Source organism: Pantoea sp. PSNIH1 (genome assembly GCF_007680655.1).
Taxonomy (GTDB): Bacteria; Pseudomonadota; Gammaproteobacteria; order Enterobacterales; family Enterobacteriaceae; genus Pantoea; species Pantoea eucrina.
This window is the reverse complement of the sequence record NZ_VEIP01000004.1, coordinates 1-115,343: the sequence shown is the minus strand read 5'-3', so window position 1 is coordinate 115,343 and position 115,343 is coordinate 1. Positions and strand designations below refer to the sequence as shown.

Below are 115,343 nucleotides of genomic sequence, written 5' to 3'. Positions count from 1 at the left end.
TAGCGGCAGCGCGCCGCTATCTGGGGCTTTATGAAACTGCATCGCTGGAGACTTTTACCAGCGCCGCCTACCACGCCGCCTTTACGCGCCAGACGGAATGGTCAGTCACTAATCTCAACCGGATGATTAATCCGAAGCGAAGGGTTTGCGCAGTGACACACCGGCATGGCCGGGGTCAGGGCGCGCATCTCGCTATTCTGACCCTGCCCGCAGACGCTGAAGGCACGGCGCTGCAGGCGTGGCAGCTGCAGCTGCCGCAGGTGCCGGGCTATATCTCCTCCTGCCTGCTGACGCCGGATGTGTCACTCAGCACGCCGTTGCCGCGCGAAACCGATGCCGATCGTCCGATGCACGCCATGCTGCTGCTGCACTGCGCTGATGAAACCGCCTCTGTCACGCTGGCTGCTATGGCCGCGCACACTTTCAATGCTGATGCAGAGCGCTACGCGCTGAGCTGGCAGCTTACCCGACAGGAGATCTCCTATGAGCAATAATGACTCTGCACTGTCACAGGTCTCGCAGCCTGACGTCGCACACGCTGCCGCTACGGGCGCCAGCAAAACCCGGCGGCTGGCAGCCGCCAGCTCTATCGGTACGGCGCTGGAGTGGTACGATTTCACCGTCTATAACATCATGGCGGCGCTGGTGTTTAACCATGTGTTCTTCCCCAGCTTCGATCCGCTGGTCGGCACCATTCTGGCGTTCTCAACGTATGCCGTTGGCTATGTCTCCCGTCCGGTAGGTGGCTTTATCTTTGGGCATCTTGGCGACGTGGCCGGACGCAAAGCGGTGCTGGTCACTACGCTGGTTATCATGGGCGTCACGACCGCGCTGATGGGTATGCTGCCCGGCTACGCCAGCTGGGGGATCTGGAGTCCGGTGCTGTTGGTCGCGCTGCGGTTTATTCAGGGCATAGCGCTGGGCGGGGAATGGGCCGGTGCGGTACTGCTCTCGATGGAGCATGGTGACGCCAGCAAGCGCGGGCGTAACGCCTCGTTTGCGCAGGTAGGGCCGTCGTGCGGTACGCTTATCGGCACCGGCTTTATTACGCTTGTGACCCTGTCACTGAGCGGCGAGGCGTTTCAGGCATGGGGCTGGCGTATACCCTTCCTGCTCAGCCTGCTGCTGGTGATGTTTGGGCTGTGGCTGCGCCGCGGCGTGGATGAGACCCCCACCTTTAAAGCGATGAAACAGGCAGATAAAACCACGCAGGCTCCGCTTAAAGAGGTGTTTACTCATCATCCGCGCGCGCTGCTGATTGCCGGTGGTTCACGCATCGGATCTGACGTGCTGTATGCGCTGGTGGTGGTCTTTACGCTGACCTACGTCACCACGGTGCTGGAGCTGCCGCGTCCGGTAGCGCTGCTGGCGACTATGCTCGGCGCCATCGGCAATGCGATTACGGTGCCGATGTTTGGTGCTTTATCCGATCGGCTGGGGCGTCGCCCGGTCTATATTGCTGGCGCACTGCTGGGCGTGATCTGGAGCTTTGTCTTTTTTGTTCTGCTCGACAGCTCACAGCCGGTACTGATTGTGCTGGCGGTAATCGTCGGGTTACTGATCCATGCGATTATGTATGGTCCGCAGGCGGCTTTCGTGACCGAACAGTTTCCCGGCCACGTCCGCTACGCCGGCTCTTCGCTCGCCTATACGCTGGCCGGTATCATCGGCGGCGGCTTCGCGCCGCTGATCATCACCTCGCTTTATCGTGAGTCAGGCAGCACGCTCTGGGTATCACTTTACGTGTCGCTGGCGCTGCTGATCACGCTGCTTGCTCTGTGGAAAGCGAAAGAGACGGCGCATAAACCGCTATAAATGTCGCTGGCGAGGGACCGCCGCATTTTTCCATACCGGACTATCTTCCGGCAGCACCATCGCAATCTGCGCCAGCGGACCCGGACGTCCGATATAGTAACCCTGTACCGCGTCGCAGGAGAGCGCCTGCAGCTGCGCCATATGTCCGGGGGTTTCCACCCCTTCAGCCGTAACTGACAGCGAATAGGCTTTACCCAGTCCAATCATATTTTCCACTACCTGACGCGCCTGCGGGGATTCACCCAGCGGGAAAATAAACGATTTATCGATCTTGAGGCCATCAAACGGAAACGCGCGCAGATAGCAGAGCGAGGCGTAACCGGTGCCGAAATCGTCAATCAGGAATTTTACGCCGAGCGCTTTAACCGCCTGCATCGTCGCCAGCGTTTTCTCCGGATCGCTCAGCAGCGCGTTTTCCGTCACTTCTATCTCCAGCCGGTGATTGGGCAGGCCGCTGAGCTGCAGCACCTGGGCAATACGTGACGGCAGCGCATCATTCTGGAGTTCCGTCGCTGAAATATTAACTGACACAGACAGCGTCGGCTCAAACTTAACAATATCGCTGCAGGCGCGCAGCAGCACCCAGTCGCTCAGCGCGCCAATCAGGCCGGTCTCTTCCGCCAGTGGGATGAACTGATCGGGCATCAGCAGACCCAGCCGCGGATGCTGCCAGCGTACCAGCGCCTCAACTGCCGTAACCTGTCCGGCTGCCAGCTCATAGCGCGCCTGGTAAACCAGCGCCAGCTGCTCGCTGTTAATCGCATCGCGCAGCTCATGCTCCAGCTCGCGGCGCTGCACAATCTTCTCTTCCATATCGCGATCGAAAAAGACCCACTGATTGCGTCCGCTATTTTTCGCCTTATACAGCGCGATATCGGCATAACGCAGCAGATCGCTGGCGTTATCGGCGTCCTGCGGCGCCAGCGCAATGCCGAGACTGGCGCCAATGTGCAGCGTGTTGTCACACACCTCAAACGCATCGTTGATACGCGCTATCAGCTGCTGACACAGCGCGATAATACGATCGCGGCTGTTCATTTCAGGCAGGATCGCCACAAACTCATCGCCCCCCAGGCGTGCCGCCAGTCCGTGACTGCCGAGACAGGCGCGGATACGGTCCGATACCTCATGCAGAACTTTGTCGCCTGCGGTGTGACCGTAGATATCGTTGACCGGCTTAAATTTATCCAGATCGATCATGATAATCGCCAGGCGATGTTGCGGATCGGACGGCAGGCTGAGTTTGCCCGTCAGAAACTCCTGCATCTGCACCCGGTTAGCCAGCCCGGTCAGCTCATCAAAATGGGAGAGGTAGTGCGCCCGCGCCTGCGCCTCATACTCGAGCGTGATATCCGTAGCGCTGCCGCGGAAACCGCTGACGCCCTGGGTCAGCATCACCTCTTTCAGCGTCAGGTTACAGTAGCGCACGTGCCCCTGCGCGGAGCGGTAGCGGCAACCGGTCAGCGTCAACTGACCACCGGATTGCTGAAACAGCGTCAGACGGCTGCGATATTTCGCGTAATCCAGCAGAAAATCCGCCAGCGTACGCTGTATCCACTCCTGACTGCTAAAACCGGTGACGACCGGAAACCGCCCTGAAATCCAGACAAAGCGCAGCTGGCTGTCCATTTCCCAGATCCAGTCCGTAGTGGTTTCGGCGATGTCACGGAAGCGTCGTTCGCTGGCGCTCAGGGCGAGCTGGCTCTGTCCCAGTAGCCAGGCGCTCTCATCATTAAGCTGCGCTTTACGCAGCGCGCTGCGCATCAGCATCAGCGCGGTAAACAGTGAGAGCAGCATAATCAGCACCAGCAGAGGCAGCAATCCGGTCAGCAGCGCGCCGCCAGGATTTGCGCTGCGCCAGACCAGCGCAACGCGCTTGTCACCCACGGAGAGCAGCAGAGCGGGAGAGGCTGGCTGGCCGGCAGGCGAGGTATCCAGATGGAGGTTCTGAATACCATACTCATGACCCAGCGTAAGCAGCTTCTGTGGCGTCAGGCGATCGGTGAAAATCATCAGCGAAGGCGGACCAGGCAGCGCCGTTACGCTGCGGTCGCCTCCTGGGGTGATCCACGCCGCGCTGTAGAGTGTGAGCTGCCCCTTTGCCAGCACGTAGTCGCTGATCGCTTTACCCGCGCTCGCCTGCAGCTGCGTTTTAATCCGGGGCAGGGGATCGGCGCCCAGCCAGAGAGAGAGCGTTCTCTCTTCCGGCTGCCCACGGATTACGCTGTAGCGCGTTTCATCCTGCGGTGAGATAACAAATACCCCCTCATAGGCAAAGGTATCAAACAGCGAGGCGCCAAGATTCTGATTATCCCATGCCCAGCTGCGATTCAGCGTACGATGCAGATTCTGGTACGCCTCGCCCCACTCGGCGTTATCAGAGAGGTGAAACTGCATGACCGCCTGCCGCGTCTGAAGCGCTTTATCCAGCAGCAAAGATTGCTGGCGATCGGATTGGCGGTTTAAATCGCTGGCGATAAATATCAGGCTGATAAACGCCCCGGCAAATGCCAGCAGGATCAGCAGTACCATCATCATCATAGGCTGACGGATCAGACCACGCATTTGCCCGCGTGTGGGAGAATCGACAAGAGAGGTCTTCGCTATCATAGGCTTAATACGCCAGTTAAAATGACATTACAAAAGTATGTTCAGGTTATCGGCACAGGCTGGCAAAACCTGATGCGTGAACGTGATGTTGCGCTGTGACAACCCTGCCGGAGAGCTGGTGCATAAAAAGATGCAGGCAGTAAAACTGAATCTGTCGGGTGATATGTAATAAACGGACCTGAATAAATGGGCGTTTCAGTGCTCAGGTTCAAGTATAGCCAGCTCTGCGGGCATAGCAGAGGTATCAAATACCCTGAATGAGTAGCCAGAAATTTCTATAACATTTTGCTGTTTACTTAATATAAATTTAATATTAATAGGAATAAGCCTTATTGAATGTAAATCTGCGTCAATGTTAATTTGACTTATGTCTATTTATTATTGTCACTGAGAACATCATGCAGGCTCGTATCACTCACCTCGACGGTATGCGCGGTTTGGCCATTCTGATGGTTATCGCCTATCACGCCTGGGCGCGCTGGCCAGAACTGCTGCCTTATGTCGCCACCACTCAGCATCTGCCGCTCTTTTCTTTTGGCTGGGCTGGAGTGCAGCTCTTTTTTATGATCTCGGGCTTTGTTATTTTTATGACGCTTGACCGATCGGAGAGCTATTCGGGCTTTCTGCAGAAGCGCTGGCTGCGGCTCTTCCCGGCGATGCTTATTGCCAGCCTGCTGCTTTTTCTGGCCGGCGGATTTTTTCCGGAGTGGTCTCTTATGACCCCCTATGTGAAAAATCTGCTGCCGGGTCTGCTGTTTATTAATCCGGAAACGCTGACGCAGCTGACCGGCATTTCGTTTCACTCTATGGCGGGTTCTTTCTGGTCGCTTTATGTTGAAGCCCTGTTTTATCTGATTATCGGCGCTGTCTATTTCACTGCGGGACGTAAATATTGCCTGCCGGCGCTGATTTTACCGATGCTGTTACTTTCCGGTGCGTCAGTCATTAAGTCACTCGGCTATCCGCTGCTGGTGGATATCATCTCCAAACTGGGATTTATTCATTACGCCTGGTTTATGGTGGGCTGTCTGGTCTACGAGCGTCTGCACGGGCGTGACAGGCGCTACCACTATCTGCTGGTAGCCGTTGCGCTGCTGATCAACTTTAGCTATTACGTGAAAAACAGCGGGGCACTCGCGCTGGTGCCGCTGGTAGCGATGCTGCTGTTTTTCATCGCCAGCTTCAGGCTGCAGCGGATCCAGCACTTTCTTTCGCTGCGACTCTTTACCGCTATGGGCTTTGTCAGTTATGCGCTCTATCTGATTCATGAAAACCTGATGATTGCGATGCTGATTAAGCTTAACCGCTATGTCAAAAGTGACACTGTCATGATGATCATGCCGCCGGTAATGGTTATCGTGCTGGCCGGTGTTGCGTATGTCATTACCCGCTACGCGGAGCCGGCGCTGCGCCGGGCGCTGCAGAAAAAACGGCAGCCGGTCGCACCGGCCGCAGGCAGCGGCATAGAGTAGCGGGCGGGAGGCGAAAGCCTCCCGCTGGTTTCAGACATCCAGGCGGTGGATAACGTTAACAAATTCGTGAACGCCGCTGTTAATTTCCCGCAGGCTGCGCGACAGCATGCCGATTTTTTCCTGCTCAGCTACGACAAACTCACGCACCTCATCCAGCTGCTGATACATCTCTTTTATCAGCAGGCTGTTTTGCTGGACCACTTCGGTAATTTGCCGGGTCGCGGCAGCGGTGGAAGCAGCCAGACGACGTACTTCAGCGGCAACCACGCTGAAGCCGCGGCCTGCGTCACCGGCACGCGCAGACTCAATGGCGGCGTTCAGCGCCAGAATATTTGTTTGTGACGCGATGAGATTAATCGTGTTAACCACCTCGCCAATATTTCTGGCAGACGCATTAAGCTGAACGCCAATTTCCGTCGCAGCATTAACCCGCTGGGCCACCAGACCTGAATTGCGTACGGTTTCGTCCAGAACGTCGTTGGCGTTGTCGGTGATTTGCGACGTTTCACCTGACGTGGTGAGGGCTATATCTGCCACACGCTTTGCGGCCTCCACGCGCGCGGTGATATCAGAGGCAATTTTAATAACTTTATAGACCCGCCCATCCGCATCCACTACCGGGTTATAGCTCGCCTCCAGCCAGATGCGCTCACCGCTGGCGGTTTTACGCTCAAAACGACCGACAAAATGTTGCCCGCGCGCCATTTTTTGCCAGAAATCGGGCTGAGCGTGATAAAAATCGTCATAGCAGAACAGTCGGTGATGCTGACCAACAATCTCTTCACTGCTATACCCCATATGCTGCAGAAAATTGGCGTTGGCGCTGAGGATCTCGCCCTCAGGTGTAAATTCAATCACCGCCATGGAGCGATCCAGCGCGGTGATAACCGCCTCTTTATGCTCCAGCTCCTGATGGCGCGCGGTGATATCGCTGGCGACTTTGATCACCTTATACACCCGGCCTTTATCATCGCTGACCGGAAAGTAGGTCGCGCTCAGGTAGAAACGCTGCTGCTGACGATCGAAGCGCTCAAAAATGCCGGTGATTGACTCACCCCGCGCCAGCGTTTGCCAGAAACGGCGATAGCCCGCTGTCTGACTGTAAAGCGGTGAACAGAAGAGGCGATGGTGCTGGCCCTGGATCTCCTGCAGCTGATACCCCGTCAGCGTCAGAAACAGCGCGTTAGCATCAACAATTTCACCATCCGGCGTAAATTCAATCCAGGCAACATGCTGTCTGATAGCATTGATATCACGATGAACGCTGGCGCTGTGGCTGAACGGCAGCGCCAGGCGTGAAGTTTTCACCCCAAACATAAATGACCTCTGTCAGATAGTGTGCAGTTAAGTAGCGCGATCGCCTTACAAAGGGTCGCGTAATTTCATTCAGCGCAGAGCCTGTGCCGCGCTGGATGTTTCCCCCCGATTTCCATGTTGTCCTGAGCGCCGGCAGCCGTTAAGCGTAAACGGGCATCAGTCAGGGGGATTTTTTTGAAGTTCAGATTCCCGGTGCTGGCAATAAATGTGGTGCTGAATATATGTTATCGACGGCGGAAAACAAAAACTGAGTAAATTTTCTAATTAAAACGCAGCGGGGGGATTTTACCGTCAGCGGTCTGAAATCAGCCGGGTGCTGCGCTGTCAGGAAATATGTCGCTGAAGCAGAGTGGATCAGGCTGCTTGTTAAAGATGTAAATAAAATATAGGTTATCTCTGCTACAGAGAGCGGATAAGCAGAATGGCAGCTACTGACGGAGAGCTTTGTGATGACGACATCCCTGTGTAAAGAATTAAATCTGCGCTATCCGATTATCCAGGCCCCGATGGCAGGCGTTTCAACTCCGGAACTGGCTGCTGCAGTCAGCAATGCCGGTGCGCTTGGCTCGCTGGGACTGGGCGCCTCCTCTGCGGAAGAGGCTGCACGCCTTATACGGCAGACTCAGGCGCTTACCCGGCAGCCTTTTAACGTCAATCTGTTTTGCCATCCGCCCGGCCTGCGCAACGACGCAGTCGAAAAGGCGTGGATAGCACGTTTCGCCGATCGTTTTGCTGCTCTTGGCGCTCAGGTTCCCGTGAATCTGGAGGAGATATATCCCACTTTTTGCGGTCATGAAGCGGTGCTGCAGGTCATTGAGAAAACGCGTCCGGCGGTCGTGAGTTTTCATTTTGGTTTGCCACCGGCGGATACTCTGCGACGGCTGAAAGCCTGCCGGATAGTGACCCTGGCAACAGCCACCAGCGTGGCGGAAGCGGAAGCGATCGCGCAGCAGGGAGTGGATATGATTGTGGCGCAGGGCTATGAAGCAGGTGGCCATCGCGGCAGTTTTGCCGTCGATGAGGAGGATCATCAGCTCTCCACGCTGACGCTGGTACAGGCCATCTGTGCACGGGTTACGCTGCCGGTGATTGCCGCAGGCGGGATCATGAACGGTGCAGCAATCGCAGCAATGCAGGCTCTGGGTGCCAGCGGCGTACAGGCCGGTACCGCTTTTCTTCTCTGCCCTGAATCCGCTACTGCACCCGCCTGGCGTCAGGCGCTCCGGCATGCCGCTGTAACGGGTACTACCATGACTGCGGCAATTTCCGGTCGTGAAGCGCGCGCGCTGCGCAACGCATTCTGCACTATTACGCGCGATATCCCCCGCACCGAGATCCCTGCTTATCCGCTGGCTTATTCACTGGGTAAGGCGCTGGCTAAGGCTGCGCTGGCGCAGGGCGAGGCGGGGTTTGGGGCATACTGGGCGGGAGAGGGAGCAGCACTGGTACGCGAACTGCCGGCGGCGGAACTCATCCGGCAGCTGGTCACAGAGTGGCATGCTGCCTCTGGTCAGGGTAGCCCGACTAATGCGATACAACGGTCGTCTTTATAACGTGGCAGGAATGCATTATAAACGCGATTGCGTTTCGGACATCTGCTGATTAAATAAAAAAAACGGGTGGGACAGCAAATAAGCGCAGCGATAATTTTACCGCTGCGCTTATTTAGCGCAGGTAAGATATCCGTAGATAAACTATTAACTCATCTGGACTGATATAAATTGAATGGCTTCACCATAAATTTTCTTAACGCCATCAATAGCCTGCGCTTCAGACTCTTGTAACTCCGCCAGAATGGCATATTTTTCAACGGGCACGCCCGCTGCAATAAGGGTAGTCACGGCGCGTCCTATCGCCTGATTAATGTCGTTAATAGGTTGTACATCAACCGGTTTCACCAGGTTTTCTCCACAGATAAAATATGCCAGTCAGCACAGAGCCGCAGGCAGTAATACGTTACAGCAATGATTGCTGATATATATAATGCCATAGAGAAAATAAATTTTAAATATAGATCTGAGTCATGTTTTATTGCCCGCTAAGGCGTCTTTTTACCTTGGCGGTTCGTTAAAAAAACGTGCTGCTTGCTATCAACGTACAATCGGGCTAGCCTGCTGATCGTTGAAATAATCACGCTAAGTACAGGCATACATTAATGGCAGTTATTCCGAAAAACTACTCGCGGCTGGAGAGCGGCTACCGTGAGAAAGCACTTAAAATTTATCCGTGGGTGTGCGGGCGCTGTGCGCGGGAGTTCGTTTACTCAAACCTGCGCGAGCTGACGGTACACCATATCGATCACGATCATACCAACAATCCGGAAGATGGCAGCAACTGGGAGCTGCTTTGTCTCTACTGCCACGATCATGAACATTCAAAATATACCGAAGCCGATCAGTACGGTACGCGAGTGGTGGCGGGAGAGGATGCGCAGGATGAAGTGGGTGCCGCGACATATAACCCGTTTGCCGATCTGAAATCGCTTATCAGCAAGAAGAAGTAGCAGCGCTGCCACACACATTTACAGGTCAGTAAAATGAGACGGCGGGAAACCTGTGTTATAGTGCGTTTGCGTACTTTTCTAAGTCGCGAATTTCACTGGCGCTTGTGCCAACCCGATACGCCCAGCCGGGTGTCGGGCTCTTTTTAGCCCGGTTACGCGCGCACAAAAAAACCCGCACAAGGCGGGTTTTTTTATCAGCAGCATTTAACTGCTCAGACTACTGTCTTCATCGCTATCGTAAGCGCTGCCGATCGTCAGCGCAGCTTACAGTGCGGTAACGTTAGCAGCAGCTGGACCTTTAGCACCATTCTCGATGGTGAAAGAGACCTTCTGGCCTTCGTCCAGGGTTTTGAAGCTGTCACTCTGGATTGCAGAGAAGTGTACGAACACGTCTTTGCTGCCATCTTCAGGAGTGATAAAGCCGAAACCTTTATCTGCGTTGAACCATTTTACTAAACCAGTCATTTTGTTAGACATAGATACTTCCTTAATTGATGAGCCATAAACTATGGCGATGGTGGCCTGTATCAGAGCGTTACTTATTGGGCACTTAGGAGGAGGCTCATGAAGAAGGGGTATCTGTGGATAACACTTGAACTGAGGACTGCTTTACTAAAACTGCTTCATAAGGTCTGTATTCCAAACCGATGACGCTATTAAGCCACACCTGTTCCGGTTTAGCAACACTTATATTACATCCTCTTTAATGCCTCCGCCAGATAAGCCCTGCACCACGTTTTACCTCCCGGTCATCATCCGGGAGGCGGAAAACCACATAGTGAAAGAGGTATTTTTATACGCCTCAAACGGAATTGTGACAAAGATCACAAATTCATCCTTCAGAAATGCTGATGGAAAATTTACTGAAATCACCCTATTGAATGATAATAATTATCATTTATAATCGCATTCAAATTTTAAGGCAGATTAATACAGGTGTGTGCACATATGCCGTTTGATGGCATATGTTTATGATATTAATGATTTATTGGTTTTTTATATTTTTGCAGAAGCAACAGAGCCTATGACACCTGTTGTCTTATTTGTCAGCAGGATTTAAAGATTTTTAGTAACAGGAAAGGATTATGTTTACACGTTCATCTGCGCAATCATTACCAATCGTAACCTCTGAGCCGCAGTCAGGCGCGCCGGAGAGCTGGCTTTTTAACGATCGTCAGCTTGATGCCTGGGCCGGACAGACGCAGGAGGTGCTTAAGCTACTGACCCAGACGGTGCAGGGCGTAGAAAAGCCGTTTAGCGGTATTCTGCCGCACGAGCTGGCAAACGAGTTCCGCAGTGTGGATCTTAATTCTCCACTGGGCAATAACGAAGCTGCACTGGCCGAGCTGTCTCAGCTCTATCTGCGCGATGCGGTCTGGTTTCACCATCCTAAATATGTTGCGCATCTGAATTGCCCGGTCGTCCTGCCGTCGCTGATGGCAGAGCAGGTGATGGCCGCCGTCAACAGTTCTGTCGATACCTGGGATCAGAGTGCCGGCGGTACGCTAATTGAGCAAAAAGTTATCGACTGGACGCTGGAGCGTATCGGCCTGCCCGCCGCTGCGGACGGTATTTTCACCAGTGGTGGTACGCAGTCAAACCTGATGGCAATGCTGCTGGCTCGCGACAGCTGGTGCGAGGCGCATCATCCGGGGCATCTGATCAAATATCGCGGCCTGCCTGAAACCGCCGGTAAGTGGCGCGTATTCACGTCTAAATTGAGTCATTTCAGTATCCAGAAATCGATGGCGATCCTCGGCCTGGGCTACGATGCCGTTGTGCCGGTTGACCATGATGCCGATTACCGTATGGATGCGGGTATGCTGGAGCACGAAATCCAGCGCTGCCGCGAAGAGGGGCTGATCCCGATTGCGGTGGTAGCAACCAGCGGCACCACCGATTTTGGCAGCATCGATCCGCTGGAAAAGATCGCCGCGCTGTGTCAGCGCAATGGATTATGGATGCACGTTGATGCCGCCTATGGCTGTGGTCTGCTGGTTTCAGAACAGCACCGCCAGCGTCTGCGCGGTATTGAACAGGCAGACTCAGTCACCGTTGATTACCACAAATCGTTCTTCCAGACGGTAAGCTGCGGGGCGTTCTTTGTACGTAACAAAGACCATCTGAAACATGTTACGCACCATGCTGACTACCTCAATCCACTGAGCGCGCAGCAGGAAGGGACGCCAAACCTGGTCAACAAAAGTATTCAGACCACGCGTCGCTTTGATGCACTGAAGATGTGGCTGACGCTGCGCGTCATGGGCCCGGCCGCGCTGGGTGAAGCGTTTGACTCGCTGATTGACCTTGCACAGCGTGCGCATCAGCTGCTGCGCGCGCATCCGGCAATCGAGGTGCTGCACGCACCAGAACTCACCACGCAAATCTTCCGCTTTGTGCCGCGCCAGTCGCTCAGCGGCCCGCAGCTCGACGATATCAACGCTGCGATCCGTAAAGCGCTGTTCCGTTCCGGCAATGCAATTGTGGCAGGCACGAAAGTCGACGGCCGGCAGTATCTGAAATTCACCCTGTTAAATCCTGCCACCACCGCGGCAGATCTGGAAGAGGTGATTAACCTGGTTGCGCATTACGGGCGCGAACAGCTGCGCACGACCGCGCTCCACGCGGCAAATCAGTGAGAACTCTGTTATGAATAACACCGTTTACGATTTTATAGGCATCGGTATCGGCCCGTTCAACCTTGGACTGGCCTGTCTCAGCGAACCGGTAGAGGGACTCAACGGCGTATTTCTCGATCAGAATGCGGGTTTTGACTGGCACACCGGCATGATGCTGGAAAGCGCACACCTGCAGACGCCATTTATGGCCGACCTGGTGACGCTGGCTGACCCCACCAGCCCTTACAGCCTGCTGAATTACATGAAAGAGAAAGGAAAACTCTACTCATTCTACATCCGGGAAGATTTTTTCCTGATGCGTAAAGAGTATAACCAGTATTGCCAGTGGGCCTGCGAGCGCCTCAGTAACCTGCGCTGGAACCGTCACGTTGAGTACGTAAGTTATGATGCGGAGCGGGCGGTTTATCGCGTTCAGGCGGTGAATAGTCAGAGCGGCGCGACCGAAGAGTGGCTGACGCGCCACCTGATCCTCGGCACCGGTCCGGTGGCCTGGCTCCCGGAGTGCAGTCAGCCGCATCGTCAGCGTATTACGCACTCCAGCGACTATCTGAAAAACAAAGCAGAGCTGCAGCAGAAGCGGTCTGTCACCGTGCTGGGCAGCGGTCAGAGCGCGGCTGAAATTTACTATGACCTGCTCAGCGATATCGACCGGTTTGACTATCAGCTGAACTGGATCACCCGTGCGCCGCGCTTCTATCCGCTGGAGTACACCAAGCTGACGCTGGAGATGACCTCACCGGAGTGGGTGGACTATTTTCATGCGCTGCCGCCGGCGAAGCGCGACCGGCTGAATGCAGACCACAAGAATCTCTATAAAGGTATCAACAGCAGCCTGATCAACGATATTTATGATCTGATGTACGTCAAACAGCTCGACGGCCCGCTCGACGTCAATCTCTTCACACACTCAGCGCTGACCGATCTGCGCTGGCTGCCGGCAGGGGAGTTTGAACTCTCGCTCTGGCAGCAGGAGCAGGAGTGCGCCTTTACCCGTCGTACCGAAGGGCTGGTGATGGCAACCGGCTATCACTACCGTCCGCCGATGTTTATCGAAGGCATCAGTCAGCGGCTGCGCTGGGACGAGCAGGGGCGCTACGATGTGCAGCGTAATTACAGCATCGATCATCACAACCAAATCTTTGTGCAAAACGCAGAGCTGCATACGCACGGTTTTGTGACGCCGGATCTCGGCATGGCCTGCTATCGCAACTCCGTTATTTTACGCGAAGTTACCGGACGCGAAGTTTATCCGGTAGAGCGGCAGATCGCGTTTCAGACTTTCCCGGCACAGACGGAGCGCTGACATGAGCACAGAGATGATTTACCGCGTTCAGCGACCGGCAGGCACCTTTAGCCTGCGCCCGATGCAGGCCGCCGATGCCGCACTGATCCACAGCTGGGTAACGCGCGACTACGCCCGCTTCTGGGGCATGCAGAACGACACCCTGGAGCAGGTCGCCGCTTTTTATCACGGGCTGACCGCAAATAATCCCCACGCCGCCCTGATTGGCTGCTGTGAAGGGCAGCCGGTGTTTCTGATGGAGTGCTACCGCGCCAGCGAGGATGAAATCGGACGGTTCTATCCGGCCGCGCCCGATGATTACGGGATGCATATTCTGATTGCGCCCGCCAGCACACCCATTCCGCAGTTCAGCTGGCAGGTCTTTACCGTTGCCATGGGATACCTGTTCAGTCTGCCGCAGGTCGGACGCGTGGTGGTGGAGCCTGACGTACGCAATGAGAAAATTCACCGGCTGAATAAACGGGCCGGCTTTCGCTATCAGCACACGCTCGATCTCGGGCATAAAACCGCCTGGCTGGCGTTTTGCCAGCGGGAAGATTATCAACAGGCTCTGGAGCAGGATATTTTGACCATGAACACACCCTCTGCGCTGCTGACAGGATCCCACCTTACGGGCGATAACTGGGCACAGGCAAACCGGATGCTGATCCGCAAAGCGATAAGCGAGTTTGCCCACGAAAAGCTGGTTACGCCCGTTGAAAACGGCGCAGGCTGCTATACGCTGGCCGTACCGGGCGGCGAAGCACATTATCAGTTCCGCGCAGAACGTCTGGCGCTGGACCACTGGAATATTGACGCCGCGTCACTGCTGAAGCAGGAAAATGGCCGGCCGCTGACGCTGGATGCGCTGCAGTTTATCGTGGAGTTTAATCAGCAAATCGGCATTCCGCAGGCGCTGCTGGCAACCTATATGGAAGAGATCAGCAGCACGCTCAGCAGCAGCGTCTATAAGCTGCAGAAGCAGAATCCGGATGCGCAGGCTCTGGTGCACGCTGATTTCCAGACCATTGAGGCGGCAATGACCGAGGGGCACCCCTGTTTTGTCGCCAATAATGGCCGCATTGGTTTTGACGCCCGCGATTATCTCGCTTTTGCGCCAGAGGCCGCCGCACCGGTCCAGCTTATCTGGGTTGCGGTACATCAGCGCAACGCCCATTTTTCCAGTCTGAGTACGCTGAGTTATGAGCAGCTGATGCGTGATGAGCTGGGCGCGGAGACTCTGGCGCGGTTTACAGAGCAGCTGAGCGCGCGCGGGCTGAATGCGGATGAGTATATCCTGATGCCGGTGCATCCGTGGCAGTGGCAAAACAAACTGCTGACGGTATTCGCGGCCGATATTGCTCAGCAGGATATCGTCTGGCTCGGCGAGGGCGACGATCGCTATCAGGCGCAGCAATCGATCCGCACCTTCTTTAACCGCAGTCAGCCCGCGAAGCGCTACGTCAAAACCGCGCTTTCGGTGCTTAACATGGGCTTTATGCGCGGTCTCTCACCCTATTATATGGCGACCACGCCCGCGATTAACGAGTGGCTGGAACAGCTGGTCAGCAGGGATGCGTGGCTGCAGCGCTGTGATTTCCGTATTTTGCGGGAGGTTGCGGCGGTGGGCTATCACAACCGTTACTACGAACAGGCCATCAGCGGCGATTCCGCCTATAAAAAGATGTTTGCTGCGCTGTGGCGGGATAATCCGGCAGCCCGCCTGCAGCCGGGTCAGCGTCTGATGACGATGGCCGCACTCCTGCATGTTGATCGCCACCAGCAGGCGCTGTTACCAGCGCTGATCGCTGACTCAGGCCTGCCGGCAAAAGAGTGGGTGGCGCGCTATCTGAACTGCTATCTCAGCCCGCTGCTGCACTGCTTCTACCAGCACGATTTAGTGTTTATGCCCCACGGCGAAAACCTGATCGTGCTGCTGGAGAACAATGTGCCGGTCAGCGCCTACATGAAAGATATTGGTGAAGAGATTGCCGTCATGGATCCGGACGCGCAGCTGCCGGAAAAAGTGAGCCGACTGGCAGTGGATGTGCCGGACGATCTCAAGTTACTGTCGATTTTTACCGACGTATTCGACTGCATTTTCCGCTTTATCAGCGCCATTCTGCACGACGCCGGTACGCTGTCGCAGGATCAGTTCTGGCAGGCGGTAGCGCAGTGCGTGAAAGAGTATCAGCAGGCGCATCCGCAGCTGGCAGCTAAATTTGCACGCTTTGATATGTTTACCCCGGCGTTTACCCGCTCCTGCCTTAACCGGCTGCAGCTGGCGAATAATCAGCAGATGATTAACCTCACCGACCCGGCGGAAAATCTCAAGTTTGCCGGTACGCTGGATAACCCGATTGCCCGCTGGCGCTGATAAGGCGTTCGCTGGCTGACATCTGTGACGCGGTTGCTCCGGCAACCGCGTTTTTTATCATTCTGCAACGGGTAAGGATCGATAATGGCCCTGTATGAACCGGTGTCGCAGCTCACGCGCCGCCGCATAATTTTTCCGCTCTCGCTGGTACTGTTTGAATTCGCCACCTATATCGCGCATGACATGATCCAGCCCGGCATGCTGCTGGTCACTGAGGAGTTTGGTGCCGGACCTGAGTGGGTTTCCGCTTCGCTAACCGCCTATCTGATCGGCGGTATGATGCTGCAGTGGCTGCTGGGGCCGCTTTCCGATCGCATCGGGCGGCGTCCGGTGCTGCTTAGCGGCGTCGCTTTTTTTATGCTGACCTGCATTGCCACTCACTGGGTGCAGAGCATTGAGCAGTTCGTACTGCTGCGCTTTCTGCAGGGAGTCAGCCTGTGCTTTATCGGCTCCGTAGGCTACGCCGCTATTCAGGAGGCGTTCAGTGAAGCGCTGAGCGTGAAGATCATGGCGCTGATGGCAAACGTCGCGCTGCTGGCTCCGCTGGCCGGGCCGCTGGCCGGGGCCGCTTTTCTGACTATCAGCGACTGGCGCACCCTGTTCTGGCTCTTCGGCGGCGTGACGGCGCTGGCCCTGCTGGGCCTGTGGTGCACTATGCCGGAAACCGCAGGGGATCGTACGCGCTCGATCTCACCCGGCGCGCTGGGCAGGGGTTACTGGCAGCTGCTGCGCGATCGCCAGGTTATGCGCGGCTCGCTGGCAATCGGCCTGGTGACCATTCCCTGCCTCGCCTGGGTAGCGCTGTCGCCGGTTATTCTGATGCACGATGCCGGCCTGAGCCGTATGGAGTATGCGTTGCTGCAGCTGCCGGTGTTTCTGGCGATGATCGCCGGTAACCTGACGCTGGGGCGCCTCAGCAGCCGGCTGTCGATCCAGCGACCGCTGCAGCTGGGAGCCTGGCCGGTGGTAGCCGGTCTTGCGCTGGCGGCAGTCGCGACCATAGCCGATCGGCACAGCTATCTGTGGCTGACCGCCGGCCTCAGCCTTTACGGTTTTGGCACCGGACTGGTTAATGCCGGACTCTATCGTATGACGCTTTTTTCCAGCCAGGCGGGCAAGGGCAGCGTGGCAGCGATGGTGGGTATGGTAACAATTCTGATTTTTGCACTCGGCATTGAAGCGGCAAAATACGCCTATTTCAGCTTTTACAGTACCGGCTTTAGCCTGATTAATCTGGCCTGCGGATTGCTCTGGCTGGGGCTGATCCGCGCATTTCTGCGTGAAAACCGGCGGCGGCAGCCCGCGCTGCAGCAGGCCTGACGCATTTATCTAAAGCGAGCTGCGGCTCGCTTTTCAGCCATTCCCCCACTTTTTAACCGGTTTCCGGCAGAAAATTTAACTGCAGACACATCTTGAAATGCCACTATCAAAAAGATAATAATTCTCATTAATATTAGCATTACCATTGCCTCTGGCATCCATCGGCTCTCCGGCTGCACCGGAGAGAACTGCGTGTTTTTAAGGGAATTAACCATGCGAGTGCCTTTTACTCTGAAGCGTTCTGTTCTGTTCTGCTCCGTCGCATTATCTGCATCACCGCTGCTGTATGCAGCTGAGACTCTGGTTGTCACCGCGCAGCCGGCTGAAACGGCTACGACTCCCACCACCGGCTATACGGCGAAAACCAGCCAGGGCGCGACTAAAACCGATCGCCCGCTGATCACTACCGGTCAGGCCGTTTCAGTGGTGACGCGTCAGCAGATGGAAGATCAGGGCGCGATGAGCGTAAATCAGGCGCTGAATTATACCGCAGGCGCCTTTACAAACTTCGCCGGTGCGGCGTCGCGTTACGATACGGTATCACTGCGCGGTTTCCACGGTGGCGATGTCGACAATGTCTTCCTGGATGGCCTGCGACTGATGAGCGATCCCGGCAGCTATAACGTGCTGCAGGTTGATCCCTGGTTCCTGGAGCGTATCGATGTGATTAAAGGTCCTTCATCTGCGCTTTATGGTCAGACGGTGCCGGGCGGGCTGGTGATGGAGACGTCAAAACGTCCGCAGTTCCGGCAGGAAGGGCATTTCCGTCTCTCGGCGGGTAACAACAACACCACTTCAGCCGCCTTTGACTACACCGATGCGCTGAACGATCAGCTGGCGTTCCGCCTGACCGGTATTACCCGCAACAGCGACACCCAGTACGAACACACGCGGGAGGAGAAATATGCGATTTCACCCTCGCTGCTCTGGCAGCCGTCGGAAGATACCTCGCTGCTGCTGCGCGCCTATCTGCAGAAAGATCCCTCAGGCGGCTACCACAGCGCGGTACCGGGTGAGGGCAGCATCACCGAACACAACGGCTATAAGCTGAGCAATGGCTTCTACGACGGCCAGAGCTCACTCGACCAGTTCAAACGCCGCGAGCAGATCTACAGCGCCGAATTTGCGCACCGCTTTAATGACACCTGGGCGTTCCGCTCTAATGCCAGCTACTCTCACTCAAACGTCGATCTTGATCAGGTGTATCAAATCGGCTGGACAGGGAACAGTTCAGATCTGCTGAACCGCTACTACTCCGGCTCGCGCTCATCGCTGAAAGCGTACGCGATCGATAATCAGCTGGAAGCAGATTTCGCCACTGGCGCAGTAGACCATAAAGTGGTGCTGGGCGCGGAATACCATCAGTATAAAAACGACCTGCATGACGCAAGCGGCAACGCCAGTCAGCTGAATGCGCGGACCGGGGCCTCCGTGGGTGCCAACGACGTGTATACCTTCGAGCGCTCGCAGCGCTACTACTATCAGACCGGCGTCTACCTGCAGGATGAGATGGTCTGGGATAAGTGGCATCTTGACCTGTCGGGCCGCTATGACCGCATTGTGTCGCAGACTGAGAACTACGATCAGGCGACCAAAAACCGGCGTCAGGATGACCACGTGGGCGGTCGTGCCGCGCTGCTTTATGCGTTTGACAACGGTGTCTCACCTTATGTGAGTTACAGCCAGGCTATTACGCCGCAGTCGCTCTCGGGCCAGAACGGCAACCTGCTGAAACCCACTACCGCAGAGCAGTATGAAGCGGGCGTGAAATATCAGCCGCCGGGGACCTCCGATCTCTACACCGCAGCGGTGTACGATCTTACGCAGAAAGATGTCGGCAACCGTATTGTGCAGGGTTCTTATTTTGTGCCTGCCGGTAAAGTGCATTCACAGGGGCTGGAGCTGGAGGCGCATACCCAGCTGACGCCGCGTCTCAGCACCATCGCTAACTACACGCTCAGCCACGTGCGTTATAAAGATTCAGTGGATGGCAACGATGGCCACACGCCTTATGTCACCCCCAACTCTATGGCTTCGCTCTGGAGCAAATATCAGTTTGACTACGGTCTGAGCGTGGGCGCCGGCGTGCGTTACATCGGCAAACAGTGGGCTGATAATGAAAATACCCGCCGCCTGCCTTCAGCTACTCTGTTTGACGCGTCGGTCCGCGCCGATCTCGGCGCCTGGAACAGCCAGCTGAAAGGGGCTTATGTACAGGTTAATGCCAATAACCTCACCGACCGGGAATATGTCGCCGCCTGCTACGGCACGGGCTACTGCTACTGGGGCGCTGAGCGCTCAATTGTTGCGACCGTGGGTTACGATTTCTGATCGGATAATAGGTGGCCGGCGTACAGCCTGACGCCGGCAAACATACAGCCCGTAAGCTGGTTTATCCGCTTACGGGCTTTTTTCTGGTCGGCGCAGGTTAAAAGCTTTCCCAGCTGGCGTCCGCTGTGGACACAGGCCGGGGTTTAGCCGGCGACGGCGTCAGCACGGGCTTCGGAGCAACCCGGGCGGCATTTTCCTGTTCCGCGGAAAGACGGAAGATGGCCACGGTTTTCTCCAGTTCAATCGCCTGCGACTCCAGCGAGCTTGCTGCGGCAGAAGACTCCTCAACGAGAGCCGCATTCTGCTGGGTGGTGGTATCCATCTCCGACATCGCCTGCGCAATCTGCGAGATGCCCCGGTTCTGTTCATCAGAGGCGGCGGCAATCTCACCCATAATGTCGCGCACCTGCGTCACCGACTGCACAATATCATTCATTGTCGTACCGGCACGATCCACCAGCGCTGAGCCGTCGCTGACGCGATCCAGTGATTCGCGGATCAGCGTCTCAATCTCTTTTGCCGCCACAGAGCTGCGCTGCGCCAGGTTTCTGACTTCGCCCGCTACCACGGCAAAACCGCGTCCCTGTTCTCCGGCCCGCGCCGCTTCAACCGCTGCGTTCAGCGCCAGGATATTGGTCTGGAACGAGATACTGTTGATGACATTGATGATTTCACCAATTTTACCGGAGCTCTGACTGATACCGCTCATGGTAGCGATCACGTCGCGAACAATCTCGCCGCCGCGGCCAGCATTGCCGGAGGCGTCGGCCGCCAGCTGGCTGGCGTGATGCGCATTCTCAGCGTTCTGCTTCACCGTAGAGGTCAGCTGTTCCATACTCGCGGCGGTCTGCACCACGGCAGCACTCTGCTGCTCGGTGCGGGAAGAGAGATCGGTATTGCCGGCGGCAATCTCTGCGGAGGCGCGCGCCACGCTGCTGACGCCGCTGCGCACGTTAGCGATAATCGTCTGCAGGCTATGGTTCATGCTGTCAACCGCCTGCATCAGCTCTCCCAGCTCATCGCCACGGGTGGTTTTCAGCGACGTGGTCAGATCGCCTGCGGCAATGCGCTGCGCCGCGCTGAGCGTTTCACGCAGCGGGTGCGTAATGCTGCGCGTAATGCGCCAGGCAATCAGCAGGCTCAGCACCACGCAGATCGCGGCGGCGATAGCGATGCGCCACTCAGCGCCTTTGATAAACGAGGCAGAAAGCTGCGACTGATAGCTGAACATATCTGCCACGCCCGCATTCAGCCGCTCCGCCGCGCCCGTCAGGATGATGGATTCACTTTTCTCGCTGTTAAAAGCGTTCAGGTAGGGCGCCAGGGCGGGGCGCTGCTGATTGACCGCGGCCAGCACGGCCTGCGTTGCGGTAGTGATATCCCCCTGATTAAAACTGTCGAGCAGTTCGGTCAGGGTGGTGATGGTGATAAATTTATCCGCTATGGCGTCTCTGCTGGTTTCGCCGGGATTTTTCAGGAAGTTCTCTTCAATATTAGCGGTATCGTAGAGGGTCGCCGTAAGCTGCATAACCGGCGGCGCGGTCTCTGGCGTCAGGCCGCGATTCAGCGACTCCAGCTGATGTGCCAGCTTAATCAGCGCGGCAGGCGTAATTGCACTGAAGGCCGCGGTGGTTTCTTTAGCGGCGGCAATAAATTTTTCGCGCTGATCCTGATAGCTGTGCATCAGTTCACCCAGCTGGTTCACTTTCTGCAGCCCCTCTGCGTTCCAGCTAAAGCTTTCCAGACGCTGATAAAGCGCGGTAAATTCTTTCAGCGCCTCAACGTTCCGCACGGCAAACTGCTCATCTTTCGTGTACTGATACAGAGTGCGATTCAGCCGTGCTTTACTGAGCGTATTCACCATCTCAACCGTCACGGTGCGCCGGGCTGAGTTATCTTTAATGCTGCGAAAACAATCAAATGCGATAACAGTGATTGCCAGTGAGGCGGCTATCACAATAATAAAACCGGCTCCCAGTTTCTTTCCGATTTTAATATTTGAGAGGGAGTGAGCAAGGCCCATAAAATTCACCTTTAGTGAGATAATGAAATGCAGGTCAGAGGGAGGCGGAACGCGTGCTCTGCCGTCAATTTACTATCGTCACGGCTCACAGAAGCTTGATATCTATTTTTAACGTTCGTCTTTTTATAAATAAATAAATGATGATCCAGAACAATATGGCGTCGGGGAAAACAGGATCGCGCTAAATAAGCGGATCCCCGCCACCGGATACGGCAGCGCCTGGTATCAGGCGGCGCTGCCTGAAAAGCGTCGGGTCAGAATGGCCCCCAGTTGATAGCGACCCCTGTCAGCAGCATCACCACACAGATCACAAACCAGATTGCGATGACCGGGGCAACAAAGCGCAGCCACTGACCGAATGAAACGCCTGCCGTGGCGAGCACCGCCATCAGCACGCCGGACGTCGGGCTCATACAGTTGACGATCCCTTCACCCAGCAGTACCGACTGCACCATCACCTGACGCGTCAGGCCAAGGTTATCGCCCAGCGGTGAGAAAATAGGGATCAGAAGCGCCGATTCTCCCGAGCCGGATGAGATACCAAAGTGGATCAGTGCGGCGCTGATAAACATGCCAATCGTTGCCAGCCAGGCGGGCACCGGCTCCAGCAGATCGGAAAGAAATCCGACGATCGGGTCGAGGACATTGCCCTGCTGCAGCACGAGTGAAATGGCAGCGGCCATCCCCACGATAAACGCCCCTTTGACCAGCGTGGCGCAGCCTGCCAGGAAGGTGTTGGCAATGTCCGATCCTGAGAGACGGCCCATCAGTCCGACGATAATAGTCAGCAGAATAAACATCGCTGACATCTCACGGGTGCCCCAGTGATAGCGCACCGTACCGGCAATAAAGAGCAGCAGCGCCAGCGCCGTGGTCGCCAGAATCAGCTTATGTCGTCCGGTTACCGGAGCAATACTCTCCGCAGCGGCAGACATAGCGGGCCGGCACTCACCGTTTTTACGCGCACGGCGCACGGCGTGGATCAGATAAAGCGCGGCGCTGACCACAAACAGCAGGCAGGTCAGGGCGCGCAGCAGCATGCCGGAGAACAGCGGCAGCTGCGCCAGATGCTGCGTCAGCCCGGTGGTGGCCGGATTCAGGATCGCGACGTTATATCCGGCGGCGCAGGTCAGATAGACCAGCGAGGCCCCAAGCATAGGGGAGAGTCCGAGTGAGCGCCCCACCAGCAGTCCGATCGGCACAAAGGCGACCACCGCATTGACGACCACGCCGGTGGTGCCGAGCAGCGAGAAAATCACGGCGAAAATAATGATGATGCGCGTATCACTTAGCGTGCTGCTGCGCGACAGCGCCTGCAGAGCCGTCGCTATCGCCCCGGTTTTCTCGATTACCGCCAGTACGCCTCCGGTAAACAGGATCAGAAAGATAATGGGGGCCTGTTTAACCATGCCCGCAGCGATCGCCATAAAGATCTCCAGCGGCAGCACACCGCTCTGCGGCACCGCATGCAGACTCTCTTTGACGGCAAACTTAATGCCGTCGCGCGTCTCATAATCGTAGACGCCCGCCGGTATAATCCAGGTCGCCACGGCGGCCAGCGCCAGAATAATAAACAGCAGCAGGTAGGGGCTGAGGCCCTCCCGCTGGCGCACAGCCCTGTCCGGTTTTTCCAGCGATATCTGTGTCATGGCGTCTCTCCGCTCAGCAGGCCAGCCAGCAGCGCCGTACGCTGCACCACCTCCGCAACAATAATATGCTCATGCCGCGCGTGAATACCGGCACCGGTGGCGCCCAGCCCATCCAGCGTGGGCAGCCCGAGTGCGGCGGTAAAGTTGCCGTCGCTGCCGCCGCCCACGGAGGCGCCTTCCAGCGTCAGGCCCAGCTGACGACCGATGTGCGCCGCGCGGGCAAACAGTGCGCGTGATGCCGCGCTCTGGCGCATGGGCGGGCGCCCCTGTTCACCGCTGATATGCAGGGTCACGCGCGGGTCATGCGGCTGGAGCTGCATAATTGCCGCGTGCAGGCGGGCCGCCTCCTCTTCAGAGGTGACGCGCGTATCCACTTCCAGACGCGCGCGATCCGCCACCACGTTCGCCCGGCTGCCGCCGCTGGCAACGCCGACGTTGACCGTAGTGCCACGTTCGGGCGCGTTGAGCGCGTGCAGCGCCAGAATCTGCTGCGCCATCTCCTGCACCGCGCTGGCACCTTCTTCCGGATTGTTGCCGGCGTGCGCCGCCAGGCCGGTCAGCGTAAGGTCATAGCGGCCGGTGCCTTTGCGGGCGACCTTCAGCGCGCCGCTGCCCGCTACCGCTGGCTCGACAACAAATACCTGGGCGGAGCCTCGGGCGTGGGTTTCAATCCACTGCTGCGAACCGGGGCTGCCCAGCTCCTCATCACTGTTGCAGAGAAACACCACATTTTGCCAGCCTGGCAGATCAAGCTGCTGCAGTGCGCGTACTGCCCAGATCGCCTGCACCAGGCCCGCTTTCATATCGAGAATGCCGGGGCCGTACAGGCGTCCCTCTTCTTCACGCAGCGTAAGCTCGCCTTTATTCCAGACGGTATCGAAATGGCCAATAATGGTGCTCTGCGGCGTTTGTCCGCCCAGCGAAAATTTCAGGTTATTACCATAGTGCTGCTGCGGTGTTATTTCCGCACGCACGTTAAGACGCTGCTGAAATAGCTGCTGCAGCACTTCACCGCAGGCGTCAACGGCAGATTTGTCATCAGAGGGAGATTCAGCCGCCACCAGCGTTTTTATGTCCGCCAGAATATCTGCGGCATGCTGTTCCAGATAAAGAGTAATCGCTTTCATTTTATAGTTTTCCTGTCTGTCGGGTTTGCACAGGCAGTATGCGCAGAAAAAACACGGTAGAAAAATAAGCTGCGCTGGCTATTATTGTTGCTCTCAGATCAACAGATAAGCGGAAAGTATGACATTATCCAGCTATCCCGAAAAATCGATAAGCTACCTGTATGAGGTCGGAATGCACGGCGGGATCCGCCGCGCTGCAGATGCGCTGGGCGTCAATGCTTCCGCCATCAGCCGCCAGCTGGCGCAGCTGGAGCGCGCGCTGCAGCTGCCGCTGCTGGAACGACGCGGCAGAAATGTGGTCCTGACCGATGCGGGTAAACTGCTGGCAGAGGATTATGCGCTGACCAGTCAGCGCCGCCGTCAGCTGGAGCGGCAGCTGCAGGATATGCGCCATATGCGCGGCGGCAGCGTTACGCTGCGCGTGGGCCAGGGGATGGCAGACGAAGTGATCCGTCACGTTATTGCCGAGTTCTCTCAGGCTTACCCGGCGGTTTTTGTGAATATTCAGTCGGGAGATATGCAGACCACGCTGAGGCTGCTGGCAAAAGGTGAGGTGGATATGGCGGTGAGTTTTGGCCCCTCCGGCCCGCCCGGACTCCGCTGTAACAGCTTCAGGCGCGGTCCGATCTGTGCGGTCGTGCCCCCCTCACATCCGCTGGCCGCGCTGGATAAAGTTACGCTGTCACAGCTGGCTGAGCACCGGCTCATCGGCATGGATGAGCAGTTTGGTCTCCAGCGCTATCTGAATGCCATGTTCAGGAGTGAAGGACTCATCTTTACGCCCGCCTGTAGCTGTAACCTGTTTACCAGCGCCGTTTCTCTGGCGCTGGCCGGGCAGGGCGTGGCGTTTATGACGCCGCAGACGCTGAGAAGCATTCACGATTGCGATCGGCTGGTCGCGATACCGCTCGATCACCGCATTGCGCGCGAGAGTCAGTGTCAGCTGCTGCACAGCGCCGATCACCGCATGACGCCCGCTGCGCACTATCTCTGGCGACTGCTCAACAGCTATTTTGCGCGCTCCGCTAACGGATTACCGGCATAAAAAAAGCCGGACAGTGTCCGGCTCGGGATTCAGGGCTGGTCGCGATTAGAGCGCCATATCCTGTTTAGCAGATTCTTCGCGCGGCTTAGCCTGCATCGGCGCGGCCTGCTGCTCGCTCATATTGATGACAGGTGGTTTGGTCAGCTGCAGTACAGACGCGGTGTTATCCCACACCTGCTGCGTCAGCGCGGTATTGCCATTCAGTTTCTGGCCAAAGCTCGGCACGATAGTACGGATTTTTTCCTGCCACTCCGGTGAAGCAAACTGCTGCGGGAACAGCGATTTCATTACGTTCAGAGTGATAGGCGCAGCGGTTGAAGCACCCGGTGACGCGCCCAGCAGGGCCGCCACGGTTTTCTGCTGATCGGTGACAATTTCTGTACCGAGTTTCAGCACGCCGCCTTTGTCCGCATCTTTCTTGATGATCTGTACGCGCTGACCCGCCTGGATCAGTTTCCAGTCCTCTTTACGCGCGTTCGGATAGTACTCTTTCAGCGCGGCAAAGCGGTCGTCATCGTTCAGCATTACCTGACCAATCAGATATTTCACCAGGTCAAAGTTATCGATACCCACGTGGGTCATCGGCATAACGTTGCTGGTGGTGGTCGCGCTCAGCAGATCGAACAGCGAACCATTTTTCAGGTATTTGGTTGAGAAGGTGGCGAACGGCCCGAACAGCACCACTTTTTTACCGTCGAGGTTACGCGCATCGATATGCGGAACCGACATCGGCGGTGCACCTACGGAAGCCTGACCATACACTTTCTGCAGGTGACGGCTGGTGATCTCCGGGTTTTCGGTCATCAGGAATGAGCCGCCTACCGGGAAACCGCCGTAATTATCCGCTTCCGGAATGCCGGTTTTCTGCAGCAGCTTGATGGCCGCGCCGCCGGCACCGATAAAGACATACTTCGCATCAACGCTGCGATCTTTACCGCTCTTCACATCTTTAATCGTGACGTGCCAGGAGTTATCACCGTTACGTTTGAAATCGGTCACTTCAGACGACGTTTCCAGCGTGAAGTTCTGATCTTTTTTCAGGCTGCCGATCAGCTGACGGGTAATTTCACCGTAGTTGACGTCAGTACCGACCGGTGTCCAGGTCGCAGCAACTTTCTGTGCCGGATCGCGGCCTTCCATCACCAGCGGTGCCCACTGCTCAATCTGCTTGTGATCGGTTGAGAACTTCATGCCCTGGAACAGGGTGGTTTTCTGCAGCGCGGCGTAACGTTTAGTCAGATACTCAACGTTCTTATCACCCCAGACAAAGCTCATGTGCGGCGTAGAGTTGATGAACGAACGCGGATCGTGCAGCACACCGCGCTCAACCTGGCTGGTCAGGAACTGGCGGGTGATCATGAATGATTCGTTGATCTCCAGCGCTTTGCTAACGTCGATTGAACCGTCTGCACGCTCTGGCGTGTAGTTCAGCTCCATGTTAGCAGAGTGACCGGTACCGGCATTGTTCCAGCCATTGGACGACTCCATCGCCACGCCGTCGAGACGCTCAACCATCAGCTGTTTCCAGCCCGGTTGCAGCTCCTGCAGCCAGGTGCCCAGAGAGGCACTCATGATCCCGCCGCCAATCAGCAGCACGTCGGTTTTTTCTGGTGCGTTCTCAGCGTGAACCGCTGAAGAAACAAGCAGTGCGGTCAGCGAAAGCGCGGACACAATTTTTTTGGTCTGATTCATGCCAGTCCTGTTCTTTATTCAATGCAGATGAACGTTAAAAATTCGGATGGCAAATTAAAATATTGTTACGGAAAGATTAACCTGTTTTTAGTTATTTAACTATTTACGCGGATTAATTAAGTTACATAATTATATTCAGGTTAAATAAGCAGCAAATAAGGCGGGAGAGGCGATGTCAATATCAGCAGGATAACCGCTTCTGTTGCGCGGTTATTCTTTATAACCACAGGCTGAACTTAAAGCAAATAAAAGTGCGGATAATTGCGCCCGCCGGTTATTCAGCAGGCGCAGAGCGTTAGCCGTTTAGCGCAATCTCATCACCGGTGTGATAGAGCGTCGCTTTCGCCGCCAGCACCGGGTGCCCGTCATGCGCCGGCTCATGCGACTCCACATCACTGATATGATATCCCGCCGCCCCGGCGGCCAGCGTCTTTTTAACCACCGCATCGGTCAGATCTTCCATTGAGGTTGCCCAGCTCACGCTGGTCACGCTGGTGGGGCGCAGCGAAGCGATCTGCTGTGGCGTCAGATCGGCACGCACCAGCACCGGCTGAATATCCTGCGGGGTAAAAATAGAGATAACATCATTGATTAACGCTTTCATAGGCCTGCTCCTGAGAGAATTGCACGGTATGGGTTCGTTATGCATTTTTCTGCCCGGCTTAAAAAGCGCGGGCGACAGAGTGACTAAACACTCTGCCGCGCCGTCTGGTTTAGCTTTAATTGCTAATAAGTTGTTAAGAAAAATTCTGCCACAACTTTGTCACTCTTACAGCAACCTGGTTGCATCTGCTTACAGGTTTATGCTGTGTTTTGGTGCACTTACCCGATCAAAACTCGCGCTGACCACCCAGTTCAATGACGCGGTTGGGCGGGATATGAAACTGTTCATGAGCGCGCAGCGCATTGCGCTGGCAAAAGTGAAAAATGCCGCCGCGCAGGCGCGCCAGACCACGACGCTGTTTCATCACCAGCGTGTCGTGGGAAGTAAAGAAAGACGCTTCATTGACCGAGCAGCCAAAGCCCTCCAGCCCGCACAGGTGCAGGATCTCAGCCATCGACGGCGTTTCACGCCAGCCATAGGCGGCAGTGACCTGCCAGAAGGAGGCGGAAAGCGGCGTCAGCGTTATACGCTGCTGGTTATGCACGCGCGGCGTGTCGACGGTGCGGATATGCAGCAGCACGACGCGACGGTGCAGCACGCGGTTATGTTTAAGGTTGTGCAGCAGCGCCTGCGGGATCTCAAACTCTTTACGCGCCAGAAACACGGCGGTGCCCTCCACGCGGCTGGGCGGGCTTTTTTCCAGCGAGCTGACCAGCGCCAGCAGGCTGGCCTGACTGCTGTCGAGACGCCGGATCAGCCGGTTGCGCTCGCTGCTCCAGATAAGCATCAGCGCCATCATGGTCAGCGCCAGCAGCACCGGGATCCAGCCGCCTGACAGCAGCTTCATCAGGTTTGCGATAAACAGCGGCACGTCGATGCACAGCATCATCAGCAGGAACAGCCCCGCCAGCGGCAGCGGCCAGCGCCAGTTGCGTTGCGCCACCACGCCTGCCAGCCCGGCGGTGATCACCATCGTTCCGGTTACGACAATGCCGTAAGCAGAGGAGAGCGCCGACGACTCACGGAAGGTTATTACTACCAGCATCACTGCGGTAAACAGCAGCCAGTTCACTACCGGAATATAGATCTGACCTGACTCGGTATGCGACGTGAAGATAACGCGCATCGGCGGCAGAAAACCCTGCCGTATCGCCTGATGCGTCAGCGTATAGACGCCCGAAATCACCGCCTGCGCGGCGATAACCGTTGCCAGCGTAGAGAGCACGATCAGCGGGATCTGCCCCCACGCCGGTGCCAGCAGATAAAAGGGATTACTGATCGCGGCGCTGTTCGCCATCACCAGTGCGCCCTGACCAAAATAGTTAAGCACCAGCGCCGGCATAGCGATAACCAGCCAGGCAAGGCGGATAGGGGTTTTACCCAGATGCCCCATGTCAGCATAGAGCGCCTCGGCACCGGTAACGGCCAGCACCACCATGCCGAGCGCCGCCAGCGACAGCGCAGAGTGGCTCAGCAAAAAGTCGAGCGCATAGTGCGGACTCAGCGCCTGAAGCACCTGCGGGTTAAGCAAAATGCCGCGTACGCCGAGCAGCGCAATGGCGGCAAACCAGACAAACATTACCGGCCCGAATATGCGGCTGACCTTTTCAGTGCCCTGGCGCTGAATGACAAACAGCAGCGTCAGAATAACCAGCGCCAGCGGGACCACAATCCGCTCCAGCGCCGGTGAAACCACTTCAATACCTTCAATGGCGGAGAGCACCGAAATCGCCGGGGTGATCACCCCGTCACCATAAAAGAACGCGCCGCCGATGAGACCGGCCAGCATCACAGCGTGCCCCGCTTTGCTGCTGACGCCGCGTCGCGCCAGCGCCATCAGCGTCAGGATGCCTCCCTCTCCGTCATCATCCGCGCGCATGACGAAACAGACATACTTCAGGGTAACAATCAGCGTCAGCGCCCAGAAGATGAGCGATAAAAAGCCCATGACGGCAGCCGGTGTCACGCTGCCGTCGGGCAGAATCGACAGGCACTCTTTCAGGGTATAAAGCGGGCTGGTCCCGATATCACCAAAGACGATACCGGCAGCAGCCAGCATGCCGGCAGGCAGCGAGGCTTTGTGCGGGTGTTTCATGAATTTCCTGCTCAGGTTAACAGAGAGGCGCGGTCTCTTCAGCGCCGGAGTTATAGCGGCGAAGATAGCGGTTTTCGGCGCAGGCAGGGAGAGGGTGGCGAATATTTACACACCATTTTTACGCCGGGAGCGCAAATTTTTACGCGTTTTTTATATCGCTGCGCGTTTAACAGCCAGATAAACAGCGTGCTGACTCAGTCAGCCTGGAGAGCAGGTACAGGGAGAGACGGGACGACCTGTCGGGAGCGTCCTGTGTCTCCGGCCGGTTCAGAACTGCCAGCGTACGCCAGCATTGTAGCGCCATCCTTTGGCACCGTTCCCGTCGAGCGCTTTACGGTAATCCGCTTCGGCATAGAGCGAAACGTCATTGCGCAGCGTCACCGTGCCGCCCGCGCCCGCTTCCCACATCTGACCAAAACGCCCGCTGGTAAACGTCGCGCCCAGCGCCGGATTATCTGCAGCAGCGACCGATGTCCGCGCCGCGCCGCCCCAGCCTTTGTAATAATTTGCCCGCAGCCAGGGCGTATACTGGCGCTGATGCTCATCACTCCAGGTGCGATCGAGGCGTGCGCCCAGCCGGCCAATCGTCTGGTCATAATCGCCGTAGCGCACTTTGCTGCCATCCTTGTCGGCAAAATCATTCATGTTTAGCTGCATATAGAGCAGCTGCGCCTGCGGTTCCAGCTGATAGCCGTCACCCAGAGCAAACGGATAGCCGCTCTCCAGTGAAGCGGTCCAGCCGTCTCCTTTCAGCTTAGCCACCTGTTTTTGCCGCGCGATGTTGGTGTCACCACGATGCCGGTCAAATGACAACACCCCATCCAGATAAAAGCCGTTATCACGTTGCCAGGTGCTGTAGAGCGCCAGGCTGTCGCTGTTAAAGGTGGTGCTGCTGTAGCCATCCGCTGCCTTCGGGCGCAGGCGCGTATTGCCGCGCGTATACGCTATACCGCCGCGCAGGGAGTCGCTATCGCCATCAAGCCGCAGCAGATTGCCACCGAGCTGGACTGCGCTGTAATCGAGATCAAAATCGTATCCGTAATTGCGGAAGCTGCGATCGCTCTGGTATTTCAGGTCAGAACCAATGTAGCGGAGAAACATCTCGCCGCCGTTGTCGTCAGCGCGCCGCTCTCCGTGGCGCAGCTCACCCAGACGTTTATGCAGGTCATCAACAATGGCAGCGGTATAATAAGCCAGCCCCACGGGCGCTGAAACATAAGAGGGCACCTGTGGTACCACGGCCGGACGCGCGTCATAAGTTTGTTCGCTACCAAAGGCATCGGTAATCAGCGCAGGCTGGCAGCTGCTGCTGTTCTCGCAAATGAGATAGTTTGCCAGGCGATAATCCCAGTAGCGGTTCCCGCTGCCGCTGACCAGGCGCTGCGCCGGATCGCTGCTGCCCGGTGCGAAAGTGTATAAACGATACTGCCACGGTCCGGCCCCAAGATAGCCGTCCGCCAGCGCAAAGCTGCCGGCAGCCGCGTTACCACCTACCTGCGCCAGCGAAATACCTTCATTGCCTTCCACGCCACCGTTGCGATTGAGATCGGTCAGCGCACCGCTGCTGGCTGCGTCCGGCTGCACATTCAGCAGCGTGGTACCGCTGGCGTTGCCGGTCACGTTAATGCGATCGGTAAATTGATTGCCAGGCGCTCCCCCTTCGTTCAGTCGGGTGATCAGGTTGGCCTGACCGCCCGCCGACACCAGCGAGCCGTTGATGTCCAGCGTATTGCCCGGTGAACCGGCACCGTTGGTGAGGTCCAGCGTACCGCTGTTATTAACCACCAGCGAGCTGGCCGTACCGCCAGCCAGCAGCGGATGTACATTATTACCCGCGTACAAGGTGGATGCCCTGTCAATGTTGATGGTGCTGCGTGCCAGCTGCAGATTATCGGTCAGAGTCCAGCGCGCATCCGCAAAGTTAATGGTGCTCCAGCCGGTGCCGAGATTGACGCCCTTGCTGCGATCGTCGGCGCTAAAGCTGCCGCCACGCCCGTCAATCTGGCTGAATGTGAGACTGTTGCCGGCTCCGCTGCCGCTGGTGAGATGGTAAGTGGTGCTGAGGCTGACGCCGCTGACGCTGGCCTGATTGTTGTTACCATCGCCCATTGTCAGGCTGCCGTTGAGCGAGCCGCCGCTCCAGCGAAAGGTGTCAGATCCGCCGCCGGGATTGATATCGCCGCGCACTTCGCCTTCGGTCAGCAAAATAACGTCATCGGCATTGCTGCCAGCCACCGCCTGAGTTTGCGGCGTGGCGGTAATAATCGTGCCGAAGTTTTCGAACACCGTCTTACCACCGCGTAAATCCACAACCGGTGCACTCAGGCTGGCGGAGCGGAGCGTTCCGGTGTTCACAATGGTGCCAGCCGTACTGGAGATCAGCGCCGATCCGCCTGCGGCATTATTAATGTTCACGCTGGCAGCGGTGAAAATATCACCGGTGGTATTGGCCCGAATCCCGCTACCGCCTGCGCCGGTGACGTTGAACACGTAGCCCGAACCCAGCGTCAGATCGCCACGCGTCGTGCTGCCGTCGGCATTCGCAATGTTCAGACCGTTGCCGTTGCCGCTGACGTTTGCCGTGACGGTGGAAGCGGGATCAAACGCCACGCCGGTACGAATGCCGTTGCCGTTGCTGACGTTAAGCGTCAGGTTGCTGAGCGTGACATTACTGAGTTCTGCCCGGTTCTCTATGCCGTTGCCGCTGCCGGAGACATTGATGCTGGCATCGCGGGCGCTGAGCGCGGCGGCCCCCTCGTCCAGTAAAATGCCGTGGGCAGTACCGCGCGCGGTAATTGCGGTATTACGACCGGTCAGCGCCAGGCTGGCCCCCTCGCTGATACGCACACCGGCTACGCCGTTTTCAACAGTGATGATGCCACCCTGCGCGAGCGTACTGCCGCGACCGGCAACATCCAGCCCGGTGCCGCGGGTGATTGTGACCACACCGTTATTGGTTAAGGTACTGCCGGCACGGGAGCGGATGCCGATACTGTTATTTCCGCTCAGACTAAGCGTACCATTGTTGATCAGGGTAGCGCCATTGGTGATATCGAAACCCGTGGCACCAACGCCGGCACCGCGGATACTGGCGTTGCTGGTAACCCGCGTTGCGGCAGCGCTGCCATCCAGCGCATTACTGAGGTCGCTGCGCAGCGTATTCGCCAGTACGCCAACGGCATTCTCGCCGCTCAGGTTAAGCGTGCTGCTGCGGTCCAGCGTGGCTGTCGCGCCTCCCTCGATGCGAACCGCCGTACTGCCTGCGCCGCTGGCGGTAAAGCTGGCGTTCGTGCTGTTTAGCGTGCTGCCATTGCCGGAAACAATGACGCCGGTGGCGTTTGCTGCACTGGCGTTGAGCGTACTCGCGGCGGTGAAACCGAGCGCTGCCCCCTCGTCAATGCGGTAGCCGGTGGAGCCCGCAGTCGTGATGTCCAGCGCACGCGTTGCCGAAGTGATACGAGAGCCGCTACCCGCTGCGTGGTAAGCGATCTGATTGCTGTTGTTAAAGATCGGCGTTGATCCCGCGGCGATATTAACCTGTGCACCGCTGAGCGCTTCAGCACCCATTGCACCGACACCATTCAGGGTAAGCGTGCCGGCATCAAGCGTGGCTACGGCCAGTGCGCCGCTGGCCGTCACGCCGCGCGTGCGATTACGTACGCTGCCGCCATTGACATCAATGTTACCGCTATTGCTGGCGGTGGTAGCAAACGTGCTGCCCGCACTATTAACCACGATGCCGCTGCCGCCTCCGCTGATACTGATATTGCCGCTGTTGCTGCCGCTGGCACCGCTCTCCACGCGCATCCCGGTGGTGCTGGCGCCACTGAAGATGATATTGCCGCTGTTGGTAAGCCGGGCGCGATTACGCGCCAGATAGCCGGTAATAGCGTCCTGCGCCGAATCAAGCTCTGCCGCTGAAATAAGTCGCGTATCGGCAACCGGAGCGCGGCTGCTGGCACCGGTCAGCGTATGTTTTTGTCCGTCGGCGATCGCCCCGATGGCATTGCTGCCGGTGAGATTAATAGTGGTTGCAGCATCAATATTGCCCAGCGCACCGCCTTCAATATTTACGCCCGTCGCACCGATCCCGCTGACGTTCAGCGTGGCGTTACGGGTGTTAACCGTGGTGCCGTCAGCACCGGTGCCGTTGATCGCCACGCCTCCCGCGCCGGAGGCAGTCAGCGTGGTATCTGAACCATCAAATTCGGCACCCTGTTCGATACGAAACAGCGTGGAGTTACGGGTGGTGACGTCAAAAGCATTGTTATCCGCTACGTTAATCAGCGCATTCGGACCATAGGCAAAGAAGCCGATTTGCTGACTGCCGGTACTGAAAGCCGGGATCGCATCCTCGGTAACATTCACGGTGGCATTACCGCGTGCGTGTACGCCAATTGCACCGTTGCCTGTCAGATTGATGCGCCCATCCACATTAGCCTGTGCTGTGCCGCTACCCTGTCCCTCTACCCAGACGCCAAAGTTGCGTGTGCCGCTGGCGGGATCGGCACCGCCTGCCACGTTGATCGTACCGGTGGAACTCGCTGCCGCCGTACTGCCATTGCCAGCCAGTACTTTGAGGCCGGTGCCGTTAACACCGTTGAGATTGATAGTGCCGCGATTCTCCAGTGTACCGCTGCTGTTACTGACCAGCATGCCGGTGTTTTCGCGCGGCACGCGCGCCGCACTGCCGTTAACATCAATAGTGCCGCTGTTGATGAGCGTGGCGTTGTTCGCACTGCTGACGGACATGCCGGCCGCATTCTGCACGCGGGAACCCAGTACGATGCTGCCTTCACTGATCGCGCTGCCATTCGCCAGCAGGGCAATACCGCTGGTCAGACCGCTCTGATTCATCGCGGTTTCCGCCACGCTATCGCTCAGGCTGTTTTGCGGACCGCGTCCGATGTAAATGGTGCCCGCGCTGTTATTAGTAAAGCGGCTGCTATCGGCCGTGAGCAGAACGCCAGAGGTGGTGCCGCGTGCGGCCGAGCCATTAACGCCAACGTTAATATTCCCGCTGTTACTCGCCTGCGCGCTGGAATCCAGCCGGATACCAGCGACGCCATTGGCAAGATTGCTGCCGGTGGTGCCGAGGTTCAGCACGCCATTATTGGTAAAGCTGCCGTTGTTTTGTACCGTAACCGCCGTCGCGTTGCTGCTGGCCGCGCCCACACCGGTGCCGTCAATCCGGTTGAGAAAGCCGCCGTTGATCACCCCGCTGCTGCTATTAGTTGCGCTGGCATCATCCAGCGAGAGTGCCGTACCCCGGCTGGCCAGCTTGCCATCGATGGTGGCGCTGGCACCGGATGCAACCCGCACGGCACCGCCGTTCGCGCCGACCGCCTCAAGCGTTTTATCTGCGGCAACAGTAATCTGTGAACCGGCACCCTCAGCATTGATCACGATACGGTTACCCAGGGGCTGTGTGATCTCATCCGGCGGCGTGGCGCTGACGCTGTAAACAATTTGTTCATCAGTGAGGGTGACGGCTTTATTAAATTCGCTGAGGTAACTGGCCGTGGCGAGATTGCCGTTTTGCAGCTGACTCACCAGCCAGTTGTTATAGCGCTGCAGCTGACTGGCATTGGTCACGTTAAAAGAGGTGCGCCTGCCATCCAGCGTTTGTACGCTGAAGCTGCCGTGGTAAGTGGCGAGGTTTTGCACGCTCAGACTGTCAGTTGCGCCACTTCCGGCTACATCTGCTGCTGAACCGGTGAAGGTGATACGGTTATTGCTGTTCCAGTTAATCACCCCGCCATTACTGGCCTGAAACAGCGTGGTGTTTTTTGCCGCCATGCTCCAGGCATTGGTACTGGCACTGCTGCTGGCATTGCTCTGCCCGATAGCGACATCCAGCGAGCTTCCGCTGCCGGTTACATCCGCTACGCGCGCGTTAATATACTGATTGTTATTCACGTTTTGCAGGTCTGGCACCACGGTGGTGCTGCTAACCGGTGCCAGTGCTACCAGACTGGCTGAATCGAAAACCTGAAAGGTCGTATTGCCGCCTGTGGTGAGATCCGGCACGGTAATAGCAAAATTTTGCGGGCCGGTATCAAGTCTCGCCCCATCGATAAATCCGGCGCCAGAGACGATGCTGACCTGCCCGAGCGTCGTATTTGTTGCGCCATCAATGCCTGTTTCAAATGCCTGATTGCCGGTCAGGGTTTGGCTGCCGCTGGTGACAATCAGCGCGCCGTTTTGTTGATCGTTATCGCGGGGATTGTAGGGGCCAAGAGCGGCAGCCTGGCTGGCAAATGGGACGCAGAGCGCGGTCTGTACTGCCACTATTCCTAACGCAATGGGATTCAGGGTGAATCTCATACATCCTCCGGTAAACGATTTTTCAGCAACATGATGAATTCACCGCGCTAAAAGAGCGGACAGCACGAAGCGCATAATGTTTTTCAGCATGAACTAAGTGCCTGGCTTTATGTTCAGGCAGGGCAGGCGTGACGATATTTAAGGCAAATTCTGTTGGTTTTATAGACGTTGCGGGCGCAGAAGGCAAAAAAGCGAGGTGGCGATTTTTAACAGGATAAAATAACAGCGTGATCAAAAACAGGAAGGCATAACCCTGTTCTTTATCAGGTTTAAAGGTTAGCCGACTGTTATGACACTTATTTAATTTCCGGGCTTTACTATTGACTGGATCAGAATTCAAAAAACAGTTACAGGATTTAACCGGAGGATTATTTACCGTAACTGTGAAGCAATGCACAAAGCCGGATGCTGCATTTATCATGCCTGCTAATTAAAAAAGAGCGTGGCGGCCCGGACGGGACGCCACGGCAGATAGTTCAGAAGAGCAGTAAAACATAATAATGACGCGCTCTTCTCTTTCTCCGGAGAAGAGGCGTGGAGCAGGCAGCGTTTACCAGCCTTTGATAATATCGCCTTTATAAATCTCGTTGGCTTTATCCAGTACCGGCTGCGAGCGGAAGGCCTCTTTCAGTTTCTGCACGTTCGCACTCTCTTTATTATCTTCACGCGCCACAATGGCATTGACGTATGGCGATGCTTTACCTTCCATAAACATACCGTCGCGTGAGGCGGAGAGATTTACCAGCGCCGCAAAGTTGTTATTGATGATGGAAAGATAGACCTGCGGATCGTCCAGCGTGCGTGCCAGCTGCGGCGTATCAACTTCAACAAACTTCAGCTTTTTAGGATTAGCAGTGATATCCAGCGTGGTAGGCAGCAGACCCGCTTCAGGTTTCACTTTAATCAGGCCCTGCGCCTGCAGCAGCAGCAGGCTGCGACCCAGCGTGGTGGCTTCGTTTGACAGCGTGATCGTCGCGCCATCCGGCAGTTCGTTCAGGCTTTTAATTTTGCGGGAGTAGCCGGCAATCGGGAATACAAAGGTATTGGTGATTACCGCAAATTTATAACCGCGCTCTTTTGACTGCATCTCAAGATAGGGCAGACTCTGGAAGGCGTTTGCATCCACGTCTTTATTGTAGAGCGCCTCGTTGGGCTGCACATAATCGTTAAACGCAATCACCTCAACATCCAGCTTATATTTGTCATGGGCGACCTGCTTCACTGTCTGCCAGAGCTGTTCATCCGGGCCGCTGTTGATCGCAACTTTGATTTTTTCGTCGTTATTATTGTCGCAGGCGCTAAGCAGCGTAACAGAAGCGGCCAGCAGCGCGGTCAGTAAATGTTTTTTCATGTTTGCAGCATCCTTATTCTTGTCAGCCCCGGACTATAATATGCGTCCAGACGTCTGTACATCCATAATTTACAGGTGGCTTATGCTTTTACTGCATAAGTTATGCGCTACTTCAGGCAGTTGAGATAGCGCTGCGCGGAACGTGCGACGGCGCTATCGGCATCCTGCAGGATCTCACGGCCGTCAAATGCGCCGTAAAGCTGGGCAAAATGCCGGTTCTGCAACCGCTGCATCATGTCGCGCACCACCCGGGCAGAGAGCGGCAGCATATTGGGATAGCTCCACATAAACGAGACGGCATCCGTGCCTGGCGTTACCTGCAAAATATCGCCACTCAGCATTACCCCCGAATCACGCTGCCAGTGCAGCACCGTGCCACCGGCAAAATGGCCGCCAAGACGCAGCAGCGTGATGCCTGGCAGCAGGGCATGCTCCTCCTCCTGCCATAAACGGATCCACGGGCTGTCGCGCATAATCCACGCTTTGTCGCTGGCGTGCAGCCAGACGGGGGCGCTGAAAGCGGCGGCCCAGTCCTGCATCGTGGTGTAGTAGTGGGGATGGGAGATGGCTATCGCCTGCACGCCTCCCAGCGCATGGATCAGCGTTTCGGTGGCGTCATCCAGATGAGCGATGCAGTCCCAGAGAATATTGCCGTGCGGGGTACAGAGCAGAAAAGCGCGCTGATTAATACCAAATGCCGGCAGGCTCTGCAGCGAAAGCAGTCCGGGCAGGTGCTGCTGCCATCGGTTGGTATGTGCGGCGCGTAAATCCGCCTGCGCTATCCAGCGCTGTCCGCCTGGCGGAATAAACTGGCGCTCATCTTCACAGACGGGACAGCGCCGGGGAGCCGGTTCGGCGTAAGAGGTGCCGCAGGCAGTACAGAGCGTAATCATAATCTCTCCTTATCAGCTGATCCGATAAGGATAGTTACTCTGTCGCGGGCTGCAGCTCGTAAACCCAGGCGCTAATCTGCTCACCCCGGTCGGTGGTCACGGCGACCGGCACGCGATCGTATCCCTCTTCAAACGCGTCGAGCATCGGCCAGTGCGCGTCGAGATGCGGCGAGAAAAACAGATAGCCCGGTACGCGCGCGCCCTCCGGTGAGAGCACCACGCCGGGAAAGTCCGCGGCAGCGCCCCAGCCCCGCGCATAATAGGTGCCGCTGACGCTGCCGGCCAGCCACTCGCCGCCTATCTGCTCCAGAAGCCAGGCGTTATCGTGCCCGGGCTGCAGCGTACCGTAGACAAACAGAGGTTTCATACCACTCCTGTAAAGGGTTGCGTTATACGAACCGGCTATTGTGACGCAGCGGGCGGGGCCGGTAAACGTCACGGGCGGGAAAAATTTCGCGCCGATTAGACGAAACGCCAAATGTGACATTTACTCATAGGAAGATTCAGGTCCCTGCAGGTAAAAAAGGGGGACATTACGACGGAGCAATTCATGTATCACCTTGATGTGCAGGTTCTTGAAACCGCGCAGCACTGGGCAGAAGCACATCCGGTATGGCTTTGTACCGTACTGAGCACCTTTGGCTCCTCGCCGCGTCCGCCGGGCGCCATGATGGCGATCCGCGCCGATGGACACTTCTGCGGCTCGCTCTCCGGCGGCTGTGTGGAGGAGGATTTTCGCCAGCGCATAGCAGCAGATGCTTTCAGCGAGGCGAGCGCTGTTGTGCGCTATGGCGATGGCGGGCTGACGCCTGACCGGGCACTGCCATGCGGCGGCGTGCTGGATATTCTGGTGGAAAAGCTGCCGCAAGGAGCGGCATCCATTCACTATCTGCGTCAGATGCACGATGCGCTGGTTCGGGCCGAAGCCATCAGTAAAACGCTGCTGCTGCCGCACCCCTGCGCCGGCATAGAGACGCACCCCTATACGCAGCAGACCGCAGCGCACATTACTGGCAACCAGGTTACGCTGACGCTCTCTGCGCCGCCGCGCCTGATTATCGCCGGTCTCTCCAGCGTAGGCATTTACTGCGCCAACTTTGCGCAGGCGCTGGGGTTTGAGACGCTGGTCTGCGAGCATCGCGATGAGGTGCTGGAGAATATGGGTGCGGAGTTACAGGCTGGCGTGCGGATTATACGCTGTTTTCCGGCCCGTTATCTGGAGCGTGAGGGGTGTCACAGCGCAACGGCGATTCTGTCACTGACCCACGATCCGCGAATCGATGACCTGACGATGATGGAAGCGGTGATGCTGCCGGCATTTTACCTCGGCGCGATGGGCTCGAAGCGCAACAGCAGCCGGCGGCTGTCGCGTCTGGCGGAGATCGCCGGACTGACCCCTGAGCAGCTGACGCGCATTCACGCGCCGGTGGGGCTGGATATTGGCAGCAAAACGCCGGCAGAAATCGCACTATCGATTATGGCGGACATTGTGCGCCATAAAAATGGCCTTGCAGCACGCCAGTAAGCCCGTTCCGGCAGCCATAGCCCTTTGCGCTATGGCATTTTTGCGCTAATCCCTCACAAAGTTTGTCCTTTTTTCTGACAACGCCTTCCGAAATGCGCTCAGCGTCTAGACTTAGCGGGTGCGCACGCTATTAAGAGATCCTAAACGCGCATCCCGATCGATTCTTTCACTATTGGAAATGAGCCATGTCAGAAAACATACAACTGCACCTCGAAGTCAATGGGCAGCCCATTGAACTTAGCGTCGACCCGCGCGTGACGCTGCTGGACGCGCTGCGTGAACACCTGACGCTGACCGGTACAAAAAAGGGCTGCGATCAGGGCCAGTGCGGCGCCTGTACCGTGCATATCAATGGCAAGCGGGTGCTGAGCTGCCTGACGCTGGCTGTACAGGCCAACGGGCAGCAGGTCACCACTATTGAAGGTCTGGCGCGACCTGATGGCACGCTGCATCCGGTTCAGGCGCGTTTTCTGGAGCATGACGCGTTTCAGTGCGGCTACTGCACGCCGGGGCAGATCATGTCTGCCGCCGCCTGCATTGCCGAAGGACATGCCGGATCTGCCGATGAGATCCGGGAATATATGAGCGGTAATCTTTGCCGCTGCGGTGCTTATCCTAATATCGTCGACGCTATTCAGCAGGCCGCCGCCGATCTCAGTTCGGAGGCGCGATGAATCCGTTTGACTACCTTGCGGCGAGCAGCCCTGAACAGGCGCTGCAGCAGAAGCAGCGTGCCAGCAGCCGGTTTCTGGCAGGGGGCACCACGCAGATTGACTTAATGAAATGTGACGTGGAACAGCCTGCAGCGCTGGTGGATATCAGCGGCCTGCAGGAGATGCGTGAAATTGCGTTCAGCTCTGACAGCCTGCGCATTGGCGCGCTGACGCGCATGAGTGAACTGGAGCATCACGCAGAGTGTCAGCGTGAAGCGCCGGCGATTTATCACAGCCTGTGGCAGGCGGCGTCGCCGCAGCTGCGTAACATGGCCACCATCGGCGGCAACCTGCTGCAGCGTACCCGCTGCGTTTACTTCCGCGATCCGCATACGTTCAGCGCCTGTAATAAGCGCAATCCGGGCTCGGGCTGCGCCGCGCTGGAGGGCATTAACGGCAACCACGCCATTCTGGGTACCAGTGACAGCTGTATTGCGGTTTATCCGGGTGATCTGGCTGTCGCACTGACCGCCTTTGATGCCGTGGTTATCGTGCGCAATGCCGCACAGCGGGAGCGCCGTATCCCGATCGATCAGTTCTATCTGCTGCCCGGCGATACGCCGCATCTCGAGCACGATCTCGCCAGCGATGAGATGATTATCGCGGTGGAACTGCCGCGCACCGCCGCGCTGAAACATTCGCACTACCTGAAGGTGCGCGATCGCAGCTCGTATGAGTTTGCTGCCGCCAGCGCTGCTGTCGGTATTGAGCTGGATGGCGACCGGATCCGCGACGTGCGTATCGCCGTCGGCGGCGTGGCGACAAAACCCTGGCGGGCGCAGCAGGTGGAAGGGGCGCTGCGCGGCCAGCCGTTTGATGAACAGACGCTGCGTCGTGCCGCAGAGCGTATCGTGCAGGATGCGAAAACCCTGCCGCAGAATCAGCACAAAAAAGTGCTGACACCGCGCGTGATTGCACGTGCACTACTTCAGGCTGGCGGCAAGGCGTAACGGGGAAATTGTATGGACAAGCAGGAACAGAACTATCAGGCACTCGGTGCCGGACGCAGTCGGGGCGACGGCGTGGTGAAAGTCACCGGCGCCGCGCGCTATGCAGCGGAGTATCAGCCTGAGAATATGCTATATGGCGTGGTGGTGCAGTCCACTATCGCCAGCGGCCGGATGACGGATATTGACACCGCAGAGGCGGAACAGCAGCCTGGCGTAGTGGCGATTTATACCCATCTCAATCCGCTGAAGATCAACAAGCCCACCGCCATTGCTGACGGCGGCGCGGCGCAGTCTACCTACACACCGCTGCAGGATGACAAAATCATTCATAACGGTCAGAACATCGGGCTGGTGGTGGCAGAAACGTTTGAGCAGGCGACCTGGGCTGCCAGCCTCGTGAAAGTGCGCTATGAGGAAGCGAAGCCGCTGGTCTGGATGGACGATCCGGCAGCAGAGCGCCAGGAGAGCGCTACCGTTGAAATGGGTAATGCGCAGCAGGCGATGGCGCAGGCAGAAGTGAAAATCAAAAGCTGCTACGCCACACCGCGTGAATATAACATGCCGATGGAACCGCACGCCTGCATCGCCTCATGGCAGGATAATGCGCTCACGGTATGGGAGCCAAGCCAGTGGGTGATGGGAGCACAGACTGAAATAGCTGAATGGCTCGGCATTGAGAAGCAGCAGGTTCGGGTGATTTCTCCCTATGTGGGCGGCGGTTTTGGATCAAAACCTGTGCCCTATACCCATGTGGCGCTGGCCTGCGTGGCATCGCGCGCGCTGACGCGTCCGGTGAAAGTGGCGCTGTCGCGCCCGCAGACCTTTACCGGACTGGGCGGTCGTCCGGCGACGCAGCAGACTATTGAGATGGGTGCCGCACAGGATGGAAAACTGCTGGCGATCCTGCATGAAGGACTGAGCGATACCTCGCTCATTGACACGTTCGCGGAAGGGACGAACAAAGTCACCGGACGTATCTACGATGTGCCAAACGTCTATTCGCGTCATTATGTGGCTGCTATCAACACCGTTACGCCAGGATGGATGCGTGCGCCCGGCGAGAACCCGAGCGCGTTCGGACTTGAGGTGGCGATGGATGAGATGGCCTATGCGCTGGGTATCGATCCGCTGGAGCTGCGTCTGCGCAACTATGCAGAACAGGATCCGCAGGAAAATCTGCCGTGGAGTACGCGCCGTCTGAAAGAGGCTTACAGCGCAGCGGCTGAAGCGTTCGGCTGGAAAGATCGCACTATGGCACCGCGCTCAATGCGCGAAGGCCGCGAGCTGATAGGCTGGGGCATGGCAACGGCAACCTATCCGGTAAACAAAGCCCCGGCTGAGGCGCGCCTGATCCTCAACAGTCAGGGTGAGCTGGTGGTGCAGAGTGCAGGTGCTGATATCGGCACCGGAACCTACACCATTCTGGCGCAGACTGCGGCAGAAGTGCTCTGTCTTGACTCTACCCGCATTAAAGTTGAACTGGGTGATACCCGGCTGCCGCGTGCCGGCGTGGCGGGCGGTTCGCAGCTGGCCGGCAACCTGACCGGTGCCGTGCATAAGACGGCGGTGGCGCTGCGTGACCGGCTCTACGCGCTGGCAGGTGCTTCTTCCGATGCTCCGTTCCCGCAGACCGACGCTGAACAGCTGACGCTCTGCGCGGGAGGCGTGTGCCTGAAAGGTCAGCCGGAGCGTGCGGTGCCGCTGGGCGATCTGGTGCGGCTGAGCGGTGAAGAGACGCTGGCGGTAACGGACGGTACCTTTAAGCCGGACGAAAGTGCAGAGGAGCGTGATAAAGCGGTGCACTCGATGTCGAGAATGACCACGCCGGAAGAATTTTCTTCACACAGCTGGGGTGCCCAGTTTGTTGAAGTGCGCGTTGACGAGGATTTCGGTACGGTGCGCGTCAGACGTATGGTCTCTGCCTTTGACAGCGGACGGCTTTATAATCCGAAACTGGCGCGCAGCCAGTGGATTGGCGGAATGGTGATGGGGCTCGGGCAGGCGCTGCTGGAGGGTGGAGCGGTCGATCCGCGTAACGCCCGCATCGTGAACAATAATCTCGCCGATTATCTGATTGCGGTTAACGCTGACGTACCGGAAATTATCACTATCGACGTGGGTGAGCCGGATCATCACGCCACGCTGATGGGCGGAAAAGCCGTGGGCGAACTGGGTATTGTGGGTATGGCTGCGGCCATCAGTAATGCTGTTTATCACGCAACCGGCAAGCGCATTCGCGATCTGCCGCTTTCCCTGGAGAAGTTGATCGATTAATGCAGGCTGGCGGCGTCAGGAGGATGCCGCCGCTTCATCCCGTGGGCGCTTACATGACTATTCCCTATCTCAGGCCTGGTGAACAGGTAGTGCTTTACGACGGCGTGTGCAAACTCTGCAATGGCTGGGTGGCATTTTTGCTGCGACACCGGCTGGATCGGCGGGTACGGTTTGCCACCGTGCAGAGTGAGGAGGGCAAAACGTTGCTGCGTCATGTCAGCATGCCCGTTGACGATATCCGCACCATCGCGCTGATTGGTGAAAACGGACACTGGCTGCGCGCCCAGGCAATCTGTCGCGTAATGAAAAACCTTCACAGTCGCTGGCGTATTTTTGCGCTGCTGCGTTATTTCCCCGATGCGGTAAGCAACGCGATATATAACCTTATTGCCCGCAACCGCTATCGCCTTTTTGGCCGCTATGACGACGTTAAGCACCTCTCTCCCGACTTCCCCGAAAGGTTTATTGCACGCTAAAGCAGCGTTATTGCTTTGATAGCAGAAAATGAAAATCAGAGATGCAGGTAAATAAATTTCCTGCATCAATCCCTTTTGTGCACTACATCAGGCTGGTGCAGCAGCATCTATTTATATTTTTGATTTTAAAGTAAATTAATTAACTTTCTGTTTCATTAAACCGCAAGTGTCTATTTTGTATACTCTTCTTTACATAAAAAATTACATTTTATGCCTGATTAAAAACAAATAATGTCCCGCGGAGGACGATACTTTTTTCCAGTTCTTTCTACTGAAGACCATCATGGCTTTGAATAATGGCATAATACAAATAGCGCCATATACTTTAAGCGTATTCTCTCCCGGAATATAACATTACCTTTTAATTTTCTATGGCAGCGCAGCGGGCGTGATAATGACGCCGCTGTACAGGAGCAATCAACATGGATCAGACTGCATTTATCATTGGATTTTCAGTGATGGCGCTTGCATCACTGGCGATTTACGCCACCGGCAGTAAAACGTTTCCCTCCCGTCACCACACCCTGATGCATGCATCAGTGCCTTTTATTGCCGCTACGGCGTATCTGGCAATGGCGTTTGGCTATGGCAACCTCACCCTGGACAGCGGCACGACGGTCTATATGGCGCGTTATGCTGACTGGTCTGTGACCACGCCGATTCTGCTGGCGGGGCTGGTTATGCTGGCCTTTCATGAGCATGGCAAGCCAGGCGAGATGGGTGGCTTTCTGACCGCTATTATCGTGCTGGATGTGATGATGATTGTGACCGGTCTTGTCTCCTCGCTGGCGGAAACCGCAGCAGGAAAATGGGTCTGGTATTTCTGGTCCTGCGCTGCATTCCTCGGCGTGATCTATCTGCTGTGGGGACCGCTGCGTACGATGGCGGCGGAGCGGGGCAGCGCACTGGCAGGCGCCTACAACAAAAACGTGGCGCTGCTGACGGTGGTCTGGTTTATCTATCCGGTGGTATTTCTGATCGGGCCGGAAGGGCTGAAGATCATTTCTGATCCTGCTTCAATCTGGGCATTTCTGATTCTCGATATTATCGCCAAAGTTTTCTACGCCTTTTACGCGGCGGCGAATCTGGAAAAAGCGTTGCGCTACGCAAAACGCGATGGTGCCGTGCGGGTATGATCCTGCGGCAGCATACCGGCTGGCTGACGCTCTGGGGGGCAGCTCTGGCTGCCTCTTTCAGCCCGCTGCCGGTTCAGCTGCTGTTTGCCGTCGTGGCCATTGGCATTATCGGCATGGCGCACGGTGCAAGCGATCTTGAGATTGTCAGGCGCGAACAGCAGTGCGCTTTTCTGGCAGGTTACGGCGTAGTGATTGTGCTGTGCCTGTTCTGGTGGCACTGGCGTCCGGCAATCGCGCTACCGGGCTTTCTGCTCGCCTCTGCCATCCATTTTGCGCTGGAAGATGCGCCGCACGGCTCTCTGGCTGAACGACTGGCGCGCGGCATCAGTCTGATTGCAACGCCTGCCGCGCTGCATCTGACAGCGTACAGAACGATTTTACATCAGGCCGGGCTGGCATCTGCCATGCCGGATAGCGTGACTGCGGGTCTGGCTATAGCGGGCGGCTTTACCGCCGCAGCGCTGTTGCTGACAGGCATTGTACGGCGCGACAGGCGTCTGCTGGCCGGGACGCTGGCATTGCTGCTTCTGCCGCCTTTTGTCGGTTTTTCTGTAGGCTTTCTGATCCTGCATGCGCTACCGCAGACCCGCGAACGGCGCGATTTGCTGGGGTTCAGACATTACGCTGACTACCTGCGTGCCGTCTGGCCGGTGCTGACGGCAGCTATTTTGCTGGCGGTACTGATCATGTTTATGATGCAGCCCACCGATACCGCCGGCGTGCGTTCACTGTTTGCCGCGCTGGCCGCGCTCGCTATCCCGCATTTACTGATCACGCCGTGGTTTGAGAAACCGCCGCACCGTAAATAATGCGTGCCATTCATTACGCTATCTTCTATTCAAATATAAGCAGGAAATGGCAGGTGAGATAATAATAATTCCCTGCCCGAATAACTGTTTTAATTAATAGCGTATCACTGTGCGACATTGTACTGTCAGTTTGCGACATAACGCGGATATTTCAAAATTAATATATTTATCTACATGTATTTAATGGGTTTTCCTGTATAGCCACTTGTTGCATTCATGAAGCCAGTCACAACTCCGGCACGCGTAATCCATTCCCTGTTTAATTACGCACTATTGCGTATTAGATTTAACGCGTCATCACTCTTTATTATCTTACGGTTTCGTAAGTGTCCGGCAGTTAATGTGCATATCAACATATAATGGAGATTTTATGGGCGCAAATTCCAACCGCGGTGTGGTGTATCAGGGGCCAGGTAAAGTCGAGGTGCAGGATATTGCCGATCCGGTCTTTGCTAATCCGGCCGGCAAGAAGATTGGGCACGCCGTGATCCTGAAAGTGCTCTCCACCAATATCTGTGGCTCAGATCAGCATATGGTGCGCGGACGTACCACCGCGCCTGCGGGTATGGTGCTCGGCCATGAAATTACCGGTGAAATTATCGAAAAGGGCGCTGACGTTGAGATGCTTAACGTCGGTGATATTGTCTCTGTGCCGTTTAACGTTGCCTGCGGGCGCTGCCGGTGCTGCCGTGAACTCGATACCGGCGTCTGCCTGACAGTCAATCCGGCACGCGCGGGCGGCGCGTTTGGCTATGTTGATATGGGCGGCTGGGTAGGCGGGCAGGCGAAATATGTGATGGTGCCCTATGCGGACTTTAACCTGCTGAAATTCCCTGACCGTGACCAGGCACTGGCGAAGATTCTGGATCTGACCATGCTGTCTGACATTTTACCGACCGGGTTTCACGGCGCGATCAACGCGGGTGTGGGCGTCGGCTCAACCACCTATGTTGCAGGCGCCGGTCCGGTTGGCCTGGCCGCGGCGGCCTCAGCACAGATCCTCGGTGCGGCGGTGGTGATGGTAGGTGACTTCAACAAAGAGCGTCTGGAGCACGCCAGGAAAATGGGCTTTGTGCCGATCGACCTGAGTCAGCATGACCGCCTGGGAGAGATGGTTGCGCAGGTCACTGGTACGCCGGAAGTCGATTCAGCTATCGACGCCGTCGGATTTGAAGCGCGCGGCCATTCCGGCAAGGAGCAGCCGGCGGTGGTGCTGAATCAGATGATGGAGATCACCCGCGTGGCCGGTAATATCGGCATTCCGGGTCTGTATGTGACGGAAGATCCGGGCGCGCACGATAAATCAGCACAGGAAGGCTCCCTGAGCCTGAAGTTTGGTCTCGGCTGGTCTAAAGCGCAGTCGTTCCATACCGGGCAAACCCCGGTGGTACGTTACAACCGGCAGCTGATGAACGCCATCCTGCACGATCGTTTGCCGATTGCGAAAATCGTTAATGCCAAAGTGATCCCGCTTGAAGAAGCGGCGCAGGGGTACGCTCAGTTTGACGCCGGCGTTGCCGCCAAATATGTGCTGGATCCGCACGGCATGCTGACGGCAAAATAGTCTGGTGCAGATAAACTTATCCGGCAAGGTGTAAGGCACGCGCGAATATGCGCTGTGCCTTACACGCGTTTAAGTGCGCATAATCATGATTATGTTAAATGAACTATCTTTTTAGTTCATCTGTAGCCCCGCTAGTCCAGACAATTATTCTCCCTTTTTATCTTAACGTTCATCTCTTAAATTACACGCCATGAGATGTTGCTTACCATGCAACACATGCTATAGTGTTCCCTGTTAAGCAACACTGGGATACAAGGATGATCAAAACCTGGCTACATAAAGGACTTGAAGAATTTTATACAACCGGCCCTACCCGCAAGATTAACGCAGCTCATGAGAAGCGGCTACGTATGCGCCTGAGGGTAATTGACCTGGCTGAGAAAATTGAGGATATGAACCTTAGTGGCTACAGGTTGCATCCTCTTAAAGGTGACAGACAAGGTATCTGGTCTATCACGGTGACAGGAAACTGGCGAATCACTTTTGAATTCAAAGATGGTGACGCCTGTATTCTGAATTATGAGGATTATCATTAATGACTATGCACAACCCCCCGCACGCGGGTGAAATCATTGCCGATATTATGGAAGATCTTCAGATCGGTATCAGAGAACTGGCGCGTGCTTTAGCTGTAGCCCCCTCTACCGCTTCAAGAATAGTATCGGGAGCAACGGCGGTAACGCCAGAGATGGCGATCAAATTATCGGCCGTGATTGGCAGTACGCCTGCGATGTGGCTGCGCATTCAGGCCGCTTATGATTTAGAGCGGGCAGCCAAAACTGTTGACCTCTCGGTTCTGAATACCAGCTTCAAGCCTGACCCGCTGCAGGGTGTCAACTGAAGCCTGTGGGCAACGTGAGCAGCTGGTGTTAATTGCTCATTACACTCCGTTATCACGCGCGCCGTTTCACTGAAGGCAAGAGCTTAAGCAGAACGATATATGTGGAACACGATATCTTTCTTCAGTTGCCACCTGCCTGCGGATGAACGCTGCAGGGAAAATCATTCGCGCGCGGCGTGTGTGTCCCGATACCTTACCGATTATGTTTGAATACTCCCCGCGTAGTGCTCAGTGAGAACAACGGCTGTCACTGCTAATGATCTTTTATGTACATAAGTTCATATAATGGGACTTATATGAACTTATAAAGAGGGTATTGACGGGAGTTGTGATGATTGGCGTGGTGCTTCAGCTCAAAAAACCGGCGTCGCTACGTGAATTCTGCAGGTATTGCAGCACTGGTTACCCTGCAGAATTCACCCAGCGTTGCCGGTTTTATCAGCAAAAAACAGCACCGAGTGCTGTGTAGTTTGTCGGGTTACCAGAAACGCACGCCGGTAAGATGTAGCGTACGGGCGATGCCGCCTGCGGCAATCAGCGAAAGCGCGATCCCCAGCATAGCCATTGCGTCAAAGCCAAAGTGCCGGAACAGTAAATACCCCGCCACGCAGCCGGTGAGGAAAGAGAAGATGGTCACAAGATGGGTATAAAGAAGCTTGCGATGCAGATGGCGCTCCCCCGCTTCGCTGCTGCTGAACGTTGCCCGCAGAAACGAGCCCAGCGCAATACCGGCGTCGGTCAGCGTACCGGTTACGTGCGTTGAGCGGACGCGACCGGATGAAAGCTGAGTCGAGGTGGAATTATGGATCCCCATCAGCAGGCCGAGCGTGACGAGGATTTCACCGTTGTTGCGTTCGGAGTACCACAGGATCTCTACCACTGACGTCATCAGCAGAAGCAGCCCCTCGACGAAAAGCACCTGACAAAAAATGGTCCTGATATTGCGTTTAAGCCCCCAGGCAACCGTCAGGCGCGCGATCATTGATCCGGTAACAAATGCCAGAATTAAGCCGGCCAGAAACAGCAGATCCTGCAGATCGGAGCCTGAAACTTCAGCGGAGATTTGGGAGGTGTTACCGGTCATATGGGAGGGGAAAAAACCAAAAGCACCGAATGCCATGGCGTTAAGTATACCTGCAGTGGTCGCCAGCGTGAGCGCCAGCAGGCGATCTTCGCTGTGCGAACGTAACTTCTTTTTTCTCAGCAGCATCCTTCTCTTACCTCGCAGCGTTAAGGCACATAATATTAGCGTAGCGCACTATTCAGCATAGCGAAGTCTGGCCAGGACGCCTGTAACTAACTGCTTTCAATAGTTAATAATGTCAGAAAATGCAAATTCAGAGTGAGAGCCGGAATAACCCGCTTTTAGTGACGTTGTCACATAATACGGGCGATTCCGGCTATGGCGCTACTTATTTTCAAAAGTAATCTGCCGGCATCTGTCCCGGTGCAAGCGCACTGGTAAGGTATAGCGCGTAATACGGGATTGCGTATCGCTTAACGACGTTTACACATACCCCATTAGTCTCAACATCGACCGCGCTTCGTGCATGGCTTCATTGCGATGGGTCACTCCCAGCTTCTGATAGAGGTTGCGGATATGGGTTTTGATGGTGGTAGCGGCGACATCAAGCTCGCCGGCAATCTGCTCATTGCTGTAACCGGAATAGATCAGACCCAGCACCTGCCATTCGCGCTGCGTCAGTGGGCTGGTGCGGACCAGCTCCGGAACATCGGGGTGGTTGAGTAAACGGCTGACAAAGCCCTCATCAAAATGGGCAAATTTATGCCGGTGATACTTATTAATTTCGTGCAGGATGCGGCGGGCGCGATGTTCATCTATCTCTTCCAGCACCGAAAGCTGCAACAGCTGCCGCAGCTGCTGCGCCATGATCTCGCCCTCAATCACAAACTGACTCATAAACCCTGTACTGCGCGCCAGCTTCAGGGCGGCAATCAGCACCCGCTGTGCATCGGGTTTACGATTAGTCTGCCAGTAAAGCTGATTAAGCAGCAGCAGGTTGCTGTTAAAATCGCTGGTGAGCTGAAGCGTCCGGGCATTCTCATTCAGCTCATCCAGAATCACTTCCGCCTGAATCAGATCGCCCGCCAGAAGCTGTGCCCGCGCCACGTTACGCCACTGCTCCTGTAAGAAGTGATTATTGGCGCTGGCCGGCCGGGAGGTAACGCGCAGCCACTGACTGGCGCTGGCGCTATCCCCGGTCAGCTGCCAGTAAAGGATACGCGCTTTATCCGCGTTGGCGATCCAGTCGATATGCAGCGTGCCATTATTGAGCAGATTCTCCAGCCGGGTAATGTGCGACCGGGCATTATCCAGATTACCCCGCGCCAGCGAGCACTGGATCAGCAGTCCCAGACACTGGATCTGCTGCTGCGGAGGAAAGCCGCGCAGTACCTGCATACCACTGCGAGCCGCCTGTTCAGCTTCATCAAGCCGACCCCAGGCCCAGAATAGCTGCGCGCGAATGCGTAACAGAAACTCATGCAGCGGAAATTGTGCGAGATGCTGTTCGTGAACCAGACGAAACGCCTTTTCCTGCATCTCCCATGCCGATTGTAAAAATCCCTGCGCAAACAGAATCTCGCTCTGCTGGATCAGGCTCCAGAGAACGTAGTGCCAGGTCTCTTCTTGCCGCGCCATCTGCTCTGTCTGACGCATCAGCGCCAGTGAATCAGCCAGCTCTCCTTTACAGTGCATGACCTCACCGTGGACAGAGGTCGCGACAATGCGGCTGTAGCTTTTCGACGCCGGCAGCAGCTGCAGAGCAAGACGCGCCAGCTGCGCGGCCTCTTCCGCATTGCCATCGTTAATGGCCACCTGAGCGCGTATTGCGTGCAGCTCGCCCTGCAGAGAGGCATCCATCTCACAGCAGCGCTGCTGTTCAAACTGCGCCAGCAGGCTGTTAACTTCGGAAAAACGATGCTGGCTCTGCATCAGCCACGCCTGCAGCAGCACCAGCTCCGGGTTTTCCAGCAACAGTGGCCATGGCAGAACCCGCAGGGAAGACTCCAGCAGCGCCAGTTCGCTTTGATTAAACAGGGTCCAGGCGTGCTCCAGCAGCACGTCGCGCAGCATATCGGTATCACCCGAGGCCAGGGCATGGTGGATCGCCTCGCCCGGGAAACCCTGCCTCATCCAGCCTCGCGCCGCCGCACGATGCAGGGCCGGCAGCTCCGCGCTAAGCTCCCACTGACAGCGCTGGCGCAGAAAACTGCCAAACAGCGGATGGTAGCTGAACCACTCGCCCGCATTATCCATGCGCTGCAAAAACAGCCCCTGCCGCTCAATCTCCTCCAGCCGCATGCGGCCATTATCTTCACCCGTGACTGACGTCACGAGGGCATCATTCATCGAGCGCAGCAGCGCACTCTTCAGCAGGAACTGGCGGGTATCGGCATCGACAGTATCCAAAACCTCCTCAACCAGATAATCGGTGAGATGGCTGGCGTTGATGCCTGATAAACGGCGCGCGGAGTCCTGCGCTGAGCCTGCGCCCTGCCGGGCTGAGATAGCAATCAGCTGCAGTGCGGTCGCCCAGCCAGCCACATCATCACACAGCTGGTCGCTCTCTTCACCGGGCAGTGGCGCCTGCAGCCGGTTATCAAAAAATTGTTTAGCTTCATCGTGCGTAAAGGCGAGCTGCTGGCTGCTCAGCTCCAGCAGCTGTTCACGCACGCGCAGATTGGCGATGCCCAGCTGTGGCAGACCGCGCGACAGCACCACCAGGGTCAGATTTTCCGGCTGATGCTTCAGAAAAAAGCGCATCGCCTCATGAATAACCGGATTGGTAATATGATGGTAATCGTCAATAACCAGCCAGGCCGGACGCTGATAGTCAGCCAGCTCAATAAACAGCTGCGAGAAAAGCGCATTGAGATTAACGTAGTGCCGCTTTTGCGCCAGTGATTCACTGCGGCTGCAGCTGCCCTGAGTGGCCTGCTGCAGCGCAGCAATCAGATAGTCAGCAAACCGTTCCGGCTGATTATCCCCCTCATCCAGCGAATACCAGCCCAGGTCGCGCTTTTCTGCCGCCCACTGCGAAATCAGCGTGGTTTTACCGTACCCTGCGGGACTGGTAATCAGCACTAACCGGTAAACGGCGGCGGCATTCAGTTTCTGCAGCAGACGGCTACGGACCACCATGGCGTCATGGCGCACAGGACGACTCAGTTTTGACGGGATCAACATCGACGCACGCTCCTCCGTTAACGTCTGCGCAGTATTATTTTACGCTTCGTAATTATTCGACATACACGTTATCCATACGCCATCTTAATGCAAGCGAACTCAGCAGCGCGGCTTAACAAAAGCGAGGGGTATCACACTCCTGTCACGCTTTCGGAGTTTCCTTACCCTCTCCTCCCTCTCTATCCTCCTGCCTGAATAGTGCCGGGGAGGAGGAGATACACAACCGGCGCAGGCAAAATGCACGCTGACCTCTTCCTCTGACGGATGCTTAAGCCATGACCCAGTTACCTTTTGATTCCGACCGTTTTTCTGCTGCCCTGACGCGACAGTGGCAGCGCTTTGGCCTGCCCGACGCGCAGGCGATGAGCCGGCAGCAGTGGTGGCATGCCCTGAGCGGTGCGCTTGCCGAACTGCTGGCTGAACTGCCCGCGCAGCTGGCAGCGGGACCGCAGCGCCACGTTAACTATATTTCGATGGAGTTTCTCACCGGCCGTCTGACCGGCAATAACCTGCTTAACCTCGGCTGGTACCCGGCGCTGAACGATTTGCTGCAGCAACAGGGGCAGTCGCTGAGCGATGTGCTGGAACAGGAGATCGATCCGGCGCTGGGAAACGGCGGTCTGGGCCGCCTGGCCGCCTGTTTTCTCGATGCGATGGCAACCACGGGTCAGCCCGCTATCGGTTATGGCCTTAATTATCAGTACGGACTGTTCCGGCAGCATTTCAGCGACGGCGCGCAGCAGGAGCGGCCGGATGACTGGGGGCGAAATCGCTACCCCTGGTTTCGCCATAATGCGGCGCTGACGGTAACGGTTAATCTGGGCGGCAAGGTGAAAACTGAGCAGGGAAAAAACCGCTGGATCCCGGCGTTTCAGCTGCAGGGTGAGGCCTGGGATCTGCCGGTTGTGGGTTACCAGAACGGGGTGGTTCAGCCGCTGCGCCTGTGGCAGGCGAGCCACGCGCAGCCATTTGACCTGCAGCGGTTCAATAACGGCGATTTTTTGCGGGCGGAAAAGCAGGGCATTGATGCAGAGAAGCTGACTAAAGTGCTCTACCCTAACGATAACCATCAGGCGGGTAAGAAACTGCGCCTGATGCAGCAATATTTCCAGTGCGCCTGTTCGCTGGCGGATATTCTGCGCCGCCATCAGCAGGCGGGTCACGCTATTGACACGCTGGCCGATCGCGAAGTCATTCAGCTCAACGATACGCATCCCACTCTGGCGATTCCGGAACTGATGCGCCTGCTGCTGGATGAGTATGATTTCAGCTGGGAAAGCGCCTGGCAGCTGACGCAGCGCACCTTCGCCTATACCAACCACACGCTGATGCCGGAGGCGCTGGAGTGCTGGGATCTGACGCTGTTCCGTACCCTGCTGCCGCGCCACATAATGATTGTGAATGCCATCAATGCGGCACTTAAGCAGCAGGTTGAGGCGCAGTGGCCCGGTAATGCTGCCATCTGGGCCAGACTGGCGGTGGTGCATAATCATCAGGTGCGTATGGCTAACCTCTGCGTGGTGACCTGTTTTGCCGTTAACGGCGTTGCTGCCCTGCACTCAAAACTGGTGACAGAGGATCTTTTTCCGGAATATCACGCGCTCTGGCCGGCGAAATTCCACAATGTGACAAACGGCGTGACGCCGCGCCGCTGGATCAACCAGTGCAACCCGGCACTGGCTGCACTGATCGACCGCTCGCTGAATAAACCCTGGCTGACCGATCTCGACGCGCTGCGCGCGCTGGAGCCGCTGGCAGAGGACGCCTCATTCCGCGCAGAATATCGCGCCATCAAACAGCAGAACAAACGCGATCTGGCACAGTGGGTGGAACAGAAAACCGGCATTGTGATCAATCCGGACGCGCTGTTTGATGTACAGATAAAACGGCTGCATGAGTACAAGCGTCAGCATCTGATGCTACTGCATATTATTGCGCTGTGGCAGACGCTGGTCAGCGATCCGCAGGCCAACCTGGCGCCGCGCGTGATGCTGTTTGGCGCAAAAGCTGCACCTGGTTATGCGCTGGCCAAAAATATTATCTATGCCATTAACAAAGTTGCCATGACGATAAATGCTGACCCGCGCGTGGGCGATCGGCTGAAAGTGGTGTTTATCCCGGACTATAACGTCTCGGTCGCAGAAAGGCTGATCCCGGCGGCCGATCTCTCGGAACAGATCTCCACGGCCGGCAAAGAAGCGTCAGGCACCGGCAATATGAAACTGGCGCTGAACGGCGCCCTGACTATCGGTACGCTGGATGGCGCTAACGTGGAGATTGCCCGCGAGGTTGGCGACGAGAACATCTTTATCTTTGGCCATACCGTGGAGCAGGTCAGCGCGCTGAAGAGCGCGGGCTACGCCCCGGCAGTCTGGCGCAAAAAAGATAAACAGCTGCATCAGGTGCTGACGGCGCTGGAGGATGGGACGTTTAGCGACGGCGATTGCACGGCATTTGATGCGCTGGTGAAAAGTCTCGGGGCGGAGGGTGGCGATCCTTATCTGGTACTGGCCGATTTCCGTCACTATCTCAATGCGCAGCAGGATGCAGAAAAACGCTGGGCCGATAGTGAAGCCTGGACCCGCGCGGCGATCCTGAATACCGCACGCTGTGGCATGTTCAGCGCCGATCGCGCTATTCGTGACTATCAGCAACGAATCTGGCAGGCGGTGCGCTGAAGATGACAATGACAACGCTTACTCCGGCAGCGCTGATCGCGCCGGAATATATTGATGCTCACGGCAGACCGCGCCGCATTCCGGCCGCCACCGAGCAGTGGCTGCACACGATCATACAGCCGCCTCTCGCTACACCGTCAGCGCTGCCCCCGGTAGCAATTTTTCGTGGCGGAGAAGCCGTGGTAGTAGAGCCAGCGCTGAGCGGGGCGGCAGCATGGGAGCTGACCAGTGAAGCGGGCGAGCGCTGGTCAGGTGAGTGCCAGCCTGGTGAAACGCTGCGGTTGCCGGCACTGCCGGAAGGCTATCATCAGCTGACCCTGACGCAGCCGGCGCTGCTGTCGCGCTGCAGCCTGATTGTTGCGCCACCGCGCTGCTATGAGCCACCGGCATTGCTGGCCGGCGACAAGCTCTGGGGCTGCTGCGTGCAGCTCTATACGCTACGATCGCAGCATAACTGGGGCATCGGTGACTTTGGCGATCTGCGCCAGATGGCGGCAGAGATCGCGCAGCGCGGCGGCGCATTTATCGGGCTTAATCCGCTGCACGCCCTCTTTCCGGCTAATCCTGAGGGTGCCAGCCCTTACAGCCCCTCCTCGCGCCGCTGGCTGAATGTGCTCTATATCGACGTCAATAGCGTGGAGGATTTCAGACTCAGTGAGGCGGCGCAGGCGTGGTGGCAGCAGCCTGATACCCAACAGCGGCTTGCGGCCGCGCGTGACAGCGAATACGTAGATTACGCCGCCGTTACCGCGCTAAAGCTGGAGGGCTTACGCCTTGCCTGGAGACAGTTCAGACGACGTTCGCCGGATGAACCGGTAATGCAGGAATTTGATGCGTTTGTTAAAGCGGGCGGACAGAGCCTGCTGAGTCAGGCGTTGTTTGATGCGCTGCAGGCGCACCAGCGCGCCAAAAATCCTGCGCTGTACGGCTGGAAAAGCTGGCCGGAAGCGTATCAGCATCCCGACAGCGCCGCCGTGCTGGCGTTTCGTATTGAACATAGCGACGAAGTACGCTTTTACCTCTGGCTGCAGTGGCTGGCTGCCTCTCAGTTCGCGGCCTGCTGGTCCGTATGCTGCGCGCAGCAGATGCCGGTTGGCCTCTACCGCGATCTGGCGGTAGGCGTCGCGCAGGATGGCGCAGAGACCTGGCGCGAACGCGATCTCTATTGTCTGCAGGCCAGCGTGGGTGCGCCGCCCGATATTCTGGGGCCGCTGGGGCAAAACTGGGGGCTGCCACCGATGGATCCGCAGATCCTGACAATGCGTGCGTTTACCCCGTGGATCGATCTGCTGCGGGCCAATATGCGCGACTGCGGCGCGCTGCGCATTGATCACGTAATGGCACTGCTGCGCCTCTGGTGGATCCCGCAACATGAGAAGGCCGCTGAAGGCGCCTACGTTCACTATCCGGTTGATGCCCTGCTGGCCATTCTTGCGCTGGAGAGCCAGCGCCATCGCTGTATGGTGATAGGTGAGGATCTGGGCACCGTACCGGAAGCGATTGTCGCTAAGCTGCGCGACAGCGGCGTCTACTCCTACAAAGTGCTCTACTTTGAGCAGACGGCAACGCGCGCGTTTCGCCCGCCGGAAGCCTGGCCACGGCAGGCGATGGCGGTTGTCACCACGCATGATATGCCTACCCTGCGCGGCTGGTGGCAGAGTGATGACTTAACGCTGGGCAGCAGGCTGGGACTCTATCCGGATAAAGCGATCCTGTCGGGTCTGTACCGCGAGCGCGCGGCGGCAAAAAAGGCGCTGCTGCATACGCTGCAGCAGCAGGGAGCGCTGGCGCACCGCTATCCGCTTCAGCGCGGCCGTGCGCCCATGCGCCGCGCGATAAACCGTGCGGTTCACCACCTGGTGGCGGCCAGTAACAGCGCCCTGCTTGGCCTGCAGCCGGAGGAGTGGCTCGATATGGATCGGCCGGTAAACGTGCCCGGTACGGTGGACAGTTACCCTAACTGGCGCCGCAAGCTCACGCTTTCGCTGGAGGCGATGTTTACGGATGAAGGGATTACGCACCTGCTGCAGGAGGTCAGTCACGTGCGTCAGCGGCACCCCTGATCAGACGCCCCGGACCGGGGCGGTTTCTGCAATAAAAAAGGTGCGCCGGAGCGCACCAGGTGCTGCAACTCAGCACTGTCGGGGCAGGTTCACCCCTTGCCTTTTACACTGCTGATAAACGTTTGCCGCGCTGAGGTGGACCCCAGTCGCTCGGCCTCATTCAGAAGCTTCAGCGCTTTATCAATGTTGCCCTGGCTGACCGCCTGACGGATATTCTGATTGAAGTAACTTTCGGTGTCGTTTTCCAGCGGCACCGGCTTCACGGCAGAGGCGGGACGCACGGCAGCGGGCGCAGGCGCCTGAGTATTGCCGATCACAACCGGAGCCGATGCCGATGGACCGAACAGCGGGCCGACCAGAATAGAGGACGCGGAACTGGTAGAGACTTTCAGCTTCAGCCTGCCGCTCTGGCTGTGTGTGGCAACCGGATCGGGAATATCAGGAACCGCATGGCCGGTGCCTTTCGCGTAAGCTTTGGCCGGATCGACCAGCGTGGTGGTCTGGGTCAGATCCCGGTCGGTGGTAAAGACCAGCAGATAAATTTTCTGCTGTCCCGGCACCGGCGTCAGTTTCATTACGCCTTCAAGACGATCGGCGCTCATGACGCCCGGCTGCTGGTAAGCAAAGAACTGCGACGGGAACCACGCTGCCGGACGCAGGTTTTCATCGAGCACCAGTACATTAGGCGCGAACACGCGGTTGTCAGCAACCTCACTGCTCAGCGTAACGGTCAGCTCACCCTGACTGGCTGGCAGACTATACGCCGCAACCGGACCACGGATCCCCGGCAGAGCATCTCCGGTGCCGCTGTCGCGCAGCTGAGTGGTTACCGCACGCGACGTGTCAGCAGGTTGCCAGTTCAGGCGCTGCAGAGTTTCAGGTGAAACGGCGGGCGCGGTGGAGAGATCCTGCGGCACCAGATTAATATCAGCGACAGCGGGCAGCGTAACGCCGGTCAGCAGCGCAGCGCTCAGGCAGAGCGCGGTAAGCGTTTTTTTCATCGTTTTATCTCTGATAGCTGGAGGCAGCGCCGGCACCAGGCAATGGCCAGCGCTGCCTAATCGGTGAGCCGCACCGGTGGGTGCGGCCATTCTGTTACAGGGTAACGCTGAGGCTTACCACCAGATTTCCATCTGTGCGCCAAAGCTCCACTCGTCATTGTCGCCCCGGCTGTTGGTGAACAGGCCATTACCGGTGCTGTCAGCAGCGGCCAGCGTGGTCAGGTTGCCATCGGCATTTTTGCTATAGCCCCACTTCTCATCCCATTTGGCATAGGTTGCAAACAGGCGCAGCGCCGGACGGGACCAGATGCTGTCGCCCGCCTGCCACTGCTGGGCCAGGGTAATTTTGTACTGCCCGTTGCGATCGCCGACCTGCTGCGACTTCACGTTGTCGTAGCCCAGCTCAAGTAGCGTGCTCATGATAGGCGTCCATTTGTACATCGGGCGCACGCCCACGGTGTACCACTCGTTGCCGCGATTATTATCGAGGTCGGTGTTCTGATACATCGCGACGTACATCAGGTCCCAGCGCTCGGCCAGCGAGATGGCACCGTGATCCAGCACGCGGTACATTTTGCCGTCGTTATTGATATTCGTGCCCTGCGGCAGCCCTTTGCCCTGCGAAGTCAGCGCGTCCGTTGCGTACTGAAGTACAAACTTGTTGTAGCCTTTCAGCATGCTCTGCGTATGTTCGGCGGTGAAGAGCCAGCCATCTTTGGACGCGCCATCCTCCAGACGATACCCGTCGCGCGCGTTAGCACGGCCATAGTCGACGCCGAGTTCCAGCACGCCATCCGGGTTGGTTTCCAGACCCGCCAGGCGCACATCAAACACGTCGTTCGCGGTGCTGGTTGCGTAGTCGCGGATGCGATCGCTGGAGAAGGTGTAGGAGCCGCCCGCTTCTGATGAGCGCGTGGCGGCGAAAGAGAGTTTGCCGAAGCCGAGGTCAACATCTTCCAGGCCTGCGCCGGGACCGGAGATATCCCAGTAGTAGAAGTCGATCATATGCACGTCGTGACGCTGATAAAAGCGCTTACCGGCCCAGATGGTAGAGCCCGGCAAAGCATCAATCAGGTTTTTGCCTTTAACGTTGGCTTCGCGGAAGGCAGGTGAGGTTGCCTCCCAGTCATTCTGCTGCGATACGGAGTAGGCAACGTTGGTGTCAAAATAGAAACTCTTATCGCCCTCCTTCCAGACTTCCTGTCCCAGCTTAAGCTCGGCGTAGGTTTCACATTCGTTACCCAGACGGTACTTACTTTGTGCGCCGGTCGCCTGGAAGCACTGTTGTTCACCGCCGCTGCCGGTCCAGCCAATGCCGGAACGGGCGTAACCGGTGAAGTCCACCGCCATAGAGGAGGCGGACAGGGTACCCGCAGCGATAGCGATCGCCACGGGGAGTTTGCGCAGAGTTATCATTTATTTATCTCCTGAGATCATTGCTTTTATTGTTTTGCAGGGTACACACCAGGCTCCTGATGCAGCCTGCGACAGGCGCTGCCATCTTCACGAAACAGATGACAGCGTTCCGGCGGCAGGCCGATGCCCATCAGGGCGCCCTCTTCTGCCAGCACCACGTCCTCCTGGCGATAAACCAGGTTTTGACGGATGGCGGGGATTTGAATGTGGATTTGCGTTTCATTGCCGAGCTGCTCAACGACCTGCACCTCTCCCTCCAGCGTGACATCGGCGATGTCGCTGGAGAGCAGATGCTCAGGCCGGATACCCAGCGACATGTTGCTGCCGATCTGCACGCCGGTGCTCTCGACCGGCAGCCAGACCAGCTGATTGTTGGGCAGACGCACCTGAACCTGATCGATTGCGGTGGCGGTTACTTTTACCGGAAGGAAATTCATCCGCGGGGAACCGATAAATCCGGCGACAAAGCGATTGGCGGGGTAATGATAAAGTTCCAGCGGTTTGCCAATCTGCGCGATGCGCCCTGCTTCGAGCACCACAATTTTGTCGGCGAGCGTCATCGCTTCTACCTGATCGTGGGTAACGTAGATCATGGTGCGCTTCAGCCGTTTATGCAGTCGCGAAATTTCGATGCGCATCTGGACGCGCAGCGCGGCATCAAGGTTGGATAACGGCTCGTCGAGCAGAAAAACGCGCGGTTCAGCCACCAGTGTCCGGCCAATCGCCACCCGCTGCCGCTGACCGCCAGAGAGCGCTTTGGGCCGCCTGTCCAGCAGATGCGCCAGCTGCAGCACCTCGGCTACCTGGTTTACACGCTGCTGGATCTCGGCGCGCCTGACGCCGGCCAGCTTCAGGCCAAAGGACATATTTTCCGCAACGTCCAGATGCGGATAAAGCGCATATGACTGAAACACCATGCCGATCCCGCGCTCTGCTGGCGGTACCTCATTCATGCGCTTGCCGCCGATCAGCAGGTCGCCTTTAGTGATGGTTTCAAGCCCGGCAATCATCCGCAGCAGGGTCGACTTACCGCAGCCGGATGGTCCGACAAACACCACAAATTCACCTTCGGCAATCTCAAGATTGATATCTTTCGAGACTTCGGTTTCACCCCATGTTTTGGAGACATGACGTAACGCAACGCTCGCCATAATACTTTTCCTCTCAACGTGCCCTGTTGGCTGATATGACTGCTGGCCGATTCTGTGGCTCATCATGAAAGCCCCGGCAGCCGCTGACATCCTCCGCCACAACGTGAATGCACGGGGGATGAGCCGGGAGGAGGAGAAAGGATGCGTGCCGGCTGCCAGCTGCCGGATGAAGAAATTTTTGTGATGTCAGACGCAGAAAAAAGCGGGAGAAAGTGTGCGCCAGCCCATAAAAACAGGGATTTTTGCAAGCAGGATCACGCGTTTACGCCTGCAGGCGTAGAGAGCAGGAGGATGAAACCGTGCTACAGAACCTGACAATAAACGGGACGCTTACTTCCCGCTTTCGTTTACAGGATGGACTTATGACAATGAAAACCGTCTCGCGCTTATTCGCCCTCTCCGCGCTCTCCGCCGTGCTGTTCTCTGCTTCGGCTCTCGCAAAGATCGAAGAGGGAAAACTGGTTATCTGGATCAACGGTGACAAGGGCTACAACGGACTGGCCGAGGTTGGCAAAAAATTTGAGCAGGAGACCGGCATCAAAGTCACCGTGGAACATCCGGATAAGATGGAGGAGAAGTATCCGCAGGTGGCCGCCACCGGTGATGGCCCCGATATCATTTTCTGGGCTCACGACCGTTTTGGCGGCTATGCGCAGTCAGGTCTGCTGGCGGAGATCTCACCTGACAAAAATGTGCAGGACAAGCTGTTTCCCTTTACCTGGGATGCGGTGCGCTACAACGGCAAGCTGATTGGTTACCCGGTATCGGTCGAGTCCCTCTCGCTGATTTATAACAAAGATCTGGTCGCCGAACCGCCAAAAAGCTGGGAAGCCATCGCCGATCTGGACAAGCAGCTGCGCGCCAAAGGCAAGAGCGCCATCATGTTTAACCTGCAGGAGCCTTACTTCACCTGGCCACTGCTGGCGGCAGGCGGTGCCTATGCTTTCAAACCTACGCAAAGTGGATTTGATATCAAAGACACCGGCGTGGATAACGCCGGGGCGAAAGCGGGCATGCAGTTCCTTGTGGATCAGGTCAAAGCCAAAGTGCTGAATGCGGATACCGACTACTCCATCGCTGAAGCGGCATTCAATAAAGGGCAGACGGCGATGACGGTTAATGGTCCGTGGGCGTGGAGCAACATCGACAAGAGCGGCATCAAATACGGGGTGACCACCCTGCCAACGCTCAATGGCAAACCCTCTAAAACCTTTGTCGGTGTACTGAGCGCCGGTATCAACGCCGCCAGCCCCAACAAAGAGCTGGCAAAAGAGTTTCTGGAGAACTATCTGCTGACCGACAGCGGGCTTGAGGCGGTCAATAAAGATAAGCCGCTGGGCGCCGTGGCGCTGAAATCGTATCAGGCAATTCTGGAGAAAGATCCGCGTATCGCCGCCACCATGAGCAACGCACAGAACGGCGATATCATGCCAAACATCCCGCAGATGTCCGCCTTCTGGTACGCCATGCGCACTGCCACCCTTAACGCGCTGAAAGGACGCCAGAGCGTGGACGCCGCGCTGAAAGATGCGCAGACCCGTCTGAACAAGTAAACCCTGTCTGAAGCCGGCGCTGTCCGGCTTTTTATCAGCTGTTGAGGAATTTCGGATCATGTCAGGAAAAACGGAACGGTACAGCCAGATGCTGAAAGGCGTACTGGTTGGCGGCTGCTGTCTGTTAGTCGGCTATCTGCTGGTGCTGATGTATGTGCAGGGAGAGTACCTGTTTGCGCTCATGACGCTGATTGTCAGCGCAACCGGCATCTGGATTTATGCTAATCGCCGCGCTTATGCCTGGCGCTATGTCTATCCGGGCCTGGCCGGCATGGCTATTTTTGTGCTGTTTCCGCTGGCCTGCACTATCGCTATCGCGTTCACCAATTACAGCAGTACCAATCAGCTTTCGCAGGAACGGGCGCAGCAGGTGCTGCTTGGCAGGCAGTATCAGGATGGCGTCGGGCTGAATTTTGCGCTCTACCCGGCCGATCGGCGCTGGCAGCTGGTGCTCAGCGACAGCAGCAGCGATGAACGCTACGTCTCCACGCCGTTCGATTTCGGCAGCGTACAGACCCTGACGCTGCAGCAGGCGCCGCTGCCCGCTACTCAGCGCGCCACGCTGAAAGTCATCACCACGCATCGCCAGGCGCTAAGCCAGATCCGTGCCCGGTTGCCGGATGGACGTGAGCTGGTGATGAGCTCCTTACGCCAGTTCTCGGGTACCCGTCCGCTCTATGTTGCCGGGCACCAGGGCGTGCTGAAAAATCAGCAAACTGGCGTACGCTATCAGGCTAATCAGGACACGGGGTTTTACCAGCAGATTGCGGCTGACGGCAGCTGGGGCAGTGAACAGCTGAGCCCTGGATTTACCGTTAACGCGGGCTGGAAAAACTTTGTTCGCGTCTTTACTGACGAAGGGATCCAGAAACCGTTTCTCGCCATTTTTGGCTGGACGCTGATCTTCTCGCTGGTGACGGTGATCCTGACCGTTGCAGTGGGCATGGTGCTGGCCTGTCTGGTGCAGTGGGAAGCGCTGCGCGGTAAGGCTATCTACCGCGTGATGCTGATTTTGCCCTACGCCGTACCGGCTTTTATCTCCATCCTTATCTTCAAGGGGCTGTTTAACCAGAGTTTTGGTGAAGTTAACGTCATGCTCAAGGCGCTGTTTGGCGTCCAGCCTGCCTGGTTCAGCGATCCCGCGCTGGCGCGTACCATGCTGGTCATCGTGAATACCTGGCTCGGCTATCCCTACATGATGATTCTGTGCATGGGGCTGTTAAAAGCTATCCCGGACGATCTGTATGAGGCTTCCGCGATGGATGGCGCGGGTCCGCTGCAGAATTTTTTCCGCATCACGCTGCCGCTGCTGCTTAAGCCCCTTATGCCGCTGATGATTGCCAGCTTTGCCTTTAATTTTAATAACTTTGTTCTGGTGCAGCTGCTTACCAACGGCGGACCGGATCGGATCGGGACTACCACGCCCGCCGGCTACACGGATCTGCTGGTCAATTACACCTGGCGTATTGCGTTTGAGGGCGGCGGCGGGCAGGACTTTGGCCTCGCGGCGGCGATTGCAACGCTGATTTTCATGCTGGTCGGGGCACTGGCGGTCATCAACCTGAAAGCCGTGCGCATGAAGTTTGACTGAGGAAAAATTATGGCAATGGTACAACCCAAATCACAAAAGCTTCGTTTGCTGCTGACGCATCTGCTTCTGCTGGTTTTTATTGCCGCCATCCTGTTTCCGCTGCTGATGGTGGTCGCTATTTCACTGCGTTCCGGCAATTTTGCGACCGGCTCGCTGATCCCGGAGCAGATTTCCTGGGAGCACTGGAAGCTGGCGCTGGGATTCAGCGTTACTCAGCCGGATGGCAGCGTCACACCGCCACCCTTCCCGGTACTGCTCTGGCTGTGGAACTCGGTGAAGATCGCAGCGATAAGCGCGCTGGGTATCGTGACGCTATCCACGACCTGTGCCTACGCCTTTGCCCGCATGCGTTTTGCCGGCCGCGCAACCCTGCTGAAAGGTATGCTGATCTTCCAGATGTTTCCGGCGGTGCTGTCGCTGGTCGCGCTCTATGCATTGTTTGACCGGCTCGGTCAGTATGTGCCCTTTCTCGGACTCAATACGCACGGCGGCGTAATCTTTGCCTATCTTGGCGGCATTGCGCTGCACGTCTGGACCATTAAAGGCTACTTCGAAACCATCGATGGCTCGCTGGAAGAAGCGGCCGCGCTGGATGGCGCAACGCCCTGGCAGGCGTTTCGTCTGGTGCTGCTGCCGCTGTCGGTGCCGATTCTGGCAGTGGTCTTTATTCTGGCCTTTATCGCCGCGGTCACCGAAGTGCCGGTCGCTTCGCTGCTGCTGCGTGACGTTAACAGCTATACGCTGGCCGTTGGTATGCAGCAATATTTAAATCCGCAGAACTATCTCTGGGGCGACTTTGCCGCCGCTGCGGTGTTGTCTGCCATTCCCATTACGCTGGTATTCCTGCTGGCACAGCGCTGGCTGGTCAGCGGTCTGACAGCGGGCGGTATTAAAGGCTAACCTCTTCATCATTGTGTGACCTCGCTGCCCCGGTGTTTAACCACCGCTGGGGCGTTTGACGGCCCCCGGGCCGTCTTTTTTTATGGCGAGGGAAATAATCAACATTTTTTCTTACTGAACCCGACCTCCCCTGGAATAAGAAATGATTGATTTATGCAACTCCATCAGGAAATTATTCAGAAAAAAAGAGGCATAGCCGCGCAGATAAAAATTCTGATATTACCTTTGAAATCAATCACCCGGAAAATGAACGATAAAGCGGCAAGGAATTATTTTATAAATAGTAATATTTCCGGGAAAGTAATATGAAAAATCAAAGATAAAACTGCCAAAAACTTCAATAAGTATAAATTGATCTGGCGCACATTTATATTATTCAGGGTTTGAATTCAGAGTGAACGTTAATTAAATATATCCCTGCCGCAATCAGCGGTTTGCTAATAAAGGAGTCTAATCATGGGATATTTAAACTCAGGCATCAGCAACAGCAATAGCGAGAATGCGAACAAAGCCGTACTCACTATTGAAGAAGAGGAAGTGTTAGCGTCCGCCTCGCAGGCGGATGAAGAGAGTCAGTCTGAAGACTAACATTTCAGCGGCACATTATTGTGCCGCTTTAATATGGACATTTATCATGACTATCCTGCCTGAAAGATCTGTCACCCTTACCCGGTCAAGAAACGCAATAGAGCGTTATTTTTCCCGACAGAATATTCAGATAAAAAATGACAACTTTGGCAATACGCTTTCAGCTACGGTTACGCTGTTAAACAGGGAAAGTGGCACCAAACCGATTTCTGGCTGCGGTAAAGGCTATGCAGAGGAAGCCAGTGTTGGTGCACTCTATGAAGCTTATGAACATTACAGAAGCTTTCCGGCACTCAGAGAGAAAAGCAGGTTATATCCCTTCGGGTCAGTCATTCAGCAGGCAGAACTTCGCGGGATGTTGCCATTGACTATTCTTGCGAAATCATCACCCGCCAAAATTGCAGCAGTGGAATTTACAGATAAAAAGGGTTGTGCGTCACTGCTCTGGCCTCTTTTTTTAACGGATTGCGAATATTTTAGCCATATCATTCAGGGAGACACTACAGACTATAGCGCAGCGCGACGCTATACCAGTAATGCAGGTATCGCTGCGGGTTATGGTTTTACTGAAGCAGCGATTCACGCCATCGGAGAAATAATAGAGCGGCACTGCACAGGTATCCTGCTGGCAAAAACATTTTTCTATGGTACACAAAAAGAGGTTCGACTTGTTAATACGGATTCACTGCCCCCTGCAGCTGAAAAACTTTTCAATGATGCTCAGTCTGCTTTAGAGGATGAAATCAATATTATTGATGCCTCAGAACCGTCACTGCCTCCTGTTTATCTTGCTTACTGTAAGAGTAAGCCGCGCCTGGGGATAAACATCTACGGCGCTGGCTGTTCACTTTATGCTGACCATGCGGTTGCCCGGGCTATCAAAGAACTGGTCCAGCTGCATAAACTGGCCGATAATTTTACCTGCTTTACTGAGGAACTGGAAAAACACCAGCATAACCTGAGAGAGCATGAAAAATTATATCGCAGCCTTGTTGCCGATTTTGGCAGCCTCGCTTCTGTCAGCGTTGAGCTGCCAGAGAAACGCGCTGAACTGACTCTGCAAGAGCACCTTCACCGCCTGACAACCCTATGCGAAATGGCCGGATTGCCTGTATGGCTTAAAGAAATAGACAGCGATCCTGCCGGCGTATCACTGGCCTGTGCCGTCATGCCCGGTATGGAGCGATTTGCCCTGGTCAGTTTGGGTAACGTCGTTATTCCCTGCCGAAGCTATCAGGATCAGATATGAGTAGAATAATTTACATCCGGGTCCCGAATCGGGAACGGCATGATATTTTTATCATGACAACCTCTGAATCGATTTTTGCCGGCATACGAAAGCCGTTAAGCCACGTGGCTTACAGCATCATTCTTCCCGATATGATAAAAGGCCCGCTCATTTCGCTGGATGAAACCAAAGATGAAATAACCCTCGGCATCAGAGTGCTGGACGATCCGGCGTGGCGTGAAAAATTACTTCCCCCCTGCCCGGATTACAATATCCACTTTCCATGGCCGCCGCTGGATGATGAAGGGAATGAGGCTATATGCCCGGAATCATTCTGGGATCAGATGGCCGGTACACCGGAGAAGCTGGACATACAGGAAGCGCACTTCCGCCTGCATACCGTAAATTTGCTGCGTGAGATTGCTTTTCCCGACTGCCGCGTATTTGACCCGGCCTGCTCTACCGGAACCTTCCTTGCCTCAGTAAAACAAAAGCTTCCCCGGCTAAACTATTTCGCTGCCGATCGCGCGGAAAAAATGGTCCTGAAGGCCAGGCAGCAGCTGCCGCAGGTTGTACAGAGCGACTTTATGCAATCCTGTGACCGTGACAGGTATGATATTATTTTTTGCCGCTTCGCCAATCATGAAGTGATAAGACACGATCAGGCAGCACCTGTTATCGATAAACTTATTACGCTGCTTAATAAGAAAGGGTATTTAATTATTTTTGGTCATACCCCTGTAAATTGTGATGTTAAAAATCATGTGCGAGGCAAAAACATTGCTCTTAAAATGACAAGCGGCTATAGCGAACGTTCAGCAGGTTTTTTCCAGTATTATCTGTTACAGACACTTTGAAAGACTGCGCTGAGGCCACAGGCACGTGCGACATACCGCTTAACATTAAGCATAAAATGCTGCAGTGGCGCTGCTGCTCTTTAAGCTGAATAACAGATTTTACTTTAAGCAGTGATTACTAAATTTTCGATCAAAACTAATTCCAATCATTAGATACCCTGAATACATTAGCGATACTAAAATCTATTGTCAGGGATAATTGTGGATTCGCTAAGGAAATCAGTGACTGTCAGCGCAGTATCCGATGGCGTTCTGAGTAAAAGAACGCTCAAACTATGCAGATTGCTTAATGATAGCGATAAGCTGATCGATATTGCGCCAGCGACCGCTTTTCTCGATTTTTTGAAAGGCATGGAAGTCACGCATAGCGCCTACCAGCGTAGCGGTATTATCAAGAGCAAGCGTGCGCTGTTCCTTTATAACGAAGGCCTGCTTCATCCTGACAGCACCCTGTTTCTGGCGCGTAAAAAACAGGAGATCCTCGGCACAATCAGCGTGATTGCTCAGCGAAACCAGCAGCTGCCCTGCTCCCTGCTGTTTGGTGCAGAGATAGCCGCCCTCGGGCTGGAAAACCGGAAAGTCGTAGAGCTGGGTACGCTGTCGGTCAAGCAGACGCAGCAGCAGGACAATCTGGTGTTTATGCTCTATCTCAGGATTATGATTTATACGATTTTTGTGGAGCAGGTAGACGATCTGCTTATTCAGGTTAAAGAGAACGTAGCGCCTTTTTATATGCGCAATTTCATGTTTACCCGGATAGGTAAAACCAAAAAACATCCTGAGTACAGCGATCTGAATGCTGTGTTATTGCGTCTCGACGTTAAGAAGATGCGGGAAAAAATCTATGAACAACAGTGCTACGGAGCCAATGGCTGGCTGCGTATTTTATGCGAACTTGGACTGAACCGGCACTATCGTACCATCTGTGCTCAGTGTCGTAATGGCCAGCGCTTCAGGCCGGATCCGCAGGATGCCGCTGTTTATCGTTATCTCTGCTCGCTTCAGAGGTAAATTAAAGGCCACCGCAAGCCCTGTCAGGCGATATCATTGCCGCGGCCGAAGAGGGTGTATTTATAGTAAAATGGTATGTTGTAACTAGAAAGCCAAATCTTTCCGGTTAACGCTTAGAAACAGAATCCCTGTGCCGGGCCGCCTCCGTTCGCCGATGACCATCTACACTTATTTCACCTGAGATCCCCTGAAAACATGAGGTTAAGATGAGTCTGTTATTTAGCGCCACGAAACTGGGACAGCTCTCGCTGGAGAATCGCATTATTATTGCGCCCATGTGTCAGTACTCCGCTGAGGCGGGTAAAGCCACCGCCTGGCACCGTATCCATCTGGGGCAGCTTGCCCTGTCCGGTGCGGGCTTACTGATTATCGAAGCAACAGCCGTTGAGGATATCGGCCGCATATCGCCGGGCGATCTGGGATTGTGGGACGATGAGACTGAGGCGGCACTGGCCAGCGTGCTGGAGGATATCCGTCCATGGGCAACCCTGCCAATAGGTATCCAGCTGGGTCACGCAGGTCGCAAAGCCTCCTGTGCCGTGCCGTGGGAAGGCGGCGAGCAGCTTTCGGCTCAACAGGGCGGCTGGCAGACGGTGGCTCCCTCCGCAGAGGCTTACCAGTCGGGCGAACAGGCGCCACACGCGCTGAGTAAAGAGGAGCTGATGCGCCTGAAACAGGCCTTTGTTGACAGCGCGCAGCGCGCGGTCCGCATCGGTATCGAACTGGTTGAACTGCATGCTGCCCATGGCTATCTGCTGCATCAGTTTCTCTCTCCGCTCAGTAACAAGCGCGATGATGAATATGGCGGATCGCTGGAAAACCGCATGCGCTATCCGCTGGAAGTGTTTCAGGCGATACGCGATGCTCTGCCAGATTCAGTACCGGTGGGCGTGCGTATTTCAGCAACTGACTGGGTCGCAGGCGGCTGGGATAATGAGCAGTCTATTGCGTTCAGCCAGCAGCTGGCCGCCGCAGGCTGTGCCTATATTCACGTCTCCAGCGGCGGACTGTCGCCCGATCAGGAGATCGATATCGGCCCAGGCTATCAGCTCTCTTTTGCGCGCGATATTCGCAAAGTGGTGGATATACCGGTAATCGGTGTCGGACTGATAACCGATCCGCAGCAGGCGGAACAGGCTCTGCACACCGGTGATACAGACCTGATTGCGCTGGCGCGCGGCATGCTCTGGGATCCGCACTGGCCGTGGCACGCTGCCGCTGAGCTGGGCGCCACCGTTAAGGCTCCGCCGCAGTATCTGCGTTCAGAGCCGCACGGTCTGAAAGGCACTCTGGTACAGAACGGCAAGTGATCCATTGCGGCAGGCGCTCCGCCTGCCGCACCCTCTGGGAAATTTCACAGATTGTGGCCAGCGTGAGGCGCTCCGGCCCTTAGCCTCTATGCTTCATTTCACGCATTCACATTAAAGGACGATGAAATGAAACCTCAACACCTTCTGCTTTCTGCTGTTTTACTTTGCACCGCTGGCGTCGCCGCGGCCGATACCATGAAAAACCCGGTGAGCGTGCACGTGCTCAACCTGCAGACCGGCATCCCCACCGCTGGCGTAAAAGTAGAACTGGATCAGAAAGCAGGCGATAACTGGACAAAACTGGCGGAAGCCACCACGGATGCGCAGGGGCGGATCCCGGCACTCTATCCGAAAGATAAAATGGCGCAGTCAGGTATTTATCGCGTGGTGTTTAAAACCGGGGAGTATTATAAGTCAGTTAATCAGCAGACTTTCTTTCCGGAAATTCCGGTGATTTTTAACCTTGAGAAAACCGATCAGCATTACCATATCCCGCTGCTGCTGAGCCAGTATGGCTATTCAACCTATCGCGGTAACTGATTGATAAAACGCGCTGGCGTCAGGCCAGCGCGTTCTCCTGTCAGCCTGGGCCAAATTGCGGCAACCACTCCAGCCAGCTCAGCAGCCACGCTACGATGTTCAGTCCCCCAAATAGCAGTACCAGCGTAATCACCAGCGAGGATTTTTTATGCGTGGCGAAGCGCTTTTCTGCCCGTAATGCGAGCAAGGCCGGGATCGCTACCGCCCACAGGGTGGCAAACAATCCGGCATAGCCGATGGCCGCCACAAACCCGTGTGGCCAGACAATCGACGCCAGCAGCGGCGGCAAAAAGGTCAGCAGCGCCGTTTTCACACGCGCCCGGCGCGTATCGCCCTGCCCCATACGGTCGGCGATATAGTCGAACAATCCTGCGGTGACGCCAAGAAACGAAGCGATAACGGCAAAATGGGAAAAGAGCGACAGCATCAGGGTTAATGCCGGCACCTGCAGATGCGAGCCCAGCGCCGCCATCAGCGCGGCGATATCCCCGCCCTGCGCAACAATACCCGGAAACGCGCTGCGCGGCAGGTTTCCCATCGTGCTGACGATCCAGAACAGGTAGAGCGCAAGCGACATCAGGGTCCCGAGCAGCAGCGCACGTGCGATCCTGCGCCGGTCGCGATGGTAATAGCTCACCAGCCCGGTGATATTGCCGTGATACCCAAAAGAGGCCAGGCAGAAAGGCAGCACGCCGAGCGCATAGGGCCAGTAAGCGCTGCCTTCTGGCGCTGGCTGCAGCAGTGAGGCACTGTCAACCTGCATCAGGAGTCCGCCAAACAGCATAATAAGCAGCGCAATTTTTGCCACTACGCAGAAGGTCATAAGCCGGCTCACGCCACGCGTGCCGAGCAGCACGACCCCTGCAACCAGCAGCGTCAGCGCAATTTTCGCACCGGCCGCTGTCAGCGGCAGTCCCAGCTGATTAAGGGAGTGCTGATAGACCGGACCGCTGGCTGAAATGTAGGCGTAGGTCAGAATACCCAGTACAAACAGGATGCTTAACCCGTTGAGCCTTGCCCAGCCGCGTCCCAGCAGATCGCGCACCAGCGTGTCATAGCCGGCGCCGGCAGTATAGTGCAGGCTGACGCGCATAAACAGCAGGCCGGAGAGCAGCATCGCGCCCCAGCTGATAAACAGCAGCAGCACGCCCCAGCCAAACCAGCTTCCTGCCATAACCACAGGCAGCGTAAACATACCGGCACCCACAACGGTGCCACAGATGATCATAGCGCCCCACCAGACTGAGGGCTGGCGCGGCGTGAGTTGAGGTACTGACATTAAGACGACTCAGAAAATTAGCAAAGGCGGGATGATACACATCATGTACTAGTATGTAGAGTACAAAACGCAAAAACAGACTGGCAGGGTTGTAAGCAGATAATGACAGCAGCGCGCCTGCAGAGCAGGCGCGCAGTTCAGGCGGGGGTTACTGATAAAAAGCCGGACGGGGTGGCATCGTAATCTGAACAATATCGCCACTCTTCTGAGCCGCGACGCAGGCGTCTGCCGCTACCGCCGCCGCATAACCATCCCAGGCAGAAGGCCCGGTCAGCTCATCGGCAAGCACATTGTTGATAAACGCCTGCAGCTCCACATCGTATGCATCGATAAAGCGCTTTTTCCAGTCGGTCAGGATGGCCACAGAGAGCGCTGCGTTACTGCGCGTCTGCACCGCCACAGGTTCCGGCAGCCGGGCAATGCCGCTTTCTCCGACAACTTCACACTGAATGTCATAGCCATACTGGCAGTTAACAAAAATTTCGACGTCAATGCGCGTACCCTGCGCCGTTTCCAGCAGAACAATCTGCGGATCTTTCAGGTGTGAACTGGCGTGACGCGTTTTGCGTGGCCAGATCACCTGCGCGCTGACGTAATCATCATTCAGTAACCAGCGCAGCACATCCAGCTCATGGATCAGCGTATCGGTAATCGCCATATCCGTGGTGTAACTGTCACCCACCTCCGGATTGCGATGCGCGCAGTGCAGCATCAGCGGCGCGCCAATCTCACCGCTCTCCAGCACCTGCTTCAGCGCGCGATAGCCGCTGTCATAGGGTCGCATAAAGCCGACCTGTACGCGTTTTTTACCGCCGGCCATCTCCGCTTCAACGATGTTCATACAGCCCTGCGCCGTCACTGCCAGCGGCTTTTCACAAAATACCGCCTTGCCCGCTTTGATCGCCGCCAGCACAAACTCTTCATGAGTGGGGCCCCAGGAGGTCACCAGCACGGCCTGTACGTCAGGCGCATTAATCAGATCGTGCGCGCTGTCGTAGATCTCCGCCTGCAGCTGTAGCGCAGCTGCGACCTCTTCACACTGACGGCGGTCGATATCATTCAGCGCCACTACGCGCGCGTTCTGCAGCACCTGACTGCAGCGCCGGATATGTTCACGACCGATTGCACCGGTGCCAATTACGCCAATATTGAGTGTCATAGTCTGTTTCCTGAGCCGGTTGCGGTTAGCGGTTGAGATAGTCGATACTGCTGCGGATCTGCTGCTCAATCTCAGCAGCGCTCCAGCTCTCCATCACCGATGAGAAAGGCTCAAATGCATAGATCCCGCGATACCCCATCTCTTCAAGGCGGGCCACCTGCTGTTTTGTCTGCAGTCTGTCATCGGCGCTGAGCATAATACGCTCTTCATCCGTCAGCTCTGCCGCCGGCCGCGTATCGGTCACGCCGGACAGGTGAACCAGACCAATCTCATGCACGTTGACGTGCCCGGCAAAGTCCGCCTCGGCACCTTCATAAAGATGATGATGGAAGGTATCCAGCACAATTTTGAACGGCACCCCGGCCTGTTTGATCAGCTGCTGCGCCTGCGCGGCAGAACGCAGCGAACTCTGCGGAAAGCCCAGCGGCTCAACCAGCCCCTGAATGCCGTATTCTGCAAACAGCGGCGCCAGCGTTTGCAGCGCATCGATAGTCTGTGCGTCGCTGACCGGCGCACCATCGTTGAGCGGACAGAGCACCAGCGCTCTGGCACCGCTTTCAGCTGCGTCTTTCAGCAGGCCGCGGGTCTTTGCCAGAACCTCATCATTGAGCTGGTTAAATGGATAAACCGCATTGATTGTTTCGATAGTCAGATCGTGCTCGCGCGCCAGCGCGCTGACCTGCGCGCCACCGAGATTGTCGGTCACGCTGCCGCTTTTCATGTCGTTGCGGATTTCAACCTTGTGCAGCCCCAGCTTTGCCACCAGCGCAAAAAATTCACTGATGCTCAGAGCGGGAGCAATTTTGCGATTAATACAGAGGCGGTCGCTGCTTAGTTTACCGGTCATATTCAGTCCTGATGCGTACGGGTTGGAAGGCAACTGAAGGGATACTAAAACATCAGGCTGAGCGGCTCCGCTGCTTCTTTGAGTGATTTACATCAGCCCCGTATCGTGCTGACTAAGCGCATATCAGCAGTCCTGTTTTTTACCGCGCGGCAGCGATACCACCAGCAGACCCGCCACAATCAGTACTACGCCCGCCAGACTGCTCCAGCGAAAAGGCTCATGAAACCACGGCAGAACGACAGCAGCCAGCCAGACCAGTACGTAGCTCAGACTGAGTAGCGGATAGAGCTGACTGAGCGGCTGATAGCGCAGCGCGGCAAGCCAGCAGAGCATCGATAACCCGTAGGCTGCAAGGCCGGCGCAGAGCATCAGCACAGGGCGTGCGCCGCCCTGCAGCAGCGCACTGAACGCGGGAAACTCCATCATCGCGCTGCGCAGCATCAGCTGCGCCAGCGTCACCAGCGCGACGCTTACGAGCGCCAGCCCTGTACCTTTCATAGCTGACTCCCCATCAGCGCCACCCCCGCGACAATCAGCAGCGTGCCCAGCCACTGCTGCAGCGTACAGGCTTCGCGCCAGATCAGGCGTGCGGCTGCCGCCACCAGCACAAAGTTAAGGCTGAGCATCGGATAGGCCTGGCTGACCGGCACACTGCGCAATACCAGCAGCCAGAGCAGCATCGCCGCCCCCAGCAGCAGCAGGCTGAGCGCGACCCAGAGCGCCATGCGCCTGCCGCCTGACGCCATCAGCGCGGCCTGCTTCTGACAGAGCTGGGCTGCACAGCTGAGCAGGCTGACCAGAACAATCAGCAGCAGATTCATGGCGCGCGACGGTAGCTGTAATAAACCAGCCGTCCCTGCTGCCAGACATCATCCGGCACCGGCAGCATCGCATCCGGCGTTTTCTGCCCGGCATCCAGCATCAGTACCAGCGCGACACCACCCTCTCTGCGATGGACGCGCAGCCAGTCGGCAAACTCCGCTCCGGCAACGTAGCGCTTTCGGGCATCGGCATAGCTGAGACCATACTCCAGCTCGCCTTTGCTGCTGTAAAAAAAGATATCGCTGCGTTTGAGCTGCCAGGCGATCGCCGAGGCGACGCCGGGATTATCCGCCAGGATAAAGCGGCTCTGCGCAAGCCGCTCCTCTATGTGGCGAACAAAGTTCTGCGGTTGTTTGGCGTCCCGTATCCGGTCGGGAATAGCAAATCCCACCAGCAGCGCCAGCGCCAGCGGGCAGAGCGCTGCCAGCTGCCAGCGCCCGGTGCGCAGGCTGACACCTGCTGCCAGCGCCCAGCCGGTAAAAGCGAGCGCAGCCAGAGTCGCACGCAGCTTCTCGTCGCTGCTGTAGAGCGGCCGGTGAGCCAGCCCCCACGGTGCCAGTACGCTTATCACCGCCAGCGCGGTCAGCGCGCCAAACAGCAGGTTGATCCAGCCGTTAAACCGCAGCGCGGTGTTTAAGCGTGCGCTGTTTCCTGATGCATAACCTGCTATCAGCAGGCTCAGCGGAGCAAAACAGGGCAGGATATAGGTTGGCAGCTTGCCTTTTGCAATACTGAAAAACAGCAGCGGCAGCAGGACCCAGCTCAGTAAATAAAACACGCCTGCCTGCTGGCGACGCTGCTGCCAGCCGCTTATCAGCGTGCCGGGCAGCAGCCCCAGCCAGGGCAGCGTGCCCGCAACCAGCACCGGCAGGTAATACCAGAAAGGCGCTTTGTGCTGCGCGTTTTCTTCAGCAAAACGCTGAATATGCTCAACCCAGAAAAAGTAGTGCCAGAAATCTCCCGCCTGCTGCGCTATCGCCAGCGCCCACGGCAGGCTCAGCAGTACTGCGGTCAGCAGCGCCAGCGGCCCCCAGCGTAGCAGTTCCGTGAAGCGGCGCTGCCACACCATCCACGGCACAATCGCCAGCACCGGAACCGCGAGCGCCAGGAAGCCTTTGGTCATAAACCCCATGGCGCAGGACGCACCCAGCAGCAGATAGCCGGAGAAGCGCTGCCGGAATGTGCATGCCTGAGCCGCGTACCAGAAGCTGCACATCGCTCCCGTCAGCCACAGCAGCAGAACAGGGTCCAGCACCGCATAAGTGCCGACTCCGTAAACCAGCAGCGAGGTCAGAAAAACGGTGCTGGCCAGCAGGGCGACGTTGCGGCTGGCAAACATCCGGCATCCCAGCCAGAAAATCAGCAGGCCGCTGCATAGCGTGCTGAACAGCGCGCCGGCGCGGACGCCAAAATTAGTGTGTCCGAACAGCAGCTGGCCCAGATTATTTATCCAGTAGCCGGCGACAGGTTTTTCAAAATAGCGCAAATCAAAAAAGTGCGGCACAACCCAGTTGCCGCTGACAATCATCTCGCGGCTGATCTCTGCATAACGCAGCTCATCGGGCTGCCACAGATCGCGAAACGGAACCGGCAGCAGATAATAGAGCGCAAACAGCATCAGCAGCAGCGTAATTTTGGTGCCTGTACGCATCAGAACTCCCTGATTAGTTTTCTGCCTGATAGCCCAGCCACCCTTCCCGACCCGCAATCCGGCCGCGTATCACAGGCGCGCGCGGCAGAGTGGAGAGATCGGCAGGCAGAAGCTCGCTGAGCGGACAGAACTGAATACCGGCCTGCCGGGCGCGATCGAGCAGGTTGCTAAAGGCGTCGCGCGCGGCGATCCCCTCAACTTCGGCATGAATGGTGTAAACCGCGGTGCCCGCAGCGTGCTGCATGCGCTCAAGGATAAAATCGTTGAAGCGCGCAGCACTCACCTGTTGCCCCACCACTTCATCCCAGGTAGGCAGCGTGACCGGGATCTGTACTGTGCCTTCTGTACCGTCCGGTAGCAGCGGGATAAACGGGCCGCTGCCGCGGCAGTCGCTGTTGTACCGAAAATGGAAAGGTTCTTTTGCAGCAATAATCCGGCTGTCTGCCCGCCAGCCGGCAACGGCTGAACAAGTGACGGCGTCACCTGTCAGCGCTTCCAGCATCTGCCTGCCCCGCCCGATCTCCTGCGCCAGCCGCTGTTCTGACCAGACGCCCGCCCAGGTCTGCCAGGCGAAGTGATCCCAGGCGTGCAGGCCAACCTCATGATGATCGGCGGTGGCGCGGATAATGTCCGCCTGGCCGCGTCCGATGTGGCGTCCTGGCCAGGCGGTACCGGCCAGCAGAATATCCCAGCCATAGAGCGATGCCGCCCGCGAGCGCACCATTTTGTGAAAAAAGTGCGGCTTAAGCAGGCGCCAGATATGGCGCCCCATATTGTCCGGCCCGACGCTGAAAAAGAAGCTCGCCTGCAGCTGATGCAGGCTGAACTGTTCCAGCAGTGCCGGGACGCCCAGCCGGGTGCCGCGCCAGGTATCAACATCGACCCGCAGCCCCACTTTTTTCATGGCTTCTCCTGCAGTTCAACAGTGCGCAGAAAGAAATCAAGGGTGTTATCGATGGTGGTATCCATATCCACATCCGGTGCCCAGTTCAGCAGCCGGCGCGCATTTTTTATCGAGGGCTTGCGATGCTCCACATCCTGATACCCTTTGCCGTAGTAGCTGCTGCTTTCTACTTCGCGGAACCCGGCAAACGGCGGAAAACGGTCGCGCAGCGGATGGCGCTCAAAGCTTGCCAGCAGATGCTCCGCCAGCTCACGAATACTGGCTTCATTTTCAGGATTACCAATATTGATGATCTGCCCGTCACAGTTACCGTTGCGGTTTTCAATGATGCGAAACAGCGCCTCAATGCCGTCACGGATATCGGTAAAGCAGCGCTTCTGCGCCCCGCCATCCACCAGTTTGATGGGCGATCCCTCTACCAGATTGAGGATCAGCTGCGTAATGGCGCGCGAGCTGCCAATGCGTGCAGCATTGAGGTTATCCAGCCGGGGGCCCATCCAGTTAAAGGGGCGGAACAGCGTAAAGCGCAGGCCCTCTTTTTCACCATAGGCCCAGATCACCCGATCGAGCAGCTGTTTGGAAACCGAGTAGATCCAGCGCTGCTTGTTAATCGGACCGACCACCAGGTTAGAGCTATCCTCATCAAAATGCCGATCGGTACACATGCCGTACACTTCAGAGGTAGAAGGGAAGATGATGCGTTTTTTATATTTAACGCAGTCGCGAATGATTTTCAGGTTCTCTTCAAAATCGAGTTCAAATACGCGCAGCGGGTTACGGGTGTACTCAATCGGCGTAGCAATCGCCACCAGCGGCAGCACCACGTCACACTTCTTGATGTGATACTCAATCCATTCAGAATGAATGCTGATGTCGCCCTCAACAAAGTGGAAACGCGGCTCGTTCAGAAAACGGCTTATCGCATCAGAGCCGATATCCAGCCCGTAAACCTCAAAATTATCATCCTGCAGCAGGCGTTCAGTCAGATGATTGCCGATAAAGCCGTTCACCCCGAGGATCAGCACCCGCGTGCGGCGTTTAACAGCCGCCACCGGCTCAGAGTAAAGCAGCGCGCCGGGCACCAGCCCCAGGCTCTGCGCCAGCTGGCTGCCATTCATAAACACGCCGTTGTCACACTGGCCGGTGATAATTTCCAGTGCGCCCTGGCCGCAGGCGACCTGCAGCGGATCGACAGAGAGTACGGTCCCGGCTCTGGCACCCGGCGTGCCGGCGTGCACACGTCCTTTCCACACCATAAACTTCACCGTACCGGCAAAGGCAAAAGCACCGGGCCACGGCCAGGTTACCGCGCGCACCAGATTATTCACCTGCTGCGCACTCTGCTCCCACCGGATACGTCCATCTTCCGGCGTGCGGCGTCCGACCCGGGTTGCCAGCCCCTCATCCTGCGGCCGGGCTACAATCTCGCCGCGCTTCAGTGCTGGCAGCGTACCTTCCAGCAACTGTGTGGCACAGGCGACCAGCTTACGGTGCAGCGTCAGCGCATCATCCTGCTCATCGATCGCCACCTTTTCCTGCGTGACAATGTCACCGGCATCGGCCCGCTTAACCATGCGATGCAGCGTCACGCCGGTTTCCGTTTCGCCATTAACCAGCACCCAGTTAAGCGGTGCGCGTCCGCGATAGGCGGGCAGCAGCGAGCCGTGCAGATTAAACGCGCCGCGTGCCGCACATTCCAAAATAGCGTCGCTCAGCATGGCGCGGTAATAAAAGGAGAAAATATAGTCAGGCTGCAAGGCGCGGATGCGTTCAATCCATAACGAGTGATTGATCTCTTCAGGCGCATGCACCGGAATGCCGCGCTCAGCGGCGAGGCGCGCGACGGAATCAAAAAAATGGCTCTCTGCGCCGGTGTCGGTGTGCGTAAAGATCGCCGCAATCTCAAAACCCGCTTTCAGCAGCGCGTTGATTCCTGCGCAACCCATTTCCGCATAGGCAAAAACAACTGTTTTCATGGTTTGATTTCCTGAACCTGAGGAGTTTCCTGCTGCGGGTGGATCACCCGCTGAATGAAATAGCGCGGCCGCGCGCGTACATCGTTGTAGATACGCCCGATGTATTCGCCCAGCAGGCCCATCCCGATAAACTGCGCGCCGACAAAAATGAACAGCACTGCAAACAGCATAAACAGACCGTCGCCGGCCCAGCCGGCGCCAAAAAACAGGCGCAAGATCACCAGCACTATCGAAAAGGCAAAGCCCGCCAGCGCAATCAGGCTGCCAGCAATACTCAGCAGGCGCAGCGGCGTCGTGGTCAGACAGGTCACCAGGTCATACATCAGATTGATAAGCTTCATGACGCTGTATCTGGAATCGCCAAACTCGCGTTCAGCGTGTGCGACCGGCAGTTCGATAGTGCGGCGGGCAAAGGTATTGGCCAGTATGGGAATAAAGGTGCTGCGTTCATGGCAGTTCAGCATGGCGTCAACAATATGCCGGCGATAGGCGCGCAGCATGCAGCCATAGTCGCCCATCGCTTTGCCGGTCACGCGCTGGATCAGCTGATTGATGGCGCGTGAGGCGCGTTTACGAAACCAGCTATCCTGCCGGTTCTGGCGTACTGTGCCCACCACGTCGTAACCCTGCTGCGCAGCTTTGACCAGCGCCGGGATCTCTTCGGGCGGGTTCTGCAGATCGGCGTCCAGCGTAATAATCAGGTCGCCCGATACATGGGCGAAGCCCGCCATAATCGCAGAGTGCTGACCATAGTTTCGGTTAAGCAGTACGCCGACGACGTGACTTCCTGGCATATCAGCGGCATCAGCGATCATCTGCGCCGAGCGGTCGCTGCTGCCGTCATCCACCAGCAGGATCTCAAAGCTCAGACCCAGCGTGCTACAGGCTGCGCTGGTGCGGCGTACCAGCTCCGGCAAACTCTCCTCTTCGTTATAGACCGGGATAACCACAGAGATTTTCTGAAGCGGTTTTTCATCCAGCATGGCGGCCTCCTGCCAGCGTACGCAGCGCGCCGATCACCCGGCTGACATCCTCATCCTGCATATCAGGAAACAGCGGGAGCGAACAGATACGTTCGCTGTTCCATTCCGTGTCAGGCAGGGAAAGATGCGGATAACGCTCGCGATAATATTTGTGCGTGTGCGCCGCGCGGAAGTGAAGTCCGGTGCCGATCTCCTCCGCTTTCAGCGCCTCCATCAGCGCATCGCGGCTGATGCCGCAGGTAGCTTCATCCACGCGAATGATAAACAGATGCCAGGCGTGCTGATGCGGCCAGTCCGGCTGTTTCAGCGGCAGAAAAGGCGTATCCGCCAGCGCCTGCAGGTAGCGCTGCGCAATCTCCCGGCGGCGCCGGTTGATAGCCTCAAGCTTACCGAGCTGAACCAGCGCAATAGCGGCATTGATATCGGGCAAATTGTATTTAAAACCGGGTTCTATCACCTCTGCCTGCGGTTTGCGCCCGTGCGTATTGCGATCCCAGGCATCCACCCCCAGGCCGTGAAACTTCAGGCTGCGCACCCGGTCGGCCAGTTCAGCATCATCCGTTACAACAACGCCGCCCTCGGCACAGGTGATATTTTTGATGGCGTGCAGTGAAAAGATCGCCGTGCCGCGCTGTCCGACATGCTGGCCGTTATAGTGGCAGCCGGTAGCGTGCGCGGCGTCCTCAATCACCGGAATGGCGTAGCGCTCACCCAGCGCGCAGATTGACGCCAGATCAACCGGCGCACCGGCGTAATGCACCGGAATAATCGCCCGGGTGCGTGGTGTGATCGCCGTTTCAATCTGCGGTGCCGTCACCATCAGCGTATGACGGTCGACATCAACCATAACCGGCGTGGCTCCCAGCAGCGTGATGATATTGAGCGTAGAGACCCACGTTAGCGAAGGGGTGATCACTTCATCTCCGGGCTGAATGCCCAGCGCCAGCAGCGTAACGTGCAGGCCGGCAGTCGCTGAACTGACGGCAATGGCGTGCTGGTTTCCAGTCAATTCACAGAAAGCCTGCTCCAGCGCAGCATTTTTCGGGCCGGTGGTGATCCAGCCTGAAGCGAACACCGCACTGACGGCGGCCAGCTCTTCTTCGCCCAAAGCGGGACGCGAAAAGGGTAAGAAAGACATAAATCCACCTTATCAATTATGCTCTGACCACAATGCAGGAATAAACTCTGCACCTGTCACTCTGCGCAACTTCAACGCACTCTCAACGTGTTATAGTGAAAAACTGGTTAACATCACGCCCGTTCACTGGCTCAGCGCTGACATAGCCGATCGACTAAAACATTAGTGCACCTGCTATTTTTCCTGCGTAATCACCATAAGCAACAAAACTTAACGCAACATTAAATTTGCAGTGTTTACTCAGCCAACTTCTTCAGCGTTTAGGGTTGATTGATAATTGTGCAGAGCGCGGCATGACAAAAAGCAGGGCTGCCGTTGAGATTTTTACACGCTGATTTTTCTGGATATGGCGCGCAATTTTTTCTGCAAAGCGCTGAAAATATTGATTTTAAATACCTCATTCGCCGGATATCAGGTAGGTTACTCGCAGATGAATTACGTCATGTGAGAAGGAGGAGAATATGATGCTGGTAATGGTGACGCTGCTGTCGCTGGCGACGGGCAGTTTTATTAACGTTGTGGTGTACCGGCTGCCACGACACATCGCCGGGGCGGCCACGTTCACTTCCCTGCTGGCTCCCTCCTCCTGCTGCATACACTGTGAACGCGCCCTGCGCTGGTATGACATGATCCCGGTGCTGAGCTGGCTGCTGCTGCGCGGCCGGTGTCGCGATTGCTATGGCCCTATCAGCTGTCGTTATCCGGTTACTGAGGCCGCGACGTCGCTGATCGCCCTGCTGCTGATGCAGCTGCTGCCCGCGGACAGCCGCCTGATTGCCGCACTGCTGCTGGCATGGTCACTGCTGGCGCTTTCGCTTATCGATATGACGCATCTGCTGCTGCCGGATGCGATTACGCTGCCGCTGCTCTGGCTTGGCCTGCTACTGCATGCCGGTGATGCGATGCCCGGTACGCTTCGTGATGCCGTTACCGGCGCAGCGGCCGGGTATAGCGTGATTCGCTTTACCGGCTGGTGCTATCAGCTGCTGAGAAATCAGCCCGGCATCGGACTGGGGGATGCAAAATTAATGGCAGCGCTGGGTGCCTGGCTTGGCTGGACGTTGCTGCCGGCGCTGCTGCTTATCGCCTGCGGCAGCGCGCTGATTTTTGTGATCTTTATCAAACCCTGCTGTTTTCAGCGGCCAGACCGCCCTGTTCCGTTTGGTCCGTGGCTTTCACTGGCGGGTATAAGTCTCTTTATTCATTCGATAATTTAAAGCTGGCTATTTTAGCGGAGAAATAACAGCGGCCAGTTTCTGTCCAACGTTATGATTCGTATATGAAAAGAATAAACAATTCTACACAAAATTAATCATTGTGATGTGAGGCAAAAGGCTCTATATTGGCCGCGCTTTTTACATTACTGATACTTTTTTGTTCAATTAGTCAATCGGCCAGCCACTGCGAGCCCCGGTTGAAGGAGAGATATGATGACGGATAAAGTCCGTATTGATAATTTTGGTGCCAGCTCATTCAACGGAAACAACGACGCATTCTTAGCCCGTCAGGCTGAGTTTGAATCAAACGTCAGGAGTTACCCGCGCAAATTGCCTTTAGCCATCGCTAAAGCCAGCGGCGTGTGGATTACGGATGTTGAGAATAAGCAATATCTTGACTGTCTGGCTGGCGCAGGGACGCTGGCACTTGGTCATAACCATCCTGATGTTCTGCAGAGCATCCAAAATGTCATTACCAGCGGCTTGCCGTTACATACTCTTGATCTGACCACACCGCTGAAAGATCAATTCTCTGAATCTCTGCTTTCTCTGCTGCCAGGCCAGGGCAAAGAGTACTGCCTGCAGTTCACCGGCCCATCCGGCGCGGACGCCGTTGAAGCTGCGCTGAAGCTGGCGAAAAAAGTCACCGGCCGCAGCGGTATTATCAGTTTCTCAGGCGGCTATCACGGCATGACGCACGGCGCGCTCGCGGTGACCGGCAACCTGTCGCCAAAAGAAGCGGTTAACGGCATGATGCCGGAAGTGCAGTTTATGCCTTATCCGCACCAGTACCGCTGCCCGCTGGGTATCGGTGGCGACGCAGGCGTGAAAGCGCTGACCTACTACTTCGATAACCTGATCAATGACGTAGAAAGCGGCGTGCGCAAGCCGGCAGCCGTTATTCTGGAAGCGGTCCAAGGTGAAGGCGGCGTGAACCCGGCACCGGCAGAGTGGCTGCAGCGCATTCGCAAAGTCACGCAGGAGCACGGCATCCTGCTTATTCTGGATGAAGTTCAGGCAGGCTTTGCCCGCACCGGCAAATTCTTCGCCTTTGAACACGCCGGCATTGAGCCGGACATCATCGTGATGTCAAAAGCGGTTGGCGGTGGCCTGCCTCTCGCTGTGCTGGGCATTAAAAAGCAGTTTGATGCCTGGTCACCAGGACACCATACCGGTACTTTCCGCGGCAATCAGCTGGCGATGGCGACTGGTCTGGCTACCCTGAAAGTGCTGACCGAGCAGAATATTGCTGCCAAAGTTGCGGAACAGGGTGAATGGCTGAAAGCACAGCTGGCAGAGATGCAGCAGCGCTTCCCGGTTATCGGTCATATTCGCGGCATGGGCATGATGATCGGTATCGAAATCGTTAAGCCTGATGAGCCAGCCGATCACATGGGCAGCTTCCCGGCAGATGGCGAGCTTTCTGCGCTGCTGCAGAAGAAATGCTTCGAAGCGGGCCTGATTCTGGAGCGCGGCGGCCGTCACGGTTCTGTCCTGCGCCTGCTGCCGTCCCTGCTTATCACAAACGAAGAGCTGGCTGTATTCCTGGATAAATTTGAGCAGGCGCTGCTGGGCGCTGGCGTCAAACCTGTTTGACTGGAAAAGTAAATGAGTGAAGTGAACCCGATTCTGGCCGGCTCTGCGCAGAGCATTGAGGCGTATCAGCAGGCGATTGCCCAGAGCAGCGCCGCGGTTGTGCAGTGGCTGCAACAGCCTGAGATGTATCAGGGCAAAACGGTTGCCGAACTGCGCGAGCGAATTGCGCTTGACTTCAATCCTGACGGCCTGGGTAACCAGGCCGCGATTGAGCGCGCAATTGAGTATTTCCTGAAAGACAGCCTGTCAGTGCACCACCCGCAGTGTGTGGCGCATCTGCACTGCCCAAGCCTGGTGGTAAGCCAGGCCGCTGAAGTTCTGATCAACGCCACAAACCAGAGCATGGATTCCTGGGACCAGAGCCCATCAGCGACCATCATTGAGGTCAAACTCATTGAATGGCTGCGTGCTCAGGTGGGTTACGCTGCCGGCGACGCGGGCGTCTTTACCAGCGGCGGCACCCAGAGCAATCTGATGGGTCTGATGCTGGCGCGTGATGCCTTCTTTGCCCGCCAGGGACATTCGGTGCAGCAGGATGGCATCACCGGCGATCTGCGTAAGATGAAAGTGTTCTGCTCTGAAAATGCGCACTTCTCCGTACAAAAGAACATGGCGCTGCTCGGCCACGGCTATCAGTCAGTGGTTCAGGTGAAGTCGGATGACTTTGCGCGCATGGACGTCAACGATCTGCAGGCCAAACTGGCGCAGGCTGAAGCGAATGGCGAACAGGTACTGGCGATTGTTGCTACGGCGGGTACCACTGACGCAGGCGCTATCGATCCGCTGCGCGAAATTGCTGCCATTGCTGCTGAACGTAACATCTGGGTGCACGTGGATGCGGCATGGGGCGGCGCGCTGCTGCTGTCAGAGAAGTATCGCCACTATCTGGATGGCCTGGAAATGGTGGACTCCGTTACCCTGGACTTCCATAAGCAATATTTCCAGACCATCAGCTGCGGCGCATTTCTGCTGAAGGATGCGCGTCACTATGAACTGATGCGTTATCAGGCGGCTTACCTGAATTCTGAGTTTGATGAAGAGGCGGGCGTACCAAACCTGGTCTCTAAATCGCTGCAGACCACGCGTCGCTTCGATGCGCTGAAGCTGTGGATGGGTCTGGAAGCGCTGGGTCAGAAACAGTATGCGGCAATTATCGACCACGGCGTCACGCTGGCGCAGGAAGTGGCGCAGTATGTTGAAGCGACACCGCGCCTGGAGCTGGTGATGCAGCCGCAGCTGGCAAGCGTGCTGTTCCGCTATCGTCCGCAGCAGCTCACCGATATCGCGCAGATTGCCCTGTTTAATCAGCGCATCGGCGATGTGCTGCTGGAGTCGGGCCGCGCTAACGTAGGCGTGACCGAAAATCAGGGTGTGACCTGCCTGAAGCTGACGCTGCTGAATCCGACCGTGACGCTGGATGATATCAAGCTGCTGCTGGCTCTGGTGGAAAAAACCGCCGATCAGCTGCTGAGCGCCTGATTCTCCGGCTGACATCAGGCCGGCAACCTTCACGGGTTGCCGGCTTTTTTTATGCCAGATTTTCCGTGCCGCTGCCACGCGCGATCACGCCCGCCTCCAGCAGACAGCCTCTCAGCGCGCCAAACGCATCCTGACACTGACGCTCGTCAACGCAGGCATATCCCAGCAGTAAACCGCGTTTCTCCTGCGGATGCATATAATACTGCGACAGCGCACGCACCTTCACGCCGCGCCTGAGCGCCAGCGCAGCTATCGCCACGTCATCACACCCCTGCGGCAGCGGCAGTACCAGATGCAGACCCGCCTGATAGTTCACCGCAGGCATAAACGCCTCCCCAAGATAGCGGGAGATAAGCCCGGTCAGAAACTGCCGCCGCTGGCTGTAAAGCTTGCGCATGCGGCGGATATGCGCCATGTAATGCCCTTTCTGAATAAACTCTGCCAGCGCGCGCTGGATCAGCAGGTGACCGCCCCGGTATAGCTCCGCTGCCGCCAGCCGCAGCGGCTGTGCCAGCGCTTTTGGCACCACCAGATAGCCCAGCCGCAGCGCCGGATAGAGCGTTTTAGAGAACGTGCCCATATAGATAACCGGTGCATCCGCCTCAAAGCCCTGCAGCGACGGAAACGGCTGGCCGGAAAAACGAAATTCACTGTCGTAGTCATCTTCTACCAGCCAGCTTTTATGTTTTCGCGCAAAATCAAGCAGCTGCCTGCGACGCTCCAGGCTAAGATGTACGCCCAGCGGATACTGGTGTGACGGTGTCACAAATATCATTTTTGGCGGTTTACTGCGCGACGTCAGATCTGGAATGATGCCCTGCTCATCCACCGCTTTCGCCTGGATTTTAAGGCCGTTGATGCGCAGCAAATTACGCGTTCCCCAGTAGCCTGGCTCCTCGATCCAGACCGGATCCCCCGCGTCGCACAGCACGCGCGTCACCAGATCCACCGCCTGATGCACACCCTCGGTAATAATAATCTGGTCGGCGTCCGCCCGTACCGAACGCGCCACGCTGAGATACTCCGCCAGCGCCTGACGCAGCAGCGGACAGCCTCCGCTGCTGCTGTAGATCAGCCGCTCTATCTCCGGATCGCGGTTCAGCCGCGCCTGGATCTGACTGAACAGCTTATGCGGAAACTGACGCACATCGGGCGCGCCCGGAACAAATGCGCCCCACTGCCACGGTGAGGCGTTGGCGTGGCCGAGCAGGGTTGCCCCCCGTCGCGACAGCGCAGCAGGTTTTGTCAACGCGGCAGCAGGCTCAGGAACGCGCTGCGGGCTGTTCAGACACCCCTCAGGCAGCGTTTCAGCAATCCAGGTGCCGCTGCCGGTGCGCGCCGTGACGTATCCCTGCGCAATGAGATTTTCATAGACGTTCAGCACCGTATTACGCGATACCGCCAGCTCGCGTGCCAGATCGCGCGTGGCGGGCAGGCGCGAGGCGCGCGGGAAAATACCTTCAGCAATCGCCTGCTGCATGCAGATAAGCAGGCGCTGCTGCAGCGTGCCCTCTGCAACAAATTGCAGACGTTCCAGAACATGATCGGCATACAAACTCCGCAATTGGCTCCATCCTTTTTCGTTGAATTGGCTCTGGCAACCTGTGCCGCTGCAGGCATAAATAAGCGTGTTTGTCGTGATTTGTAAAGAAGCTTATCGCTAAGGAAAGGTTATGGAAGGTAAAAACAGCCAGCTGCAACAACGTAAAGATGACGCCCTGCCACGCGGCACCGGCAACCTGTGCCCGTGGTTTGTTGAGCAGGCGGAAAACGCCACGCTGCGCGACACTGAAGGTAATAGCTGGATCGACTTTGCCGGCGGTATTGCGGTTCTGAACACCGGCCATCGCCATCCGCGCGTCGTGCAGGCCATCAAAGATCAGTTAGAGAAGTTTACCCATACCGCTTTCCAGGTCACGCCTTATGAGAACTATGTTGCGCTGGCGGAACGCATTAACGATTTGGTTCCTATCGCCGGTAAAGTGAAAACCGCGTTTTTCAGCACCGGTGCTGAAGCGGTAGAGAATGCCGTTAAGGTTGCGCGCGCCGCCACGCGGCGTCACGGTATCATCACCTTTGGCAATGCGTTTCATGGCCGCACCTTTATGACCATGGCGATGACCGGCAAAGTGGCTCCCTATAAGCGCGACTTTGGCCCGATGCCCGCCTCCGTATTCCACGCCCGTTATCCAAACAGCGTCACCGGCATCACCACAGCAGATGCGCTGGCAAGTCTGGATGACCTCTTTACGCAGGATATCGCCCCGCAGGATGTGGCCGCGATCGTGCTGGAGCCGGTCCAGGGCGAAGGTGGCTTCCATATCGCCCCCCCTGAATTTATGACGCAGCTGCGCGCGCTGGCCGATCGGCACGGCATTCTGCTGATTGCTGATGAAGTACAAAGCGGATTTGGCCGCACCGGAAAAATCTTTGCCATGGAACACTATGGCGTGGAGCCGGACCTTATCACTATGGCAAAAAGCCTCGCCGGCGGTATGCCGCTCTCCGCCGTCAGCGGACGAGCAGAAATTATGGATGCGCCCGGTCCCGGCGGCCTGGGGGGAACCTATGCCGGTAACCCTCTCTCTATTGCGGCAGCGCACGCGGTGCTGGATGTCATCGCCGAAGAGCAGCTCTGCGAACGCTCCGTACAGCTTGGCGCTGCGCTGACCGAATTTCTGCAGGGAGTACGCGCCACGCAGCCTGCTATTACCGATATCCGCGCGCTGGGTTCCATGGTGGCCGTGGAGTTTGCTGATGCGCAGAGTGCACAGGCGCTGCAGCAGCAGGCGATGGCGCAGGGGCTGCTGCTGCTGACCTGCGGACCGCAGGGTAACGTCATCCGCTTCCTCTATCCGCTGACGATTCCGGACGCGCAGTTCCGTCAGGCGCTCGATATTCTCGGCGGTCTGCTCACTCCGCAGCGTTAAACCGCGCTGCACCTCAGGCCTGTCCGCTGCAGGCCTGACTTGTCCACCTTCACGCCAGGCGGCGCTGTACGTCGCCTGAGAGACGATTCGGAGAAAAAACTATGACTGCTCAGAATGCCGACGTACTGGCACCAGGCCTGAAGCCGCGCCACGTGAGGATGCTATCTATTGCCGGCGTTATCGGGGCCGGCCTGTTTGTCGGATCCGGTCACGCCATCGCCGAAGCGGGACCGGCGGTGCTGCTCGCCTATATTGCCGCCGGTACGCTGGTGGTGCTGATTATGCGCATGCTGGCTGAAATGGCCGTCGCCTCGCCTGATTCCGGCTCTTTTTCCACCTATGCTGATAAATCGCTGGGGCGCTGGGCCGGTTTTACCATCGGCTGGCTCTACTGGTGGTTCTGGGTGCTGGTGATCCCGCTTGAAGCTAACGCCGCAGGCACTATCCTGCACGGCTGGTTTCCGCAGGTAGACGTCTGGGAATATACCCTGGCGATTACGGCGTTTCTGACCATCAGTAATCTGTTCAGCGTGAAAAACTATGGCGAGTTTGAGTTCTGGTTTGCCCTGCTGAAGGTGGTGGCAATCGTCGGCTTCCTGGTCGCCGGTAGCCTGGCGGTATTTGGCCTGCTGCCCGGCAGCAATACGCAGGGGATCTCACATCTCTGGGATACCAAAGGCTTTATGCCAAACGGAATCAGCGCCGTACTGGCGGCTATTCTGACCACGATGTTCTCTTTCATGGGCACGGAGATTGTCACCATTGCCGCAGCGGAGTCGCGTGAACCGAAAAAGCAGATCACCCAGGCGACTAACTCCGTCATCTGGCGTATCGCGCTGTTTTATCTGCTGTCAATTTTCCTGGTAATTTCGCTGGTGCCGTGGAACAGTCCGGCGCTGATGAAGAACGGTTCTTATCAGACCGCTATGGAGATAATGAACATCCCGCACGCGCGTCTGATTGTCGATATTGTGGTACTGATTGCCGTCTGCAGCTGCCTGAACTCTGCGCTCTATACCGCCTCGCGTATGCTGTTTTCGCTGTCGCGCCGTCAGGATGCCCCCGCGGCCGCATCACGCACCACGCGCAGCGGTACCCCATGGGTTGCGGTATTGCTCTCAACCGCAGCGGCGTTTCTGGCGGTATTTGCCAACTACGTGGCACCCAGCGCCGTCTTTGAGTTCCTGCTGGCCAGCTCCGGAGCCATTGCGCTGCTGGTCTATCTGGTTATTGCAGCCTCTCACCTGGTGCTGCGTAAAAAGCGCGAGGCGCGTGGTGAGGTCCTGAGCTACCGCATGTGGCTCTTCCCGGGACTCACCTGGGCAACCATTGTGTTTATCATCGGCGTGCTGGGCTCCATGCTGTTTAATCAGCAGCATCGCCCGGAGATCATCGCAACCGCTATTCTGACGCTGCTGGTGCTGGCTGCCAGCCGGCTGGTACACCGCAAACGCGCGGCACGCCGCCACGCCAGAATGGTCGCCGTTCGTTCCTGAGTCACAGTGCCGGGCAGGGATGCCCGGTTTCAGTATACGTCGATGCTGATGGCTGACTCCGGCACATCAATTTTCACCACGCAGTGCGTCCAGACGGGCTGGCCCGGTGACAGTTCATGCTCAATGAAATAGTGCTGAAACGCTCTCAGCGCCTCCGTCAGGTCGCCTACGGCACGCGCATCAGGCTCAAACCAGTCAGGTTCGCCCTGCTCATCCAGATAGTTAAACTGATACTGTCCCCCCTCCTCATCAGCAAACAGTTCAGCCTGTACCGTCAGCTGACGTGCGTTCTCAGGCCCGCAGCTATAAATAATCTGTCCGATGCGGCGATAGAGATCTTCATATTGCATATTTTTTATTCCCGCGCGTGGATGGCGACACTGCACCACCCGTTAAGGTTGACTTTCTGCCGCATGCCCTGACAATGGCAGCGCCAGTTTTAGCCGTTTATAAAGGGAGTTTACCATAGCCTGTTTATCGCGTTTTCATCTGACAGCGCTGCTGCGCACCGCTGCGCTGGCGCTGCTACTGGCAGGCTGTGCCGGTACCCCCCCGAAGTCGCTGGTGACGCCGCTGCCGCTGCCGCCCGCGGCAAAGCCGCCGGTAACGCCTGCTCCGGACGCCCGGCGCGTGCCGATGCGCGGCGTATGGCTCACCACCGTTTCGCGCCTCGACTGGCCGCCAGTGACATCGGTGACGGCTGCACACCCTGAGCGTGTGCGTCTGCAGCAGGCGTCGCTTATCGCAAAACTGGACCAGTTAAAGCAGCTCGGGATCAACACAGTGTTTTTCCAGGTCAAGCCTGACGGTACCGCGCTCTGGTCCTCAAAGATCCTGCCGTGGTCCGATACCCTGACCGGCCATATCGGAGAGTATCCCGGCTACGATCCGCTGGCGTTTCTGCTGAAAGAAGCCCATCAGCGTGGCATAAAAGTGCACGCCTGGTTTAACCCCTATCGCGTCTCGACTAACGTCAAACCCGGCACCCTGCGCGAACTACAGCGTACGCTGGCGCAGCAGCCTGCCAGCGTCTATGTGCTGCATCCTGACTGGATCCGCACTGCCAGCGACCGGCTGGTACTGGACCCGGGTATTCCCGCCGCACGCGACTGGATCACCAGCATCGTGGCTGAAGTTGTTTCGCACTACGCCGTGGATGGCGTGCAGTTTGACGACTATTTCTACACGGAAACCGCGGCCTCTCCTCTGAATGACAGTGCGACTTTTCGGCAATATGGCGCCGGTTTTACCACTAAAGCTGACTGGCGGCGCAATAACACGCTACAGCTGATTGAACAGGTTTCCCGCACGATTAAAAAAGTGCGGCCCGGCGTGGCGTTTGGCGTCAGTCCGGCTGGAGTATGGCGCAATCTCTCTCACGACCCGGCGGGTTCCGATACGCGCGGGGCAGCCGCCTACGACGAGGCCTACGCCGATACGCGCCTCTGGGTTCAGCGTGGTCTGCTGGATTATATCGCGCCGCAGCTTTACTGGCCGTTTGCCCGCGCAGCAGCGCGCTATGACGTGCTGACCCGCTGGTGGGCGGACGTGGTCCGTCCGACGCCGGTGCAGCTCTACATTGGCGTTGCGCTCTATAAAGTGGGCGTGGCGTCTAAAATGGAGCCCGACTGGACGCGTCAGAATGGGGTACCCGAACTGCAAAAGCAGATTGAGCTGAATGAGTCGCTGCCGGATGTGGATGGCACCATTCTCTTCCGGGAAGGGTATCTGTCGCAGCCGCAGACGCAGGAGGCCGTGCGCTATCTGCAGAACCGCTGGAAAAGCCGCGACTGACCCGCATCAATCCGCTATCATCAGCGCCCGTTAGCCCGATTAGGATGTGCTATGTCTGCTGATTTTGACGCGTTTATTGCACCGCCGTGCCATGAACAGATCGCGGTAGTCTGGCAGGATGAGCACCTGCTGGTGATAGGTAAGCCCGCCGGTCTGCTGAGCCTCTCCGGTAAGAATCCGCAAAATAGCGATTCGGTGCATTACCGGCTGCTGCAGCGCTATCCCGGCTGTTCGCTGGTGCACCGGCTCGACTTTGGCACATCCGGCCTGATGATCATCGCCCGGAACAAAGCGATTAACGCTGCGCTCTCCGCGCAGTTCAGTACGCGCCGGGTGGAAAAAACCTATACCGCGCTACTGTGCGGTCATCTGCCCGATGACGAAGGCGTGATAGATGCGCCGATAGCAAAGGATCCCGCGCACTTTCCGCTGATGTCGGTGTGCCCGGTAAAGGGTAAACCTGCGCGCTCGCGTTATCAGGTGACTGCACGCCTTTTCCCGCCTGAAGGGCCGCCGCTGACGCGGGTGATGCTGATGCCCGAAACCGGACGTACCCATCAGCTGCGTCTGCACTGCCAGCTGCTGGGTTACCCGATTCTGGGCTGCGACTTTTATGGTGGCCGGCAGTTGCCGGGAACAGAAGAGGCGCCGCGTCTGATGCTGCACGCCAGTGCGATCCGGTTTGTTCATCCGGTCAGCCAGCAGCCGCTGCATCTGCAGCTGCCGGCCCCGTTCTGAACGCCAGAGCGCTTACCACATCAGATCATCCGGCACTTTAAAATCAGCATATGGATCGTCCTCATCCTGCGCTTCCTGACTCAGCGCGCTGTTCAGCACAATCGCGCTGGCGTCGCGCTGCGCAATTTTATCCGCCACGCTGGCCGGAATAATGGCGTAGTCGCTTTTCTCCGTAACCAGCCGGGCAATCGCCAGACGCCCGTTGATAAGCTGCGTCTGCGTCGTTTTATCAACGGTAATTTTTTTAATCAGATTGTTGTCGGTGAAATTAAAATCGATATCACCCCGGCCAATGGTGATGCGGTTCATCTCAATGAGCTGCTTTACCTGCGCCTTATACTCTTTTTCCAGCACCGCCTGACGCTGCTGATCATTAAGCTGCTTATCACGCTCAAGCTGCGCTTTTTTATTCTCTTCAACGGCCTGTTTCGCTTCGCGCGCCTGCACGCGTGACTTTTTGGCCGTGCGCTGCACTTTTTCCATTTTTTTGCTGGAGACTAATCCGGCTTTGAGCATCTGCTCCTGAAGAGTAAGTTTGGTCATGTCCGATCCTGAATCTGTTGGCTAATCTGCCGGATTATACCTGTTATTCACCGGGCTGTACCGGCCAGCCGCATCCGCGTGAGCGGATATCTGCAGCAGACGGCGCTCTCAGCGATCAGAAGGTGGCATTAATGCCTATATTCCATGTTATCTGCCGCCGATCGCTGTTGCCGCCGATCGCAGAAACGCCGGTAAACGCGCTGACGGCGTCAGTCAGCGGCACCGAGGCACCCGCTGCCGCCTCCAGCCAGCTATCATCGCCATTGCTAACCGTACGGGTAAAAGCCGTGCGCGTTGATTTTAGTCCACCGCGAACGCTGCTCTCAGCATCACCAAACTGACGGTTGTAGCTGATTTCCGCCCAGGGATTGACGGGCCACCGCGTGGTGTCGATACGCCAGCCGGCTGCGCCAGTCTGGGTATGCCGGGTCTGATCGGAAAAACGCATTGCGGTACTGCTCTCTCCGTTTTCACGGTAGCCACCGGCGCGCGCGTAATCGAGCGCATAGCGCACAACCGGACCGGTAGAGAGATGTGCGGTCAGCGGGAAATCCCAGCCGCTCTGCACGCGAAAGCCCAGCAGTTTACCGCTGCTGTTTCCCTGTTCTGTACGGGTGGCCGGCCCGATTTGAACACGGCGCTCAATAGCGTCATAGCTGAGATCGCCGTAGTGCACGTCTGCGTTGATCCAGCCCTGCTCGAACAGCGTAAGCTGGCTGTAAAGCGCCACCAGATTGCCGCGCAGCTTGTATGAGTAACGATCGTCAGGATGCTGGCGCTGGTCGCTGCGTGACAGCACCAGACCCGCCTGCCAGCTATCGGTCAGCTGATATCCCATACCCAGCGTCAGGCTGGCCTGAGTGGCATCACCCGTAAGCAGATCGCTGCGGCGATAGTCAGCATGCTGCCCGGCGTAGCCACCAAACAGGCTAAACTCACCGGTACTCTGCGCCTGCTGACGCTGCTGCTGCAGATGTCCCTCCAGCGTATTTTGCATATCACGGGCCGCGCCTGCTGGCGCTGCGGTGAGCGATGAGACCAGCGCCGGTGCATCGAGAATCGAGCGGATATAATCGGCAATCATCGCATGTACCGCTGGCGAGGGGTGCAGCCGGTCAGCAAACAGAAAGCGCTGCGCCTCGCTGAAGCCTGGCGTGGCAGACGTACACTGGGCGGCGGATGTGCCTGGCGGGCAGGCCATACCGATGGTGTTGCTCAAACCATACCGCGCGGGGTCCGCGATCACTTCGCTGAGCAGGCCAGCGATATCAGCACGCACGATATTGCCTTTAAGCGCAGCCAGCCCCGCTTCCTCCTGCTGGTTAAATCCATCAGAGAGTGCCGTCACCTGCTCACTCAGCACCTGCCAGAGCGCGAACAGCTGCTGCGCCAGCGCATCGCGTACGGCAGGGATCGCAGAGACTTCTCCCGCCGCACGGCTGAATGCGGTCTGAATAGCCTGCTCGCGGGCAGCCTGACTCAGCACAGGCGTCGCGTTCAGCGACTGAAACGCCGCCTGCAGCGCTGAATCTGCCAGGGGGCCTGTCAGCTGCAGCACCGTCTCAATCATCAGCGGGGTTGTGCCAAGCTGCGGCACATTCGGCACGATTACCGTACCCGCACCTGCATCCAGCAGCGTTCGAACCTGTGCCGCCGCCGCGCTGGCGCTGGCTGCAACGGTTTGCGGCGCAGTCAGCGGATTTGCCAGCACCGCCGCCGCAATGTCATTGGCACCTGCCCAGTAAATATAGAGACCATTGCGCTCCGCGCGGCCGTTGTTACGCTGCAGCCAGCGCGCCAGCTGATCCTGCGTATTAAACGCCGGGTTAAGCGCCGGAACGGTCACGGCGCCGCCCTGAGCGTAGTTATTTCCGCCCTGCGATGAAGGGCGCAGCGACAGGCCAGAGTCTGCTACCAGAATTTCGTCATAGAGGGGATGCTGTGCACCATCATACGTAAAGCGACCGACATTGCCGCCATCGCTCAGGCTATCGCCAAATACAGTCAGGCTATCCCAGGCGTAAGCAGGCGCTGAGGCAACAAGAGTGGCAGCAATGGCACCGGCAAGCGCCAGGGGCGTAAAACAGGAATGAGGCATATCAGACTCCTGAAATACCCGATCGCCACGCTGGCGACGAGACGGGCGGACTACGCGTGCGGCTTATCCGCAGGCGGCGTGGTATTGCAGGAAAGGTGTAGACATTCAGAGAGGCATTTACCAGATTGTGACCGGGGATTTGCGGTATCCGTCAGAATAATCGGGTTCAGGGCGGTATAAAGCAGGGCCCGCCAGCAGGCGTGCTGACGGGCAAAACGGATTACATGCGGGCTTCGAGCGGCACCGGCACCTTCTTCGCTTTTGGCTTCAGGCCAAACATGAAAGAGGCAATGCGTGAACGCTTGATGAACCAGTAGCAGACGGCGCTCAGGCCAATACCGATAGCACAGTCAATCAGCACATACAGAACGGCATAGTTGGCAGGCAGCCAGTCATCAATAAGCCAGGAGAACGCAATCACCACCGGATAGTGCAGCAGATAGATGATCAGTGCTGAATCCACGATAGCGGTCAGTATGCGATTCTCTTTAACCTGGATTTTTTCAAAGGTGAACACCATCCAGTAAGAGAGCATGGCGGACAGCACGCTGCCCATCATTACCGGCACGTACTTCACCACGCCGCCGATATGATTATGCGCAACGTAGTAGCAGCCCGCCCAGACGGCAGCCACCAGCGCGGCAATCAGCCAGTTGTTCATCAGCTTACTGTTTGCGTAATGCGCAATCTTCTCGCGATTGATATAGAGCGCATAGCCTGCCGTGTAGTAGACCAGGAAGCGCGCCGTAATCGGAATCAGCTCGATAAATTCGCCACGCCCTTTTACCAGGAATTTCAGCACAAAACAGGCGTTACCCAGCACAACCAGTAGCGCGATAAGCGCAGGCAGTGAGAGTTTGCCCAGCTGGCGCGCGCTCCACTGATAAAAGCTGCCAGGTATGGCCAGTGACATAATGCTCAGCGACACCAGAAACCACAGGTGATGCATCATGGTGTAGCTGTTCAGCCAGCCTTCCGCCGAGTAGGGGCGGTCATTTATCTGTCCAGAGATAAAATACATCAGTGGCGGAATAAACAGATAGGCTGAAATAAGCGGAATAAATACACGCTTGCGACGGTTCTCGGTAAAAAACTGCTGTCCTTTACGGAGAATAATGAGGGCGGAAAACATTCCTGATAAAAAGAAAAAGACTTCCATCCTGAAGGTATGAAACATGCTCAACAGCGCAGTAAATATCTCAGCGGGATCGCGCTGCGCCGTATAATACCAGGGATTCTCGCCGGGCAAACTTCTTGAGGCATGTAACAAGACACCTTCCAGAATTAGCCCGGCACGCAGCAGATCCAGACCGATATTTCGGCTGGACAAAAAGGATTGTGTTTTCACATCGCATACCTTGATGGGGATAGTGAGCGGAATATAGGGGAATCGTGGACGGGGTAATACCAGAAAATTCTGTATACATTCCTGTGACTAACGATTCGGAATTTCGCTATTGTGTAAAAGTTGTAACTTTTTTACGGACCTGTTCAGTAAAGCAGCGTTATCTGTTTGAAAGTGTTAGAGAGTTAATGCTTTGAACCGGGTTAATGCCGCGCTGGCAGGCGGCCTTACTGACAAAGAAGCCCGGCTCCGCTAGCCTGAGCGCTTTTCCTACATCCTGGCCTGACAGGTGAAAATCATAAAAATGGTTAGCGTGGTCATCCTGAGACTCCAGAGCAGTCCCCTGTCCCCCTCCTGAAATCAGGTCCAGACTATTTTATAGTCACTATGCACATCATGCTGATTAAACAAATAATTTCACAGCGTTATTACCAGAGTTTAAGAATTAACCTGATTTTGATTTTTCACTGATGCTTTAAGATTGTATGACCTGCGTCACAGCTGTTATGGTTACATTTTACGTTTTAATTATTCGATCCATTAAATATTATTGAGCCTCACCAGGCGGGAAATTTGCTATGCCTTATTCACTGATTCGTTTTGCTTCATTATTGGTTACCGGATTTATCCTGCAAAATACCGCATGGGCAACGACGCCTGATACCAGTAATAACTTTATTATTGAAGCTTACGGTGGTTCAAGTACGCTGGGCGCAATGGCAGTCAGAGAGAATGGCAAACAACATAACATCAACATCAAAGACAATGAGATTGCCCTGATAAATAAGTGGCTTGGCGAAAAGTATGGCCCGGGCATCCGCGTGGTAAATAAGGGCGCAGCCTCTGCACAGGCAATGGATTTACTGCACCCGAAATACTTCTATAAAAAGAATAAAAGCTGGCGTGAAGAGATGCAGCGCTCGCCCGCTAAAATAATCCTGCTGAACTTCGCAACCAACGATGCGCGACACTTTCATTTCAAAGATACCGAAGCGAAATATATCGTCAGCCCGGATCAGTATACTAAAGTGATGACGGAGCTGATCGCGATTGCCCGCGAAGAGGGTAAACAGGTGGTATTGCAGGAGCCGCACCCGATTTGTGGCGGGGCAAAAAAGTGGAACGTTGCGCCTTATGTCACGAAGCTGGACGCACTGGCGCGCGCCGAGTCGCTGCCGCTGGCACGCCAGTATCAGCGTATTCTGCAAATGAAAGAGTGGCAGTCGCTGATGTCACCTGACTGTATTCATCCCTCTGAACAGCTCTATCGTATGAAAGCTGAGGAGACCTACTCCGTTCTGACCGCACATTTCAACAGTGAGCTTGCGGCGGCCGGTAAGTCAGGCAATGAGGCGCAACAGGTCGCCCGGCGCTGAGTTTCAGGCAGCAATGACGCAGAAAGGGCATTTTTTTCACTCTGCTTTCGGCTATTGTAGCGCTACCGCTTCGTACCGAATGGAATGGAATAATGAGCACAAAATATGCCCCCGCGCAGATTCTGCTTCACTGGCTGACATTTATTTTGATTGTTCTCGCTTATTGCACGATGGAGTTTCGCGGCCTGGCACCGCGCGGCTCCTGGCAGCGTCTCTTTATGGTGGTGACGCACTTCTCTGCTGGCAGCTGCGTGCTGCTGCTGATGCTGTCGCGTCTGGTGATGCGGTTTCGCCATCGCACGCCGGCTATTGTGCCGAAGCCCGCCCACTGGCAGACCGGCCTGGCACACCTTACTCATCTGGCAATCTACCTGCTGTTTATTACCCTGCCGGTGCTGGGCATTCTCTCCCGATTCTGGCTTGGCCGCGACTGGTGGCTATTTGGTATTTCGATGCCGGTCAGCGCCGCGCCCGATCCCGACCTGGCCGATACGCTGATTGAGTGGCATGAAACGCTGGTACCGCTGGGTTACTGGTTAATCGGCCTGCACGCGCTGGCGGCGCTGGCGCATCATTATCTGTTTAAGGACAATACGCTGCTGCGCATGATGCCTTCGCGCAAGCCGCGCTAACGGCAGCCCGGCACGCGGCCGGGCTGCGTCAGTCAGCTTAATGTGAAACGTGCGGCGGTGTGAGCGAGCTGCGCCGCCTGATCTTCCAGTGAGCTTGCTGCTGCCGACATCTGCTGAACCAGCGCCGCATTCTGCTGCGTAGCGCTATCCATCTCATTCACTGCAATGGTCACCTGGCTTATGCCGCGCGCCTGTTCATCAGATGCGATAACAATTTTATCGATAATATTGCGCACGGAGTTTACCGCCTGTGTCATTTCAGTCATGGTTTTACCGGCACGCTGAACCAGCCCGACGCCGCTGCTGACGCGCTCCCCGGACTCCTCGATCAGCGCAGCAATCTCTTTCACCGCGCTGGCGCTGCGCTGCGCCAGATTACGAACCTCAGAGGCCACGACGGCAAAGCCTCGCCCCTGCTCGCCGGCACGTGCAGCTTCCACCGCCGCATTGAGCGCCAGAATATTCGTCTGAAATGCGATGCTGTTGATAATGGCAGTAATGTCGCCGATCTTTTTCGCGCTGTTATCTATCTGCGCCATCGTCTGCACCACTTCACCCACCAGTGTTTCGCCGCGGCTGGCAATATGCGTGGCATTTTCTGTCAGCGTGGTTGCCTGATGCGCATTTGCCGCGTTATGTTTCACCGTAGCGGTAATCTGCTCCATACTGGCCGCGGTCTGCTCCAGCGCAGCCGCCTGCTCTTCGGTTCGCGATGCAAGATCGAGGTTGCCGCTGGCGATTTCGCCCGCGCCTTGCCGCACTGATGCGCTGGCGTCCTGAATCTGGCTTGCCATATCGCGCAGCTGCGTCTGCATTGTATGCAGCGCGTAAAACAGGCTGCTGCGATCCTGTGACACCAGCGGAATCGCGTTATCAAGTCTGCCGCCGGCCACCGCCAGCGCAATAGCCGTGGCTTCGGCCGGCTCGCCGCCAATCGGCTTAAGCACTTTCCGGCTGAACACCCATCCCAGCAGCACACTCACGGCAACGATGCTGATGAGCATCAGTATCAGCGCGTGCATCAGCTGGCGGTGCGCCGCCGCCATCACTTTGCTCACCGGTGCAACGACACCCAGATACCAGTGCTGGTCGCTGCTGCCGATAGTCACTGGCTGCCATGTTATCAGCGCCGCTTCCCCCAGTATGGCGTCATGCTGTTCAGTAACGGCACGGCTGAACCCATGCGTTTCTCCCTGCCAGGGTTTCGCGGTTTGCGTCTGGTCCGGATAGGAAACCACCCGGCCACCGCTGGAGAGCAGCATCGCATAGCCACTGCCTTCCCAGGGCCTGATCTTGTTGATGCGCGCCTGCAGCGCCGCCAGTGAGATATCAGAGGTCACTACGCCCCAGAGCTTGCCCTGACTGATAATGGGAGCGGCGACGGAAGTGAGTAACACAGGCACCCCGTTATAGGCGTAGCTGTAGGGTTCAATCAGCGTATCCTTACGACTTTTTTGTGGCAGCAGATAGTAATCTCCCTGCCCTGGCGTCAGCATCGAGGCCAGTGGATGCAGCCTGAAGCTGCCGCTGCTGTTGCGATCGACAAAGTAGGCGTAGCGTCCCTGAGGTGCAGCACCAGGCTGGCTGGCAAACTCCGCATCGCGGCCATCAAACGCATTTTGTTCAAATATCACAGAGATGGAGAGGTAATCGGGGTTGTCACGCAGAGTGGAGATAAGAAGCTGGTCCGCCACCTTCCGATCGCTGATCCCTGCCGCCGGCAGCGCAATCAGGCTATGTCCCAGATTATGCGCCACATCGCGCGCGTAACTCAGCTCCTGCTGAATCTGCAATGCCTGACTCTGCGCAATCTGCTGCAGATAGTTTTCCGCCAGCGACTTCTGTTCTCTGCTGGATTGCCAGCTGAGCACGCCGATGGTGATAGCAAAACCAAGGGTAATTGTGACCGCGCCCGTCAGCAGCATCTGAGTACGGGTACGCATTTTTCGCGTTATAACTGCTTTTGTGGCCATGATGGCGCTCCTGGGGTTGGCAAATCAGAGCAATAATTGCGCCACATCCTGGGCCACCAGCGATCCTTTATCACTCTATCGGCTCAACCGTGCTGAACTTGATGGCATCCGCACCCGGATTAAAAAATAATCAATATCGATGCCCGTAGGGGTCGCATTAATGCGACCCTGGCGTATTAATGCGACCCTGGCGTATTAATGCGACCCTGGCGTATTAATGCGACCCTGAGGTTAGGTGCGGAACGTGACCAGGGCGGCATTAATGCCGCCCCTACAGACGCCCCCGTAGGGGTCGCATTTATGCGACCCTGGCATATAAATGCCGCCCCTGGGGATTAATTAGGTATTTCACTGGCGGGTTGATCTGGCGCAAGAACTTTGTGCGCAACTGCTGTCAACGTATCTCCTGCAGGCTTTCCGCCCTTACGATTACAGGAGCATACAATGACAGGTAAAATGGGTTTAACCGGTTTTTTACTGGTGTGGCTGGTTTATGTTGTCTGGATGGTGAGCTACTACTCGGGAACCTTTTCACTCTTTTCACACTGATAAAATGGCCCGCATGCCGGGCTTTTTCAGGCTTAATCAGAAAGTAGCAAAGGTGAGTAAGGCGACAGCAAAACGCCGTCAGGAAGACGGCGCCGGGGTGCATCACAACGATCAGGCCGCTTTAACCGCGCGCACCTTTTTTTCAGGGGCAGAATCACTCTCTTTCACTTCAGATTTAGCATCTTTGTCTGCCGCCGCATCAGGCAGTTTGCTGGTGCGCAGAATATGCTGTACCGCGTCTTTCTGCTCTGCCAGCAGCATGCCCCAGGTTTCCGCTTCCGCATCCGCCAGCTCTGGCTTGATCTGCTGCAGCCAGTCGGTAAAGGCATCTGCCATATCGAGCATCTTATCCCAGGCATCGGCATCTTTTTTGCTGGCAAACGTCATCTTCTCTTCACCTTTTCTGACTACAACATATTTGGTTTCGACTGCCATGATGCACCTCATTAACTGTATTTATATACAGTATATTCTGTTATGCAGCGATGAGCAAGTCTGCCCGCGTTTCAGGCAAGCAATTCCTCCAGAAAGGTGGCCAGCGCTTTTCGTGGGTCATCCTCTTCCGAGACAATCATCTCAATTCCCCACTGCCCCAGTACCTCTTTAGCCACCGGATTATTGCGATTGGTAAAAAGATACGATTTAGGCCGGGCCGTTGCGAGTCCGGTTCGTCCCCACATTTTAGTCAGCCGGTAGAACAGCAGGCGGATGTTGAAATCGCTGATGCTGTAGCCAACAAACAGCACCGAGTTACCCATCACGTCGTGCGTCAGTTTGATATCCAGTGGGGAATCAAAATAGAGACGTTCAAAATAGCTGCTCTCATCCAGCACAATCGAGGTATCGTCATCGAAATCGCCGTGAAGTTTAATGATGTGGCGCTTATCTTCAGTGAGTGAGACGAGATCGGCGGCGTTAGCCACTTTGCTATAGGGGACGTTGTGCGCCTCGTGAGCCATCTCCAGCCAGCGATCGTAATTGGTGGTGTAGATGCGCGAAAAATTACCCTGAGTGATCATGGTATGGATTTCGGAGCTGCGCACATCGATATCGGGCCGGTGCCACTCGCGATCCATCCAGCTGCGCAGCGGCCCCAGTGAGCCTTTGCGCTGCTTGTAATACTCCGCCAGCGACAGGTGTGTCCCGTAGGTGTTGAATATTTTCGGATCGTAGCCCAGCTCTTTTGCCAGATGGGCAATCAGTTCGTGCCACTCCGGCAGGCCAAGATTGCGGGAGATGCCGGCACCGGCAAACAGGATCAGTTTGCCGGCATCGTAGGCGCGTTTGAGTTCAGGCTTCATACATAACCCCGCGCGGTTTTGAGAAAGGCGGCAAAGCGATCCAGCGCCAGGCGCCGATTGGAGATCTCATTCTTTAGATCGCCCATTTCAGCAAAGGTCTGCGTATACCCTTCCGGGATAAACACGCAGTCCCACTGAAACTCCTGCGGCCCGGCCGGCTCTGGCGCAATGCGACCGCGCAGCTGTCCTTCAAACTGATACATCTTGCGACCATCGCAATACCCCAGCACGGTTTTTGCCGTCACGCAGGGCGTATCAAGGCCGCGTACCAGTTTGGTAAAGCGATCGGCATTGAGCCGGCTCCAGAAGATGCGCGTCAGTCCGGCTGGCAGACCGTTAAGCCCGTCCAGAAACAGGCCGGTATGCTCGACAAACAGCGGCCGCCCGATAATGGAAAACGCTTTAGTGAGCTTATCGCGTACCAGTTCAACCTCATTTTCCGTCTGGATCTCCTCAATCCGCCGCGCGATAGGCACCACTTCCACCCCTACCGGTTCAAGGATGGTACGCACTTCAGAGAGTTTGAGCTCGTTAGCCGATAAGAAACGAATTTTCATTGCAACCAGTAATGTTAAGTAGGGTTAAACTGCATTAGTGAGGTGATCCGGCTGTTTTCCGCCTGTTATTATATTTAGCACATCAGCCTGTGCCGGGAGTGATTCTACTCTGTGACCGGCGGAAGGAACAACCGCGCGCGCAATTTAGCGCAGGCAGATTGCGGTTCGCTTCCGTGAAAAGTTGCGCGATAACCCCCCGCCACGCATAAATATCATCTCTAATGTCAAATCTCCGGAGCAGATCAACGCGCAGAAAAAGCGCTGTGACAGCCGTCTCGCTTAGCACTAAGATAGCGCTCCTGAATACAATAAAACTAATCAATTACAGAGCAGAGTGATGATAGCGTTTTTGACTGCGGGCTATTCGCGTGTACGTAATTTGCCCTTTAGCCTGAAGGGAGAGAGCGCAGAAAAGAAGCTGCGCTTTACGCTGCTGATTGCGGGTGTGGCCAGCACTACCTCAGGCATTTATATGGCGCTGCTTAACGCCCATAGCCGTTCGCCAGCAATACCGTCGCTCTACTATCTGGGCGTGGCGCTGGGCCTCTATATCTGCGCCGTTGCCTTTCACGGCAAACTGCAGCGGCATCTGGCGATCGTCACGCATGCGCTGCTGTTTATCATTACAGCTCTGCTGCTGCTGGACAATGACCATCCTGCCGTTAAACCTTCTGCGTGTAATTATCTGATCGCGCTGACCATCGGCTCGGCACTCGTCCTGCGGCAGCAGCCGCGCTATCTCAGCAAAATATTTCCGCTAATCTGCCTCGCCTGTTACCTCATTTTTACCCTGACCGGCCTGACCTGGCAGCAGGGATCGTTTCATTTTGCGCTGCCGGCGGAAGCCAGTTTCTACATTGTTAACTGTATCGTGCCCGTAGTTTCTCTGCTGCTGACCGCGCTGACCTTTCGCGGCGATTACTCTGAAACTGACCTGATAAAGCGCGAACTCTCTGCCGCTGTCAGCCAGGATCAGCTCGAACTCTATTTTCAGCCGCAAGTGGATGCCGGTAAACATCTGATCGGATTTGAAGCTCTGCTGCGCTGGAAACATCCGGTTAAAGGATTCATTTCACCGGACGTTTTTATCCCGGTAGCGGAAAAGAGTGGCCTGATGATTGAGATTGGCCGATGGGTTATGGAGCGCACGCTGCAGCATATGGCTGCCTGGGAGAGTCTCCGGCACGGCGACAGCCTGGTGTTTTCTGTCAATATCAGTCCTCTGCAGCTAATGCATCGTGACTTTACCGCTGAAACTCTGCTGCTGCTCTCGCGTTACAGGATCCAGCCACAGCGGCTTAAATTTGAGATCACCGAAAGCACCTTTATCTACGATCAGCAGCATATCAGCTCTGTTATCGCGCACTTCAGCCAGCTTGGCGTAAAATGGGCGATCGATGATTTTGGCGTCGGTTACTCTTCGCTGAAATCGCTCAGCGATTTTTCGATTGATGATATTAAAATTGACAAGTCGCTGATTATGCACATTTTTGAAAATGAATCTGCCGCTATTGTGGTGCATAAAACCATTGAGCTGACGCGCGAAATGGGGCTGAACGTGCTGGCTGAAGGCGTTGAAAGTGAAGAGATGTTTCACTACCTGCGCAGTCGCGGATGCCAGTTCTTCCAGGGCTATTACTTTGCCCGGCCTCTGCCAGCGGCAGAGGTGATAAGCTGGGTGAAAAAATATCAGGGTGAAAAACGGGGCCGCAGTGCGACCCGTCTTTACTGATAAACGATGCCCGGCGGATTGATCTGCGACTGCGCTACCGCCTCATCCTGCTCTCCCCAGCGCGTCAGTACCTGCTGATACTGTCCGCTGGCGATGGCATGATTAACCGCCTGCTGCAGCGCCGGGGCCAGCCCGTTACCCTTTTTGGTTGTGACGGCCACCCATGCCCGATACGGGCCGTGACCAACAACCGCTGTTTGCCCGCGCGACGCCGCTTTCCACGCCGCCACCGCCTGCGGGCCAAAGGTGGCATCGGCGCGTCCGGACAACAGCGCGAGCGTGGCAGAAGCGTCATCATTAAGATAGACAGGCTGCACCGGCGCTAATCCCTCCTGGCGGTTTTTCGCATCCCAGCCCAGCAGGATCTTCTCCTGATTAGTACCGGACCCGACAATGATGCGCCTGCCCGCGACATCCTGACGTCCGGTAATCGCAGAGATGGGACTGCCTTTCCGTACGGCAAAGGCGTGGTTGTCAGCCCGATAGGTGGCAAAGTCAAATTTGCGTTTACGCTCCTCGGTCACGGCGATATTAAACATGGCAACATCATAGCGTCCGGCGCTGATGCCGAGCGGCCACTCCTCCCACGAGGCGGGCACCAGCTTTAGCGTAAGGCCCAGACTTTCAGCCAGAAGTCGCGCCATATCGGGATCGCTGCCAATCAGCGTTTTGTTATCTGACGCCCATAACCCGATGGGCGGTGAGTTAGTGGCGCTGGTTGCGACCGTCAGAAAGCCGGGGTGAACAAACGCATAGTTCGCCGGAATTCTGGCTATCGCCTGCGGATCGGCGGCGATATGAATCGCCGTTTCATTATTAGCCGCATCCAGCGCCGCGCCCTGCGCGGCTGAAAACAGCAGGCCGGATGCCACCAGCGTCAGGATGAACCGCTTCATCACAGCACCCGGGCCAGAAAACGTCGGGTGCGCTCGTGGCGTGGCTGATTCAGCACCTGCACGCTGCTGCCCTGCTCAACCACGCGGCCGTCAACCATAAACACCACGTTGTCTGCCACTTCACGCGCAAAGCCAATCTCATGCGTCACAATCACCAGCGTGGTGCCGGAGCGCGCCAGCTTTTTAATGACGTCCAGAACCTCACCCACCAGCTCCGGATCCAGTGCCGACGTCGGCTCATCAAACAGCATCACGCGCGGATTGAGCATCAGCGCACGCGCAATCGCGATACGCTGCTGCTGACCACCCGAAAGATGGCGCGGCCAGGCGTCAGCTTTATGCCGCAGTCCCACCGTGTCCAGCAGCTCACCGGCGCGTTCAATCGCCGCACGTCGCGTAAGCTGACGATGTGCGATCGGCGCTTCAATCAGGTTTTCCAGCACGGTCAGGTGCGGAAAAAGATTGAAGTTCTGAAAAACGTAGCCGACGTTGACCCGCTGACGCAGTATCGCCCGCTCTTTAAGCTCATAGAGTTTATCGCCGCGGCGCTGATAACCGATATAGTCATCATCAATCTGAATAAAGCCCTCATCGACCCGCTCCAGGTGATTGATGGTGCGCAGCAGCGTTGACTTACCCGAACCGGAAGGCCCGAGAATAACCGTTACGGATCCCGGCGCCAGCGACAGCGAGACCGCGTCCAGCGCTTTGTGTTTACCAAACGACTTGCTGACGCCGGTGATGGTAACCGCCCCGGCAGCATAGGACGGGCGATAATCAATGGCTTCGGACATGAGAGCGCTCCTCAATAACAGCAGGGGTTGAATAACGATTACGCCACTGCCGCCAGCGCGATGGCTGCGGCTCGCGGGTTACGCTGCGCGCCAGCGAGCGTTCAACGCTGTGCTGCAACAGCGACAGCACCGTTGTGATAATCAGATACCAGGCGGCGCCCACCATCAGCAGCGGGATCACCTGCTGAGTGCGGTTGTAGATCATCTGAATGGTGTAAAACAGCTCTGGCATCGCCAGCACGTAAACCATCGACGTCCCTTTGGCCAGGCTGATGATTTCATTGAAGGTGGTTGGAATGATCGCGCGCAGTGCCTGCGGCAGGATGATGCGGAAGGTCCGGCGCGAAGAAGAGAGTCCCAGCGCTGACGCCGCCTCAAACTGCCCCTGGTCCACGCCGAGGAACCCGCCGCGGATAATCTCTGCGCTATAGGCGCTCTGCACCAGCGTCAGGCCGATCACCGCGGCCGGAAACTGGCCCAGCACATTAATGGTCTGGAAGTGACCCCACGACCAGGGCGTAAACGGGATCCCCAGCGATAACGTGTCATAGAGGTAGGAGAAGTTATAGAGAATGATCAGTACCACAATCAGCGGCAGCGAGCGGAACAGCCAGATATAGCCAAACGCCAGCGTGCTCAGCAGCCACGAGGAGGAGAGCCGGGCCAGCGCCAGCAGACCGCCGAAAATCAGACTCAGTACGGTGCCTGCCAGCGTCAGCAGCAGCGTTTGACCCAGGCCATTCAGGATCACCGGGTCAAAAAACCAGCGCGCAAATACTCCCCACTCCCAGCGCGGATTGAACGCGATGGAATCCACCACCGCTGCCAGAATAAACAGCGCCGCCACGGCGCCCAGGCTGCGCGCCGGATAGCGTGCCGGCACCACGGTCAGTTTTTGCGTCTCACTCATTTTCGGCTCCTCAGCTCGCCTGTGCCGCAGCGTGGACATCAATTATCTTCAGAAAGCGCAGGCGGCCGTCGTGCGGCGGCCGGCCGTAGATCTCCATATCTTCCAGCAGGGCAAACTGCGGCTGATAGCCGTGGCCGATATAGAGGCGCACCGCCTCCGGCTGACGAAAGCCGGTGGTCAGCCAGACACGCTGATAGCCGGCGCGCAGCGCACGACGCTCCAGCTCCTGCAGGATCAGTAGTGCCAGGCCCTGACGGCGCAGATCGGAGCGCGTCCAGATGCGTTTCAGTTCCGCCGTCTGTGCGTCAAAGCGCTTGTAGGCGCCCATGGCGATAATTTCGCCATCCCGCTCCAGTACAATAAACAGGCCTCCCTGCGCAGGCAGAAACCACTCATCCTGCTCCACCTCATTCTGGCTGCTGAAATAGTCGCCATAGCGGGCAGCATATTCACCAAACAGGCCGGTAATAATCGGCTGCAGCTCTGCCGCTGCGGGTGAAACGTCACGAAAAAAATGCATATTGCCCCCTTAGTCGCCCAGGCCCGGTGGATTGATTTCCGAGCGGTCGAGCCGCTCAATGCCTTCGCCCCAGCGATTCAGCACCTTGTCGTAGTCGCCGTTTTGTATCACGCCGTTAAGCGCCGTATTGACTGGCTGCACCAGCCCGCCATCTTTTTTCACCGTCACTGCAATGTGCGCCGCTTTAGGCCAGCCGCCGTCCACGCTGCCCACCAGCCTGGTCTGCCCGTTGAGCGCCGCTTTCCAGGCGCCGATGACGTTGGGGCCAAAGTAAGCATCCGCACGTCCGGCCTGCAGTGAAAGCGTCTGCGCTGCGTCATCTTTGGTATAAACCGGGATAAACGACTTCAGGCCCTTTGCGCGGTTTTCCTGATCCCACGCCAGTAAGATCGCTTCCTGATTGGTCCCGGAGCCAACAATAATGCGCAGGCCGGCAATATCTTCTGCTTTGCTGAGCGAAACGATTGGGCTGCTCTTTTTCACATAAAAGCCCAGTGAGTCTTTGCGGTAGGTGGCAAAATCAAAACGCTCTTTGCGCGCTTTTGTGACGGTTACGTTGGTGATCGCCGCGTCATATTTGCCGGACGCCACGCCGAGCGGCCAGTCTTCCCAGGAGGTTGGCACGACGTTGAGCTTCAGGCCGAGGCTGTCCGCCACCAGACGCGCCATATCCACTTCGCTGCCAAGCAGCGTTTTGTTGTCGTCGCTGAACACCGTAAGCGGAGGGGAATTAAGGGCGGCCACCGCCACGGTAAACGCGCCAGGTACAGCAAACCGGTGTCCGGCCGGGATCTGCGCGATAGCCGCTGCATTTTTTGCAGTGTTAATGGGCGTCTTATTCGCCTCCACGCTGACCTGCTGCCCGTTAACGGCGACGTTTTCCGCCCCGGCAGCGCTGCTTAGCCCCAGTAACAGCAGCGCTATCAATGATTTTTTCTGCATAGCATTCATCCTGATCGTTATTATGATGTGAACTGATTTTCGGGGGTCTGCAGACCCAGACTGGCGCGCAGCGTGGTGCCCGGATAGTCGCGCCGGCTTAGTCCGCGCGCCTGCAACAGCGGGATAACCCGATCGACAAAGCGTTCAAACGTGTCGGGCGTTCCGCCCTGGATAATGAAACCGTCAGCAGCTTTCTGTTCAAACCAGTGCTGCAGGCCATCGGCGACCTGTTCTGGCGTGCCGTGAAACAGCGGCCGCGGCGTGGCCGCTTCCAGCGCGGTCTGGCGCAGCGTCTGACCGCGCACGCGGGCGTTGCGTTTGATTTCATCGGTGGTGCTGCGGAAGCTGTTCTGACCGATATCACCCAGTTCTGGGAAAGGTTCATCCAGCGGGTAGCGTGAGAAATCATGGTGGTCAAAGAACCGCCCCAGATAATTAAGCGCATCCGGCACTGAGACCAGCTGCGCGGTAGCCTGATACTGCTGCTCAACATCTGCGGCATCGTCACCGACGATCACGCTGACGCCCTGAAAGATATGGAGGTCATCCGCGGCGCGTCCGTTTTCGGCCAGCTGCTGTTTAACATCGCGCCAGAACGCCTGCGCCTCTTCCAGGGTCGCATGGTGGGTAAAAATCGCATCCGCATGGCGCGCGGCCAGCCGCCGTCCGTCTCCGGAGGCGCCCGCCTGGAAAATGATCGGTCGCCCCTGCGGCGTACGCTCAATATTCAGCGGCCCCTGCACCTGAAAGAAATCGCCGCGGTGATCGAGCGTATGCAGCTTGGCCGGATCGAAAAACTGACCGCTGCGCTTGTCGCGTACAAAGGCGCCCTCTTCCCAGGAATCCCACAGGCCTTTCACCACCTGCAAATACTCATCCGCAATCCGGTAACGCAGCGCGTGTTCCGGATGCTGCTGACGCGAGAAATTTTTTGCCGATCCTTCCAGCGGCGAGGTCACAACGTTCCAGCCGGCACGGCCGCCGCTGAGATGGTCGAGGCTGGCGAACTGCCGGGCGATGGTAAAAGGATCGCTATAAGAGGTTGAGACGGTGCCAACCAGGCCAAGATGCTCTGTGACCGCCGCCAGCGCTGAGAGCAGCGTCAGCGGTTCAAAGCGATTGAGGAAGTGCGGAATCGATTTTTCATTGATATAGAGACCGTCAGCGACAAACAGAAAATCGAGTTTGCCCGCTTCCGCCTTGCGCGCAATTTTTCTGGCGTAGTCAAAACTGATGCTGGCGTCAGCCTGCGCAGCCGGATGCCGCCAGGCGGACATATTGCCTGACGCGCCGTGTAATATCGTACCGAGACGTAATTCTCTTTTACTCATTATAAACTCCTGACAAAGCAGAGCCGTCGGCAGCGCAGAGGTTGCCGGGCGAAAAAGGTAAACATTGTTATGCAGGCAGAATCAGATCGGTGCCGGGCAACATCGCTCGCAGCGATGCCAGAATGAGCAGCAGATAAGAAAAGCGGAGCGGATCATTACGCTATCCTCAGGCCGCAACCAGTCGCGCGGTGGCCAGCAGCTCCAGGGATTTAAACCGGGCGGCTTCGTCAGCGAGTGGCGTATCGATAATAAATTCGTCAATGCCGTAGCGATGATGCATCGACTCCAGCTGAGCATGCACCTGTGCAGCCGTGCCCTTTAGCAGTGACGGCGTGCGCGGCTCTATGACGTAATCCGCGTATCCTCCCTGGCGTACGTAACGTTCAGCCTGTTCCAGACTGGCAACGTTAACCGCCGGGCCATTTTTCACGCTGACGTGATAAAGACGCAGCGCATCGGTAAGCAGTTCAGCCTCTGCCGGCGAATCCGCCACAACCACCTGAACCGCTACCAGCGCACGGCCGCCGCGGCTGCGGGCATGATAGCGCTGCAGAACGCGCGCCATCAGCTGCGGATCGCCGTTATGGTGTGCAGCGAACACCAACTGCCAGCCCAGCTCTGCGGCCAGCCCGGCGCTTGCTTCGCTGGCACCCAGCAGAAACCGGCTGGCGGGATGCGGTGGCTGTGGCGTGGCGCGCAGCGTCTCTTCGTCAGCGGAGGGAGATGCGTTCAGCCAGCTATCGAGAAGCGCCAGCTGTTCAGCAAAACTGCCTTTTTCAGCCAGGTTAACCCCGAGCTGAAGCGCCCGCGTTGAAAGCGGCAAACCGCCGGGCGCTTTACCGACGCCGAGATCGATGCGATCCGGTGCCAGCGATGACAGCAGATTAAAGTTCTCTGCAACTTTATAGGGACTGTAGTGCTGCAGCATGACGCCGCCAGAGCCGACGCGTATGGTGCGCGTCTGCGCGGCGATCCAGGCGATAAGCAATTCAGGTGACGGACTGGCCAGCTGCTCGCTGTTATGATGTTCTGCGACCCAGAAGCGCTTATAGCCCCAGCTCTCAGCCCGCTGCGCCAGTTTTAGCGAGCGCGCCAGCGCCTGTGTCGCATTTTCTCCTGCCGCAACCGGCGACTTATCGAGCACGCTTAATTGGTAAGACATACGCCCTGTCCTTGTCCTGATGAATATGGCGTTTAGTTTGCAGGCTATGATTCCGTTACGTAAAACATCATATTGTTAGTTCTATTGCTGTTTTGCGCATATCACCCGGCTGGCCGGAACAGAAATAAAAAAACTCCTGCAGCAGCTGCAGGAGTCAGATTAAAAAAAGAATAGCTGTCGGATAAAGATTAAGAGCGTTTGAGTGCGACTGCTTCACTGCGATCAAATGAATCATGCGTATCTTTTGCGCCATAAATGGCAGAGAGCGCGCGGTTAAATTTATCCGGATCGTGGTGCTCACGGATCCTGTTTACGGCTGCCGCTGAATAATCAGCCACGCGCATCCGGTCTTCAAGTATCGCCTTAATATGTGCCTTGAGCTGCGACACAATTAATATGCGCAGCGCCATTTTCTCCGCCAGCGTATCCACATTCAGTTCAAACATATCGTTGAGCGGACAGTTGATCAGCCAGCCGCTCTGAGCCGGATTAATTTCCGGCAGCGCCCGGACGTTAGTGGTAATCACCGGACAGCCGCACGCCTGCATTTCCAGCACGGAGAAGCCATAGGTATCCTGCCAGGTCGGCAGCAATCCGACATGCGTTTCACGCAGCAGCTGCATCACCTCATCATTAGACAATGCAGTATGATGGGTGAATACGGAGCGCTCAGCTATCAGGGTTTCAATTTGATGATGGAAAGCGGCATCGTCCTGCCACTCACGATGCGCAATATTATGCTGCTTTTTAATGTCGCCGATCAGGTTAACGCCGATCTGGTCAGCTGATATCACACCCTCGTCCATCAGTTCGGAGAAAGCCATTACCACTTCGGCTCCGCCTTTGCGGTAGAACTCATTACCGACAAAGGTGAAGATCATTTTATCGGCCGCTGGCGTGCGTCCGCCCTCATAGAGCACCGGCTGCGGCGGATGCAGCACGTGCAGTTTGTCGCTAATCGCTTCCCGCTCAATGGGAAAAGCGTCCAGCAGTTTCAGCTCAATTTTTCGCGTTGCCTCTGAGATGGCGATAATGCCGGCACATTCCGGTGCTGCAACATAGTACATCAGCTTTTTTAACAGCGGATTAGCTGTTTTGGCGACGCCCGGTACCGGCAATACCCGCGGCAGCTCGGTTTCAAAGGTTGACACCCAGCGCTCGCGGCTGGTTGCCACTTCATTAAAGAGATGAACTACCTTTTTTTCGCTACCGGCTGACCATAGCGGCGCGGAAAATATAAACAGCTTATTGCGTTTCAGAATTTTCCCACGAAACGCATTAATATACGTCCAGATATTTCTGGAGTGAAAATCGATATACGTTTTCTTAACATCAGTAACAATATTTCTTTTTTCGGGATATCCCTTGCCGCTAATGATGATTTTCATTTTATACTCCGGCCATAAACTTTAAGCACTACAAACCCGGCATTCAAAAAGTTAAAAATTGCAGATCGCCCGACGAGTATAATGCTTTATCAGCCTTCATATTGGTTATTCGGATTATTCCCCGAAAATCATTTCAGCATGTTATTTTATATTAATTATTTTTACGGCAGATATTAAAATAACCGCACTAACTTATAGCCTGCTAATTAAAAATTCCCTGTCTGAATGCATAGCGGACATTATCAATCAATTGAAATTAACGACTATTAAATCGTCTTTTGATTAACGTTGATAACATTAGCCAGCCTGGCATTATCTGATACCAGACAGAGATACAATCCTTAATAACGGGCCGGAGAGTGTAAATATGGTGGATATTATTCTTAATTATCATGCCATTAAACGAAGGCGCACCCTGCAGACCTGATTCATAACCGGACGCCTATACATGCGACCGCCTGTGATGTACGCAAAAGAGGCGCATCAATGCATAACCGCGTTAAACAGTAAGGTGCGTTACTTTGTCCGGAGATTAAAAAATCTATTCAGCCTGAATGCACTTTAGCCTAAGAGGAGAGCAGAGTGCGATGGGTATAAACCATTAGCCGCCTGAGGAGAAGAGGCGCGTTCAGAACGCGCCTGCCGGGATCAGAAGCGGTAACTCGCCGTTACCGAGTAACTGCGCGGTTCACCATACACGATGCCGCTGCTGCCCACATTCTCGTCATACTCTTTATCAAACAGGTTTTTCAGGTTGGCCTGCAGGGAGAGATTTTTTGTCACGTCGTAGCGGGCAAACAGGTCCACCAGCGCATAACTTCCCTGACGCACACGCCAGGTTCCGTTACCTTCAGGTCCGCCGATATCTTTCCAGGTCTTTGACTGCCAGTTAACGCCGCCGCCCAGCGTCAGTTTATCGAACTGAGGCAGGCGATAGTGCGTAAAGAGATTGAAAGAGGTACGGGGCAGCTGGGAGTTATAGGCCTCACCCTTGCTGTCTTTTGCTATGTAGGTCGTACCGCCAAACGTCATCTGCCAGTTATCCGTCAGCGCACCGTTGATCTCAAATTCAACGCCGCGGCTGACAACGCCATCGGTGGTTTCATAAATAGCGCTTCCGCTCTCGCTGAAACGTCCGGTATCAACCGGCGCATTATCCAGCTCGGTTCGGAACAGAGAGATCGTGGTGGTCAGACGGCTATCAAACCAGTCCGATTTAACCCCGGTCTCATAGTTTTTACCGACAACTGGCGTCAGGAAACTGCCGCTGGCATCCAGATTATCCTGCGGCTGAAAGACCGAGGTATAGCTGGCAAACGCTGACCAGGCGTCATTGATGTCCCAGATAAGACCGCCATACGGCGTGGTATTGTTCTCTTCCAGTTCAGAGGTAATGCCCTGACGGTTCCAGTTGGTATATCGCGCCCCGACAATCAGATGCAGCGGATCGGCGAGCGTCAGGCGCGTAGCCATATAGACCGATTTTTGCCGCACCAGCTGGCTGTCCGTGGCAGGTTCGCGCGGCGACCAGTCAGGCTCCGGATAGTTGCCGTTGAAGTCGTTAAAGTTACCCAGTTCAGCAGAGGAGATGTTGGTCCAGGCGCTGTAATATTTATTATCCTGACGACTGTAGTTAACCCCCAGCATCAGCTGATGCTGGCGTCCCAGCAGCTCATAAGGGCCGCTGGCAAAGGCATCTACCGCATCCACTTTGCGCTTGCCGGTGTTATAACCGGTTCCGCCGATGACCGGATAATTTGCGTAGGCAGAGCTGCCTGCACCGGTCACCTTATTGAAATAGCCGTCGAGATAGATCTGCTTACTGTCCAGCAGCATTTCGTTATGCGTGCCGTTGAGCGTAATGTTCCAGCCGTTATCAAAATTCTGCTGCAGATTGACGAAAACCTTGCGGTTCTCTTTATTGTTGTAAGCCCACTCCGGTTGAGTGTTATAGCCGCGACGCAGATGCGTCTGGCTGCCATCGGTATACCAGCGCGGCGCCCCACCCCACATCGGCGAATCGGTATCGACCTGCGTAAATTCGTAGCCCGCGGAAAGCGTGGTGCTCTCAGTCAGATCGGCGTCTATCACGCCATAAATAAATTTTTTCTCAAAACCGTAGCGTTCAATAAAGCTGTTTTTATCCTCATAACCAGCTACTACGCGCCCGCGCACGTTACCCTCAGGGGTGAGCGGCGCAGAGAGATCGGCAACATAGCGCTGTTTATTCCAGCTGCCGTAGCTCGCTTCCAGCGATCCGGTAGGGGTTTTACTGTCAGCGTGCTTACGTACCATATTAATCGACGCAGAAGGATTCCCGGGCCCGGTGAGTAACCCGGTCGCGCCGCGCACCACCTCGACCCGCTCATAAAGCGCCATGTCGGTCTGGGCATCACCCAGATTCCAGCGTGATGCAAACGCGGTTGGG

At 56.5% G+C, this 115,343-nt stretch carries 87 protein-coding genes and 1 pseudogene (1 of these 88 running past the window's edge); 42 read left to right on the top strand and 46 right to left on the bottom strand.

Going from position 1 to position 115,343, the window contains the following annotated elements; translation table 11 throughout:
• Both FS690_RS11935 and FS690_RS11930 read left to right on the top strand, forming a co-directional pair.
• On the top strand, nucleotides 1-494 hold the 3' portion of the coding sequence (locus FS690_RS11935) for a DUF4286 family protein (protein WP_108569841.1). It extends 145 nt beyond the left edge of the window; 494 of the gene's 639 nt are visible here — the last part of the coding sequence; the start codon falls outside the window, past its left edge; the stop codon is at nucleotides 492-494.
• The gene (locus FS690_RS11930) at nucleotides 484-1,815 is read left to right on the top strand and encodes an MFS transporter (protein ID WP_094111616.1); all 1,332 of its coding nucleotides are present in this window, start codon (nucleotides 484-486) and stop codon (nucleotides 1,813-1,815) included. Before FS690_RS11935 ends, FS690_RS11930 begins: the two co-directional genes overlap by 11 nt.
• Here the strand turns inward: FS690_RS11930 and FS690_RS11925 are convergent.
• Nucleotides 1,810-4,380 (bottom strand): EAL domain-containing protein, encoded by a 2,571-nt coding sequence (locus tag FS690_RS11925; RefSeq protein ID WP_255471491.1) that lies wholly within the window; start codon nucleotides 4,378-4,380, stop codon nucleotides 1,810-1,812. The two genes, FS690_RS11930 and FS690_RS11925, sit on opposite strands and share 6 nt — an antisense overlap.
• A 443-nt stretch (nucleotides 4,381-4,823) precedes the next feature.
• Here FS690_RS11925 and FS690_RS11920 point away from each other — a divergent pair, with 443 nt between their 5' ends.
• The gene (locus FS690_RS11920; protein WP_071668358.1) at nucleotides 4,824-5,897 is read left to right on the top strand and encodes an acyltransferase; all 1,074 of its coding nucleotides are present in this window, start codon (nucleotides 4,824-4,826) and stop codon (nucleotides 5,895-5,897) included.
• A gap of 30 nt (nucleotides 5,898-5,927) precedes the next feature.
• Here the strand turns inward: FS690_RS11920 and FS690_RS11915 are convergent, their stop codons facing one another.
• A complete protein-coding gene (locus tag FS690_RS11915; RefSeq protein ID WP_040113520.1) occupies nucleotides 5,928-7,214 on the bottom strand; it encodes a PAS domain-containing methyl-accepting chemotaxis protein in 1,287 nt (428 codons plus the stop codon).
• A 431-nt stretch (nucleotides 7,215-7,645) separates the two neighbouring features.
• Between FS690_RS11915 and FS690_RS11910 the strand changes: the two genes are divergently transcribed.
• Nucleotides 7,646-8,767, top strand: coding sequence for a nitronate monooxygenase family protein (locus FS690_RS11910; RefSeq protein ID WP_304621808.1), 1,122 nt, complete (start codon nucleotides 7,646-7,648; stop codon nucleotides 8,765-8,767).
• 144 nt (nucleotides 8,768-8,911) lie between these two features.
• Here the strand turns inward: FS690_RS11910 and FS690_RS11905 are convergent, their stop codons facing one another.
• Complete coding sequence (locus FS690_RS11905; protein WP_094111613.1) at nucleotides 8,912-9,112, bottom strand: hypothetical protein; 201 nt, start codon at nucleotides 9,110-9,112, stop codon at nucleotides 8,912-8,914.
• Nucleotides 9,113-9,369: 257 nt separating this feature from the next.
• Between FS690_RS11905 and yajD the strand changes: the two genes are divergently transcribed.
• Nucleotides 9,370-9,717 carry an HNH nuclease YajD gene (gene yajD, locus FS690_RS11900; RefSeq protein ID WP_065647414.1) on the top strand — a complete coding sequence of 116 codons (348 nt, stop codon included), beginning with the start codon at nucleotides 9,370-9,372 and terminating at the stop codon, nucleotides 9,715-9,717.
• A gap of 264 nt (nucleotides 9,718-9,981) precedes the next feature.
• Here the strand turns inward: yajD and cspA are convergent, their stop codons facing one another.
• Complete coding sequence (gene cspA, locus FS690_RS11895; RefSeq protein ID WP_071668354.1) at nucleotides 9,982-10,194, bottom strand: RNA chaperone/antiterminator CspA; 213 nt, start codon at nucleotides 10,192-10,194, stop codon at nucleotides 9,982-9,984.
• 608 nt (nucleotides 10,195-10,802) lie between these two features.
• On the opposite strand from cspA, the gene FS690_RS11890 reads away from it, so the two are divergent.
• The 5 genes from FS690_RS11890 to FS690_RS11870 all read left to right on the top strand — a co-directional run bounded on the left by FS690_RS11890 (nucleotide 10,803) and on the right by FS690_RS11870 (nucleotide 19,666).
• Nucleotides 10,803-12,356: an aspartate aminotransferase family protein gene (locus FS690_RS11890; protein ID WP_094111612.1), complete on the top strand. Its 1,554-nt coding sequence runs from the start codon at nucleotides 10,803-10,805 to the stop codon at nucleotides 12,354-12,356.
• A gap of 10 nt (nucleotides 12,357-12,366) precedes the next feature.
• Nucleotides 12,367-13,659, top strand: coding sequence for a lysine N(6)-hydroxylase/L-ornithine N(5)-oxygenase family protein (locus FS690_RS11885; RefSeq protein WP_145339666.1), 1,293 nt, complete (start codon nucleotides 12,367-12,369; stop codon nucleotides 13,657-13,659).
• Between the two features lies 1 nt (nucleotide 13,660).
• A complete protein-coding gene (locus FS690_RS11880; protein ID WP_145339665.1) occupies nucleotides 13,661-16,015 on the top strand; it encodes a GNAT family N-acetyltransferase in 2,355 nt (784 codons plus the stop codon).
• Between the two features lie 84 nt (nucleotides 16,016-16,099).
• The gene (locus tag FS690_RS11875; RefSeq protein WP_145339664.1) at nucleotides 16,100-17,335 is read left to right on the top strand and encodes an MFS transporter; all 1,236 of its coding nucleotides are present in this window, start codon (nucleotides 16,100-16,102) and stop codon (nucleotides 17,333-17,335) included.
• Between the two features lie 213 nt (nucleotides 17,336-17,548).
• A complete protein-coding gene (locus FS690_RS11870) occupies nucleotides 17,549-19,666 on the top strand; it encodes a TonB-dependent siderophore receptor (protein ID WP_040113511.1) in 2,118 nt (705 codons plus the stop codon).
• Nucleotides 19,667-19,763: 97 nt separating this feature from the next.
• On the opposite strand, the gene FS690_RS11865 is transcribed toward FS690_RS11870, so the two are convergent.
• The 3 genes from FS690_RS11865 to FS690_RS11855 form a co-directional block, all read right to left on the bottom strand.
• The gene (locus FS690_RS11865; RefSeq protein WP_108569846.1) at nucleotides 19,764-21,689 is read right to left on the bottom strand and encodes a methyl-accepting chemotaxis protein; all 1,926 of its coding nucleotides are present in this window, start codon (nucleotides 21,687-21,689) and stop codon (nucleotides 19,764-19,766) included.
• Nucleotides 21,690-21,943: 254 nt separating this feature from the next.
• Nucleotides 21,944-23,338, bottom strand: a complete 1,395-nt coding sequence (locus tag FS690_RS11860; RefSeq protein WP_040113509.1) for a YfcC family protein — start codon at nucleotides 23,336-23,338, stop codon at nucleotides 21,944-21,946.
• A complete protein-coding gene (locus FS690_RS11855; RefSeq protein ID WP_071668348.1) occupies nucleotides 23,335-24,465 on the bottom strand; it encodes a M20 family metallopeptidase in 1,131 nt (376 codons plus the stop codon). The genes FS690_RS11860 and FS690_RS11855 overlap by 4 nt, the downstream gene beginning before the upstream one ends.
• 118 nt (nucleotides 24,466-24,583) lie before the next feature.
• Here FS690_RS11855 and FS690_RS11850 point away from each other — a divergent pair, with 118 nt between their 5' ends.
• Nucleotides 24,584-25,510 carry a LysR family transcriptional regulator gene (locus FS690_RS11850; protein ID WP_145339663.1) on the top strand — a complete coding sequence of 309 codons (927 nt, stop codon included), beginning with the start codon at nucleotides 24,584-24,586 and terminating at the stop codon, nucleotides 25,508-25,510.
• A 45-nt stretch (nucleotides 25,511-25,555) separates the two neighbouring features.
• Here FS690_RS11850 and mqo read toward each other — a convergent pair whose 3' ends face one another.
• The 7 genes from mqo to FS690_RS11815 form a co-directional block, all read right to left on the bottom strand.
• Nucleotides 25,556-27,202 carry a malate dehydrogenase (quinone) gene (mqo, locus tag FS690_RS11845; protein WP_040113506.1) on the bottom strand — a complete coding sequence of 549 codons (1,647 nt, stop codon included), beginning with the start codon at nucleotides 27,200-27,202 and terminating at the stop codon, nucleotides 25,556-25,558.
• 295 nt (nucleotides 27,203-27,497) lie between these two features.
• Nucleotides 27,498-27,806 (bottom strand): DUF1471 domain-containing protein, encoded by a 309-nt coding sequence (locus FS690_RS11840; protein ID WP_040113505.1) that lies wholly within the window; start codon nucleotides 27,804-27,806, stop codon nucleotides 27,498-27,500.
• A 226-nt stretch (nucleotides 27,807-28,032) separates the two neighbouring features.
• On the bottom strand, nucleotides 28,033-29,901 hold the full coding sequence (kup, locus tag FS690_RS11835; protein ID WP_145339662.1) for a low affinity potassium transporter Kup: 1,869 nt from the start codon (nucleotides 29,899-29,901) through the stop codon (nucleotides 28,033-28,035).
• Between the two features lie 267 nt (nucleotides 29,902-30,168).
• A complete protein-coding gene (locus FS690_RS11830; RefSeq protein WP_145339661.1) occupies nucleotides 30,169-36,228 on the bottom strand; it encodes an autotransporter outer membrane beta-barrel domain-containing protein in 6,060 nt (2,019 codons plus the stop codon).
• Nucleotides 36,229-36,778: 550 nt separating this feature from the next.
• A complete protein-coding gene (locus tag FS690_RS11825; protein ID WP_040113501.1) occupies nucleotides 36,779-37,579 on the bottom strand; it encodes a MetQ/NlpA family ABC transporter substrate-binding protein in 801 nt (266 codons plus the stop codon).
• Between the two features lie 107 nt (nucleotides 37,580-37,686).
• On the bottom strand, nucleotides 37,687-38,472 hold the full coding sequence (locus tag FS690_RS11820; protein ID WP_145339660.1) for an MBL fold metallo-hydrolase: 786 nt from the start codon (nucleotides 38,470-38,472) through the stop codon (nucleotides 37,687-37,689).
• Between the two features lie 34 nt (nucleotides 38,473-38,506).
• A complete protein-coding gene (locus tag FS690_RS11815) occupies nucleotides 38,507-38,839 on the bottom strand; it encodes a gamma-glutamylcyclotransferase family protein (protein WP_040113499.1) in 333 nt (110 codons plus the stop codon).
• Nucleotides 38,840-39,022: 183 nt separating this feature from the next.
• On the opposite strand from FS690_RS11815, the gene FS690_RS11810 reads away from it, so the two are divergent.
• The 10 genes from FS690_RS11810 (at nucleotide 39,023) to FS690_RS11765 (ending at nucleotide 48,760) form a co-directional block, all read left to right on the top strand.
• Nucleotides 39,023-39,997, top strand: a complete 975-nt coding sequence (locus FS690_RS11810; protein WP_040113498.1) for an XdhC family protein — start codon at nucleotides 39,023-39,025, stop codon at nucleotides 39,995-39,997.
• Between the two features lie 185 nt (nucleotides 39,998-40,182).
• Complete coding sequence (locus FS690_RS11805; protein ID WP_071668343.1) at nucleotides 40,183-40,671, top strand: (2Fe-2S)-binding protein; 489 nt, start codon at nucleotides 40,183-40,185, stop codon at nucleotides 40,669-40,671.
• Nucleotides 40,668-41,660, top strand: coding sequence for a xanthine dehydrogenase family protein subunit M (locus tag FS690_RS11800; protein ID WP_040113496.1), 993 nt, complete (start codon nucleotides 40,668-40,670; stop codon nucleotides 41,658-41,660). The genes FS690_RS11805 and FS690_RS11800 overlap by 4 nt, the downstream gene beginning before the upstream one ends.
• A gap of 12 nt (nucleotides 41,661-41,672) precedes the next feature.
• Complete coding sequence (locus FS690_RS11795; protein ID WP_145339659.1) at nucleotides 41,673-43,934, top strand: xanthine dehydrogenase family protein molybdopterin-binding subunit; 2,262 nt, start codon at nucleotides 41,673-41,675, stop codon at nucleotides 43,932-43,934.
• Nucleotides 43,935-43,987: 53 nt separating this feature from the next.
• Complete coding sequence (locus FS690_RS11790; RefSeq protein WP_145339658.1) at nucleotides 43,988-44,410, top strand: thiol-disulfide oxidoreductase DCC family protein; 423 nt, start codon at nucleotides 43,988-43,990, stop codon at nucleotides 44,408-44,410.
• Between the two features lie 422 nt (nucleotides 44,411-44,832).
• Complete coding sequence (locus tag FS690_RS11785) at nucleotides 44,833-45,546, top strand: bacteriorhodopsin (protein WP_145339657.1); 714 nt, start codon at nucleotides 44,833-44,835, stop codon at nucleotides 45,544-45,546.
• Nucleotides 45,543-46,355 (top strand): beta-carotene 15,15'-dioxygenase, Brp/Blh family, encoded by an 813-nt coding sequence (locus tag FS690_RS11780; protein WP_104085651.1) that lies wholly within the window; start codon nucleotides 45,543-45,545, stop codon nucleotides 46,353-46,355. Before FS690_RS11785 ends, FS690_RS11780 begins: the two co-directional genes overlap by 4 nt.
• A gap of 370 nt (nucleotides 46,356-46,725) precedes the next feature.
• Nucleotides 46,726-47,919 carry a formaldehyde dehydrogenase, glutathione-independent gene (gene fdhA, locus FS690_RS11775; protein WP_071668338.1) on the top strand — a complete coding sequence of 398 codons (1,194 nt, stop codon included), beginning with the start codon at nucleotides 46,726-46,728 and terminating at the stop codon, nucleotides 47,917-47,919.
• A 257-nt stretch (nucleotides 47,920-48,176) separates the two neighbouring features.
• Nucleotides 48,177-48,455: a type II toxin-antitoxin system RelE/ParE family toxin gene (locus tag FS690_RS11770; protein ID WP_145339656.1), complete on the top strand. Its 279-nt coding sequence runs from the start codon at nucleotides 48,177-48,179 to the stop codon at nucleotides 48,453-48,455.
• Nucleotides 48,455-48,760 (top strand): HigA family addiction module antitoxin, encoded by a 306-nt coding sequence (locus tag FS690_RS11765; RefSeq protein ID WP_040113493.1) that lies wholly within the window; start codon nucleotides 48,455-48,457, stop codon nucleotides 48,758-48,760. Before FS690_RS11770 ends, FS690_RS11765 begins: the two co-directional genes overlap by 1 nt.
• Nucleotides 48,761-49,238: 478 nt before the next feature.
• On the opposite strand, the gene FS690_RS11760 is transcribed toward FS690_RS11765, so the two are convergent.
• Together FS690_RS11760 and malT are read right to left on the bottom strand one after the other, a co-directional pair.
• Nucleotides 49,239-49,970, bottom strand: a complete 732-nt coding sequence (locus tag FS690_RS11760) for a YoaK family protein (protein WP_145339655.1) — start codon at nucleotides 49,968-49,970, stop codon at nucleotides 49,239-49,241.
• A gap of 297 nt (nucleotides 49,971-50,267) precedes the next feature.
• On the bottom strand, nucleotides 50,268-52,970 hold the full coding sequence (malT, locus tag FS690_RS11755; protein WP_071668334.1) for an HTH-type transcriptional regulator MalT: 2,703 nt from the start codon (nucleotides 52,968-52,970) through the stop codon (nucleotides 50,268-50,270).
• A 275-nt stretch (nucleotides 52,971-53,245) separates the two neighbouring features.
• Here malT and malP point away from each other — a divergent pair, with 275 nt between their 5' ends.
• Nucleotides 53,246-55,648: a maltodextrin phosphorylase gene (gene malP / locus FS690_RS11750; protein WP_108569855.1), complete on the top strand. Its 2,403-nt coding sequence runs from the start codon at nucleotides 53,246-53,248 to the stop codon at nucleotides 55,646-55,648.
• 8 nt (nucleotides 55,649-55,656) lie between these two features.
• On the top strand, nucleotides 55,657-57,711 hold the full coding sequence (gene malQ, locus FS690_RS11745; RefSeq protein WP_145339654.1) for a 4-alpha-glucanotransferase: 2,055 nt from the start codon (nucleotides 55,657-55,659) through the stop codon (nucleotides 57,709-57,711).
• 89 nt (nucleotides 57,712-57,800) lie between these two features.
• On the opposite strand, the gene malM is transcribed toward malQ, so the two are convergent.
• The 3 genes from malM to malK form a co-directional block, all read right to left on the bottom strand.
• On the bottom strand, nucleotides 57,801-58,712 hold the full coding sequence (malM, locus tag FS690_RS11740; protein ID WP_145339653.1) for a maltose operon protein MalM: 912 nt from the start codon (nucleotides 58,710-58,712) through the stop codon (nucleotides 57,801-57,803).
• Nucleotides 58,713-58,826: 114 nt separating this feature from the next.
• Nucleotides 58,827-60,128 (bottom strand): maltoporin, encoded by a 1,302-nt coding sequence (locus FS690_RS11735; protein WP_040113487.1) that lies wholly within the window; start codon nucleotides 60,126-60,128, stop codon nucleotides 58,827-58,829.
• A gap of 26 nt (nucleotides 60,129-60,154) precedes the next feature.
• Nucleotides 60,155-61,279 carry a maltose/maltodextrin ABC transporter ATP-binding protein MalK gene (gene malK / locus FS690_RS11730; RefSeq protein ID WP_040113486.1) on the bottom strand — a complete coding sequence of 375 codons (1,125 nt, stop codon included), beginning with the start codon at nucleotides 61,277-61,279 and terminating at the stop codon, nucleotides 60,155-60,157.
• Between the two features lie 362 nt (nucleotides 61,280-61,641).
• Between malK and malE the strand changes: the two genes are divergently transcribed.
• The 9 genes from malE (at nucleotide 61,642) to uraH (ending at nucleotide 70,857) form a co-directional block, all read left to right on the top strand.
• Complete coding sequence (malE, locus tag FS690_RS11725; RefSeq protein WP_071668331.1) at nucleotides 61,642-62,832, top strand: maltose/maltodextrin ABC transporter substrate-binding protein MalE; 1,191 nt, start codon at nucleotides 61,642-61,644, stop codon at nucleotides 62,830-62,832.
• A 58-nt stretch (nucleotides 62,833-62,890) separates the two neighbouring features.
• Nucleotides 62,891-64,423 carry a maltose ABC transporter permease MalF gene (malF, locus tag FS690_RS11720; protein ID WP_145339652.1) on the top strand — a complete coding sequence of 511 codons (1,533 nt, stop codon included), beginning with the start codon at nucleotides 62,891-62,893 and terminating at the stop codon, nucleotides 64,421-64,423.
• A 9-nt stretch (nucleotides 64,424-64,432) separates the two neighbouring features.
• Nucleotides 64,433-65,323 (top strand): maltose ABC transporter permease MalG, encoded by an 891-nt coding sequence (malG, locus tag FS690_RS11715; RefSeq protein ID WP_145339651.1) that lies wholly within the window; start codon nucleotides 64,433-64,435, stop codon nucleotides 65,321-65,323.
• 456 nt (nucleotides 65,324-65,779) lie between these two features.
• Entirely contained in the window at nucleotides 65,780-65,911 is a 132-nt protein-coding gene (locus tag FS690_RS18530) for a hypothetical protein (protein ID WP_255402130.1), read from the top strand.
• Between the two features lie 46 nt (nucleotides 65,912-65,957).
• On the top strand, nucleotides 65,958-67,160 hold the full coding sequence (locus FS690_RS11710; protein WP_158531829.1) for a YcaO-like family protein: 1,203 nt from the start codon (nucleotides 65,958-65,960) through the stop codon (nucleotides 67,158-67,160).
• A 53-nt stretch (nucleotides 67,161-67,213) separates the two neighbouring features.
• Nucleotides 67,214-67,996 carry a trans-aconitate 2-methyltransferase gene (locus tag FS690_RS11705; RefSeq protein WP_158249871.1) on the top strand — a complete coding sequence of 261 codons (783 nt, stop codon included), beginning with the start codon at nucleotides 67,214-67,216 and terminating at the stop codon, nucleotides 67,994-67,996.
• Between the two features lie 222 nt (nucleotides 67,997-68,218).
• Nucleotides 68,219-69,007, top strand: coding sequence for a hypothetical protein (locus FS690_RS11700; protein ID WP_139239662.1), 789 nt, complete (start codon nucleotides 68,219-68,221; stop codon nucleotides 69,005-69,007).
• A 206-nt stretch (nucleotides 69,008-69,213) separates the two neighbouring features.
• Complete coding sequence (locus tag FS690_RS11695; RefSeq protein ID WP_040113479.1) at nucleotides 69,214-70,317, top strand: NADH:flavin oxidoreductase/NADH oxidase; 1,104 nt, start codon at nucleotides 69,214-69,216, stop codon at nucleotides 70,315-70,317.
• A 126-nt stretch (nucleotides 70,318-70,443) separates the two neighbouring features.
• Nucleotides 70,444-70,857 carry a hydroxyisourate hydrolase gene (uraH, locus tag FS690_RS11690; protein ID WP_071668326.1) on the top strand — a complete coding sequence of 138 codons (414 nt, stop codon included), beginning with the start codon at nucleotides 70,444-70,446 and terminating at the stop codon, nucleotides 70,855-70,857.
• Nucleotides 70,858-70,897: 40 nt separating this feature from the next.
• Here the strand turns inward: uraH and FS690_RS11685 are convergent, their stop codons facing one another.
• The 10 genes from FS690_RS11685 to arnB form a co-directional block, all read right to left on the bottom strand.
• A complete protein-coding gene (locus FS690_RS11685) occupies nucleotides 70,898-72,136 on the bottom strand; it encodes an aromatic amino acid transporter (RefSeq protein WP_104085658.1) in 1,239 nt (412 codons plus the stop codon).
• Nucleotides 72,137-72,284: 148 nt separating this feature from the next.
• Entirely contained in the window at nucleotides 72,285-73,295 is a 1,011-nt protein-coding gene (locus FS690_RS11680) for a Gfo/Idh/MocA family protein (protein ID WP_108569861.1), read from the bottom strand.
• A gap of 25 nt (nucleotides 73,296-73,320) precedes the next feature.
• Complete coding sequence (locus FS690_RS11675) at nucleotides 73,321-74,142, bottom strand: TIM barrel protein (protein ID WP_108569862.1); 822 nt, start codon at nucleotides 74,140-74,142, stop codon at nucleotides 73,321-73,323.
• Nucleotides 74,143-74,265: 123 nt separating this feature from the next.
• Nucleotides 74,266-74,640, bottom strand: a complete 375-nt coding sequence (gene arnF / locus FS690_RS11670; protein WP_108569863.1) for a 4-amino-4-deoxy-L-arabinose-phosphoundecaprenol flippase subunit ArnF — start codon at nucleotides 74,638-74,640, stop codon at nucleotides 74,266-74,268.
• Nucleotides 74,637-74,963 carry a 4-amino-4-deoxy-L-arabinose-phosphoundecaprenol flippase subunit ArnE gene (gene arnE / locus FS690_RS11665; RefSeq protein WP_040113474.1) on the bottom strand — a complete coding sequence of 109 codons (327 nt, stop codon included), beginning with the start codon at nucleotides 74,961-74,963 and terminating at the stop codon, nucleotides 74,637-74,639. Before arnE ends, arnF begins: the two co-directional genes overlap by 4 nt.
• Nucleotides 74,960-76,615 (bottom strand): lipid IV(A) 4-amino-4-deoxy-L-arabinosyltransferase, encoded by a 1,656-nt coding sequence (gene arnT / locus FS690_RS11660; RefSeq protein ID WP_108569864.1) that lies wholly within the window; start codon nucleotides 76,613-76,615, stop codon nucleotides 74,960-74,962. Before arnT ends, arnE begins: the two co-directional genes overlap by 4 nt.
• A 13-nt stretch (nucleotides 76,616-76,628) precedes the next feature.
• Nucleotides 76,629-77,519 carry a 4-deoxy-4-formamido-L-arabinose-phosphoundecaprenol deformylase gene (gene arnD / locus FS690_RS11655; RefSeq protein WP_108569865.1) on the bottom strand — a complete coding sequence of 297 codons (891 nt, stop codon included), beginning with the start codon at nucleotides 77,517-77,519 and terminating at the stop codon, nucleotides 76,629-76,631.
• Nucleotides 77,516-79,495 (bottom strand): bifunctional UDP-4-amino-4-deoxy-L-arabinose formyltransferase/UDP-glucuronic acid oxidase ArnA, encoded by a 1,980-nt coding sequence (gene arnA / locus FS690_RS11650; RefSeq protein WP_145339650.1) that lies wholly within the window; start codon nucleotides 79,493-79,495, stop codon nucleotides 77,516-77,518. Before arnA ends, arnD begins: the two co-directional genes overlap by 4 nt.
• Entirely contained in the window at nucleotides 79,492-80,478 is a 987-nt protein-coding gene (arnC, locus tag FS690_RS11645; RefSeq protein WP_108569867.1) for an undecaprenyl-phosphate 4-deoxy-4-formamido-L-arabinose transferase, read from the bottom strand. Before arnC ends, arnA begins: the two co-directional genes overlap by 4 nt.
• Entirely contained in the window at nucleotides 80,468-81,616 is a 1,149-nt protein-coding gene (gene arnB, locus FS690_RS11640) for a UDP-4-amino-4-deoxy-L-arabinose aminotransferase (RefSeq protein WP_071668320.1), read from the bottom strand. The genes arnC and arnB overlap by 11 nt, the downstream gene beginning before the upstream one ends.
• 461 nt (nucleotides 81,617-82,077) lie before the next feature.
• Here arnB and FS690_RS11635 point away from each other — a divergent pair, with 461 nt between their 5' ends.
• The 3 genes from FS690_RS11635 to FS690_RS11625 all read left to right on the top strand — a co-directional run bounded on the left by FS690_RS11635 (nucleotide 82,078) and on the right by FS690_RS11625 (nucleotide 85,908).
• On the top strand, nucleotides 82,078-82,833 hold the full coding sequence (locus FS690_RS11635) for an A24 family peptidase (protein WP_145339649.1): 756 nt from the start codon (nucleotides 82,078-82,080) through the stop codon (nucleotides 82,831-82,833).
• A gap of 213 nt (nucleotides 82,834-83,046) precedes the next feature.
• Nucleotides 83,047-84,429 (top strand): diaminobutyrate--2-oxoglutarate transaminase, encoded by a 1,383-nt coding sequence (locus FS690_RS11630; RefSeq protein ID WP_071668318.1) that lies wholly within the window; start codon nucleotides 83,047-83,049, stop codon nucleotides 84,427-84,429.
• 12 nt (nucleotides 84,430-84,441) lie between these two features.
• Nucleotides 84,442-85,908, top strand: coding sequence for an aspartate aminotransferase family protein (locus FS690_RS11625; protein ID WP_040113468.1), 1,467 nt, complete (start codon nucleotides 84,442-84,444; stop codon nucleotides 85,906-85,908).
• Between the two features lie 49 nt (nucleotides 85,909-85,957).
• Here the strand turns inward: FS690_RS11625 and FS690_RS11620 are convergent, their stop codons facing one another.
• Nucleotides 85,958-87,472 carry a PLP-dependent aminotransferase family protein gene (locus tag FS690_RS11620; protein WP_175540448.1) on the bottom strand — a complete coding sequence of 505 codons (1,515 nt, stop codon included), beginning with the start codon at nucleotides 87,470-87,472 and terminating at the stop codon, nucleotides 85,958-85,960.
• A 109-nt stretch (nucleotides 87,473-87,581) separates the two neighbouring features.
• Here FS690_RS11620 and gabT point away from each other — a divergent pair, with 109 nt between their 5' ends.
• Together gabT and gabP are read left to right on the top strand one after the other, a co-directional pair.
• Complete coding sequence (gabT, locus tag FS690_RS11615; RefSeq protein WP_104085669.1) at nucleotides 87,582-88,838, top strand: 4-aminobutyrate--2-oxoglutarate transaminase; 1,257 nt, start codon at nucleotides 87,582-87,584, stop codon at nucleotides 88,836-88,838.
• Between the two features lie 101 nt (nucleotides 88,839-88,939).
• Entirely contained in the window at nucleotides 88,940-90,334 is a 1,395-nt protein-coding gene (gabP, locus tag FS690_RS11610) for a GABA permease (protein ID WP_071668316.1), read from the top strand.
• A 29-nt stretch (nucleotides 90,335-90,363) separates the two neighbouring features.
• Here the strand turns inward: gabP and FS690_RS11605 are convergent, their stop codons facing one another.
• Nucleotides 90,364-90,684, bottom strand: coding sequence for a hypothetical protein (locus FS690_RS11605; RefSeq protein ID WP_040113465.1), 321 nt, complete (start codon nucleotides 90,682-90,684; stop codon nucleotides 90,364-90,366).
• Between the two features lie 115 nt (nucleotides 90,685-90,799).
• Here FS690_RS11605 and FS690_RS11600 point away from each other — a divergent pair, with 115 nt between their 5' ends.
• Nucleotides 90,800-92,128, top strand: a complete 1,329-nt coding sequence (locus tag FS690_RS11600; RefSeq protein WP_304485925.1) for a glycoside hydrolase family 10 protein — start codon at nucleotides 90,800-90,802, stop codon at nucleotides 92,126-92,128.
• A gap of 51 nt (nucleotides 92,129-92,179) precedes the next feature.
• Nucleotides 92,180-92,866 carry an RluA family pseudouridine synthase gene (locus FS690_RS11595; RefSeq protein ID WP_145339648.1) on the top strand — a complete coding sequence of 229 codons (687 nt, stop codon included), beginning with the start codon at nucleotides 92,180-92,182 and terminating at the stop codon, nucleotides 92,864-92,866.
• Between the two features lie 12 nt (nucleotides 92,867-92,878).
• Here the strand turns inward: FS690_RS11595 and FS690_RS11590 are convergent, their stop codons facing one another.
• From FS690_RS11590 to FS690_RS11580, 3 genes are all read right to left on the bottom strand, one after another.
• Entirely contained in the window at nucleotides 92,879-93,409 is a 531-nt protein-coding gene (locus FS690_RS11590) for a DUF2058 domain-containing protein (RefSeq protein WP_094112280.1), read from the bottom strand.
• 115 nt (nucleotides 93,410-93,524) lie between these two features.
• Complete coding sequence (locus FS690_RS11585; protein ID WP_145339647.1) at nucleotides 93,525-95,507, bottom strand: autotransporter outer membrane beta-barrel domain-containing protein; 1,983 nt, start codon at nucleotides 95,505-95,507, stop codon at nucleotides 93,525-93,527.
• Nucleotides 95,508-95,727: 220 nt separating this feature from the next.
• Nucleotides 95,728-96,855, bottom strand: a complete 1,128-nt coding sequence (locus tag FS690_RS11580; RefSeq protein WP_040113461.1) for an acyltransferase family protein — start codon at nucleotides 96,853-96,855, stop codon at nucleotides 95,728-95,730.
• A 575-nt stretch (nucleotides 96,856-97,430) separates the two neighbouring features.
• Between FS690_RS11580 and FS690_RS11575 the strand changes: the two genes are divergently transcribed.
• Together FS690_RS11575 and cybB are read left to right on the top strand one after the other, a co-directional pair.
• Nucleotides 97,431-98,228: an SGNH/GDSL hydrolase family protein gene (locus FS690_RS11575; protein ID WP_052246545.1), complete on the top strand. Its 798-nt coding sequence runs from the start codon at nucleotides 97,431-97,433 to the stop codon at nucleotides 98,226-98,228.
• Between the two features lie 92 nt (nucleotides 98,229-98,320).
• The gene (cybB, locus tag FS690_RS11570; RefSeq protein ID WP_071668312.1) at nucleotides 98,321-98,860 is read left to right on the top strand and encodes a cytochrome b561; all 540 of its coding nucleotides are present in this window, start codon (nucleotides 98,321-98,323) and stop codon (nucleotides 98,858-98,860) included.
• Nucleotides 98,861-98,892: 32 nt separating this feature from the next.
• Here cybB and FS690_RS11565 read toward each other — a convergent pair whose 3' ends face one another.
• The 4 genes from FS690_RS11565 to FS690_RS11550 form a co-directional block, all read right to left on the bottom strand.
• Nucleotides 98,893-100,833: a methyl-accepting chemotaxis protein gene (locus FS690_RS11565; protein WP_145339646.1), complete on the bottom strand. Its 1,941-nt coding sequence runs from the start codon at nucleotides 100,831-100,833 to the stop codon at nucleotides 98,893-98,895.
• 660 nt (nucleotides 100,834-101,493) lie between these two features.
• Nucleotides 101,494-101,817 (bottom strand): YebG family protein, encoded by a 324-nt coding sequence (locus FS690_RS11560; RefSeq protein ID WP_071668310.1) that lies wholly within the window; start codon nucleotides 101,815-101,817, stop codon nucleotides 101,494-101,496.
• A gap of 71 nt (nucleotides 101,818-101,888) precedes the next feature.
• Nucleotides 101,889-102,683, bottom strand: a complete 795-nt coding sequence (locus FS690_RS11555) for an SIR2 family protein (RefSeq protein ID WP_034829783.1) — start codon at nucleotides 102,681-102,683, stop codon at nucleotides 101,889-101,891.
• Nucleotides 102,680-103,240 (bottom strand): non-canonical purine NTP pyrophosphatase, encoded by a 561-nt coding sequence (locus FS690_RS11550; protein ID WP_040113457.1) that lies wholly within the window; start codon nucleotides 103,238-103,240, stop codon nucleotides 102,680-102,682. Before FS690_RS11550 ends, FS690_RS11555 begins: the two co-directional genes overlap by 4 nt.
• Before the next feature lie 337 nt (nucleotides 103,241-103,577).
• On the opposite strand from FS690_RS11550, the gene FS690_RS11545 reads away from it, so the two are divergent.
• On the top strand, nucleotides 103,578-104,972 hold the full coding sequence (locus FS690_RS11545) for an EAL domain-containing protein (RefSeq protein WP_145339645.1): 1,395 nt from the start codon (nucleotides 103,578-103,580) through the stop codon (nucleotides 104,970-104,972).
• On the opposite strand, the gene FS690_RS11540 is transcribed toward FS690_RS11545, so the two are convergent.
• The 8 genes and pseudogenes from FS690_RS11540 to fhuE form a co-directional block, all read right to left on the bottom strand.
• A complete protein-coding gene (locus FS690_RS11540; RefSeq protein ID WP_094110874.1) occupies nucleotides 104,966-105,868 on the bottom strand; it encodes an ABC transporter substrate-binding protein in 903 nt (300 codons plus the stop codon). The two genes, FS690_RS11545 and FS690_RS11540, sit on opposite strands and share 7 nt — an antisense overlap.
• Nucleotides 105,868-106,662 (bottom strand): amino acid ABC transporter ATP-binding protein, encoded by a 795-nt coding sequence (locus tag FS690_RS11535; protein WP_040113455.1) that lies wholly within the window; start codon nucleotides 106,660-106,662, stop codon nucleotides 105,868-105,870. Before FS690_RS11535 ends, FS690_RS11540 begins: the two co-directional genes overlap by 1 nt.
• The gene (locus FS690_RS11530) at nucleotides 106,646-107,572 is read right to left on the bottom strand and encodes an amino acid ABC transporter permease (RefSeq protein ID WP_104085677.1); all 927 of its coding nucleotides are present in this window, start codon (nucleotides 107,570-107,572) and stop codon (nucleotides 106,646-106,648) included. The genes FS690_RS11535 and FS690_RS11530 overlap by 17 nt, the downstream gene beginning before the upstream one ends.
• A gap of 10 nt (nucleotides 107,573-107,582) precedes the next feature.
• Nucleotides 107,583-108,092, bottom strand: a complete 510-nt coding sequence (locus FS690_RS11525; protein ID WP_094110873.1) for a GNAT family N-acetyltransferase — start codon at nucleotides 108,090-108,092, stop codon at nucleotides 107,583-107,585.
• A gap of 9 nt (nucleotides 108,093-108,101) precedes the next feature.
• Nucleotides 108,102-110,365 (bottom strand): annotated as a pseudogene (locus FS690_RS18525) (NtaA/DmoA family FMN-dependent monooxygenase).
• Between the two features lie 166 nt (nucleotides 110,366-110,531).
• Entirely contained in the window at nucleotides 110,532-111,527 is a 996-nt protein-coding gene (locus FS690_RS11510) for an MsnO8 family LLM class oxidoreductase (protein WP_108569877.1), read from the bottom strand.
• A 188-nt stretch (nucleotides 111,528-111,715) separates the two neighbouring features.
• Nucleotides 111,716-112,915: a glycosyltransferase gene (locus tag FS690_RS11505; RefSeq protein ID WP_145339642.1), complete on the bottom strand. Its 1,200-nt coding sequence runs from the start codon at nucleotides 112,913-112,915 to the stop codon at nucleotides 111,716-111,718.
• A gap of 648 nt (nucleotides 112,916-113,563) precedes the next feature.
• Nucleotides 113,564-115,343 (bottom strand): ferric-rhodotorulic acid/ferric-coprogen receptor FhuE (fhuE, locus tag FS690_RS11500; protein ID WP_145339641.1); only part of this gene is annotated, 1,780 nt, incomplete at its 5' end.

Coding starts and splice junctions, on each gene's coding strand:
- FS690_RS11930 (WP_094111616.1), top strand. CDS start 484: ATGAGCAATAATGACTCTGCACTGTCACAGGTCTCGCAGCCTGACGTC.
- FS690_RS11925 (WP_255471491.1), bottom strand. CDS start 4,380: ATGCGTGGTCTGATCCGTCAGCCTATGATGATGATGGTACTGCTGATC.
- FS690_RS11920 (WP_071668358.1), top strand. CDS start 4,824: ATGCAGGCTCGTATCACTCACCTCGACGGTATGCGCGGTTTGGCCATT.
- FS690_RS11915 (WP_040113520.1), bottom strand. CDS start 7,214: ATGTTTGGGGTGAAAACTTCACGCCTGGCGCTGCCGTTCAGCCACAGC.
- yajD (WP_065647414.1), top strand. CDS start 9,370: ATGGCAGTTATTCCGAAAAACTACTCGCGGCTGGAGAGCGGCTACCGT.
- cspA (WP_071668354.1), bottom strand. CDS start 10,194: ATGTCTAACAAAATGACTGGTTTAGTAAAATGGTTCAACGCAGATAAA.
- FS690_RS11890 (WP_094111612.1), top strand. CDS start 10,803: ATGTTTACACGTTCATCTGCGCAATCATTACCAATCGTAACCTCTGAG.
- FS690_RS11885 (WP_145339666.1), top strand. CDS start 12,367: ATGAATAACACCGTTTACGATTTTATAGGCATCGGTATCGGCCCGTTC.
- FS690_RS11880 (WP_145339665.1), top strand. CDS start 13,661: ATGAGCACAGAGATGATTTACCGCGTTCAGCGACCGGCAGGCACCTTT.
- FS690_RS11875 (WP_145339664.1), top strand. CDS start 16,100: ATGGCCCTGTATGAACCGGTGTCGCAGCTCACGCGCCGCCGCATAATT.
- FS690_RS11870 (WP_040113511.1), top strand. CDS start 17,549: ATGCGAGTGCCTTTTACTCTGAAGCGTTCTGTTCTGTTCTGCTCCGTC.
- FS690_RS11865 (WP_108569846.1), bottom strand. CDS start 21,689: ATGGGCCTTGCTCACTCCCTCTCAAATATTAAAATCGGAAAGAAACTG.
- FS690_RS11860 (WP_040113509.1), bottom strand. CDS start 23,338: ATGACACAGATATCGCTGGAAAAACCGGACAGGGCTGTGCGCCAGCGG.
- FS690_RS11855 (WP_071668348.1), bottom strand. CDS start 24,465: ATGAAAGCGATTACTCTTTATCTGGAACAGCATGCCGCAGATATTCTG.
- FS690_RS11850 (WP_145339663.1), top strand. CDS start 24,584: ATGACATTATCCAGCTATCCCGAAAAATCGATAAGCTACCTGTATGAG.
- mqo (WP_040113506.1), bottom strand. CDS start 27,202: ATGAATCAGACCAAAAAAATTGTGTCCGCGCTTTCGCTGACCGCACTG.
- FS690_RS11840 (WP_040113505.1), bottom strand. CDS start 27,806: ATGAAAGCGTTAATCAATGATGTTATCTCTATTTTTACCCCGCAGGAT.
- kup (WP_145339662.1), bottom strand. CDS start 29,901: ATGAAACACCCGCACAAAGCCTCGCTGCCTGCCGGCATGCTGGCTGCT.
- FS690_RS11830 (WP_145339661.1), bottom strand. CDS start 36,228: ATGAGATTCACCCTGAATCCCATTGCGTTAGGAATAGTGGCAGTACAG.
- FS690_RS11825 (WP_040113501.1), bottom strand. CDS start 37,579: ATGAAAAAACATTTACTGACCGCGCTGCTGGCCGCTTCTGTTACGCTG.
- FS690_RS11820 (WP_145339660.1), bottom strand. CDS start 38,472: ATGATTACGCTCTGTACTGCCTGCGGCACCTCTTACGCCGAACCGGCT.
- FS690_RS11815 (WP_040113499.1), bottom strand. CDS start 38,839: ATGAAACCTCTGTTTGTCTACGGTACGCTGCAGCCCGGGCACGATAAC.
- FS690_RS11810 (WP_040113498.1), top strand. CDS start 39,023: ATGTATCACCTTGATGTGCAGGTTCTTGAAACCGCGCAGCACTGGGCA.
- FS690_RS11805 (WP_071668343.1), top strand. CDS start 40,183: ATGTCAGAAAACATACAACTGCACCTCGAAGTCAATGGGCAGCCCATT.
- FS690_RS11800 (WP_040113496.1), top strand. CDS start 40,668: ATGAATCCGTTTGACTACCTTGCGGCGAGCAGCCCTGAACAGGCGCTG.
- FS690_RS11795 (WP_145339659.1), top strand. CDS start 41,673: ATGGACAAGCAGGAACAGAACTATCAGGCACTCGGTGCCGGACGCAGT.
- FS690_RS11790 (WP_145339658.1), top strand. CDS start 43,988: ATGACTATTCCCTATCTCAGGCCTGGTGAACAGGTAGTGCTTTACGAC.
- FS690_RS11785 (WP_145339657.1), top strand. CDS start 44,833: ATGGATCAGACTGCATTTATCATTGGATTTTCAGTGATGGCGCTTGCA.
- FS690_RS11780 (WP_104085651.1), top strand. CDS start 45,543: ATGATCCTGCGGCAGCATACCGGCTGGCTGACGCTCTGGGGGGCAGCT.
- fdhA (WP_071668338.1), top strand. CDS start 46,726: ATGGGCGCAAATTCCAACCGCGGTGTGGTGTATCAGGGGCCAGGTAAA.
- FS690_RS11770 (WP_145339656.1), top strand. CDS start 48,177: ATGATCAAAACCTGGCTACATAAAGGACTTGAAGAATTTTATACAACC.
- FS690_RS11765 (WP_040113493.1), top strand. CDS start 48,455: ATGACTATGCACAACCCCCCGCACGCGGGTGAAATCATTGCCGATATT.
- FS690_RS11760 (WP_145339655.1), bottom strand. CDS start 49,970: ATGCTGCTGAGAAAAAAGAAGTTACGTTCGCACAGCGAAGATCGCCTG.
- malT (WP_071668334.1), bottom strand. CDS start 52,970: ATGTTGATCCCGTCAAAACTGAGTCGTCCTGTGCGCCATGACGCCATG.
- malP (WP_108569855.1), top strand. CDS start 53,246: ATGACCCAGTTACCTTTTGATTCCGACCGTTTTTCTGCTGCCCTGACG.
- malQ (WP_145339654.1), top strand. CDS start 55,657: ATGACAACGCTTACTCCGGCAGCGCTGATCGCGCCGGAATATATTGAT.
- malM (WP_145339653.1), bottom strand. CDS start 58,712: ATGAAAAAAACGCTTACCGCGCTCTGCCTGAGCGCTGCGCTGCTGACC.
- FS690_RS11735 (WP_040113487.1), bottom strand. CDS start 60,128: ATGATAACTCTGCGCAAACTCCCCGTGGCGATCGCTATCGCTGCGGGT.
- malK (WP_040113486.1), bottom strand. CDS start 61,279: ATGGCGAGCGTTGCGTTACGTCATGTCTCCAAAACATGGGGTGAAACC.
- malE (WP_071668331.1), top strand. CDS start 61,642: ATGACAATGAAAACCGTCTCGCGCTTATTCGCCCTCTCCGCGCTCTCC.
- malF (WP_145339652.1), top strand. CDS start 62,891: ATGTCAGGAAAAACGGAACGGTACAGCCAGATGCTGAAAGGCGTACTG.
- malG (WP_145339651.1), top strand. CDS start 64,433: ATGGCAATGGTACAACCCAAATCACAAAAGCTTCGTTTGCTGCTGACG.
- FS690_RS18530 (WP_255402130.1), top strand. CDS start 65,780: ATGGGATATTTAAACTCAGGCATCAGCAACAGCAATAGCGAGAATGCG.
- FS690_RS11710 (WP_158531829.1), top strand. CDS start 65,958: ATGACTATCCTGCCTGAAAGATCTGTCACCCTTACCCGGTCAAGAAAC.
- FS690_RS11705 (WP_158249871.1), top strand. CDS start 67,214: ATGACAACCTCTGAATCGATTTTTGCCGGCATACGAAAGCCGTTAAGC.
- FS690_RS11695 (WP_040113479.1), top strand. CDS start 69,214: ATGAGTCTGTTATTTAGCGCCACGAAACTGGGACAGCTCTCGCTGGAG.
- uraH (WP_071668326.1), top strand. CDS start 70,444: ATGAAACCTCAACACCTTCTGCTTTCTGCTGTTTTACTTTGCACCGCT.
- FS690_RS11685 (WP_104085658.1), bottom strand. CDS start 72,136: ATGTCAGTACCTCAACTCACGCCGCGCCAGCCCTCAGTCTGGTGGGGC.
- FS690_RS11680 (WP_108569861.1), bottom strand. CDS start 73,295: ATGACACTCAATATTGGCGTAATTGGCACCGGTGCAATCGGTCGTGAA.
- FS690_RS11675 (WP_108569862.1), bottom strand. CDS start 74,142: ATGACCGGTAAACTAAGCAGCGACCGCCTCTGTATTAATCGCAAAATT.
- arnF (WP_108569863.1), bottom strand. CDS start 74,640: ATGAAAGGTACAGGGCTGGCGCTCGTAAGCGTCGCGCTGGTGACGCTG.
- arnE (WP_040113474.1), bottom strand. CDS start 74,963: ATGAATCTGCTGCTGATTGTTCTGGTCAGCCTGCTCAGCTGTGCAGCC.
- arnT (WP_108569864.1), bottom strand. CDS start 76,615: ATGCGTACAGGCACCAAAATTACGCTGCTGCTGATGCTGTTTGCGCTC.
- arnD (WP_108569865.1), bottom strand. CDS start 77,519: ATGAAAAAAGTGGGGCTGCGGGTCGATGTTGATACCTGGCGCGGCACC.
- arnA (WP_145339650.1), bottom strand. CDS start 79,495: ATGAAAACAGTTGTTTTTGCCTATGCGGAAATGGGTTGCGCAGGAATC.
- arnC (WP_108569867.1), bottom strand. CDS start 80,478: ATGCTGGATGAAAAACCGCTTCAGAAAATCTCTGTGGTTATCCCGGTC.
- arnB (WP_071668320.1), bottom strand. CDS start 81,616: ATGTCTTTCTTACCCTTTTCGCGTCCCGCTTTGGGCGAAGAAGAGCTG.
- FS690_RS11635 (WP_145339649.1), top strand. CDS start 82,078: ATGATGCTGGTAATGGTGACGCTGCTGTCGCTGGCGACGGGCAGTTTT.
- FS690_RS11630 (WP_071668318.1), top strand. CDS start 83,047: ATGACGGATAAAGTCCGTATTGATAATTTTGGTGCCAGCTCATTCAAC.
- FS690_RS11625 (WP_040113468.1), top strand. CDS start 84,442: ATGAGTGAAGTGAACCCGATTCTGGCCGGCTCTGCGCAGAGCATTGAG.
- gabT (WP_104085669.1), top strand. CDS start 87,582: ATGGAAGGTAAAAACAGCCAGCTGCAACAACGTAAAGATGACGCCCTG.
- gabP (WP_071668316.1), top strand. CDS start 88,940: ATGACTGCTCAGAATGCCGACGTACTGGCACCAGGCCTGAAGCCGCGC.
- FS690_RS11605 (WP_040113465.1), bottom strand. CDS start 90,684: ATGCAATATGAAGATCTCTATCGCCGCATCGGACAGATTATTTATAGC.
- FS690_RS11595 (WP_145339648.1), top strand. CDS start 92,180: ATGTCTGCTGATTTTGACGCGTTTATTGCACCGCCGTGCCATGAACAG.
- FS690_RS11590 (WP_094112280.1), bottom strand. CDS start 93,409: ATGACCAAACTTACTCTTCAGGAGCAGATGCTCAAAGCCGGATTAGTC.
- FS690_RS11585 (WP_145339647.1), bottom strand. CDS start 95,507: ATGCCTCATTCCTGTTTTACGCCCCTGGCGCTTGCCGGTGCCATTGCT.
- FS690_RS11575 (WP_052246545.1), top strand. CDS start 97,431: ATGCCTTATTCACTGATTCGTTTTGCTTCATTATTGGTTACCGGATTT.
- cybB (WP_071668312.1), top strand. CDS start 98,321: ATGAGCACAAAATATGCCCCCGCGCAGATTCTGCTTCACTGGCTGACA.
- FS690_RS11565 (WP_145339646.1), bottom strand. CDS start 100,833: ATGGCCACAAAAGCAGTTATAACGCGAAAAATGCGTACCCGTACTCAG.
- FS690_RS11560 (WP_071668310.1), bottom strand. CDS start 101,817: ATGGCAGTCGAAACCAAATATGTTGTAGTCAGAAAAGGTGAAGAGAAG.
- FS690_RS11555 (WP_034829783.1), bottom strand. CDS start 102,683: ATGAAGCCTGAACTCAAACGCGCCTACGATGCCGGCAAACTGATCCTG.
- FS690_RS11550 (WP_040113457.1), bottom strand. CDS start 103,240: ATGAAAATTCGTTTCTTATCGGCTAACGAGCTCAAACTCTCTGAAGTG.
- FS690_RS11545 (WP_145339645.1), top strand. CDS start 103,578: ATGATAGCGTTTTTGACTGCGGGCTATTCGCGTGTACGTAATTTGCCC.
- FS690_RS11540 (WP_094110874.1), bottom strand. CDS start 105,868: ATGAAGCGGTTCATCCTGACGCTGGTGGCATCCGGCCTGCTGTTTTCA.
- FS690_RS11535 (WP_040113455.1), bottom strand. CDS start 106,662: ATGTCCGAAGCCATTGATTATCGCCCGTCCTATGCTGCCGGGGCGGTT.
- FS690_RS11530 (WP_104085677.1), bottom strand. CDS start 107,572: ATGAGTGAGACGCAAAAACTGACCGTGGTGCCGGCACGCTATCCGGCG.
- FS690_RS11525 (WP_094110873.1), bottom strand. CDS start 108,092: ATGCATTTTTTTCGTGACGTTTCACCCGCAGCGGCAGAGCTGCAGCCG.
- FS690_RS11510 (WP_108569877.1), bottom strand. CDS start 111,527: ATGTCTTACCAATTAAGCGTGCTCGATAAGTCGCCGGTTGCGGCAGGA.
- FS690_RS11505 (WP_145339642.1), bottom strand. CDS start 112,915: ATGAAAATCATCATTAGCGGCAAGGGATATCCCGAAAAAAGAAATATT.